At 71.9% G+C, this 89727-nt stretch carries 68 protein-coding genes (1 of these 68 cut by a window edge); 30 read left to right on the top strand and 38 right to left on the bottom strand.

Annotation, left to right across the window (positions count from 1 at the left end; all coding sequences use genetic code 11):
* The 3 genes from QLQ12_RS47130 to QLQ12_RS28760 form a co-directional block, all read right to left on the bottom strand.
* A partial coding sequence (locus QLQ12_RS47130; protein ID WP_407651607.1) for an AbfB domain-containing protein occupies positions 1-220 on the bottom strand: 220 nt, incomplete at its 3' end.
* Positions 221-404: 184 nt separating this feature from the next.
* On the bottom strand, positions 405-860 hold the full coding sequence (locus tag QLQ12_RS28765; protein WP_282763683.1) for an SUKH-3 domain-containing protein: 456 nt from the start codon (positions 858-860) through the stop codon (positions 405-407).
* Positions 861-890: 30 nt separating this feature from the next.
* Positions 891-1877 (bottom strand): intradiol ring-cleavage dioxygenase, encoded by a 987-nt coding sequence (locus QLQ12_RS28760; protein WP_282763682.1) that lies wholly within the window; start codon positions 1875-1877, stop codon positions 891-893.
* A 370-nt stretch (positions 1878-2247) separates the two neighbouring features.
* Here QLQ12_RS28760 and QLQ12_RS28755 point away from each other — a divergent pair, with 370 nt between their 5' ends.
* Positions 2248-2955, top strand: coding sequence for an SAM-dependent methyltransferase (locus QLQ12_RS28755; RefSeq protein WP_282763681.1), 708 nt, complete (start codon positions 2248-2250; stop codon positions 2953-2955).
* Here the strand turns inward: QLQ12_RS28755 and QLQ12_RS28750 are convergent.
* The 4 genes from QLQ12_RS28750 to QLQ12_RS28735 form a co-directional block, all read right to left on the bottom strand.
* Positions 2908-3462, bottom strand: a complete 555-nt coding sequence (locus QLQ12_RS28750) for a GNAT family N-acetyltransferase (RefSeq protein ID WP_282763680.1) — start codon at positions 3460-3462, stop codon at positions 2908-2910. The genes QLQ12_RS28755 and QLQ12_RS28750 overlap by 48 nt on opposite strands.
* 198 nt (positions 3463-3660) lie before the next feature.
* Positions 3661-4500 (bottom strand): hypothetical protein, encoded by an 840-nt coding sequence (locus QLQ12_RS28745; RefSeq protein ID WP_282763679.1) that lies wholly within the window; start codon positions 4498-4500, stop codon positions 3661-3663.
* 390 nt (positions 4501-4890) lie between these two features.
* Positions 4891-5862 carry a discoidin domain-containing protein gene (locus QLQ12_RS28740; RefSeq protein ID WP_282763678.1) on the bottom strand — a complete coding sequence of 324 codons (972 nt, stop codon included), beginning with the start codon at positions 5860-5862 and terminating at the stop codon, positions 4891-4893.
* A gap of 468 nt (positions 5863-6330) precedes the next feature.
* The gene (locus QLQ12_RS28735) at positions 6331-7089 is read right to left on the bottom strand and encodes a hypothetical protein (RefSeq protein ID WP_282763676.1); all 759 of its coding nucleotides are present in this window, start codon (positions 7087-7089) and stop codon (positions 6331-6333) included.
* Positions 7090-7467: 378 nt separating this feature from the next.
* Between QLQ12_RS28735 and QLQ12_RS28730 the strand changes: the two genes are divergently transcribed.
* On the top strand, positions 7468-11409 hold the full coding sequence (locus QLQ12_RS28730; RefSeq protein ID WP_282763675.1) for an SCO7613 C-terminal domain-containing membrane protein: 3942 nt from the start codon (positions 7468-7470) through the stop codon (positions 11407-11409).
* A gap of 577 nt (positions 11410-11986) precedes the next feature.
* Here QLQ12_RS28730 and QLQ12_RS28725 read toward each other — a convergent pair.
* On the bottom strand, positions 11987-12511 hold the full coding sequence (locus QLQ12_RS28725) for a recombinase family protein (protein WP_282763691.1): 525 nt from the start codon (positions 12509-12511) through the stop codon (positions 11987-11989).
* Positions 12512-12637: 126 nt separating this feature from the next.
* On the opposite strand from QLQ12_RS28725, the gene QLQ12_RS28720 reads away from it, so the two are divergent.
* Positions 12638-13066: a DNA-binding protein gene (locus tag QLQ12_RS28720; RefSeq protein ID WP_282763674.1), complete on the top strand. Its 429-nt coding sequence runs from the start codon at positions 12638-12640 to the stop codon at positions 13064-13066.
* 93 nt (positions 13067-13159) lie between these two features.
* On the opposite strand, the gene QLQ12_RS28715 is transcribed toward QLQ12_RS28720, so the two are convergent.
* On the bottom strand, positions 13160-14521 hold the full coding sequence (locus tag QLQ12_RS28715) for a serine hydrolase domain-containing protein (RefSeq protein ID WP_282763673.1): 1362 nt from the start codon (positions 14519-14521) through the stop codon (positions 13160-13162).
* A gap of 20 nt (positions 14522-14541) precedes the next feature.
* Here QLQ12_RS28715 and QLQ12_RS28710 point away from each other — a divergent pair, with 20 nt between their 5' ends.
* Positions 14542-15216, top strand: coding sequence for a Clp protease N-terminal domain-containing protein (locus QLQ12_RS28710; protein WP_282763672.1), 675 nt, complete (start codon positions 14542-14544; stop codon positions 15214-15216).
* A gap of 192 nt (positions 15217-15408) precedes the next feature.
* Here QLQ12_RS28710 and QLQ12_RS28705 read toward each other — a convergent pair whose 3' ends face one another.
* From QLQ12_RS28705 to QLQ12_RS28690, 4 genes are all read right to left on the bottom strand, one after another.
* Positions 15409-20016, bottom strand: a complete 4608-nt coding sequence (locus QLQ12_RS28705; protein ID WP_282763671.1) for a molybdopterin-dependent oxidoreductase — start codon at positions 20014-20016, stop codon at positions 15409-15411.
* A gap of 177 nt (positions 20017-20193) precedes the next feature.
* Positions 20194-21249, bottom strand: a complete 1056-nt coding sequence (locus QLQ12_RS28700; protein WP_282763670.1) for a DUF3068 domain-containing protein — start codon at positions 21247-21249, stop codon at positions 20194-20196.
* A gap of 66 nt (positions 21250-21315) precedes the next feature.
* Positions 21316-26274, bottom strand: a complete 4959-nt coding sequence (locus QLQ12_RS28695) for an alpha-(1->3)-arabinofuranosyltransferase domain-containing protein (protein ID WP_282763668.1) — start codon at positions 26272-26274, stop codon at positions 21316-21318.
* Entirely contained in the window at positions 26271-27842 is a 1572-nt protein-coding gene (locus QLQ12_RS28690) for a substrate-binding domain-containing protein (protein WP_282763667.1), read from the bottom strand. Before QLQ12_RS28690 ends, QLQ12_RS28695 begins: the two co-directional genes overlap by 4 nt.
* Positions 27843-28105: 263 nt before the next feature.
* Between QLQ12_RS28690 and QLQ12_RS28685 the strand changes: the two genes are divergently transcribed.
* Positions 28106-29287, top strand: coding sequence for a glycosyltransferase family 4 protein (locus QLQ12_RS28685; protein WP_282763666.1), 1182 nt, complete (start codon positions 28106-28108; stop codon positions 29285-29287).
* Between the two features lie 120 nt (positions 29288-29407).
* Here QLQ12_RS28685 and QLQ12_RS28680 read toward each other — a convergent pair whose 3' ends face one another.
* The 3 genes from QLQ12_RS28680 to QLQ12_RS28670 are packed head-to-tail and all read right to left on the bottom strand — an operon-like array spanning position 29408 to position 33104.
* Entirely contained in the window at positions 29408-29572 is a 165-nt protein-coding gene (locus QLQ12_RS28680) for a hypothetical protein (RefSeq protein WP_282763664.1), read from the bottom strand.
* Between the two features lie 17 nt (positions 29573-29589).
* Positions 29590-31236 (bottom strand): hypothetical protein, encoded by a 1647-nt coding sequence (locus QLQ12_RS28675; RefSeq protein ID WP_282763663.1) that lies wholly within the window; start codon positions 31234-31236, stop codon positions 29590-29592.
* Between the two features lie 38 nt (positions 31237-31274).
* Positions 31275-33104 (bottom strand): hypothetical protein, encoded by a 1830-nt coding sequence (locus QLQ12_RS28670; RefSeq protein ID WP_282763662.1) that lies wholly within the window; start codon positions 33102-33104, stop codon positions 31275-31277.
* A gap of 262 nt (positions 33105-33366) precedes the next feature.
* Here QLQ12_RS28670 and QLQ12_RS28665 point away from each other — a divergent pair, with 262 nt between their 5' ends.
* The 6 genes from QLQ12_RS28665 to QLQ12_RS28640 all read left to right on the top strand — a co-directional run bounded on the left by QLQ12_RS28665 (position 33367) and on the right by QLQ12_RS28640 (position 40427).
* On the top strand, positions 33367-34572 hold the full coding sequence (locus QLQ12_RS28665) for a nucleotide sugar dehydrogenase (RefSeq protein ID WP_282763661.1): 1206 nt from the start codon (positions 33367-33369) through the stop codon (positions 34570-34572).
* Positions 34573-34589: 17 nt separating this feature from the next.
* Positions 34590-35360, top strand: a complete 771-nt coding sequence (locus QLQ12_RS28660) for a glycosyltransferase family 2 protein (protein WP_407651606.1) — start codon at positions 34590-34592, stop codon at positions 35358-35360.
* Complete coding sequence (locus tag QLQ12_RS28655) at positions 35357-36379, top strand: NAD-dependent epimerase/dehydratase family protein (protein WP_282763659.1); 1023 nt, start codon at positions 35357-35359, stop codon at positions 36377-36379. Before QLQ12_RS28660 ends, QLQ12_RS28655 begins: the two co-directional genes overlap by 4 nt.
* Positions 36343-37602: a lipopolysaccharide biosynthesis protein gene (locus QLQ12_RS28650; RefSeq protein WP_282763658.1), complete on the top strand. Its 1260-nt coding sequence runs from the start codon at positions 36343-36345 to the stop codon at positions 37600-37602. Before QLQ12_RS28655 ends, QLQ12_RS28650 begins: the two co-directional genes overlap by 37 nt.
* Positions 37603-37678: 76 nt before the next feature.
* Positions 37679-39196, top strand: a complete 1518-nt coding sequence (locus tag QLQ12_RS28645) for a peroxidase family protein (protein ID WP_282763657.1) — start codon at positions 37679-37681, stop codon at positions 39194-39196.
* A gap of 61 nt (positions 39197-39257) precedes the next feature.
* The gene (locus tag QLQ12_RS28640; protein ID WP_282763656.1) at positions 39258-40427 is read left to right on the top strand and encodes an AI-2E family transporter; all 1170 of its coding nucleotides are present in this window, start codon (positions 39258-39260) and stop codon (positions 40425-40427) included.
* A 589-nt stretch (positions 40428-41016) separates the two neighbouring features.
* Here the strand turns inward: QLQ12_RS28640 and QLQ12_RS28635 are convergent.
* Both QLQ12_RS28635 and QLQ12_RS28630 read right to left on the bottom strand, forming a co-directional pair.
* The gene (locus tag QLQ12_RS28635; RefSeq protein ID WP_282763655.1) at positions 41017-41301 is read right to left on the bottom strand and encodes a DUF7336 domain-containing protein; all 285 of its coding nucleotides are present in this window, start codon (positions 41299-41301) and stop codon (positions 41017-41019) included.
* 100 nt (positions 41302-41401) lie between these two features.
* Positions 41402-42067, bottom strand: coding sequence for an RICIN domain-containing protein (locus tag QLQ12_RS28630; protein ID WP_282763654.1), 666 nt, complete (start codon positions 42065-42067; stop codon positions 41402-41404).
* A 630-nt stretch (positions 42068-42697) separates the two neighbouring features.
* Here QLQ12_RS28630 and QLQ12_RS28625 point away from each other — a divergent pair.
* The 3 genes from QLQ12_RS28625 (at position 42698) to QLQ12_RS28615 (ending at position 44990) form a co-directional block, all read left to right on the top strand.
* Positions 42698-43057, top strand: coding sequence for a hypothetical protein (locus QLQ12_RS28625; protein WP_282763653.1), 360 nt, complete (start codon positions 42698-42700; stop codon positions 43055-43057).
* On the top strand, positions 43054-44154 hold the full coding sequence (locus tag QLQ12_RS28620) for a WXG100 family type VII secretion target (protein WP_282763652.1): 1101 nt from the start codon (positions 43054-43056) through the stop codon (positions 44152-44154). Before QLQ12_RS28625 ends, QLQ12_RS28620 begins: the two co-directional genes overlap by 4 nt.
* Before the next feature lie 329 nt (positions 44155-44483).
* The gene (locus QLQ12_RS28615) at positions 44484-44990 is read left to right on the top strand and encodes a cell division protein FtsX (protein WP_282763651.1); all 507 of its coding nucleotides are present in this window, start codon (positions 44484-44486) and stop codon (positions 44988-44990) included.
* Positions 44991-45185: 195 nt separating this feature from the next.
* Here the strand turns inward: QLQ12_RS28615 and QLQ12_RS28610 are convergent, their stop codons facing one another.
* From QLQ12_RS28610 to QLQ12_RS28600, 3 genes are all read right to left on the bottom strand, one after another.
* Positions 45186-46082, bottom strand: coding sequence for a M15 family metallopeptidase (locus QLQ12_RS28610; RefSeq protein WP_282763650.1), 897 nt, complete (start codon positions 46080-46082; stop codon positions 45186-45188).
* Between the two features lie 172 nt (positions 46083-46254).
* Complete coding sequence (locus tag QLQ12_RS28605; protein ID WP_282763649.1) at positions 46255-51477, bottom strand: diguanylate cyclase; 5223 nt, start codon at positions 51475-51477, stop codon at positions 46255-46257.
* 128 nt (positions 51478-51605) lie between these two features.
* Positions 51606-52376, bottom strand: a complete 771-nt coding sequence (locus QLQ12_RS28600; RefSeq protein ID WP_282763648.1) for an MBL fold metallo-hydrolase — start codon at positions 52374-52376, stop codon at positions 51606-51608.
* Between the two features lie 60 nt (positions 52377-52436).
* Here QLQ12_RS28600 and QLQ12_RS28595 point away from each other — a divergent pair, with 60 nt between their 5' ends.
* Positions 52437-53291: an alpha/beta hydrolase gene (locus QLQ12_RS28595; RefSeq protein ID WP_282763647.1), complete on the top strand. Its 855-nt coding sequence runs from the start codon at positions 52437-52439 to the stop codon at positions 53289-53291.
* 29 nt (positions 53292-53320) lie between these two features.
* Here the strand turns inward: QLQ12_RS28595 and QLQ12_RS28590 are convergent, their stop codons facing one another.
* On the bottom strand, positions 53321-54520 hold the full coding sequence (locus QLQ12_RS28590) for an MFS transporter (protein ID WP_407651604.1): 1200 nt from the start codon (positions 54518-54520) through the stop codon (positions 53321-53323).
* A 100-nt stretch (positions 54521-54620) separates the two neighbouring features.
* Here QLQ12_RS28590 and QLQ12_RS28585 point away from each other — a divergent pair, with 100 nt between their 5' ends.
* Both QLQ12_RS28585 and QLQ12_RS28580 read left to right on the top strand, forming a co-directional pair.
* On the top strand, positions 54621-55229 hold the full coding sequence (locus QLQ12_RS28585) for an alpha/beta fold hydrolase (RefSeq protein ID WP_282763646.1): 609 nt from the start codon (positions 54621-54623) through the stop codon (positions 55227-55229).
* A 216-nt stretch (positions 55230-55445) separates the two neighbouring features.
* Positions 55446-56417: a TerC/Alx family metal homeostasis membrane protein gene (locus QLQ12_RS28580; RefSeq protein ID WP_407651603.1), complete on the top strand. Its 972-nt coding sequence runs from the start codon at positions 55446-55448 to the stop codon at positions 56415-56417.
* Between the two features lie 19 nt (positions 56418-56436).
* Here QLQ12_RS28580 and QLQ12_RS28575 read toward each other — a convergent pair whose 3' ends face one another.
* Positions 56437-59247 carry a PAS domain S-box protein gene (locus QLQ12_RS28575; protein WP_282763644.1) on the bottom strand — a complete coding sequence of 937 codons (2811 nt, stop codon included), beginning with the start codon at positions 59245-59247 and terminating at the stop codon, positions 56437-56439.
* A gap of 116 nt (positions 59248-59363) precedes the next feature.
* Between QLQ12_RS28575 and QLQ12_RS28570 the strand changes: the two genes are divergently transcribed.
* Both QLQ12_RS28570 and QLQ12_RS28565 read left to right on the top strand, forming a co-directional pair.
* On the top strand, positions 59364-61385 hold the full coding sequence (locus QLQ12_RS28570) for a hybrid sensor histidine kinase/response regulator (protein WP_282763643.1): 2022 nt from the start codon (positions 59364-59366) through the stop codon (positions 61383-61385).
* A 107-nt stretch (positions 61386-61492) separates the two neighbouring features.
* Complete coding sequence (locus QLQ12_RS28565) at positions 61493-63277, top strand: VanW family protein (RefSeq protein ID WP_282763642.1); 1785 nt, start codon at positions 61493-61495, stop codon at positions 63275-63277.
* 28 nt (positions 63278-63305) lie between these two features.
* On the opposite strand, the gene QLQ12_RS28560 is transcribed toward QLQ12_RS28565, so the two are convergent.
* Together QLQ12_RS28560 and QLQ12_RS28555 are read right to left on the bottom strand one after the other, a co-directional pair.
* Complete coding sequence (locus tag QLQ12_RS28560) at positions 63306-64388, bottom strand: class I SAM-dependent methyltransferase (RefSeq protein WP_282763641.1); 1083 nt, start codon at positions 64386-64388, stop codon at positions 63306-63308.
* On the bottom strand, positions 64381-67245 hold the full coding sequence (locus QLQ12_RS28555) for an AfsR/SARP family transcriptional regulator (protein ID WP_282763640.1): 2865 nt from the start codon (positions 67243-67245) through the stop codon (positions 64381-64383). Before QLQ12_RS28555 ends, QLQ12_RS28560 begins: the two co-directional genes overlap by 8 nt.
* 61 nt (positions 67246-67306) lie before the next feature.
* Here QLQ12_RS28555 and QLQ12_RS28550 point away from each other — a divergent pair, with 61 nt between their 5' ends.
* Positions 67307-68587, top strand: a complete 1281-nt coding sequence (locus QLQ12_RS28550; protein WP_282763639.1) for a cytochrome P450 — start codon at positions 67307-67309, stop codon at positions 68585-68587.
* Between the two features lie 23 nt (positions 68588-68610).
* The gene (locus QLQ12_RS28545) at positions 68611-69540 is read left to right on the top strand and encodes a diacylglycerol/lipid kinase family protein (protein ID WP_282763638.1); all 930 of its coding nucleotides are present in this window, start codon (positions 68611-68613) and stop codon (positions 69538-69540) included.
* A gap of 182 nt (positions 69541-69722) precedes the next feature.
* Here the strand turns inward: QLQ12_RS28545 and QLQ12_RS28540 are convergent, their stop codons facing one another.
* Complete coding sequence (locus tag QLQ12_RS28540) at positions 69723-70724, bottom strand: sulfite exporter TauE/SafE family protein (protein WP_282763637.1); 1002 nt, start codon at positions 70722-70724, stop codon at positions 69723-69725.
* 124 nt (positions 70725-70848) lie between these two features.
* Here QLQ12_RS28540 and QLQ12_RS28535 point away from each other — a divergent pair, with 124 nt between their 5' ends.
* On the top strand, positions 70849-71223 hold the full coding sequence (locus QLQ12_RS28535) for an MmcQ/YjbR family DNA-binding protein (protein ID WP_282763635.1): 375 nt from the start codon (positions 70849-70851) through the stop codon (positions 71221-71223).
* A 177-nt stretch (positions 71224-71400) separates the two neighbouring features.
* Here QLQ12_RS28535 and QLQ12_RS28530 read toward each other — a convergent pair whose 3' ends face one another.
* From QLQ12_RS28530 to QLQ12_RS28515, 4 genes are read right to left on the bottom strand one after another with little or no spacing between them, the layout of a single operon-like run.
* A complete protein-coding gene (locus QLQ12_RS28530) occupies positions 71401-72129 on the bottom strand; it encodes a YcnI family copper-binding membrane protein (RefSeq protein WP_282763633.1) in 729 nt (242 codons plus the stop codon).
* A gap of 11 nt (positions 72130-72140) precedes the next feature.
* Positions 72141-72725, bottom strand: coding sequence for a copper resistance CopC family protein (locus QLQ12_RS28525; RefSeq protein ID WP_282763632.1), 585 nt, complete (start codon positions 72723-72725; stop codon positions 72141-72143).
* Positions 72722-73903, bottom strand: a complete 1182-nt coding sequence (locus tag QLQ12_RS28520) for a Dyp-type peroxidase (RefSeq protein ID WP_282763630.1) — start codon at positions 73901-73903, stop codon at positions 72722-72724. Before QLQ12_RS28520 ends, QLQ12_RS28525 begins: the two co-directional genes overlap by 4 nt.
* Positions 73900-74448 (bottom strand): copper chaperone PCu(A)C, encoded by a 549-nt coding sequence (locus QLQ12_RS28515; RefSeq protein WP_282763629.1) that lies wholly within the window; start codon positions 74446-74448, stop codon positions 73900-73902. The genes QLQ12_RS28520 and QLQ12_RS28515 overlap by 4 nt, the downstream gene beginning before the upstream one ends.
* Positions 74449-74654: 206 nt before the next feature.
* Here QLQ12_RS28515 and QLQ12_RS28510 point away from each other — a divergent pair, with 206 nt between their 5' ends.
* Positions 74655-76046: a PepSY-associated TM helix domain-containing protein gene (locus QLQ12_RS28510; RefSeq protein WP_282763628.1), complete on the top strand. Its 1392-nt coding sequence runs from the start codon at positions 74655-74657 to the stop codon at positions 76044-76046.
* 800 nt (positions 76047-76846) lie between these two features.
* Here QLQ12_RS28510 and QLQ12_RS28505 read toward each other — a convergent pair.
* Genes QLQ12_RS28505 through QLQ12_RS28480 form a run of 6 tightly spaced genes read right to left on the bottom strand, consistent with a single transcriptional unit; the run spans position 76847 to position 81042 of the window.
* Positions 76847-77626, bottom strand: coding sequence for a class I SAM-dependent methyltransferase (locus QLQ12_RS28505; protein WP_282763627.1), 780 nt, complete (start codon positions 77624-77626; stop codon positions 76847-76849).
* A gap of 51 nt (positions 77627-77677) precedes the next feature.
* Positions 77678-77902, bottom strand: coding sequence for a hypothetical protein (locus QLQ12_RS28500; RefSeq protein ID WP_282763626.1), 225 nt, complete (start codon positions 77900-77902; stop codon positions 77678-77680).
* Between the two features lie 44 nt (positions 77903-77946).
* A complete protein-coding gene (locus tag QLQ12_RS28495) occupies positions 77947-78990 on the bottom strand; it encodes a hypothetical protein (protein ID WP_282763625.1) in 1044 nt (347 codons plus the stop codon).
* On the bottom strand, positions 78987-79691 hold the full coding sequence (locus tag QLQ12_RS28490; RefSeq protein ID WP_282763624.1) for a TIGR03943 family putative permease subunit: 705 nt from the start codon (positions 79689-79691) through the stop codon (positions 78987-78989). The genes QLQ12_RS28495 and QLQ12_RS28490 overlap by 4 nt, the downstream gene beginning before the upstream one ends.
* Complete coding sequence (locus QLQ12_RS28485; protein ID WP_282763623.1) at positions 79688-80665, bottom strand: permease; 978 nt, start codon at positions 80663-80665, stop codon at positions 79688-79690. Before QLQ12_RS28485 ends, QLQ12_RS28490 begins: the two co-directional genes overlap by 4 nt.
* A 50-nt stretch (positions 80666-80715) precedes the next feature.
* Positions 80716-81042, bottom strand: a complete 327-nt coding sequence (locus QLQ12_RS28480; protein ID WP_282763622.1) for a SelT/SelW/SelH family protein — start codon at positions 81040-81042, stop codon at positions 80716-80718.
* 71 nt (positions 81043-81113) lie between these two features.
* Here QLQ12_RS28480 and QLQ12_RS28475 point away from each other — a divergent pair, with 71 nt between their 5' ends.
* The 5 genes from QLQ12_RS28475 to QLQ12_RS28455 are packed head-to-tail and all read left to right on the top strand — an operon-like array spanning position 81114 to position 85760.
* Positions 81114-81941 (top strand): SGNH/GDSL hydrolase family protein, encoded by an 828-nt coding sequence (locus QLQ12_RS28475; RefSeq protein ID WP_282763621.1) that lies wholly within the window; start codon positions 81114-81116, stop codon positions 81939-81941.
* A gap of 47 nt (positions 81942-81988) precedes the next feature.
* The gene (locus QLQ12_RS28470; protein WP_282763620.1) at positions 81989-82813 is read left to right on the top strand and encodes a hypothetical protein; all 825 of its coding nucleotides are present in this window, start codon (positions 81989-81991) and stop codon (positions 82811-82813) included.
* Positions 82810-84267 carry a methyltransferase domain-containing protein gene (locus QLQ12_RS28465; protein WP_282763619.1) on the top strand — a complete coding sequence of 486 codons (1458 nt, stop codon included), beginning with the start codon at positions 82810-82812 and terminating at the stop codon, positions 84265-84267. Before QLQ12_RS28470 ends, QLQ12_RS28465 begins: the two co-directional genes overlap by 4 nt.
* Before the next feature lie 36 nt (positions 84268-84303).
* Entirely contained in the window at positions 84304-84693 is a 390-nt protein-coding gene (locus QLQ12_RS28460; RefSeq protein WP_282763618.1) for a RidA family protein, read from the top strand.
* A gap of 44 nt (positions 84694-84737) precedes the next feature.
* Positions 84738-85760 carry a CehA/McbA family metallohydrolase gene (locus QLQ12_RS28455; protein WP_282763617.1) on the top strand — a complete coding sequence of 341 codons (1023 nt, stop codon included), beginning with the start codon at positions 84738-84740 and terminating at the stop codon, positions 85758-85760.
* Positions 85761-85792: 32 nt separating this feature from the next.
* Here QLQ12_RS28455 and QLQ12_RS28450 read toward each other — a convergent pair whose 3' ends face one another.
* Together QLQ12_RS28450 and QLQ12_RS28445 are read right to left on the bottom strand one after the other, a co-directional pair.
* Positions 85793-86980 carry a glycosyltransferase gene (locus QLQ12_RS28450; protein ID WP_282763616.1) on the bottom strand — a complete coding sequence of 396 codons (1188 nt, stop codon included), beginning with the start codon at positions 86978-86980 and terminating at the stop codon, positions 85793-85795.
* On the bottom strand, positions 86970-87947 hold the full coding sequence (locus QLQ12_RS28445; RefSeq protein ID WP_282763615.1) for a glycosyltransferase family 2 protein: 978 nt from the start codon (positions 87945-87947) through the stop codon (positions 86970-86972). Before QLQ12_RS28445 ends, QLQ12_RS28450 begins: the two co-directional genes overlap by 11 nt.
* A 340-nt stretch (positions 87948-88287) precedes the next feature.
* On the opposite strand from QLQ12_RS28445, the gene QLQ12_RS28440 reads away from it, so the two are divergent.
* Together QLQ12_RS28440 and QLQ12_RS28435 are read left to right on the top strand one after the other, a co-directional pair.
* Positions 88288-88947 (top strand): TetR/AcrR family transcriptional regulator C-terminal domain-containing protein, encoded by a 660-nt coding sequence (locus QLQ12_RS28440; RefSeq protein WP_282763614.1) that lies wholly within the window; start codon positions 88288-88290, stop codon positions 88945-88947.
* Positions 88948-88971: 24 nt separating this feature from the next.
* Positions 88972-89727, top strand: the 5' portion of a protein-coding gene (locus tag QLQ12_RS28435; RefSeq protein WP_282763613.1) for an HAD-IC family P-type ATPase. The gene runs 1752 nt beyond the window's last position; the window shows 756 of its 2508 coding nt (coding positions 1-756); it begins with the start codon at positions 88972-88974; its stop codon lies off the right edge, out of view.

The raw sequence follows: 89727 nt of genomic DNA, 5'->3' as shown, positions 1-89727 counted from the left end.
CGCCCGCGCGGGGGGGCGGCCCCCCCGCCTTTCCGGGTGGGGCGCCCGCGAACGATCCACCGGTAACGGCGCGGAGCCGCACCACACTGCCCGCATGCCGCAGGAACCGGCCCGGTTGATTGACCGCTTCGAACGAATGACAGCGAGGATCGGACAGACCCGCGACGGTACGGAAGGAAGCGTCCCGCCGCGCCCCGTCTCCACTGATCGCCGCCGTCAACTCCGCTTCGCATGGTCGACAGCGAGCGCTTCCGCAGCCGCAAGCGTTGCGGATCGCTGCCCTGGCATCGGTCAACTCGACAACATCGCGACACGGCCGGCGTGGCGACTATGGCGTAGGTGGCGGGCCGCCGTCCGGCAAGGACCGATCAGCGTAGAGCTGCCGACATCCAGACCCGCCGCGATCACTCGGGAAGCCACTCCGGAGCAATCCCCCGGACCAGGCTTTCCAACCCTCGCTCCCGCACGCCCAGAGCGCCGACGCGATCCATCATGAGAAAGATTCCACCGTCCTCGTCCATGACGATGAAGAACTCGCGCCGGCTGGACTCACCCAGAGGATAGAAATGCTTCCCAAGATCGACTCCCCACTCTGCGATGCGATCCTCTTCCCCGCTGCAAGAGGTGGGGTAGAGCGAGAACGGCTCACGTGCGCAGGTGAGGCCGGAGCCGCTGACATCAACCGCCAGCCCACCGAATTCCGACAAGAACTCCTCCGCAGCAGCGTGAACTCGGAATCCTTCGGCGGCCAGCAATGAAGTCCACCTCCGGGGAGCAACACTCCTACCGGGATACCACTCTGCGTCACGGAGCACTCGCTCGGTCTCCCAGCTGAACCGCCCGGTTATCCCCTCAGCCATCAGAAAGACTCCCGGAGACCTCGTGTCAGGTCAGGCCGGCGGCGCACCCGAGGGCGGGGTGCCACCGGGGCCGCCACCAGGGCCGCCGCTCGGCGGGGCTCCGCCGGGCCGGCCCTGTCCGCCACCGCGGCGTGCCGCGCCACCGCCGGCGGCGGGTGACGTCATGGTATCCACACCCACGCTGAGCGCCACGGCGTACCCACTGCTGACATCGCCCGTGACGGTGGCGAGCTGCCTCGCCGCCGAGTCGTCACCGAACACGTTGTCGGTCGCCAGGGTGAGCCGGGCCAGGTTGGTGACCGAGGACTCGTACCCCGCCTGCTTGAAGACGGTGTCGCAGTATTCCTTGGGGATCGCCACCTGTGAGGTGGCGATCCCCTTGGTCGAGTCGGCGATGCTCGCCTCGTCCGGGAACACCTCGAAGTGGATGTGCGGCCACCGGCCGGGGTAGTAGGCCGGGAAGATGCTGGTGAACCTCACCTTGCCGGCGGCGTCGGCGATCTGCACGCCGCGCAGGTAGTTCTCCGCGGTGACGCCTTCGGAGTACATCGAGTACCGGCCGGCCCGGTCACAGTGCCAGACGTAGACGGCGGCCCCGGCGAACGCGGTCCCGCCCTCGGCGAGGTCCTTGATCGTCAGCTCCAGGGTCATCGGCACACCCTCGGCCGTGGCACTGCCCTCGCCGAAGCTGGTCCGGATGTCGCTGCGGACGATGCCGCTCTGCTCCAGCGCGTCCGGCCCGTTCGACCCGTCACCCGGATAGGGACCGGCCGTCTCGTCCGGGATCTCCGCCGAGTTCGTGGCGGCGGTGGACCCGGACGAGGCGGCTGAGGCGGCCGGCTCCGACGACGGCGAGGTGCAGGCGGCCAGTCCGAGCGTCGCCGCGCCGACGCCGAAGGCCCGCAGGATCTGCCGCCGCCCCATCAGGGTGCCCAGGTCGAACCCGAGGCCCTGGTCGAACACCTCCTCCTCGGGCTTGGCGAGTGGGCGTCCCTGATAGGTCGGACGGTGTTTCACGATTCCTCCGATATGCCGCTCGGTGGGGGTACCCGGCCATGCAAACACCGAAGGCTATGGACCGCCTGTCAGCCAGGCATGCGTCACGCAGCCGAGGCCGAGTAGCTGTGGTGACGAAGTTCAAGCCGCCGCTCGACGAGGTGATCTCGTAGCCGAACTGGATCGTGCTGAGCATGACGTCGCCGTACCACCCGCGGGCCCGGATCCAGTTGAGCACCGCGCGAGCATCGACGCACGTCTAACTTGGGGATTACCGGAACCCTGAGTCCGATACGGCCGAGGTGCGACGCGAAAGTTTCCGGCGGATTCCACCAATCCAAAGTGGATCTACGATAAGGTCGCGGGACATCGATGCGGATCGGGGGAACCCATGATGGAGGAGACCGCGCCGACCGGGCCGGGCACCCGACTCCCCGCCCGTGAGAACCGGGCGTTCCTCCAGCGTGCGGTGCGGTTCATGGCCGTGGAGGCGCGCATCGGCCAGTTCCTCGACATCGGCGCCGGCCGGTTCACCGCCGGCAACACCCACGACGTCGCCCAGCGCCGCGTCCCGCAGTGCCGGGTCGTCTACGCCGGCACCGAGCCGGCAGCCGACGCGCACGCCCGGGCCCTGCTCACCAGCAGCCCCGAGGGCGCCACCGGTTACATCGAGGGAGACCTGCGACAGCCCCGGGAGATCCTCGGCCACCCGCGATTCACCGAGATCATCGACCTCGACCGCCCGGTCGGGCTGATCCTCATCCCGGTGCCGCACGTCGTCCCCGGCCACGCGCAGGCCCGCGACAACGTCCGTGAGCTGCTCGCCGCCCTGCCGTCCGGCAGCTATCTCGCCGCCTCCAGCTTCACCCTCGACTACAACTCGCCCCAGCAGGTGGCGATCGCCCGCCAGACGATCGCCCGGGATCAACCGGAAGCCCACCCGCGCAGCCGCGCCGAGTTCGCCGAGTTCTTCACCGGCCTCGGGCTGATCGGCCCCGGCATCGTCCCGGTTTCCGAGTGGCTCCCGGAAGTTCCGGCCCACCAGCGGCCGTCACCCGAGCAGATCGCGCTCCTCGGCGCCGTCGGCCGCAAACTCTAGATCACGCCGGTAACGGACCTCGTCGAGCGGGAACCCCCATGAGTCGTCGGTCTTCGCCACGCCGTCCGGGCGCCACCCGGCAGCCTCGTAGAACCGCCGGGCCCGGGCGTTCGTCCCCAGCACCCACAACGTCGCCTGCCGGAAACCCGCTTCGGTCAGCCGCCGCAGCGCGGCGGCCATCAACTCCCGCCCCGCACCCCGGCCCCAGTAGGCGGGGAGCAGGTAGATCGCGGTGATCTCGCCGGTCTCCCCCGGTTCGGCGTCCGGGTCCCGGCTGGGCATGATCGCGACGAAACCCGCCACGCCGTCCGGCGATTCCCATGCCAGGATGGCGGTGGGCGGACGGAGATCGGCGAGCCAGCGCCGCCAGCCGGGCTCACGCTGCGCCGGGTCCAGTGAATCCAGGTAGTCCTGCGGAATCAGCCCGGCATAGGCGGCCTGCCAGGTGCGGACGTGAACCTCCGCCAGCGCGGCGGCATCACCGGGAACAGCGGCACGGACCGACATGCTCGGAGAGGATAGACCGCTGCCCTCTCCCGGTTCGCTTCATTTTTTCGCCTACAGCCACGCATGCGGCGCCGTGAGCCACCACTCGGCGTCGCCTCCCGTTCCCCTGCCGTGGAGGGCGGGGCGGCCCTGTCACGAGTGTGACGGTGGTGCGAGCGCCGCCTCGCGCCCGTACCACCGTCACGTCTTGCAGAGGGATCAGCGGCGCTTGGTGGTGGCGCTCTCCTGCGGGGCGGCCTCTTCCTCGGCGGCGCCCTTGTCGGCCGCGCCTTCCTCGGCCGCGCCCTTGTCGGCGGCGTCATCGGCGCCGGCCGCGGCGGCTACCGCCTTGGCGTCGGCGAGCGCCAGGCAGGTCTGGAGCAGCGCCTGCTGGGCGGCGGTGACATCGGCCGCGGCGTCGGCCTGCTCAGCGGCGCCCTTCTCGGCGCCCTTACCGGCGGCGCCCTTCTCCGCGCCCTTACCGCCGGCCGCGCCGTTCTCGGCGCCCTTACCGGGAGCGCCCTTCTCCGCGCCCTTACCGCCGGCCGCGCCGTTCTCGGCGCCCTTGCCCGCGGCGCCCTTGCCCGCGGCTTCGGCCTTCTCCGCGGCCTTGAGAGCCTTGGCGTACTTCTTGGCGGCGGCATGGTTCTCCGCCATGGCCGCCTCCGGGTTCTCGGCGGCCTCCTCGGCCTCCTCCGCGGCATCCGCGGCGCCGGCCTCACCCGCGGCGGCGGCCACGTCGGCGGCGAACGTGTCGCAGGCGGTCTCCAACGCGACGGCCGCGTCGGCAGCGGCCTCCCCGGGAGCCTGGGCCTGAACCGGGGCCAGTTCCTCGCCGTCGCAGACGACGGTGCCGCCGTTGATCGCGAGTTCGGCGCACTTGGAGACGTCGAACTGCTGACCGTCCACGTTGACCACGTCGGCGGCCTTCGCCTGGGTGCTGGCCGACGCCAGCTGGACGCCGGCCACGCCGCTGACAACCAGCACTCCCGCGACCACCGCCGCGCCGATCGTCTTCCGCCGATTGTCCGGGTTCCGTCGGTACGAGCGGGCCCTCATAATCACTCCTCGTCGTGGGACGTCGATGTCATCGGTCGGGGTGCCATACGGGCGCCGACGGCCGAGAGGTTCAACACCAATGTCCGAGGCCGCGCGTTTCAGTCGCTCCCCAGGCGACGAAACCGCAGCTCAGAGCGGGCGATAAGGGTGCCCGGAAAATTTTTCTGGGACACCGCGGAAGGGGGACTTATCGACGGCCACACTCGACGGCCGATCCCCGGACGCGATTGACCACTACGGAGAGTGAGCCTTGTCGGCCGATCGTTTTCCGCGCTACGGTGGGCGTGGTGGAGGTCTCCCGGCCCCGCCCACCACGGCTCCCGGGCCGCATCGCGCTGACCGCCGCCGACCCGGATCAGTGGGCCACGAGCCCGTTCACCGGCGCCCGATTCAACGGATCTCCCACTCGATCAGTGAGTAACCGTAGGAGCTGCTCCGCTTCGTGCCGTACATGCGGACATACCGGGCGACCGTGTCCTCGGTGACGGTAACCGTGCCGCCGGTGCCCGAGCTCGTCGACCAGATGGACGTCCAGGACTTTCCGTCGATCGAGGTCTCCACCCGGTAGGCGACCCCGTAAGCCCGCTCCCAGATCAGCTTCACCTCGGAGATCCGCCAGTTCCGGCCCAGGTCGGCGCGGATCCACTGGGGATCGGAGAAGCCGCTCGACCAGCGGGTGGACTGGTCGCCGTCGCAGGCGAACCGGGCCGCCCACGGATCGCCCTCCGACGCGGAGGCGGTCACCGACGCCTGCAACGCCAGGTTGGCCCGTGAGGGGTTCGCCTTCCCGGTCACGGTGGGGGTCGCCGTCGCACCCGCCGGTGGCGCGCCATCGGCGGACGGGCTCGAAGCGCCACCCGACGGTGGGGCGGCCGAACCCGGCGCGGCGGGCCTGCTTGTCCCCGAGGCGCCCCCGCTCGGTGAGGCGGCCGCGGCGGGCGGTTCCGGCACGTTCGGTGCGGCGGATCCGTCCGGCGGAGCCCCGGCCTCGGTGGACGGCACTCCCCCGGTGGCGCCGATCGCTGCCGCCGCATCGCGGCCCGGCATCCGGCCGGTGGCCGCCAGCCCGATCGGGACGGCGAGCACCGCCGCGACCCCGGCGGCGATCCAGGGCCACCGGCGCGGGGAGGTCCGGGTGTCCCGTACCCCATCGGGTGTGGCGACTAGCGGACCCGCGCCGTCTGTGCCCGCGGCGCCACCGCCTGGTTCGGGCTGCCGGGCGTCGGGGTTCGCCGGCGGCCGGGCGGTGCGCGGAAGTGGACGCTGCGGCATGCGGGTGAGCCGGAGGTTGTCCGCCCGTGAAGGCCTGCGCTGTTCCCCGGACACCGGATCCACCGGCAGCCCGCCGTCACGCCCCTCCACGCGGATTCCTCCCGCTCGGCTCCTCGTCGGCCGCGCGGCCGACGCGCAGTATCTTGGCTCAAGACCGGGCCCGGCGGTGACCGCGCGAGCGCCGTGACGGCGGCTCCGGGGCGGGGTGCAGGCATCGCCCGGCCGAAAGTGAGAGCGATCACATAGAGCGTGTCGCGGCGGGATCGTGCAGGTCAGCACCTTCTTCTGTGCGCTTTCTTTACGATTCTCCACACTCCGTCAGCGGGCCGCCGCCCAGCGCCACTGTTCGGCGAGGCCGCTCGGGCCGGGTTCCGCGACCGGATGGCGGCCGGCAGCGCCAGGCCGAGCGCGCAGAGCAGGATGAGCACCCGAGCCGGGCCAGGATCGCACGGCACACAGGTGCCCATCGCTGAGAACTCATCGCCTACCCGATCGTCTCTCACGTCGCCCTGGGCAAGCTATGCAAGATCAGGTACTGGAGGTCCCGCTTCTCCGGTTTCAGGGCTCCTGTGTGCTTTCCGTGGCAAAAAGGTCGGCTGACGCGACGAGCTTGCGGACGGCCGCACCAGCGATCTTCTTGAGGTGACGGTCCTGCGGCTCGGCCGCTCCGACCAAACCCACGACCATCGACACATCCCGGTACGCGACCTGCGCCAACTTTCCGTGCATCGTCATCTCGACGCCGTCGAGGTTCATCATCATGATCATGCCGACGGTCCGCGACTTGTCGCCGAGCAGCGGGTCCCAGTCCAGCGACCGCATCGTCACCTTGACACCCTCGGCCTCCACCACCGGGCACTTGTTCAGCACCAGGTCGAGGTCGTTGACCATGTCGACAGCCGTCTCCTCCCCGGTGATGGCCAGCGTCTCCACCGCGACCACGGCCTTCTCCTCATGGAAGAACAGGGCGGCGGCGGCCGGCGGGCCGGCGGGCTTCTTCGCGGCCGGGGCCTTCGGCTCGCCCGCCTTGACCGGCTCGGCCGGCGGCCGGCCCGGCGTCTGCTTCGCCTTGGCGGGAACGACGCACGGGTCGGCGCCCGGCCGGCGCTCGCCGAGCATCGCCCGGAACATCTCGACGAGGTAGGTGTCCTCCTGCTTCTTGAAACCCGCGGGCAGGTCCTTCGCTGTGACCAGCGCCTTCCCCAGTTTCTTCAGCCGATCCGCCGGCGCGGCGTTGTCGGGTGGCCCGGCGTTGTCCGGCTGTCCGGCCGCGACCGTCGTGGGCGGTGGGCCGGCGAACGCGGGCGCGGGCATCACCGCACTCAGGGTCAGCCCGGCGGAAAGGGCTAAAACCGCCGGAAACTTCAGTGTTTTCTGAGCTAATATCCCCATTCCTCCAGGCTAGTGAGCGGCTCTCCCGCCAGTCGGGATAGTGACGATCTCGACGACCACCGTGAGAGCCCGCTCGGGCGGAACCGGCGCGACGTCGGCGCGAGCGGCCAAGCGGCACGAACGCGCCGCGTGGATCGCGCGGGTCGAACAGCGTGCTTGACCACTCCGAGCCCAGCACCACCAGGAGGCCCCCGTCATCAGGTCACGGACAGCGATGGCATTTGCGGCGGGAACCTCCTTCCCCGATTCGCATCGATAGGCGAAGCTTGCTGTCCCACCTCAGCGACAACCTCGGGAACGGCCTTGACCACCTCTTATCCCTGCCCACAGTGCGGGGCGACCGCCTCCCTCCCGAACGGCTGTCCCGCCTGCGGAGCCGGACCCGACACCGACGCCGCGGAGGTGATCCGCCTCGACGGCGAGATCGCTGATCTCCGCCGGCAACTCGAGGAGGCCCGGGCCCGGGTCAGCGGCCTCGATCGGCGCATCCAAGACGCCCACAGCCGCCGCAGCCACCTCGCCGCCCGCGTCGTCGCCCGCCGCGCGCAGGCCCTGCATGCCCCCACCACCGCGCCCGCCGCCGCTTTGCCTGCCAGCACCGCTTCGACCGCCGGCACCGCTTTGCCCGGCAGCACCGCTTTGACCGCCGGCATTGCCGCGCCCGCTGCCGTCACCGTCGCGGAGCCGCGGCTCAGCACGCTCACCGTGCAGAACGTCCTCTTCATCCTCGGCGGGCTGCTGCTGGTCGTCGCGGCCGCCGTCTTCACCGCCGTCGCCTGGGCACAGGTCGGCGTCACCGGCCGGGCACTGCTGCTGGCCGGCGCGACCGCCGCGATCCTCGCGGTCCCCCCGTTCGCCGCGCGGCGCGGCCTGACAGCCGCCGCCGAAACCCTGACGGCCGTCGGCCTGCTCATGATCCTTCTCGACGGCTACGCGGCGTGGGCGGTCGACTTCCTGTTCGTTCAAGCCCTCCACCCCTCGGCGTACGCGGCCGCGGTCCTCACCTTCACCGCGGTGACCGCGCTCGCCTACTCGTGGCCGACAAAACTCCATGGCCCGCGCATCGCCGCGCTACTCATGGCCCAGCCCGTGTTCCCCCTCCTCGCCGACGCCGCCGACGCCGGACCGACCGGATGGTCCCTGGCGTTCAGCGCGATCGCCGTCCTCGACCTCGCCGCCCTACGGGTGCGCCCGGCACGGTTCACCCAGGACGGGACGGGCATCCTCGCGTACGTCTGCGCGACCCTCGCCTCGGCCGTCGCCGCAACGATCGCGTTCGCGGGCCTGGTCCCCGCCACCACCCCGCGCACTGCCGCCGAAGCCGGCGCCAGCCTCCTGCTTCCGCCACTGATCGTGCTCGTCTGGGCCCTCCTGGCCCGGCTGCCGCGCATCCAGGCGACCGGCGCGGCCCTGCTGGTGGTCGCCCTCGGGATCGCCGGCGCCCGCTGGGCGTGGACCCTCCCCATCGACATCCAGGGCTCCGAGTGGCCGGGCAGCCGGATCGCCCTGGTCGCCCTCGTCCTCGCCGCCGCGGGCGCCTTCCTCCGCCGTCTCCCGTCCTCGGCCGCAACCCCGGCCCGCACAGCCGGCCCGCGGGCCTCTGATCCCGCCGAAGGCTCGCCTGGCAACCCGCTAGCCCCGGACGACGACGCGGCCACCGCGGCGAACGGCGGCGCGGGGCGGGGACCTGCCGGCGCCCGGGGTGATCTCCTTCAACGGTGGCTGCCTTCCTCCGTGCGGAGCGGCGCGTGGGTGGGTGCGCTCATCGTCGCCGCGGTACCGGCGATCACCGTGGTGCTGGCCGCCGCTGCTGGAGCGATCCTCAGCGTCGGGGCAGCCGGACGAGTGTGGGCCACGCCGATGGGCGCGACCGTCACCGGACTCGAGCCGGACATGCTGGCCGCCACGGTGCTGACCGCGGTGGCGTACGCCCTCCTGCTGCCCCGCCGGACCCACGCGGACCTGGGCCTGACCGCCCTCGCCGTGCTGGGATTCCTGGTCCCGGCGGCCTTCGGCCTGCCGTGGTGGACCGCCGCGGTCGCCGGAATCGCCGTCGCCGCCGTGGCGCTGCTGCTCGCCGCACGGTCGCCGGTCCTGCCGGACGCCCTCTACCGGATCGCGGTGTGCCTGATCGTCGCGACGCACGCGGTGGTCACCGGCTGCGGGCAGGCCGCCGTCGCCGCCACCGTGTGCGGCACGATCGCCCTGCTCGGCCTCGGCACGGCCGGTGCCCTGCGCAACGCGCCCCGCGGCGCTGACGTCGGCGCCGGCTCGCTGATCGCGGGCCTCCTCGCGGTGCCGGCCGCGATGTGGCTGGCGCTGTTCGCCGCGGACGTCCCCGTAACCACGCGGGTGCGGGTCTCGCTGGGCTTCGTGGTCCTGCTCTGCGCGGTGGCGCACGCGGTGACCCGGCGGCTTCCGGGCTACGGGCCGTACGCGCTCGGAGTCGCCCTGGCCACCGCCGGCACCACCCCGCTCTGGGCCGCGGCCGGAGACGACCCGGTGGTCCTCTACGCGGCGGCCGGCCTGCTCCTCGTAGTGGCGTCGCTGCCGATCCCGGCCGCACGCACCGGAAGCGGCGCGGTCGCGGGGGTGCTGCCCGCGCTGGCGCTGTTCGCGCTGATCGCGGGCGACCTGGCGGTCGTCGTACTCGAACCGTGGTCCGCCGTCGACGACATCTGGTCCGGCGTTCCACCCCGGCAGTCGCCGGTGGCCTGGTCCAGCGTCGTCGCCCTCGCCGCGGCCGCCGTCGCCGCCGCGGCCGCCGGGTGGCTGCTCGCGCTTTCCACACGCGACTCCGCGAGCAGTCCGGCCACCGCCTCGCCGGCCCATCCCGGCGGCCCGGACGCCCCGTCAGCCACTTCCGCGCCGCCCATGCGGCCCGCCGCGAACGGGCCCTCGAGCGACACCACTAAGAACGGCCCCGTCTCCCCGGCGGCCCCCACCGCAGCGGCCACCCGACCCGCCGCAACCGAACCCCCAGACATCACCACACCGCCCGGCTCCGCCGCATCCGGCGCCCTGGACGGCACCACGCCGACCGGCTCCGCCGCATCCGATTCTCTGGACGGTGTCGCTCCGAGCGGCCCGGCCCTCGCGGCGGTGCCCCCGGCCCTGGTCGCGGTGTGGGCGGCGGCGCCCCTCGTGGCTCTCGCGGTTCCGATGGTGTTCGCCGCGGCGGGGGCCACCTGGCCGGCGGTCCCGATCGCCGCGCTGGCGACCGGCCTCGCCGGGCTGCTGGCGGTGACCTTCACTACGGCCCGCCACATGGCGAGCGGCCTGCTCGCGGTTCTCTTCGGAGTCCTCGCCGCCGCCGGTACGGCCGGATCCGCCGCCGGCCACGGTGCCACGATCGCCGCGTTCTCGCTCGTGCTGGCCGCGTCCGCGACCGCCGGGTTCGCCGGACGCCGGCAGTCCGACCGAACCGCCGGCTGGGCTGTGGCGGCGACCTCGACGGTCGTCCTGGCATACACCATCGCCGACCTCACCCACCTCGGGATCGGCGCTCCCCCGCTGTTCGTGCTGGGCGCGGCGGCCCTCGCGATAGCCCTGGAAGCGGCGCTGGAATCCGGTCGCCCCGCCGAGGCCCGGGCGCCGTTCGCCGTCGGCCACGCCTCAGCGGTGATCGCACTCCTGATCACGGACAGCCTGGGGTGGGCCGCGCTGGTCTGCAAGCTGTGGGCGCTGGTCCTGGCCGTCCGCGCGATGCGTCCCGGCGAGGCCAGGCGGACCCGGTTCCGGTACGCCCTCGCGTCCGGCTCGATCGCACTGGCCGGCTGGTGGTTCCTGCTGTCCTCACGGGACGTCGAGACCACCGAGATCTACACCCTGCCCGCCGCCGCCCTGGCCGTGGTCGCCGGATGGTTCGCCCGCCGCGCCCGGCCGGACCTTCCGTCCTGGACCGCCTACGGCGCCGCCCTCGCAGCCGCCTTCCTGCCGACGCTGGCCGTGATCGCCGACAGCACCGCCGGCGAACCGCACTACCCGCGGCGTCTGCTCCTCGGCGTGGGCGCCCTGCTGGTGCTGCTCGCCGGCGCACGGGCTCGGCTGCAGGCGCCGGTGGTCACCGGCGGCGGCACGTTGCTTCTGGTGGCCCTGCACGAGCTGATCCAGTTCTGGGACTTGGTGCCCCGCTGGATGCCACTCGCCGTCGGCGGTCTGCTGCTGGTCGGTATCGCCACCACCATGGAACAGCGCCGCCGTGACCTGGCCCGCCTCCGAGCCGCCGTAGGCCGCATGATCTGACCGCCAGCCGCGGCGTGTGACGGTGAGGCGCGATCCGCACCTCACCGTCACGCGCTCCACGACAACCGCGACGTGCCGAAGCCGGATGCAGGCGTCGAAGCACCCGGCAGCACAACCCACCACCGCACCCACCATCCCGACACGCCCCTGAGCCCAGCCACCAACCCGACCCGCCCAGACCCCCAGCCGTCGCCCAGCCACCCCACCAACCGCCCACTCCAGGCCTCCACTACGGCCGGGACACCGCAGAACTCGCCAGCCGTAGTCAAGCCACCTCACCGACCGCCGATTCGGGGGCTGCACCACGGCGGGCATGTGGCAACCACCGGCCGGCTCTGGGGCATTCGGGGCGGGGGGACGACGGCCGGGTGGGCTTGGGCGCGCCAGCCGTAGGCCCGTCCGCGGCTACGCGAGCCGGTCGAGAGGGCGGCCCTGGATCCGGGCGGCCAGCTCGGGGTCGATGGGGTCGAGGACGCGAGCGGGCCGGGGTCGCACGTTCGCCGGAAGGTCGGCGCCGGCGCGCTGGGCGTGCTCGGTTCGGGCCTGCTCGACGGCGTCCGGATATGCCTGGGCCTTCTCATGCGCGGCGAGCGCGCGGTAGATGCTGGCGACGCTGGGGTTGCGGCCGGTGCGTTTGCCGGTGGGGATGAACAGGTCCGGCCGGATTTGCTCGACGGTCTCTCCGGCGGCGCGCCGGCCGTAGCACGGTGTGCAGCATGTCCGGGGTGATGACGGCGGGTCGGCCGCCGTGTTTGCCTCTGCGGGCTGCGGCGTCGAGGCCTTCGAGGGTGGCTTCGCGGATGTTCTCTCGTTCGGTTTCGCCCATCGCGGCGAAGAACGCGAACAGCATGCGCCCGGAGCCGGCCGGGTCGTAGAGGCCGGGTAGCGGGCCGGCGAGCATCTCCAGGACTAGGCCGTGTGCGCTGAGGTGGTCGGCCAGGGCGGTGAGTTCGGCGGCGTCGCGGCCGAGGCGTTTCATCTCGTTGACGGTGAGGATGACTCGGCAGTGCGGGGCGTGGGCTTTGATCTGCCGGGCCAGCGCGAGGGCTGCCTCGAACTGCGGTCGCACCCGGACCCGGGTGGAGATCTTCTCGGAGAAGATCTTGTCGCGCGGGATGCCGTGCGCGGCGAGGGCGTCCAGTCGCGACTGCAGGAGAGGCGTAACCTCGCTTGAAGTGCTTTCAACTTTCTGTTGAAAACATGTCGTTTAATGAGGCATGCTGTCGGCATGCCTACTGTCTTCACCCAGCTCGATTCCCGTGCGCAACGCGCCGAACGCGCCTATCACGCTCTGACGCATCTCACCGAGCGGCATGCCGCCGATGCCGCGCGTCGAGCGCGGCAGATTCATCCCGACATGCCGGCCCCCCATGAGGTGGTTCGGCTCGTGGCGGGACTGGCCGGCGGCTCCATCCGCCCGGAGGCGGAGGAGCCAGCCATTGACCACGACGACCTCGTCGCTGCACTGACTCTCGTGCCGGGTATGCGAGCTGAGCTCGACTCGACCGAGCTGCTTCTGCTCACCATCGCCAGGAGCATGGGCATGACCTGGCAAGACATTGCCTTCAGTCTCGGCCTGAACACGGCGCAGGCTGCCCGGCAACGGTACGAACGCCTGGACGCTCGCTCTGAGAGCAAGCTGCCTGCCGACAGCTGATCTCCAGCTTCGCAGGGGCCTACCTCTTCCGCGCCGACGTAGCGGGCGGCGCTCGGCGCGCCGCCCGCTACGTCGGGCGATCGGCTGGCCGTATCAGCCGCCCATCTCTGCCACCGATGACGCATCAACACCCGACGCGAGTTGCCGAGTGGAATCTCCCGGCATGATCCGGCGCATGACCCGCATCCGCCATCGCAGAAGGGTCGGCACGCCCTGGTCGTCGAAGTCGAGGAAGGCGATAGGGCCGGCTGGCGAGTCGAAGGTCTGACGGTCGCGCGGTGCCAGGGCAATGTCGGGATGCCCGGGCGCTCGGACGAGCAGGCCGCCGCCTGCGGTGGTGATCTCGATGGTGAGGGCGTGGGAGGTATATCGGCCGGCATAGTGCGACAGGTCGACCGGTGCCGCTTCGGTCACGCCGCTCGGGATCGGCCCGGGCGCGTCGAGAAGTGCGTTGACTGCGTTGATCCCTTGGTCGGAGTTGGTGAGCACGACGACGGCGGTCCCGCTGATCGGGTCGGCGGCGAGGATGCCGGACTGGCCGGGATTGGCGCCACCGATCCGGACACTGGTCTGGGCGGCGTTCGCCCAGACCATCCATCCGAGGCCAGCGCCGAGCATGGTCGGCACACCGCCGGGGGCGGGCGCGTGCAAGGTGCGCATCACCTCGGTACCCGGTGAATCGAGATGCCACCGCAGGAATCGGCCGAGGTCGGCTGCGGTCGACACCAGGGTGCCGCCGGCCGGGTCGAGACCGCGGGTGCACATCGGATTGTCGATGCGGCGCGGCAGGGCTATCAGGTCGCCGTCGCGCACCGTGTGGCCGCGGGCGGTGCCGAGATCGTGCTCGGCGGCCGTGCCGGTCACGAAGTCCGTCTCCGCCAGGCCGGCCTCGTCGAACACCAGCGTGCGCATCGCGGCCCGCCACGGTTGGCCCAGCACCACCTCGGCCAGCCGTCCGGCAAGCGCGAAGCCTCCGTTGCAGTAGGAGAACGTTGCGCCTGGTGAGAAGAGCGACCCGGCGCTGCGCACCATCTCGGCGTAACGCGCGATCGCGTCGTCACCGTCGCCGGTATCCACGAACAGGTCACCGGCGTCCAGGCCGGAGGAGTGTGACAGCAGATGGCCCACGAGAACCCCTTCCCGGACGCCGGGCAGAAACCTGCCTACCGGGTCATCGAGCCGAAGTCGCCCCGCTTGCACACCGCACACCACCAGGTCGGCTGTGAGCAGCTTGGTGATCGACCCGATGCGGAACCGCGTCGCGCCGGTCACCGGCTCCCGTGAGGCCACATCGGCCACACCGGCCGTCCCCACCGTCAGCTTTCCGGCGTTGAGGCATGCCACCTGTACCCCGGCAACCGTCGGCAGTCCGGCCAGCCGCTCGGCCGTCCCCTGCGGGTCAGCCGCCAACGCCTGGATGGGGTTATGTGACGGGTTACTTGAAGGGTTATGCATGGGGTTATAGTATGGGGCGCATGGGCAAAGTCAACGTGTATCTCCCGGACGATCTGGAACGAGCCGTCCGAGCGGCCGGACTGTCGGTCTCCGCGGTCTGCCAATCAGCGCTGCAGTCGGCACTGGCCAAGCTGGGACAGCTGAGCAGCACAGGACAGGGACACTTCACCCCGCGCCTCACCGCCATCATCGACAGCCAGCGAACACTGCGCGCCGGTCAGGGACGTGACGTCTCCGCGCTCGACCTGCTGTGCGGCATCCTCAAAGACGGGGAGAACCTCGGCGCCCGAGCCGTCCAAGCCCTTGGCGTCGACCTGCCGGCCCCCAACATCCCGCAGGGCCCGGAAGGCACCGGTGCCCTCGCGCCCGACGCCCTCGAAGCGCTCGCCAACGCATTCAAGGTCGCCTTGGACATGCGGCACGACCACATCGGTACCGAGCACGTAGTGATCGCCATGGCAGCGGACGGAGCACCGGCGCACGACATCTTCGCCGTGCTGGGCATCACCGATCGGCTACTTCGCCAACAGGTCGAACGCATGATCGCCAACCCGTGGACCCACCAGCACGGGAAACCTGAAGTGCAACCCGACGCCTTCGCCCGGCTCGACGAGGAAGTCCGGCGTCTCGCCGCCGAGCTGGGAGAACTGCGCCGAAACGGACCCGGACAAGGGCCTGGTCTCGACACCGCTTGATCAGCCCGATCACGTTCTCGTGGTGGGTGGGCCAGATGCGCGCCAGGACCTCGTCGTCGACCTGGCGGACGGTCCGGCGCAGGGCGGCCACGCCGAGGCCGTGGTAGTCGGTGGAGCAGCAGACTGGCCAGGGTGAGGCACCACATCTGCTCGGTCTGCAGCTACGGCTGGGGGTAGGGGTGGCGGGTGTGGTCAGTAGACGTCTCGGACGTAGCGCTTCTCGGCGGCTAGCTGCTTGAGGTAGCTGGTGGCGGCTTCCGGGGTCAGGCGGCCGTGGTTGACGGCGATGTCGTGCAGGGCCTGGTCCACGTCGCGGGCCATACGGCTGGCGTCGCCGCAGACGTAGAAGTGGGCGCCGGCCTTCAACCAGGCCCAGAGCTGGGCGCCCTTCTCCCGCATCCGGTCCTGGACGTAGATCTTGGCGCGCTGATCGCGGGAGAACGCCACATCGAGGCGGCTGAGGATGCCGTCGGCACGCAACGCCTCCAACTCCTCGGCGTAGTAGAAATCGGTGGCGCTGCGCTGTTCGCCGAAGAACAACCAGTTGCCGCCGGGCGCGCCGGTGAACTGCCGTTCCTGGAGGAAGCCCAGGAACGGGGCCACCCCGGTGCCGGGACCCACCATGATCATCGGGGTGTTGGGGTCGGCCGGTGGGCGGAAGTGCGGTGCGCGCTGCACGAAGACCGGGACCGCGGCGCCGGCCGGGGCGTCGGCCAGGTGGGTGGAGCAGACGCCCTTGCGGGGACGGCCACGGTGGTTGTCGAAGCGGACCACCGAGACCGTCAGGCTCACCAGGGCCGGGTCGATGACCGGAGTCGAGCTGATCGAGTAGTGGCGGGGCTGGAGCTTCTTCAGGACGTCGGCCCAGTCCTGGGCGGCGGCGTCGACCGGGTGTTCGGCGAGGACGTCGACGGCCTGGCGGTCCCAGGTCCACTTGGCGAGTTCGCCCTTGTTGTCGGCGCGCAGCAGGGTCTTGAGGTGACTGGAGCCGCTGCGTTCGGCGACGAACCTCAGCAGGCCGGTCGTGATACGGGTGATGTCGAGGTGGTGGGTGAGCGCGTCGGCCAGCGGCACGGCGCCGACCCGGTGCAGGTCGACGGGGGTGTCCGCGGCCAGGCCGGTCGCCTCGAGCCATTCGGAGACGAGCGACGGGCAGTTGACCGGCCAGACGCCGAGCGCGTCCCCGGCCTGATAGGTGAGCAACCCGCCGGTGTCGAAGGTGAACTGCCGGACCTCCTTGGCTGATCCGGGCAGGTTGAGCAGCCGGTTCCCGACCAGCGAGGCAGCCAGCGGCGCGGCCTTGGTGGACCCGGCCGCCACAGCGGGCGCGATGACAGCGGCCGGCACAGCGGACGCGACGACGGCGGCATGCACAGCGGTTCGCCCGGTCAGGGCGCCCGGCACGGCGACCGCTATCGAACCGGCGACCATTCCGGCGGGCGGCCCCGGCACATCGGCCGGTCCGCCGGGAACGACGACGGACGGTTCGAGAGCCGCCGCCCCGGGAGCAGACAGGCCAGACGCGGCCACCCGGGGACCAGCCGACGTCGACCCGACGCCGGAGCCGACCGACGTGGCCGCAGCCATCCCCAGAGCAGCCAAGCCGGAAGCATCGATCCCACCGTCAGCCGGGCCGGTGACAGCCACTCCAGGACCAGCCGGGGCGGTCACAGCTATCCCCGAGCCGGCCGGTCCCGACTCTGCCGCTTCCAGCCCGGCCAGAGCATCCGGCGTGATGGAGGCGGGCGCCGCCGAGGTGCCCGAGCCGCCCGAGGACGCCGGGACTGACGTGGGAGGCGCGGCGGTGAGGGCTGCGAGGACCGAGGACAGCCAGCCGTCGGCGGTGTCCTCGAAGTCGGGCTCGCAGTCGGCCCGGGGCGCGAGCCGGACGGCGCCCAGTTCGGCCAGACGCTCGTCCAGGCGCCGCCCGTGCCCGCAGAAGTCGGCGTAGGTGGAGTCGCCGAACGCGAGCACCGCGAACCGCTGCCCGTCCAGGCGCGGCGCCGCTTCGCCGGCGAGGGAGTCCCAGAAGGTGCTGCCGTTGTCGGGCGCGTCTCCGTCGCCGAACGTGCTCGTCACCACGAGCAGGTCGGCGCCCGGATCGAGCAGGTCGGCGGCCGGCCCGTCCATGCCGATGACGGTGACCTGCCGTCCGGTCTCGGCCAGCCGCCCGGCCACGGTCTGCGCGAAGTCCTCGGCGTTGCCGGTCTGCGAGGCCCACAGCACCTGCAGGCGGTCTCCGGGCGGCGCGGCGGAAAAACCGGGGGAAACGGAGAAGGACCCCGGCGTGGGTACGGGTGAGAGCACCCCCGCGAGCAGCCCGTTCACCCACATGGCGGTAGCCGGGTCGAAGGGCGCGCTCGCCGGCAGGACCAGTGGTTCGGTCCTGTTCACCGCACCGGCCAGGAGCCCGGCCAGGTAGCGCCGCTGATCCTCGTCCAACGTGGGCGGTGTGGGGTCGAGCCCGAGCCGCTCATGCAGCGACCCCCGCCCGCCCGAGGAAGGCGCTGGAGGCAGGCCGTTCGTGGCCGACGCCGGAGCGAAGCCGTTCACGGCAGGCGCCGGAGACAGGCCGTTCACCGCACGCGCGGGAAGCGGGCCGCTCGCGGAAGGTGTCGGGGGGAGACCGTTCGCGGCGGACACGGGGCCGGCCGGCGGGGTGGGAGCGGCGGCGACCCTGGTGAGGGACACCGCGCACACCTTCAGCTCCGGCTGGAAGGACAGCGGGTCGACGGCGTCGCTGGTGACCGCGTTGACGCTGACGTACTCGCCGAAGAGGTCGTTCCAGTGCATCGGCGCGAAGCACGTGCCGGGCAGCACCCGGTCGGTGACGACGGCGGGCAGCACCGCCCGCCCGCGCCGGGAGGCGATCTCCACCAGGTCTCCGGCGGTGATCTCGGACCATTCCGCGTCCATCGAGTTGATCTCGATGAACGGCGCCGGGTTGAGCCGGTTCAGCTTGGCGATCTTGCCGGTCTTGGTCATGGTGTGCCACTGGTGCTGGAGGCGGCCGGTGTTGAGGACAAACGGGTAGTCGTCGTCGGGCATCTCGGCGGGATCGGCGTGCGGCCGGGGGTGGAAGACCGCCTTGCCGCTGGGGGTGGCGAAGCGGAGGGTCCCGTCGCCGGTGCGGTAACGGATCGGGTTGCGGCGGCCGCTTCCGGGCGCGGCCGGCCACTGCACGGGGCCGGAGGAGAGCTGTTCGTAGGTGACGCCGCGCAGGTCGTACCCCGTCTGCGGGTTGGTGAAGGTCTTGATCTCGGCGAAGATCTCCTCGGCGGACCCGTAGGTGAACGACGCGCTGTAACCCATCTCGGCCGCGACGCGGGCGATGATCCGCCAGTCGGGCAGCGCCTCGCCGGGCGCCGGGACGACCTCGTGGACCAGGGTGAGGTTCCGCTCCGAATTGATCATGATGCCGTCGCCCTCGGACCACATGGCTGCGGGCAGCGCGATGTCGGCGTAGGCGTTGGTCTCGGTCTCGGCAAACGCGTCCTGGGTGATGACCAGGTCGGCGGCCTCCAGACCGGCGATGACGGTTCGGCGGTTGCCGACCGAGGCGACCGGGTTGGTGCAGATGATCCAGCAGGCCCGGATCCGGCCGGCCGCCATCTGCTCGAACATGTCGACGGTGCCTTTGCCGACGTCGGTGCGCAGGGTGCCGGCCGGCACGCCCCAGGCGGTCTCGGTGAACTCCCGGTCGGCCGGCGCTAGCACGGACCGCTGGCCGGGCAGGCCCGGGCCCATGTAGCCCATCTCGCGGCCGCCCATGGCGTTGGGCTGGCCGGTGAGCGAGAACGGCCCGCTTCCGGTACGGCAGATCGCACCGGTCGCCAGGTGCAGGTTGATCAGGGCGTTGGTGTTCCACGTCCCGTGGGTGCTCTGGTTGAGGCCCATGGTCCAGAGGCTGACCCAGTTCCCGGCCTCGCCGATCCACTCGGCCGCGGTCCGGATGTCGGACGATGGGATGCCGGTGAGCGCGGCGACCCGGTCCGGCGGGTAGTCGGCGAGGAACGAGGGCATCGACTCCCAGCCCTCGGTGTTCGCCGCGATGAACTCCTCGTCGATGTGCCCGTCCGCGACCAGCAGGTGCAGCAGGCCGTTGAGCAGGGCCAGGTCGGCTCCGGGGCGGATCTGCAGGAACAGGTCGGCCTTCTCGGCGGTGGCGGTGCGCCGCGGGTCGACCACGATCAGCCGGGCGCCGGCTTTGACCCGTTCCATCATCCGCAGGAAGAGGATCGGGTGGCAGTCGGCCATGTTCGAGCCGATCACCAGGTACGCGTCCGCGTGGTCGAGGTCGTCGTAGGAGCCGGGCGGCCCGTCCGAGCCGAGCGACAGCTTGTAGCCGGTGCCCGCGCTGGCCATGCACAGCCGCGAGTTGGACTCGATGTTGTTCGTCCCGATGAAGCCTTTGACCAGCTTGTTCGCCAGGTACTGGGCTTCCAGGGTCATCTGCCCGGAGACGTACATGGCGAAGGAGTCCGGTCCGTGCTCGTCGATGATCGCGCGGAGCCGCCGGGCGGTCTCGCTGATCGCGGCGTCGACGCCGGCCTTCTCGAACGAGGCGCCCCGGTTCGCGCGGATCAGCGCGGTGTCCAGCCGGCCGGGCGCGGAGAGCAGGTCGACGCTGGTCGCTCCCTTGGTGCAGAGGCGGCCGGCGTTGGCCGGATGGTCGCGGTCGCCGCTCGCCTTGACGACCTTGAGGCGGCCGTCGTCCTGGCGTGCGACGTCGAGCACCAACCCACAGCCGACGCCGCAGTACCCGCACACGGTTCGCACTCCGGTGACATCGGCAGCCACGGACACCCCTTCACACTTAGTTCGCCCCAACTTAGGAACTCGGGGTTTCCGCCTGATCACTTGAAGGTGCGTCGCCGATTACCCGGAGGTCACGTCACCGGGGCCGGCGTTGTGAGGGACGAAAAAGCCCGCGCCACCGAGCGCGGAGGCTCGGTGGCGCGGGCGGAAAGCCGTGCGTTATGCCTTGTCGGCGGAGGCGCTGGCCTGGGTGGCCTCGGTGTTCGCGGCGTGCCGCGGGGAACCGGTCCACTGCGCCGGAACGCCGACCGTGGCGGGCTTGACCCGGCCGCGGACGACCAGGAGGCCACCGGCCGCGGCGAGGATCAGGCCGAGCAGGGCCAGGCCGAGCGGGCCCCAGAGGCTGACGATGTTGAGCAGGAAGATGTTGTCCTTCGCCGTCGCGGCCGCCTTGGTGACGGTCTCGTCGGTGTAGGCGAACGTCGCGTCGAGGACGTCGACGGAACGGTTGTCGGTGGACACGAGCTGCTTCTTCTGCTGCTCCTGGACCCGGATGAACTGGCCGGTGTTCGGCTCCACCCACACGGTACGGGTGTTGCTGTACTGGATCTTGCCGTCGGTCGCGCCGGGAAGCAGCGAGCTCAGGGCGACCGCGAGCCGGTCCTTCGGAACGTCCTGGGTCTCGTTCTGGATGGTCTGGGTGAACTGGTAGGTCTCCAGCCCCTGGATCTCCTCGGTCTTCACGAACTGAGCCGGGCGGCTCTCCAGGATGTCCCGGTCGAAGATCTTGTACGCGCCGTCCTTCGTGGTGCCGAACGGGAACTTGTAGATCTGGCCGTCGTACTTGACCGGCTGCCGGTCGCTGCCCGTGTCCAGCCACTGGCCCTTCCAGGCCTGGGCGGCGGCGGTCTTGCGGTCCACGGCGAGCGAGGTGCTGTAGGCGCTGATCAGGTCACCGGTGTCGGTGCGCTGCACCTGCTGGCCGGCCACCCACACCAGTGCGGAGCCGTCCAGGTCGCCTTCGAGTTTGGCGGTCGAGCCGGAGTCGGGCTGGACGGTGACCGTCGAGCGCAACGTGCCGGAGTTGACCACGACCTGGCCGTTGGTGATCTGCATGAAGCGGGCGTTCGGCGCCTCGGCAACCGACTGCGTCAGCTCCATGTCATAGGGGAGCTGCTTGGCCGTCGGTGCCACGACGAACGCGAGGCCGCCGGCGAACACCAGCGCCAAGACGCCGAAACCGAACAGTACGGTGCCGATGACGCGGGACTTCATATGTCCTCCACGAGGTGGAAACGAGATGGTGGCATGAGTGATGTATGCCGAGCTTGCAGGAGGTTACTACTGAGTCACATCCGGAAGCGAGACCCTGGCCACATCTTCCTGAACGACTGTCGAAACTGACTCGCCCTCACGCCGGAGAACGACGGTGAAATTCCACGTCAGGAATTCCCGGAGCACCGGCACGGACGCCACCCACTGCGCCCACCAGGGGTGATACCGCGGAATCACATCGACCGTCGTGACATCACCGGCGCGGCGGGCGGCCCGGGCCCAGCGCATCATACGCGCCGCGCTGATCGGGAAGAGTGTCTCCATGTATCGGTTCTTCGGCTCGCGACCGAATTTCTGCAGGTAACGGCGCCTGGCCCGATCGCCGCCGAGCAGGTGCCAAGGTCCCGTCTCGTGTCCGCCGTGCGGCGAGTACCACGGGGTGAACGACACGAAGACGGTGCCGCCCGGGCGGGTGACTCGAACCATCTCGTCGAGCATCGCCTCCGGTTCGGAGACGTGTTCCAGGACGTTCGACGAGTAGCAGACGTCCACCGAGCCGGTGCGGATCGGCAGGGCGGTGCCGCTGCCGCGGACCATCCCGTTCACTTCGGCGCCGGCGGCGGCGAAGTCACCGACCGCCGGGTCCAGGCCGATGTACGCCGCCCCGGCCTCCCGGAACTCGCTGGCGAAATACCCCGGCCCGCCACCGACGTCCAGCACCCGGGCGCCGGCCAGATCGGCGTAGGCCGCCAGTTGGCGCACCGAGTCGGCGGCGAGCATCGAGTAGAACCGGTCCGGATCGGTCTGTTCGACAAGGAACGTGCGGAACAACCGCACCGACCGGCCGAAGGTGGCGCGGTGCTCGACGATCGGCTGGTCGTCCACTGAGTTCTCCTTCTCCGGGTGGCCTGCGGACGGGGCCGCGGCTGCCGCGACCGCGCACACCGCGGCCAGCATCGCCGACTGCACCGCGACGCCGTACGCCCAATCCTGACCGTGGCCCAGCAGCCGGCCGCCGACCGCGACCCCGACGGCCGTCGCGGCGCTCGCGAAAGCGAGCCCGGGCAGCCAGCGCGGCCGCACCTGCCGCACGATGAGTGCCAGCAGCAGCAGCGCCGCACCCGCCGGCCCACCGAGAACGACCACCAGAACGACCAGCGGCACGAGCATCCACCAGTCCCCGGCGGGGATCACGGTGTTCGCCCGGGCCGGCGGAGGGCCGGCCGGAACGGCACGCCGCCGCACGGGCAGCAGTGCCAGGACCACGACCAGCAGGATGCATCCAGCACCGGCCGCAAGGCCGGTACGGTACGGGTCGTCCGGGGTGAAGCGCAAGATCACCGAACCGCCCTCGCCGGCCGGGAGCACGAAGGCCTGCTGCCAGCCGTCGACGCGGACCGGGCGCAGCTCCTGCCCGTTCAGGGTGGCGGCCCAGCCGGCGTTGTGGTTCTCCGGCACCACCATCAGCGACGCCTCGCCGGAGGCGACCGTGACGGCCCGGTCGGTGGGCTCCCACTTGTCCACGGTGACGGTCCGGTGGGTGACGGCCGGCGCCTGTGCCGCGGCGCCGTCCGGGACGAGCGTGGCCGAGTCGATCACGAACGCCGCCGACGGGATGGTCCGCAGATGCTGGTCACCGGCCGGCAGTTGCACCGAGTCGACGGCGAAGTCGTCGCACACGGTGACCGCCAGCGCCCGGCCCGCCCGGACGTCGCCGAGGGTGCCGGCGACCGAGGTCGGGTAGCGGACGCCGGCGATCTCGACGCCGGGCCCGGCGCCACAGGCGGCCGCCAGGGGCGTGCTGTCACCGGCCGGGGTGAGCAGCCCGGCCAGGCCGGGCACCTCTATCTCGGCGATCCCGTGCGGCGCCTGCCAGCCCCGGCCGCGGGGGTCGGCGATCACCCGCTCGGAGTTGAGGACGGTGATGTCGAGCCGCTCGACGGAGGCGGCCGGGAACGTCGCCAGGCCGTCGGCGCCGATGTCGACGACCGTGTCACGGTCACCGGCCCGGATCGACACCTTGGTGGGCCGGCCCGCCGACGCCGCCTCCGGCGCGACCACCCGGACCCGGTCGATCCTGCGCTTCCCCGTCCAGGTCAGGGTGAGGGTGGCGGTGTCGTCGTTCGGTTCGGCCAGCCAGGCGGTGGCCGGGTTGCCGTCGGCCGCCGCATGTGCGCCGACCGTCACGTCACCGGCCAGCACCGACGACGCCGAGAAGGCGACCGGCAGCTGGAGCGGGACGCTCGCGCCGGGCCGGGTGTGGGCGGTCAGCCGCAGGTCGTAGGCGGCGTCCACCGGGGTGGTGAAGTACCGGTCCAGTCCGAGCGGCTCCTCACCCTGACGGGCCAGGAACTGGTCGCACCGGATCCCGGCGGAGGTCCCCGGGGACACCGGGAAGCAGGCGCCACGCTGCTGCGCGTCGCGTTCGAACGCGTACGCCGGCGGGGTGGTGGTCTTGATGTCGTCGGGGGCGCGCAGGCCCCGTTCGGCGTCGAGACCGGGGATGCCCAGCTCACGCAGAGCGACCGCGCCCTTGTAGCCGCCCTGCAGGGCGAGCACCGTCACGCGGACGGCGGTGGTGAGCCCGGGCAGGGTGGAGAGGGTGTGCGGGCCGGGGGTCTCCGGCACCGCGCGGTCCACGATGCCCTGGTCGGTGGTGAGCCGGACCACCGAGACCGGGGCGGCGACGCGCAGGTCGGAGGAGAAGTCCACGGTCACCGCGGTGACCCGCTTCGCGCTGCCCAGCTCCACATTGATCCACTGACCGGCGCCGGCCTGGAACGGGTCGGAACGCCAGGCCGTCGCCGGGTCGCCGTCCAGGGCCGCGAACGGCATGTTGGACGGGTCGGTCGCGCCGATCGAGTCGGCGTAGCTCGCGCTGCTGGACGCCTGGACCGCGCGGATGCCCTGGTACTCGGCGACCGTCTGGTGGCCCTTGCCCTCGAACGGCAGCAGGTCACTGCGGACCCGGCCCTGTCTGGTCTTCTCGGACCTGGTCAGGGTCTGGCTGACGTTGTCGCGGACCCGCCCGATGTTGAGTTCCCGGCGGCGCAGGCCGTCGGTGACGATCGGCCGCGCCTGCGACTCGCCGGCGGCCAGGCCGAGGGTGCCGTTCGTCTCGCCGGCCAGCACGGTCGGCTGTTCACCGTGGAGAAGACCCTGTTCCAGGACGCCCAGCAGGGATTCCGGTCCGCCGCCGACCACCGGCACGCCGGCGATCGCGGTGGCGGAGATCTGCGGGACGGTACGGGTGACCGCGAAGATCTCGATCGCCGGCACCGACACGGACGCGTCGACCGGGCTCGGGTCTGAGCCACCGGTGCCGACCATCGGGCCGAACGAGGCGGCCGGTTCCAGGCCGGGTGAGCCTGCGATCGCCTGGCGCACCACCGCGATCGGCGGGGCTCCCGAGGCGGACCGGTCCAGGTCGTGCCGGACCAGCAGATACTTGTAGCCGGAACGGGCCAGGAACTCGGCCAGGGCGGGTGAGCCGCGGCCCTGTTCCAGCACCGCCTCGACGGTGTCCATCACCCGGATGTTGCCCTCGGAGCCGAGCGGGATCTGGTTACGGGTGGACCAGGGCGCCCCGGCCAGCGGCTGCATCGGCTCGTCGACCGTCCGGCCCCAGGTGTGCTGGGCGAACCCGGAACCCGGGACGACGAGGGTGCGGGCCTGCGCGTCCTGGTCGGCGAGCCAGCCGGTCGCGTCGCGCCAGTACGACGGCATCTCGGCCCAGCCCGGCCCCGGGCGCAGCAGCGTCATCCCGGCGGGCGCCGCCGCGACGATCAGGAGGGCCGCGACCAGCGGGCTCGCCGGGATCCGCAGGCCCAGCCGCCGCCAGGTCAGCACGTGGCTCGCCGCGTAGGCGACGCCCAGCGCGACCGGCAGCCGCAGCACCGGCTCGAACTTGTGCACGTTGCGCAGCGGGGCGAGCGGCCCGTCCAGCAGTTCGCGCGCCAGCGGGGCGAAGGGGCTGTCCATGGTGCCGACGTAGCCCACGGTCAGCAGGGTGAGACCGGTCAGCGCGCCGATGATCAGGAAGCGCCGTTCGGGCAGCCCACGCATCGCCAGGCCGGCCAGGCCGACGGCGGCGACCAGCGCGGTCGCGGCCATCAGCGCCGGGTTGTCGACCAGCGTCCAGCCGGCGGGCCACCACGGGTCGCCCTGGACGATGTAGCCGACCCACTGGTTGGTGCCGCGGGTCGCCTGGAACAGCGAGGTCACCGCGGTGGTCGTGCCGGACGACTCGATGAAGTCCAGGAAGGGCAGGCTGTACTCGCCGAACAGCAGCAGCGGGACGATCCACCACAGCGTCGTCCCGAGGATGCAGACGCCCCACCAGAAGATCAGCGTGGCCAGGCGCCGGTCCCAGCGGCGGGTGATCAGCCACAGACCCGGCAGCACCAGGGCCATCACCACGGCGGCCGCGTTGATGCCGCCCATGAAGAGCGCGGCCAGGGCGGAGAGCGCGGCGGCGCGGCGGGGCGAGCCGATCCGGCCGGCCCGCACCAGGGGCAGCATCACCCACGGCAGGAACACCACCGGCAGCATCTCGGAGGAGAGCGGCCCGATTTCGGTGAGCATCCGGGGTGCCAGCGCGTAGGCGAGCGCGCCCACGATCCGGCCGGTGTCGTTGCCGATCCGCAGCGCGCGGGCCAGCAGCAGGGTGCCGTAGTAGGCGGCGCAGAGCAGCAGCGCGCACCAGATCCGCTGGGTGATCCACGGCGGCATGCCGAGGAGGTCGCCGGCGGCGAAGAACGGGCCCATCGGGAACAGGTAGCCGTACGCCTGCTGCTGGAGCTCGCCCGAGGTGGACCAGGGGTTCCACAGGTGCAGGGCCCGGGACATGAAGCCGATCGGGTCCTCGGCCATGTCGAGCTTGGTGTCGAAGGTGATGCGGCCCGGGCGCTGCACGAAGGCGAGCACGACGAGCAGCAGCGCGCCGCCCAGGGCGAGCAGGTGGCGGCGGTGACTGGTCGGTTCGGTGGTCACGGTGGGCGTCCGCTCCCGGAGGGTGACGGTCATCGGCGGCACTCCGGGGGCAGGCAGCTGAACTCGGCCAGCGCGGTGTAGAAGATCTGCCGGATTCCGGACGGCTTCTCGGTGAGAGCGACCCGGCCGCCGGTGGCCTTGGCGATCTGGTTCAGTTCGGCGGCGTCGATATCCGGGCCGACACCGATGAACAGGATCGGCACCGGACGTTTCCGGTCGGCGAGTTCGCCCAGTTTCCCCAGCAGTTCGGCACGGCTGATGCCGCTGGAGTTGTCGTCGGTGCCGTCGGTCAGGATCAGCACCATGTTGATCCGGCCGGCCGTCCAGTTGCGGGTGGCGTCGCGGTACGCGGCCAGCGCGGTGTCGTAGAGGCCGGTCTGGCCGTTGGGGTCGACCTTCATCCGGCCGACCTCCCGGATGATCTCGTCACGGCGTGGGCCGATCGGCCCGACCGGCACCACCTCCCGATAGTCCCGGGAGCCGTCCAGGTCGGTGGAGTACTCCCAGACGCCCAGCTCGGTGGTGGGCAGCAGCAGTTTCACGCCGTCCTGTGCGGCCTTGATGGTGGCCTCCATGCGGGACTCGGTCGCGCCGGGCACCACCGCGGCCATCGAGCCGGAGATGTCGAAGACGGCCAGCATCCGGGCGCTGATATGCACCCCGCCCCAGGCGTTGAGCAGGGCCTCGACGTCGGTCTCCGGCGGCAGCGCGGCGGGCGGGTAGTCGGTGGTGCGGACCTTGGTGGCGTTCGTGATGCCGGCCGGGGGGCCGCCGGCCGGGGTGCGCAGGCCGTGGCCGGTGATCGCCGAGACGCCGGTGCCGTCGAGGATCGCTCGCAGCAGCCCGGCGGCGTACTCGCGGGGCTCGTCCTCGGTGGTGAGCACGGCGTACGGGTAGTCGGGCCCGGGTACCGCCGTCTGCGGGTAGACCGCGACCTGCTTCTTCCCGCCGTCGGCGGCGAACAGGACCTGCTGCTCGGTGCTGATCACCGCGGTCTCGCCGCCGCCCGGCCCGACCGGGTCCGGGACGGCCTCACCGGCGGTCGAGAGGGTGTGCGGCGAGAGCCGCCGCATGATCCCCGCCGTGCCGGGGGCGTCGCCCTTGGCGATGTTCCGGATCCCGACCAGGGACCCGAAGCCGAGCGGGCTGGTCGCCGGGTCCGGCAGCGCGACCGGGACCGGTGGTTTCGCGGCGCCGACCAGGCGGGGCCAGCTGAGATCGGCGCTGGGCAGCCTGGTGGCGGTGCCCTCGTCGAGGGCGAGCACGACCGGGCTGGTGGCCACCGAGATGCCCTCCGTGGGCACCTGGAAGGCGCCGGCCGCGCGGGCCCGGCGCAGCCAGAGCGTCGACTCGGGCAGCCAGACGTCAGGGGCCAGGGCGGCCGTCTCGCCGGCGGCGGTGCTCGCGCTGGCGGATTTCTCTCCGGAACTGCTCGCCGACGCCGATGCGGAGGCGGTGACAGCGGCATCCGGGGCGGTACGCGCGACGGCGCGCAGCACGTCCGCCGATTCCCGTGCCTCGACCAACCAGGCGAGGCAGGCGTCGCCGGAAGTGAGGCGGGCGGCGATCTCGCGCACCGGCGGGGCGATGCTCGGCGCCACGGCGACTCTCAGCGTGGTCTTCTCGGAGCACCGCGGATCATTACGGGTTCGATCGACATAAGTGAATCCAGACCATCCGGCGAGAACCGCGATTAGCGCGATGCTCAGCAGCGTGACCGGCCAGAACTCCGGTCGCGATCGGAGGCTCCCATCGCTCACGCGGTTCCTCCCGTTGTTACGCGCCCGTTGCGGTTGTTCCCAGAGCTGACCTAGTGTGACGCGACCGCGAATCGTACTCGCAAGTAGGGGTGGCAGGGGAGACCATGACTGATGCCCGCAGCGGTCACGTCCTGTTCCTTAACTGGCGCGACACCAAGCACCCCGAAGGCGGGGGCTCAGAGCTCTACCTCGACCGGGTGGCCACCGAGCTGGTGCGCCGCGGTTACCGCGTGACCCTGCTCTGCCAGGCTTACGGCACCGCCCTGGCGGAGGAGAGCACCCCGGAGGGGATGCGGATCGTCCGCCGCGGCGGACGGCACACCGTCTACCTTCTGGCCGCCTTCACCTACCTGATCGGCCTGCTCGGCATCGGACCATTGTCCCGGCGCCGCCTCGGCCGACCGGATCTGATCATAGACGTGGGCAACGGCATGCCGTTCCTCAGTCGTCTCTACGCTCGCCGCCCGGTGATCGTCCTGGTCCACCACGTGCACCGGGAGCAGTGGCCGGTGGTGTTCGGCCCACGGCTGGCCCGGATCGGCTGGTGGATCGAGTCGGTCCTGGCGGTCCGCGTCTACCGGCGCTGTCAGTACGTCACGGTCTCCGAATCGACCCGTGAGGAACTCGTCGGCCTCGGTGTCGACCGGCACCGGATCTCCGTCGTGCACAACGGGACGCCCGAGGTGACGATGCCGCCGGCGCCGCGTACCCCGAACCCGAGCCTGATGGTGCTGGGCCGGCTCGTGCCGCACAAGCGGGTGGAGTTCGCCCTCCGGGCGACCGCGCTGCTCGCCCTGGAACTGCCCGAGGTCGAACTGGTGGTGGCCGGTCAGGGCTGGTGGGACGAGCCGCTGCGGCAGCTCACCGCCGACCTGGGGATCGAGGACCGGGTGCGGTTCACCGGCTTCGTCTCCGAGGAGGCCAAGCACGAGTTGCTCTGCTCGTCGTGGCTGCTCCTGATGCCCTCGCTCAAGGAGGGTTGGGGTCTCACCATCGTCGAGGCCGGGGTGCGGGGCACGCCCTCGGTCGCGTTCCGCTCCGCGGGCGGTGTCGCCGACGCGATGGCCGACGGCGAGACCGGCGTGCTTGTGGAGAACGAGTACGACTTCTTCCTGCAGGTGCGGGCGCTGCTGCTGGACGCGCAGCGGCGCACCGCGATGGGCCTGGCCGCGGCGGTGCACGCCAGCCGGTTCACCTGGGAGAAGGCCGGCGACGGGTTCTCCGACGTGGTCGCCCGGCAGCTCGGCGGCGGGCAGCAGGTCCCGGCCGACCAGCCGGTCCGCTGACTCAGTGGTTCACCCGCCGGGAACCCGGCCCACACGCCGGTAGAGGCTCAACCGCGGGGCGACCCGGCCCACACGCCAGAAAAGCCGGCCCTCCGAAGAAGGCCGGCTTTTTGGTCAACGTCAGCGAGCGCCGTACGCCGCCGCACCCTGCTGCGGATCGGTCTTGCTCACGCTGGCGACGTGGTCGGCGGACGGGTTCACGGCGCTGGCCGCCGCGAACACGCCGACGACCCCGAGGATGCCCCCGGCGAACGTCGCGATGATGAACGTGGCCAGTTTGGCCATGATCTTTCCTCCCCGGATTAGTGGGTGCGCGGACGGTACCACGATCTACTGCCCAGTAGCAGTAGCGCAATAACCGCTCCGGTCACGATCAGACCAGCCGAAACGTGGGCGGCAAGGGCGACGGTCCGGCGACCGGTTCCGGCCACTCTGACTTCCCCGGGCGCCGACGGGTTCTCCCACAGCTGAAGGTATGTCCCGTCGTGCGTCAGCCGCAGCCCCGCCAGCACCCGCGCGGCCGGTTCACCGCTCCCCCGGCGCACCAGCACCCAGCGGGTGCCGGCCGCGGCGGCCGGTTGCCCGGCGGCCAGCAGGGCGCCCACCGACGCGGCGCGAGGGCTCTCCCCGTCGACCGTCACCGCACCGACCCGCAACGCGTCGTTGATCAGCACCGGCGCGTTCAGGAAGCGGGGCGCCGGGTCACGCACCACCACGTCATCGGTCCAGCCGTACCGCTGGTAGCCCTCGAACGGCAGCGACAGCACCTCGCCCGGCCTCTCGGCCACCCGCTCGGCCACCACAGCCCAGTCCGCCGGGTAACGCACCGGCCGCAGCTGACCCGATACGCCGAAGGCCAGGTCCGGCAGCAGCACGACGGGCAACAGGGCGGCACCGGCGAGCACGACCCGCCCGGCGGCCGGGTCGACGGCGCGGTCCAGCCGGGCGGCGAGCAGCTCGGCGCCGAGGGCGAACCCGAGAGCGAGCACCAGGGCGTACGGGATCAGGAACTTCTGGCCGTCGCGCAGCAGCCCGGCGCCGGGCACGTGCACGACGGCCCACTCCAGCAGGACCGCGGCCGGCGCGACCACCCCGGCCACCGCCAGCAGGAAGCCGCCCGCCGCCAGGACGAACAGCCGGTCCGCGGCGCCCGCCCAGCGACGGCGCAGCTCCAGCAGGCCCGGCACGGCCGCCGCCAGCAGCAGCACGGTCACCACCGGGACCAGCACCGACTCGCGGCTGGCCGGCACGGTCTGGGCGTTCCAGATGCCGCCGGTCCCGGCCAGCGCCGTCCAGGAACCGGCCCAGTTCTCCGCCCGGGCCGCGAACTGGGCGACCCCCTCCGGGTCCGAGGCGCCCCCGGCGGGGCCGGTCAGCGCCGCCGCCAGCCAGGGCGCGTTCAGGGCGGTGACGGCGGCCAGGGCGGCCGCGGTGGCCCTCCGGCGCAACGGCAGCAGGACGGCGACGGTCGCCAGCGCGATCAGGCCGCCGGTCGGCGTCAGCGCGGCCGGCGCGGCCGCGATCACCAGGCGGGGCAGGGCGCCCCGCCGGCCGTCGCGCAGGTCACGGGCGGCGATCACGAGCCAGGGCAGGCAGGCGTACGCGAGAAGCAGCGCCCACTGCCCCAGCAGCAGCCGTTCGGCGAGGTAGGGGGTCCAGGCGTAGGCCAGGGCCGCGACCACCCGGGGCAGCAGGCGTGCCGTCGGCAACAGCCGCGCGGCGCCGAGGGCGGCCAGATAGACGATCGCCACCAGCGCGATCCGTTGCAGCAGCCAGCCCGGCATCACCAGGTTGGCCGCCGCCACCACCGCGTCCACCGGCACCGCCCGTGGCAGCGAGTCGGCCGGCGCCAGCATCTCCCAGTTCAGCGGCTGCCGCGGCACGAAGACCATGTCGTAGCGCAGGACGTATCCCGGCAGGACGAGCGGAGCGAGCACGACCGCGGTCACCAGCGCCGCGATCGTGTGGAGGACGGGCCCCGGGCGCACTACCCTTTGGGCGCCGGAACGACGGAGCCGACCATGATCTCGTCGGTGCAGATGCCCGCCCCTTCGGCGAGGAGGTCCACCTCGAGGGTGGCGCCGCCGCCCTGCGCCAGCAGGAAGACCTCGTTTAGGCCGCGGTGCACGTCGAAGGGAATGATCTCGCCCGCGCCGAGGCGCATCGTCGCCGCCGTGTCACGGTCGCTGAGGTAGGCGATCCGCACCACGTGCCAGTAGTCGATGAGGCTCGACTCCAGCGGGATCCTCACCGGCGGACCGGTGAGGCGGTACCCGCAGCCCTGCACCGGCCCGGGACGGGCGACGACGCCGTTCACCCAGGCCTGCCGCACGTGACCGGTCTTGTCGAACACCGACAGGTGGCGGGCCTGGGTCACGAAGACCGGGCCGTCGTCGAGGGGCGCGAAGAACTCCGACTGCAGGTTGTAGGGCGCCGACAGCCGCCCCACCACGTCCTCGGGGACGGGCTGGTCCATGAACACGGTGCCGGCCGGAGCCGCGGCCAGGTCGGCGCGCGCGGTGGCCAGGTAGTCGCGGCCCCGCTTGACCGCCCACTCGTCGCCGAACCGGATGCCCGTGAACGTCGCGCTGACGATCAGCACCACGATGGCCCCGGCCAGCGCCGGCAGGGCTTTGCGGTGGTGGATCAGGGCCGCGCGCGGGCGCTCGGGCGCCGCTTCGGCAGCGGTCGTGAGGCCGTCACGCCGCAGCCCGCACAACGCGGCCCCGGCGGCGATCGCGGCGACCACGACCACGTCGGAGATGTACCGGGGCACCGCGCCGGCGACGCCGCTGTAGACCGATCCGAGCCGGGTCGCGCCGAGGAGGCCGGCGACCAGGGTGATGTACAGCAACACCAGCAGCCAGGCCCGGAACGCCTCGGAGCCGCGCAGCCACACGGTGAACGCCATGAAGGCGGCCACGACGGCCAGGGCGCCCCAGCGGGCCACGATGGCGGGTGCGGTGATGGGGGCGCCGTCACCCGCGGGCATCCAGGTCCACGGCCCGCCCACCAGGCCCGGGAAGAGCGTGTTGCCGAACATCTGGGCGACGAAGGTGATCACCTCGTCGACCGAGGCCGGGCGGCGCAGTGAGGAGGTGGACCGCAGCAGGTAGAAGGTCAGGAACCCGACCGAGATCGCGGTGAGCACCGTCCAGGACTGCCACCAGTCCCGCACCGTCCGGAACACCGACCGGAACGGCCCACCCCGGGTGTAGAGGCACAGCGTCAGCAGGAACACCAGGGCGACCGCGAGGAGCGCCTTCTCGAAGAAGATCAGCCCGAGCCCGATCGAGAGGCCCAGCGTGAGCAGGTGCTTGCGCCGGCGGGTACGCATGTACCTCACCTGCGCACCCACCGCCAGCACCATCGCGAGCTGCATCGGCAGCATGTTGACGCCGACCGCCCACCAGGAGGTCGCCTCCAGCGTCAGCGGGCTGAACAAGAAGATCGACAGCGGCACCAGGATCGCCCACCCGGGCAGCAGCATCAGGCGGAGCAACCGGTAGAACGCGATGCTCACGGCCGCCTGCGCCACCACGAGCAGCGTCAGGTACGGCCCGTAGCCGAACCCGCCGAGGTGGTTCGTCAGCCAGGTGACGAGCTGACCGGCCGGCATCAGGTGATTGTTGAACAGGGTGAACAGGTAGTCCGGCGTCAGACCGTTTTTCTCCGCCATCGAGACGAGCGGGAAGTCGTCGTAGGTGAGGTATCCCCGGCGCGCGATCATCGCCCGCGCGGCCACGCTGGCCACGATGAGCACCGCGGCCACAGCGGTCACGGACAGGCCGACGCTGAGGACCGGGTTCCCGCCCACCGGCAGGGAGGATGAGCTGCGCTCGGATTGCGGAGCCAAGGACACGTTCAGCAGGTTGCCACAGCCTCGATCCTTTGGACAGGTCGGGTCCCTTTTCGATCATCCTTAGCGGGACACCTCAAGCGCGCCTCCCGCGAACCGAATTGCCGGGTCCAAGGTTCCTCTAGACCCGAGGTTTCCTCACCAGTAACCTGCACGAGCCGACATCAAGCCGATACAGAGCCGACACAGATCGGCGACACCCAGGCGATTGCGAGGCGAAATGACCGATTCCCAGGACGCTCCCGGCGTGGACGTCTGCGTGGTCGGCGGCTGTGGCCGAGTGGGCCTCCCGCTGGGCATCGCGCTCGCCTCCCGGGGCCTGTCCGTGCTGCTCTACGACATCGACGAGAAAGCGGTGGCGCGGGTCAACGCGGGCGACATGCCGTTCGACGAGAACGGCGCGGCCGGGCCGCTCGCCGAGGCGCTGGCCGCCGGCCGGCTGCGGGCCAGCACCGCGCCGGAGAGTGTGGGACGCGCGGAGGCCCTGGTCGTGGTGGTCGGCACCCCGGTCGACGAGCACCTCAACCCCGACCTGGGCGCGGTGCCGCGGGCGATCGAGCGCTGCGTCGAGTTCCTGCACGACGGCCAGCTGATCGTGCTGCGCAGCACCGTCTACCCGGGCGTGACCGCGCTGACCGAGAAGTTGCTGATCAAGCACGGCCTCAACGTGGACGTGGCGTTCTGCCCGGAGCGGATCGCCGAGGGCAAGGCGATGACCGAGCTCTTCACGCTGCCGCAGATCGTCTCCGCGCGTACGCCGCAGGCTCTTGACCGGGCCGAGAAGCTCTTCCGGCATCTCACCGACTCGATCGTGCTGCTGGAGCCGGAAGAGGCCGAGCTGGCGAAGCTGTACACCAACACCTGGCGCTACCTGAAGTTCGCCGCGGCCAACCAGTTCTGGATGATGGCCAACGACTTCGGCCTCGACTTCGCCCGGATCCGGCACGCGGTCTCGTTCGACTACCCGCGCGCGGCCGACCTGCCGATGCCGGGCTTCGCCGCCGGCCCGTGCCTGCTCAAGGACACGATGCAGCTGGCCGCCTTCAACCGGAACAACTTCGTGCTCGGCCACTCGGCGATGCTGATCAACGAGGGGCTGCCGCTCTACCTGGTGTCCCGGCTGGAGGACCGCTTCGACCTCGGCGAACTGACCGTCGGCATCCTGGGCATGGCGTTCAAGGGCGGCAGCGACGACTCGCGCGACAGCCTGGCTTACAAACTGCGCAAGATCTTGACGTTGAAGGCCAAAGAGACGCTCTGTACCGACCCATACGTTCGGGACGACCGTTTCCTACCACTCGACGATGTCCTCAAGCGGGCCGATCTACTCGTGATCGCTTCGCCGCACCCGGACTACGCCGATCTGGAGACCGACAAGCCGCTGATCGACATGTGGGGCCTGACCGGACAGGGGGTACGGGTGTGACACCACCACGGGTTTCAGTGATCATCCCGGTCTACAACGAGGGTCCCGAGGTGGTGCGCCACCTGCAGCGGATCCTGCGCGAGGTGCTGCTGCCGGCCGAGATCCTCGTGGTGCACGACATGCCCGAGGACACGACGGTGCCGTACGTGCACGAGTTGGCCCGCACCGACCCGCGCGTCCGGGCCGTGCTGAACACGTACGGCCGCGGCCCCGCCAACGCGATCCGGTTCGGCATCGACGCGGCACGCGCGCCGGTGGCGGTGGTGACGATGGCCGACGGCTGCGACGACCCCCAGCAGATCGACGAACTGGCCCGCCTCGTCGACCGGGGCGTGGTGGTCGCCTCGGCGTCCCGGTACATGCCCGGGGGGCAGCAGGTCGGCGGTCCCCGGTTCAAGCGGATCGCCTCCCGGTGGGCCGGGAAGACGCTGAAACTGTTCGCCCGGGTCGGCACCCGCGACGCCACGAACAGCTTCAAGGCGTACGACACCGATTTCGTCCGTGAGGTCGGCATCGAGTCGAACACCGGCTTCGAGATCGGCATCGAGCTGACCGCGAAAGCGACCCGCCTGCGGCGCCCGGTGGCCGAGATCCCGACGATCTGGCTCGACCGGCAACTCGGGGAGTCACACTTCGACGTGGGCCGTTTCATGCCGAGTTATCTGCGCTGGTACTTTTTCGCGTTCGGCCGGCGCATGTCGGACGAGCAGATGGCCGCCCGCTGGGCGGCGAAGAGGCCCGACCCCGCTCCGGCGGAGGCCCGTGACAAGGAGGACACGCCCGCATGAAGGTGCTGGTCACCGGCTCGGCCGGATTCATCGGCGGCTATCTGGTCGAGGAGTTGCTGGGCCGCGGGCACGAGGTCGTCGGCCTGGACAACTTCTCGAAGTACGGCCCGGTGTCGCACAGCTACGACACCCACCCGAACTACCGGTTCGTCGAGGGCGACGCCCGCGACGTCGCCCTGGTGACCGATCTGCTGGCCGGGTGCGACCACTTCGTCGCCGGCGCCGCGATGATCGGCGGGATCTCCTACTTCCACGCGTACGCCTACGACCTTCTCGCCACCAACGAGCGGATCATGGCGGCGTCGTGTGACGCGGCGATCGCGGCGCACCGCGACGGGACCCTCAAGAAGGTCACCTACGTGTCGTCGTCGATGGTCTTCGAGTCGACCGACCGCTGGCCGAGCAAGGAGGGCGACCAGAACGAGGTTCCGCCGCCCAAGTCGTCCTACGGTTTCCAGAAGCTCGCCGTCGAGTACTACGCCCGCGCCGCCTGGGACCAGTACAAGCTGCCCTACACGATCGTCCGGCCGTTCAACTGTGTCGGCATCGGCGAGGGCCGGGCGCTGGGCTCGGCCGAGGTGATGAGTGGCAACGTCAAGCTGGCGATGTCGCACGTCGTCCCGGACCTGGTGCAGAAGGTGCTCAAGGGTCAGGACCCGCTGCACATCCTCGGCGCCGGCGACCAGGTGCGGCACTACACCTACGGCGGCGACCTGGCGCGGGGCATCGCGACCGCGATCGAGCACGAGGCCGCGCTCAACGACGACTTCAACCTCTCGACCGCCGAGTCGACGACCGTGCTTCAGCTCGCCGAGGTGATCTGGCGCAAGATCAAGGGCCCGGACGTTCCTTTCCGGTACGTCAGCGACGACCCGTTCGCCCACGATGTCGCCATGCGCGTGCCGGATGTCTCGAAGTCGCGCGAGGTCCTCGGCTTCACCGCCGAGACCAGCCTCGACACGATGCTGGACGAGGTGATCCCGTGGATCAAGCAGGCGGTCGACGAGGGCCGGCTGTAACCACACCGGCCCCGTCGGGGCAGCGGATCGGCATCGGCGTCGCGGCGGTGACCGTCGCCAGCGCGATCACCAGCGCGCTCGGCTATCTCGTGCCGGTGCTGGGAGCCCGTACCCTCGCCCCCGCCGATCTGGGCGCGCTCGCGACCGTGCTGGCCATCGCCGGCATCGTGGCGGTACCCGGCATGGGTCTCCAGATCGCGGTGGCGGTGCACCGGGCGAAGCACCCCGGCACCTCCGCCCGGCGAGCCGGCTGGCTCGCCGGCGGCGCGTGCGCCGGGGTGGTCGCGTTGCTGGCCCCGGCCGCCGGGCCGCTGCTGGACGTGCCGGCCACGGTGATCCTGCTGCTGGCCGTCTACACCGGGGCCATCGTCACCTCCGGCCGCTGGGTCGGCGAGCTGCAGGGTGACGAGCGTTTCCTGCAACTCGCGGTGGGCATGGCGATCCAGGCCGCCGGCCGGTACGGGGGCCTGAGCGCCGGCCTGGTCCTCGGCGCCGGCCTGACCGGCTCGATGCTGATCGGTACCGTGACCGCGCTGCTGATCCCGCCCGCTCTGGGCCTGCTGACCCGGTCGGTCCCCGGCGCCCGCAACGGCCTCGACATCACCGCGCGGCAGGTCTTCACGGCCTGCTCGGCGACGCTGGCCATGCTGGTGGTCTCCTACGCCGACCTGCTGCTGGCCCGGGCCCTGCTGCCGGCCGCCGAGACCGGGGCGTACGCGGTGGGCACCGTCCTGACCAAGGGCGCGATCTGGGCGCCGCAGGTGGTCACCGTGCTGGCCCTGCCCCGCCTCGCGCAAGGCAGCCGCCGCGCCCTGATCCTGGCGATCGGCCTGGTCACCGCCTCGGGCGCGGGCCTGGTGGCGGCGTCCGCGATCGCCGGCGGGCTGGCGTTCCGGGTGGCCGGCGGACCGGACTACGTGGGCCTGGGCCGTTACGCGCCGGTCTTCGCGGCTACCGGCGCCATCTACGCCGTGGTGTACGTGCTGGTCAACGCCCAGGTCGCGGCCGGGGCGAAGTGGCCGTCCGCGCCGCTGTGGGCGGGCACCGGCGTGCTCCTGGTGGTCGCCGGCTGGCTGGCGCCGCACACCTTCCCGGCGATCATGTGGTGCGCCACCGGCACCGCGCTCCTGATCCTGGTGGCCACAGCGGTGCCTAACGTCGTTCGGCATCGCCGGATTCGGGGCACTCCCCCGTCCGACGCCAAGGTTGCCTTGTCGGATTAGGCCGACCAGACGGTATTAGTCCTTCCGTGTCATCTCATGTCGCATTAGCACCTGATGCCTGGCTACCTTCCTGTCCATGGCTGACACGAACATCGACCGGCGCACCCTCATCGCCGGAACCGCTGCCGTCGCGGCGACGGTGACCACCACCGGTGCCGCCGGTCTGACCACCCCCGCACACGCCGCCGCCCCGGACGCTCCCCGCGCGCCGGCCGACTGGAAGCACGCGGCGGCCGGCAACCGGGGCAGCGAGATCGCCGTCAAGGCCGGCCGTGACAAAGAGGGCCGCTTCGGGGTCATGTTCAAGAACGCGGACGCGTACCAGCCGCCGGAAGATCTGCTCCGTTCACTGGCCGCGCAGATGGGCGAGCCCTCCACGGCCAACCCGACCGACCTCGACAACGGCCGTGTCGCCGCCGGGTTCACCTTCCTCGGCCAGTTCATCGACCACGACATGACGCTCGACCGGACACCCCTCGACCAGGCGCAGGCCGACCCGAACGCCCTCACGAACTTCGACACCCCGCTGTTCGACCTGGGCTCCCTCTACGGACGCGGCCCGGCCCAGGACCCTGAGCTGTACGAGGCCGACCGCACCCGGATGAAGGTCGTCCGCAACGCGAACGGCGTCGACGACCTTCCGCGCCGCCCCGACGGCAGCGCCTTCATCGGTGACGCCCGCAACGACGAGAACCTGATCGTCGCCCAGCTCCACCTGGCCTTCGCCAAGTTCCACAACCGCACCCTGACGACCGGGCTGGCGAAGAACCTGGCCGAGGCTCAGCGGCTCACCCGCTGGCACTTCCAGTGGATCATCATCCACGACTTCCTCGACAAGATCGTCGGTCCCGAGGTGGTGGGCCGGTTCCTCGACGGCAAAGGCCGGGTCAAGCGGGAGTACTACAAGCCGAAGAACCCGCACCGCCCGATGATGCCGATCGAGTACTCGGTCGCCGCCTACCGCTTCGGGCACAGCATGATCCGGGCCGGCTACCTGATGAACACCCGCACCACGCCGTCGTTCGCCGCCATCTTCGGCCAGGAAGGCGCCGACCTGCGCGGCAACCGGCCACTGCCGGCCCGCCTCGAGATCGACTGGTGGCACTTCTTCGACGTTCCCGGCAAGCCGGCGGCTCCACGGAACGCCTCACGCCGGATGGACGGCAAGCTGTCGTTGCCGCTGTTCAACCTGCCCGGAACCGTGGTCAACGACAACACCCCGTCGCTCGCCGAACGCAACCTGCTCCGCGGCAGCCGGCTCGGCCTGCCCGCCGGCCAGGACGTCGCGGCCCGGATGGGCATCACCCCGCTGACCAACACCCAGCTCGGCCTCCCCGACCCCGCCAACCCGGGCTGGCAGGGCAAGGCGCCGCTCTGGTTCTACATCCTCAAGGAGGCCGAGCTCAGCCACGCCGGCGAACGGCTCGGCCCGGTCGGCGGCCGCATCGTCGCCGAAGTGATCCTCGGCATCCTCGACGCCGACAAGTCCGGTTACCTGAGGGTCAACCCGGGCTTCCGGCCGACCACGCCGATCGCCCCGGCCACCGGCCAGTTCCGCATCGGGGACCTCCTGAAGTTCGCGCTAGAGCTGTAGTTGGCCCAGGGGCCGCGCGCCTCAGTGCGCGGCCCCTGCCCGAAGTCCCTAGGGTGATCACATGGGCACCGGGCTGAATCCGAGAAAGACGCGAGGCGCGCTGCGCACATCGGCGAGCATCTCGCTGCAACTGCTGCTGGTCCTGCTGGCCACCTGGGTGGCGCTGCGGATACTGGGCGGCGCCTGGTCGGTGATCTGGCCGGTCGTCATCGCGCTGTTGCTGACCACACTGACCTGGCCGCCGGCCCGGTTCCTGCGCCGCCACAGCTGGCCACCGGCCCTCGCCGCCAGCGTGGTGACACTCCTGTTCCTGCTGGTCGCCGTCGGCACCGTCGTCGGCATCGTGGCGCCCGTCGGCGCCAAATCCGGCGAACTCGTCCAACAGATCGGCACCGGCATCGAGGAGCTGCGCTCCTGGGCCTCCGGGCCGCCCCTGAACATCAGCGACGCCCAGGTCAACACCTACCTCGACACCGGGGTCGACAAACTCCAGGCCAGCGTCGGCAGCATCGCCACGGCCACCCTCAGTGGAGTGAGCTCGGTGTTCAGCGGGGTGGTCAACACCATCCTCGCGCTGTTCCTGATGTTCTTCTTCCTCAAGGACGGGCCGCGCTTCCTGCCCTGGCTCAGCCGCCAGCTCCCCGGCCGTCTCTCCGACGACGTGCCCACGGTCGCCGGCCGTTGCTGGGACGCGCTCGGCGCGTTCGTCCGTTCCCAGGCCCTCGTCGGCCTCCTCGACGCGGTCCTGATCGGAGTCGGCCTCGCCATCCTTGGCGTCGACCTCGCCCTGCCCCTCGCCGTGCTCACGTTCGTGACCGCGTTCGTACCGATCGTCGGCGCCTTGTTCGCCGGTTTCGTCGCCGTCATCATCACCTTCGTCACCGACGGCTGGACCGACGCCCTGATCGTCCTCGCCATCATCATCGTGGTGCAGCAACTCGAGGGAAACGTCTTCCAGCCGATGGTGCAGAGCCGCGGCCTCGGCCTGCACGCCGGCGTGGTGCTGCTGGCGGTGACGCTCGGCAGCAGCCTCTACGGCATCGTGGGGGCGCTGCTCGCGGTGCCGGTGGCGGCGATGATCGCCGTCCTCTGGAACTACCTCCGCGAACAGCTCACCGAGACCCCACCCGCGCCCGCCGCCGCCCCGGACCCGGTCCTGCCCCCAGCGCCCGACCCCGCCTCCGCGGCCCCGTCATCACCGACGGACACGGGCCGGCCCGCCCAGGCCTGATCAGGAAGGCCCGTCTCCGACCGCTCCAGCTCCCGGCGGAGACGGGCCCCAGCACACGCGCCAGCGGCGGCCGACCACCCCAACCGTCCCCCCGCCACGGCAAACCCGCGCCGCGACACGCACCCGCTACGGCCCAACACCCCAGCCGTCGCCTAAGCGGCCCCAACCCGCGCCGCGACGTTTCTCGGCTACGGCACGGGAGGGGTGGCGGCGGTCGCGGCTGCAGGACGCCGTCAGAGGTCTATGGTTCTGAAGTGCATGTTCTTCGTCTGCGGACTTGGATCATGCTGGTCAGGACCCTTCTGCATGGCATGCGACCTGCCTTTTAGTACCTCAGTTCTACGTGACCTCCGTCAATGCCGGTGGCGTTTGACGGCTTGATCGGGGCAGCATCAGCGTTGCTGGGCAACGCATCCACGTCGGCATTGGCCATGCCGGCCAGACGGTCACTGTCGAGGAAGCCGACAGCACCTTTCGGGTCTACGACGCAGACCAGTTGCTCGCTGACGTCGTGCGCACCACGATCAACCCGGTCGGCCGCTTCAAAGCCCGCAAACCCGAGCCACCTCGACGAACGTGGGGGGTGCTGCTACTCGCTGGCCGCGACGGTGACGAACCCGTCGGTCCACCTGTCCGCATCAACCGTGTACTGATCGATGAGGAAGCAGTCCGGTTCATCCCGGAAGCCGGGCAGCAGCCGCGCCCGCGCGATCCGCTCCTCGGCCTTCCGCTCGGTCGAGTACGCGCCAAGAATCTTGAGATCGTCGCCCTCCTCTTCGTCCCAGTCGAGTTCTCCGCTCTCGTCGCGGTGTCGCGTGGGACTGCCATCGACAAAGGGCGCGTGCCGAACATGCCAGAGCAAGAAGATCTTCACGACGTGACATTACGGGCGAACCCACTCGCTCGCGGCCATGCAGACGCTGCTCAGCCCTCACAGGGTGCACGCCGCCAACCCCGACACCGACTCGTCGTCATCACGAACCACGTGTCAAGTCGCGATTGACGCTTCCCCGCACCGGTCCCAGCCGGTAGACGATCTCCCAGCCCTGGTTGGGCGAGCCATCGCAGAAGAACTGGGCGGCTTGCGCCCCGTTGTTGAGGCTTCCGCCGGAGATACCGAGGCACAGGCCGCTCTTGCGGTTGACCAGAGCGACGACGCCCGCCGGGTAGCCGGTCGAGCGCTTGAGCCAGTCCTGGTTCACCGCGCCGGTCGGCCAGGCCTGGATGGCCGCGGCGCCGTTCGCGTTGCTGCCGCCGTCGATGCCGAGGTTTTTCTCGGCCTGCACGTTCTCGAAGCTCTCGTAGTCACCGTCGCTGATCCGGCACCAGTACTGGTAGCCCGACAACGACTCGGGGCGCTCGGGGTACTGGACAATCTTGGCGCCGTTGTGGGTGACACTGTCGCGGGGCTGCAGGACCTTCCTCGACTTGTAGTTCCTAAGTATGTACCAGTCGGCGTCCTCGAAGCAGTACTCGGACAACGGAGCGCTCGCGTCTGACGAACGCGCGTCGACGATCCCCTGGCCGGTCGCCAGCAGCAGCCCTGCAATGATCGTCGCGGCGGCTCGTCGGGTTCTGGTTCGCAATGTTCTGACCATTTCGTTTCCGTTCTCGAAGTAGTGACCGTTCTGCGCGTCCATCCGGACGGCGCATGCTCTGCACTCTCTATTCCGGACAGACTGGCCTGGGTACCGGATACCGGGTACCGGGCCGCCGTCCGATCGCGGTCGAAGATTCGCCCGAGGCGATCGAACCGATGGCGATAGCACCCGATAAGCAGGCCGAGGCCAATGTTGCGGCACGCCTGCCGCTGGCGGGGGGGTGTAGCCGCCACACTTAAATGGGGCGACGAAGGCTAGGTACGGCACGAACATGGCCAGCGCGTCGAAATCGCAAGACGACGCTGGTCGGACATCCAAAAGAGAGCGGCCAGGACGGCCCGCATAAAGCCGATCGCACGCCCAGCGACCTTGGAAGAGCGACGGGCCATAGACTGACGCTAATGGCCGCCCTCCGGAAGCGGAACCTGGGCATTGAGTAGACAATCCGACAGGTTCCCACAACCTCACATCAAAGCGGGTGTCCTACGAGGTCCGACGCCCCTGCTGGTTGCCTGAGAGCCCGCCTAACCACAGATGAGAACGGCTGTCGCTTATCGGCATAACGCTTTGTCCGGCTTGCCGGTTCACCGCGGTCTGAGAGTTTGCAGGGCATGACAACCAGCGCCCTCGGGACAGCGATCAATTTCGTCGATCGCTACGGTCTGTGTCATGGCACAGAAGAGCGGTCGGAATCGACGTGGCACGCCTGAGGAACGCGAAGCAGTCGCGGCGAGGTATCAGGAGTCGGTGGAGAGGCTCCAGCGGACGGCGTACTGGAACCTGCGCTCCACGATCGCAAGCGTGTGTGTCTTCATCGGCATCTTCGCCGTGCTGTCCGTTTCGTGGGGGGAGAGCGACGGCGCGCGGCTTGTGCCAGCGTTGGCGTGCGCGGTGGGCGGTGTCTGCGGGGCGGGGGTCTACTTCAGCCGGCCTTACCCGAAGTTGGTGCTCGGGCTTCTTCTTGCGGCGGTCTCCTTTACCGGCCTGGGTCTCGCGGGACTGGCGGTCGTCGTCGGAAGTGGTTCGTGAGCAGCTTGGATGTGGAGCCACAAGCGCTGGTGTCGTACGCGGATCAGATAGGTCGGGCGCGTGACGACTCCCTGGCCATCAGCGAGTACATCACCAAGAACGCCATGGACGGCACCGGTGGCGAGCTGATCGGCGTCGCCAATGAGGGAAACCAGCACGCCGTCGCGCTGATCCAGGGCGCCTTCAACCGCGTGACGTGCATGCTCGACTACTCGGTACCGGAGCTTCGCTCGGCGGCGGAGTACTACCGGAGCACAGACCTTGCGGCGGCGACCAACCTCGACCGCGCGCTGCCAGCGAGCGGGGAATGGTGCCCGACGGCGATCGAGCACGAGATCGCCGTGTGCCCACCACTGCCCTTCAGCGATTCGCGGGCACCCGAACAGCTCCTCAAGAAGCCCGACCCGGAGCCCGACACCCCCGTCAACAAACTGGGATGGATGGATTACATCAGCCCGACCGCCTGGACGATGAAGGGCTTCGACATCATCCTCGGCATCGACCCGGTCGAAGAGGTGCAGAAGAAGATCTTCGGCGACTGGGAGGTCTTCGCCCAGATGCAGCCGGTCTTGACCAATGCGGCGGCCGCTGTGCATGATCTCGCCTTCAACGTCCAGTCGGGGGCCACCTCGCTACAGCAAGTCTGGCAAGGTAATGCCGGAGACGCTGCCTATCGATACTTCACCGACTTCGCCACCTCGATCGACCAGCTTCGCGCGCCACTGGCGGAGATGGGCGCTGCGTACCGGACTATGGCCGACGCCGTTTGGGCGGCCGGCGACGCTATCGGCGGTCTCATCAAAGGTATGTGCGATGCAGCCCTCATCGCTGGCATCGCAGCGGCGGCCGGCACCGCCACTGCCGCATCAGGCATAGGCGGGGCGGTGGGGTACGGCGTCACAGCCGCGGAAGCGGCCAACATCCTCGCTATGTGGGCGCAGGTCACGAAGTACCTCGCCTATGCGGATTCAGCGGTGAAGGGCTTTCGTGCAGTGCTAGACCGCACACTCAGCGACCTCGACACGGTCAAACTGCCCACCTTCGGCGGAAAAGCGGGCTACGACCACCCGCTGACCGGGATGGGTGCTCATGCCTGACGAGATTCTCGACATCGCGCATGGCAACGTCCGCCTGGCCGCCGAAATCCAGAAGATGCTCAGGTCTCTCCTCGACCACGAGAATGAACAGACCGGCCGCGACTATAAGGTGGCCGGCGGCCGACCGCTGCGGGGACCTGGGCGACGCGGCCGAGCTGCCCGCGTTCGGGGTGCAACGCGCGTTGCGGCCGTCGGTGCCTGGGCGGCGGCGCGCAGTGTGTCCGGGCCGCACTCACGATCAAGGGCGCTAACGCGTCGCATGCGACGGCCGCACGCGGCCGCCCTTGAGTCGTGAGCCTCTGCGGCCCTAGCGGTCAGGGTTAACGGGCATGCCAACCACCATCCCTGGTATCCTCCGCCGCGTGCGTCGATTTGCGATAATCATCGTTGCCCTGCTGCAAACAGTAAGTTTGGCGGCCTGCGGCCTCTTTCAGAATGATGAAGAAGAGCGCCTCGAAAGCATTCTGAAGGAAAGGGCCTATTTCACCGTCTTTATGCTCGATAATGCCTCGGATGAGCATAGGACAAACGTGCAAGCGAGGCTGCAGGCTATACCAGGGGTGAGCAGCGTCGTCTACGAGGACGGCGCGGCATTTCGTGACCGCTTTAGGCGGGAGGTGTCCGAACCCACAGCTTTTTCGGACATCGATCCTAATTTACTGCCAGCGGGATTCGTGGTGACGATGCTGGATCAAGCGGCGATCCGTCAGGTCAGGGACTCCGCCCTGGAAGACGACATTAAAGCCCTTCCCGGTGTGCGGAACGTGCTGATTCGGTGTACCACCGTCGAGGAGTGCAATAAACTTCAGCCTTCTCCAATGAGCGCACCAAGCTGATGTATCGAATGGCGGGGTTTACAGTATCGAACACTTCTATGCCACAGGAAGTATCCGGGTGACTAACTGAGTGACAGTCGCCGGTGACCGCACCGGACGCCTGTGGACGGTGGCGGACGCCTGGGTCCAGCTCAGGCTATGGATGTGCCAGGTAGAGCAAGATTGCATTGTGCCTGAGAGCATATGGCCAGGTCATCAGAGGTCTGTGGTGCTGAAGTGCATGTAGTCCTTCAAGGTCTTCCAGCGGCCGCCCCACGCGAAGCCCTCGTCGGTGAAGGCGAGCACCGCGCCGTCCTCGTGCATCATGCCCGGCCAGTAGCGGTCCCGGGCCAGCCATGTCGCGGCGTTCGGCGGGTCCAGGTAATCGCCGCGGATCATCGGGTTCTGGCGCGGGTTGATGTCGATCGCCCGGCCGTAGGAGTGCTGCGACCACTTCGTCGTCCCGGCGACGTACCGGCATTCGTAGCCCATCGTCAGCACCGTCTTGTCCGGGACGACCTCCGGCGACATCGCCATGATCGGGAACCGCCGGCGGTAGAGGGCCTCGAACCCGCGCTGTGTCTGCCCCACCAGCGTGTGATGCATGATCACGTTGCCGTCGTGGGCTCGGCCGTCGAAGCCCAGGTAGCGGACCCAGATCCGGCGCAGGTCGGTCGCCGGCACCGGGCACTGTTTGGCCGGGTCGCCGTTGGCCTCGGCGGCGGTGACCATCATGACCCTGGTCGCCCAGGCGGGCAGCGGTGCGTCGGGCGCGGTGAGCCGGAGCATCCCGTCGATCAGCAGTGGCTCCGTCGCCGCGAGCCCGTTCCACTTCCGCAGATCGGCGACGCGGACGTCATGCCGGCCGGCGATCCGGATCAACGTGTCCCCGGGCCGGATCACGTGCGCGGCCCGCTTGGCCACGGCGGCTCGTGTCCGTGCAGCACCCGGCATCACGCCAGCGCCCGGCACGGCCACGACGCGCTGGTCACCGGCGACGGCTCGACCGGCGACGGCGGGCTGGTCACCGGCGGCGGCTCGCCCCGCGACGGCGGGCTGGGCGGGGACCAGGCCGGACACGGCGCAGAGCAGCACCGGAAGGATTCTCTTCACGACTCCCCAGGGTGCTGGAGTGGCGCCTGATTCATCCGGTATTCAGGAAAAAGCCCGACTCACGAGGACCCTCGGCGGACCTACGCGGCACAGCGGTGCCACCCACCCGACGGCGAAGCCGTCCCCGGCCAGGCGTTGACGGTGGGACGGGAACGACGGTGGGACGGGCGCGTCAGTCGATCATCACGCGGTTGCGGCCGGACTCCTTGGCGCGGTAGAGAGCGTGGTCGGCTCGGGCCAGAAGCTCGTCGAGGCTGGTGTCGCCGGGGGTGAGGCTGGTCAGGCCGACGCTGATGGTGATCGGGAGCGGGCCCGCCTGGGTGGGGATCGGCTCGGCGGAGACGGCCAGGCGGACGCGTTCGGCGAGGTCGGCGGCGTGACCGTCGTGGTCGGGCAGGACCGCGGCGAACTCCTCACCACCGTAACGGCCCAGGACGTCGGAATGGCGCAGGCAGCCGCGGATCCGGGCGGCCACGGTCCGGATGACCTCGTCGCCCACCCCATGGCCGTACGTGTCGTTGACCGACTTGAACTTGTCGATGTCGAGCATGACGGCGGCCAGCTGACGCCCGTTGCGAGCCGCCGCCTGGACCAGCGCGCCGGCGATCGCGTAGAAGTGACGCCGGTTGTGCTGACCGGTCAGTTCGTCGGTGGTCGCCAGTTCCTGGACACGGCTGAAGAGGCGGGCGTTCTCGTACGCCGCCATGCCCTGGGTGGCCAGCGCCGCCGCCACCTGACGGCTGGTGTCGTCGAGCCCGCCGCCGCCGAGCAGGACCAGGCCGACCGGGCCGTCGCGCCCGGTCAGGGGGACGGCGAGCGCGGTCGGCGCTCCGGCGAGCAGCCTTTCGCGTACCCCCGCGGTCTCGGCCGGGTCGAGCAGGTCGGGCGCGCCCAGCTCACCGGAACCGGACGACTGCGCCGCGCCGCCGGCAGCGGAGGCCACGGAAGAACCGGAGGCCGGGGAAGCCGAAGGAGCGGGCAACTGGACCTGGGTGCCGATGATCTCCTGCGGCGTGGCACCGACGACGGCGAGGACCTCCCCCTCCCGGCTGACCAGGCAGCCGGCCGTGGCGCCGAGCTGCACCTGCAGGGTGGCGCAGAGCTGGCGCAGCAGGCGGTCCGGTTCCAGGATGGCGCTGAGTTCGGCGAGGCTGGCCCGCAGCATCTCGGCGAGCGCCTGCTGCTGCCGGGCCGCCTGCACCGCCGAGTGCAGCTGGGCGGCCCGGGCGGTCTCCAGCGACACCGCGACGTGGCTGCTCACGGCGGTGAGGACGGCGACGTCGTCGTCGGTGAAGATGCCGCGGGCGAGCCGGCTGTCGAGGTAGACCACCGCGACGAGGCGGCCCTTGAACTGGACGGGCGCGATCAGGATGCTGCGCAGCCCGTGCACGACGGCGCTGCGGGAGCCGAGGGCGGCGCCCTGTTCGGTGCCGGTGACGACGAGCGGCTCACCGGTCTCGGCGACGCGGCGGACGAGGCTGGCGCCGTACTCGCTGGTCTCCTCGAGTTCGCCGGAGACGTCGCGGCCGGCGTAGCGGACCGGGTCGCCGCTCTCGTCGACGAGGAAGAAGATGGCCCGTTCGGCGCCGAGGATGCGCAGCATCTCGTCGAGGGCCACGCTGGCCAGCTGCTGCGGGTCGAGGATGGTCGCGGCGGCCGTGCCGACCTGCTGCAACGCGTCGAGGTGGCGGTTGCGGCCGGAGGCGGGGCGGCGTTCGGCGACGGTCCGGCGGTGCGTGCCGGCGCCCTCGTCGACGCCGAATTCGGTACGGGTCTGCCGCCGCCGCTGCTCCCAGCCGTGGAAGTTGGCCATCCCGAGAGCGAACCGGGCCTGCCGGTCGGCTTCGTTGGCCATGCCCATGGCACGCATGGCCCGGGCCCGGATGCGGAACGCCTCGTACTGGATGAACGGCGCGTCGACCTTGCGCAGCCGCCGTTCGGCCTCGTCGGCGAGCTTGATGCAGCGCTCCGGCTCGCCGGCCGCCAGGTGCAGGGAGGCCTTGGTGGTCAGATAGACGCCCCGCAGCAGCGGGGTGCCGCCGACCCGGCCCAGTGCGCGGATCGCCTTGCGGGCCACGGCGAGCCGGGCCGGGCGGTCGGCGTCGGCGGCGTACCGGAACTGGATGAGCCGCGCCTGCGCCTGGTAGACGAAGATCCAGCGGTGCTGCGGCATCAGTTCACTCCGGCGCAGCTTGAGCGCGTGGAACTCGTCGAACACGTCGTCCAGCGGCTGGCCCACCTCACCCTGCTCGATCAGCACGCAGGCGGCGGCGGTGAGCATGTTGGCCCGCTGCACCCGGGTGCCGGTGCCGGGCGGGAAGGCCTCGCGGAGCCGTTTGAGGGCGGCGGCGGCGTCACCGAAGCGGCTCTGCCCGGCCGGGATCATCACGCTGAGCATGCCGATGGAGGTGCCGAGCGCCTGCTGCTGGTCGGCGAGGCGCTGGATGCCGCGCTCGTACTCGCGGGCCGCCTCGTCGACGTATCCGCGCAGCAGGAAGCGCAGGCCGAGGGCGGCGTAGCCGGGGATCACCTGGGCGGGCCCGTACCAGCGGGCGTTCCGGGTGATCGTCTTCTCCCAGATGCTGCCGTCGTCGGCGCCGCTGAACAGCAGGGCGACGCCGTGCATCCACTCCACATAGGCGCCCAGGCCCGGGTCGCCCAGTTTCGCGGCCACGTCGCCAGCGCGCCGCAGGCAGCGGTCGCTGGTGCCGCGCAGTTTGATCACCGCGGCGACATAGCCGATCAGGGCGTAGACGCGGACGTACTCCGGGCAGGGGCCGAGCCGGTTCACCGCGTAGAGGGCGCGCAGGGCCAGGGTGCCGGCCTCCCGCAGCCGCAGGCCGACCGCCGCGGCATAGCCGCCGGCGTCGAGGACGGCGGCGAGCGCGGCCTGCTTCTCCCGGTCGCGGCTCCGCGCGGTTCCATAACCCACTTTGGTACGCCGTACGAGCCCGCCCGCCATCGCGATGAACAGGGTCTGGATCAGGGCGAGCAGCCCCGCCCCGGGCAGCGGCCGGCGCAGTTCGGCCAGCGCCGACCGGGTCGTCTCCAGGGCCCGGTCGTCGTCCCAGATGGTGTGGAACAGCTCGATGCGGGTGGTGAGCAGCCGGGCCCGCCACAGGCGATCCGGTTCGCCGGCGAGGGCCCGGTCCAGCACGGCGTCCACCTCGCCGAACCGGCCGGCCCGCAGATAGGCCTGGGCCAGCGCGTGCAGCAGGTCGGTGCCGGGCGCCGGGTCGCCGTCGACGGCGTCGGTCAGGTATTCGATCGCCTCGGCCGGGGACTGGTCGGCCAGTGCCCGGCGGCCGGCGATCGCGGCGCTGCGGCGGCGGTCCTCGGGTGCGGCGGCGTCGCCGGCGCGGCGGTGGTGACGGGCGACGGCGTACGCGTGCCCCTCGTCGCGTAGTTCCTCCGGCTGCCGCTCCAGCGCCCCGGCCAGGTCGGCGTGCAGTCGCCGGAGCCCGGCCGCGTCGACCCGGTCCAGGAGCATGTCTCGCAACTGGGGGTGGACGAAGGCGTACCAGCCGCCGGGGCGGGGTTCCAGCACGTGCCGCTCGGCCGCGGCGCCGAGCGCGCCGAGCACCTTGTCGGGCTCGTCGAGCTCGAACAGGGTCTCCGGCCGGAACCGGATGCCGGCCGCGGCGGCCACGGTCAGGCAGTTCAGGATGTCCTCGGGCAGCCCGGTGAGCCGGGCCGCGATCAGGTCGCGGACGTCGGCGGCCGGGGGCAGCGCGTCGGCGCCGTGGATGTCCAGTCGCCAGGTGCCCCAGATCGGGCTGAGCAGGCCGGCGTCGAGGAGCCGCAACAGGTAGCTGACGACCGCGAGCGGGGTTCCGTCGGTTCGCGCGATGACGTGCCGGACCAGTTCCACGGTGACCTCGGCGCCGGGCAGGCGGGAGGCGATCACGTCGGCGACGGCGGACGCCGGAAGCGGGGCGCAGGTCACCGTGAGCGCGCCGACGCCCTCCATGCCGGCGGCCGGGTCGGCGGCGTCGTCCGGGGCGGTGAGCACGATCAGGACAGGCAGCCCGGCGATCTCGGCGGCGAGTTTCTCCAGCAACTGGCGGGTGCCGGAGTCGAGGTGCTGGGCGTCGTCGACGACGAGCAACAGCCCACCGGTCCGGGTGGCGACTTCGCCGAGGAACACCACTCCGGCGCCGAGCACGTGCTCGTCGCCGCCGAGGGCGGGCTCGCCGGCCGTCGCCGGGATCAGGTCGCCGAAGAGCCGGGCGATCAGGCCGGCGCCGGCGGTCGCGGAGGCCTCGGCGATCTGCTCGTCGACGGCCGCCCGCCGTTCCGGCGACAGCCGGCGGACCGAGGCCCGCCAGGAGGCGACCGCTTCCCGGGCCGCGGCCAGCGGTGACTCCTCGTCGGGGCGGCAGGTCGCCCAGAACACCGGCAGCCCGGCGGCCGACGCCTCGGCGGCGACCTCCTCGGCGAGCCGGGTCCGGCCGGAGCCGGCCGCACCGCGGATCACCGCGACGCCGCCCTGCCCGGCCCGGGCCCGCTCCCATCGGCGGCTCAGCCGTTCCGCCTCGGTGGCGCGGCCCCGCAGCGGCCAGCCGGTGACGGCGGGCTGCGCGGCCGCCTCGCCTCCGGGGCAGTCGCGCAGGTCGGCCAGGAGCGCACGGGCGTCCGGGTAGCGGTCGTCGGGGTCCTTGGCGAGGAGCCGGTACACGAGGGCGAGCAGGTTCGCGTCGATGTCCGGGCGCAGTTCGGTGAGGTCGGGCACCGGGGCGGCCAGGTGCATCCGCAGCAGCTCGCCGACGTCGTCGGCCTCGAACGGCAGCCGGCCGGCCAGGCACTCGTAGAGCACCACGCCGAGGGAGTAGAGGTCGGAGCGGCCGTCGACCGGGCGCTTGAGCATGCCGGACTGTTCCGGCGACGAGTAGAGGAAGGTGCCGACGGCCTCGTCGGTGTCGCCGGTCTCGGCCCCGACCTGGGCCAGGCCGAAGTCGATGAGGGTGGCCGGCTGGTCCGGGCCGACCATGATGTTGCTCGGTTTGATGTCGCGGTGCACCAGGCCGAGCCGGTGCGCGGCGGCCAGGCCGCGGGCCAGCCGGGCGGCCATCGCGACGACCCACTTCTCGGCCAGCACCCCGGCGCCGAGCTGGTCGGCGAGCGATCCGCTGGTCAGGTGGTCCAGCACCAGCGTGGGTACGCCGTCGAGGTCCCCGACCGCGTGCACCCGGACCACGCCCGGGTCGTCGATGCAGGCCAGCAGCGCGGCCTCGCGGCTCAGCTCGGTCCGGATCGCCGGATATTCGCTCGCGTCGGCGAGGGGCCGTTTGACCGCGTACCAGCGGTCACCGCGCCGGGCGCGGTGGACCATGGTGAACGCGCCCCGGCCGAGCTCGTCGACCAATTCGAGGCCGGTCAGCCCTGTATCAGTCACTAAACACTCACTCCGCGTCCGGCGTCACTCTGCTCATCGGCCGGAGCCGGGCCGACCTGAACGGTTGTGGCCCCGGCGAGCGGTTCGGCCGGGCCGGCCATCGGGACACGGTCACGGGCGGAGGGCGTTCAGAGCGTCGCGGCCAGTTTCTGCAGCGCCTCCCGGGCGCCGCTGGTGATCGGTTTGCCGTGGCCGGGCAGGATCGCCCGCACGTCGAGGGCGGCGAGTTTCTTCACCGAGGCGGCCGCCTGGGCGGCGTCGGCGGTGTACAGCCGGTCGGAACCCTCCAGCGCGTTCAGGTTGCGCAGCGCGTCGCCGGCCACCAGCACTCCGGTCCCCGGCTCGAAGACCGACACGTGGCCGAGGGTGTGCCCCGGTGTGCCGATCATCTGGAGGCCGAACACATCGTCGCCGTCCTTGACCGAGGTCAGCGGTTTGCCGCCCGCGCCGATCGCGGACACGTCCGCCGCGCCGGCGTAGAGGGTGGCTCCGACCAGCGGCGCGATCTCGGCCAGACCACCGGCGTGGTCCTGGTGCTGGTGGGTGAGGATGATGTGCTTGACCGCTCCCCAGCCCAGGCCGGCGGCTTTGAGGCCGTCCTCGACGGAGGTGGCCGAACCGGGGTTGCCGGTGTCCACGACGGCCACCTCACCGTTGCGGATGAGAAGGTAGACCGAGACGAAGTCGAGGTCGACGCGACGCCAGTCGCCGGTGATGTTGCCGTCCGCGGCCGGCGCGGCGGCGCTCGGTGCCACCGGAGGGGCGGCGGACGTGGTGGAGGCGGCGCCCGGGCCCTCCTGAGCCTTGGTGCAGCCGGACAGGGTGTTGAGGACGGTCACGCCGAGCACACCGGAACCCGCGGTGAGCAGCAGTCTGCGGTTGAGCCTCAGTTCACTCATCCCCCATCCTTAGCGCATCGGAGAAGGTTTCGCTGACCCGGAGACGGGCACCGCACACACGTGTCGTCCTCACAACCGCCGGACCCGGTGATCGACGCGATCGTCGCCGAGCCCCCGGGCCACCGGCCGCTCACTCTCGATCTGTTCCGCCCGCCCGCCGGCGCCGCACCGCATCCGCTGGTGATCTGGGTGCACGGCGGCGGCTGGCGGACCGGCAGCAACAAGCACGACGGGCCGCAGCTCGCACCGGCCCGGATCGGCGACCGGATCCTCGCCGCCGGATACGCGCTGGCCCGGGTGAGTTACCGGCTCAGCGGTGAGGCCACGTTCCCGGCACAGCTGCACGACGTCAAGGCCGCCGTGCGGTGGCTGCGTCAGCACTCCGCAGGCCTGCGACTGGACCAGGCCCGGTTCGCGGTCTGGGGCGAGTCGGCGGGCGGCCATCTGGCCGCGCTGGTCGCGCTCACCGGCGACGATCCGTCCATGGCGGGAGGTGGCGCGGTCCCGGGCGTCTCGGACGCGGTCCGGGCCGGTGTCCTCTGGTACGCCCCGAGCGACCTGCTGACCATGGCGGCCCAGAACCATCCCGAGGGCCTGCAGGACCACGACGCCCCCGAGTCTCCGGAGAGCCGGCTGGTCGGCGGCCCGGTGCAGGAGCTGCCGAAGGAGTCGGCGGCGGCGAGCCCGGTCAACTACGTCTCCCCCGACGCGCCGCCGCTGCTGATCGCGCACGGCGAGCAGGACCGGATCGTGCCCGTCGGGCAGAGCCGGGAGCTGCACGAGCGCCTCATCGCGGTGGGTGCGCCGGCTGAGCTGCGGATCGTGCCGGGAGCCGACCACTGCTTCGTCGGCGCCGACCTGGTCCCGCTGGTCGACGAGGGCCTGACCTTTCTGGACCGCGCCCTGGACCGGTAGGCCGGCGAAACGATCGACGACAGGAGCCGTCAACGCATCCGGAGGGTCGCCGCCAAACAGATCACGGAGAACAGCTGGGCGCCCGCGAGGACCACGACGAGGGTCGTGATCGACCGATCGTAGAGCGCGCCGGCGAGCACACCGCCACCGAGCAGTGCCACGCCCTGCACCGCCGCGAAGACTCCGTAGGCGGTGGCCCGCCGTGGCGCCGGCACCAGATCGGCGACCAGGGCTTTGACCGTGGAGTCCTGCACCCCTGTCGCGGCGCCCCAGAGGAGGGTGCCGGTGACGATCGCCGCGGTGCCGCCGGACAGGGCGAGGGCGGGCGCGGCGGCGCCGAGGGCGGGCAGGGCGTACAGGACGCGGGCGCCCCAGCGGTCGTAGAGGTGGCCACTGGCCAGCGCGGCGACCGCGGCGGCGGCCATCGCCCCGGCGTAGAGGACCGGCACGGCCGCGATCGGCAGCCGTCCGGTCTGGCTGGCGTGGTAGGAGATCAGCCCGAAGGTGAGGAGCCCGCCGGTGGCCGCCCCGGCGGAGACGGCGAACCAGTGGAACCGCCGGGGAAGGCGCTGCCCAGCGGTGGCGCCGGTCTCCTTGGCCGCCGGGGCCGGGAAACGACGGCGCATCCAGATCAGCAGGATCATCGCGGCGGCGCCGGGGATCGCGAGCGCGGCCAGCGCCGGCCAGACGGCACCGGCGGCGAGGGTGATCAGGCCGGCGACGAGCAGCGGCCCGGCGAACGCGCCGACCTGGTCGAGGGCTTTGTGGACGGCGAACCCCCGGCCCCGCCCGACCGCCCCGGCGGCCTCGGCCAGCAGCGCCGATTTGGCCGGCGAGCGGATCGCCTTGCCGATCCGCTCGGCCACGATCAGGACGGCGGCGACGGCCAGCCCGGCGCCGCCGAGGACCGGGGCGAGAGCCAGCAGCGGCACACACACCGCGGTCAGGCCGTAGCCGGTGATGGTGAGCGCCCAGTAGCGGGCGGTGCGGTCGGCGAACGGCCCGGACCACAGGCGCAGCAGCAGCGCGGCCGCCTCGCCCGCGCCGGTGACCAGGCCGACCACCAGCGCGGAGGCGCCCAGCCCGGCGAGCATCGGGCCGGTGATCGAGCGGGCCCCCTCGTAGACCATGTCGGCGGCGAGACTCACCAGCCCGAATACTCCGATGGCCCGCCACGGAGTGAGCACCCGGGCGTTGGTCTGAGCAGAGCCGGTCACGGCAGTAACCATACGTACCCGAGATCCCAAGAGATCAATTTCGGGCAATGTTTGGATTCGTGGGGAATTCAGTGGATGTTTGGTTTCCCCCCGAACCAGGAAGAGCGTCGCCGTGCATCCTCAACCCCCGCGCCGCACCACTCACGCTTTCGGCACTCCGAAGAACCGGCTCGTCTACGACCGCTGGGGCCGGTACGGCCGCCCGGTGGTCCTGTTGCACGGCCTCTTCTACGACCGGACCATGTGGTGGCCGGTCGCGGCCGAACTCGGTGACACGTGCAGTGTGATCGCCGTCGACCTGCCCGGCCACGGGCAGTCGGCGGCCCGCGGTGAGAACGATGTCGACGGCCTGGCCCGTGACCTGGCGACGCTGGTCAACGGCCTGGACCTGCACCGGGCTCCGGTGCTGGTCGGCCACGGCGAGGGCGCGCTGCTCGCCGGCGCGTTCGCCGACGCCTACGCGACCCGGGCGCTGTTGACGTTCGACGAGCCGGCGGCGGAGCCTCCGGAGAGCCCGGAACAGCACCGGGCGGCGGCCGATCTCGCGGGGGTCCCGGCGCCGTACCGGCAGTTCGCGGTGGCGCGCTGGGACGGGGCCGTGCTCCGGTCGTACAGCCGCTGGTTCTCCGGGTGCCAGGAACCCCGCGCCGGGAAGCGGCCCTGTTTCCCGCATCTGCGTTCCCCGGCGCGGTTCGCCGCGACGGTGCGGGACCTGGTCTGAGCCGTCGGCGACGCCGGCCATGGCCCCCGGGGAGCGCGGGTGGCTCTGGGAGCGCGGGCTGCATATCCTGTCGGGCGAGGGGAGTACCTCCGCGAGGACGTGGCGGTCACCACGGGCACCCGATGTGCCCTCGTGCGTTCGCCCTCCGGCGGGGGTTCGTCAGCCTGCGGCGGGTGAGGGAGACCTCGGACGATGACTCGTGTCCGAGGGGGCTCCGTGCTCGATCTGCCATCCATCGCGTCCGCGCAGCTATGGGCGATTTCGGTCGCTGTGCTGCTGGTCCTGCTCGCCACCGACTTCGCTATCACGCGCCGCCCGCACGACGTGGCGATGCGCGAGGCGGTCGGCTGGTCACTGTTCTATCTGGCGCTTCCGGCCGCGTTCGGGGCCCTGATCTGGCATCGGTACGGCCACCGGCCCGCCATGGACTTCTACACCGGGTACGTGGTGGAGAAGGCGCTGTCGGTCGACAACCTGTTCGTCTTCATGCTGTTGCTGGCCGCGTTCGCGGTGCCGCCGCGACTGGCACAACGGGTGCTGCTCTACGGCATCGCCGGCGCCCTGGTCCTGCGGGCGATCTTCATCGCCGCCGGGGCGGCGGTCCTGCACAGCGGCACGTGGGCGTTCCTGTTGTTCGGGGCGGTGTTGCTGCTGACCGCGGGGAAGGTGCTGCGGGAGGCGATGCGGGCCGAGGAGTACCGCGTCGACGTCGACCGGATGCGCAGTGTCCGGCTGATGCGGCGGCTGATGCCGGTGACCGGGGAGTATCACGGCGGGAGGCTGTCGGTGGTGCGGGACGGCCGTCGCGCGCTGACCCCGCTCGCGCTGGTCGTGGTCGCGGTGTTCATGACCGACGTGGTGTTCGCGGTCGACTCGGTGCCGGCCGTCTACGGGGTGACCGAGGACCCGTACCTGGTGTTCGCGACGAACGCGTTCGCCCTGCTGGGTCTGCGGGCCCTGTACTTCGTGCTGCACAACGTGCTCGACCGGTTGCGTCATCTCAACCACGGCCTCGCCGTGATCCTGGCGTTCATCGGCGTGAAGCTGGTGCTGCACTGGGCGCACAGCGTGTGGGAGAGCGTGCCGGACATCCCCACCGACGCGTCGCTGGCGGTCATCGCGGCCACTCTGGTCACCGTTACCGCGACCAGCCTCCGTGCCGACCGCAAGGACCGCGTCACCACGTGAACAGCGCCGGCGGCCGGCGCTACGACGAGACCACGTCCGCTCCCACCGGGGTGCGGCGGATCTGATCCGCCGCGTCCCGGGCCATCATGATCAGTGGGCGGGCGGTGGTGTAGGCCGCCACGGCGGCGTCCAGGTCGCCGGCGCGTGCGTCGGCCTCGATCCGCCCGCAGGCAGCCGTCGCCGCGCCCGCCCCCAGGTTCGCCAGCACACCCATGAGCTGGTGCGACTCGGAGCGCAGCAGGTCGGCGTCGGAGAAGGCGAGGGCCTGCTGCATCCGGTCGAGGTGCTCCGGGATCTTCCCCGACAGGGTGCCGAGCAGCCCCGCCAGGGCGCTCGCGGTGGCCGCCGGGTCGGGGCCGCGCAACTGGTCCAGGCGCCGCTCCATCTCCTTCACCACCACGGCGAGCTCGGGCGGCGGGACCGCGATCCAGCGCTCCAGCACCCGGGCCACGTCGGCCGGGATGAGCGGCTTGGCGATGTGCTCGTCCATGCCTGCGGCCAGGCAACGGGCCCGGTCCTCGGCGAGGGCGCTGGCGGTCAGCGCGATGATCGGCACGTGCCGCCCGGCCGGCTCGCGGCGGCGGATCTCGGCGGTGGCCGCGTAACCGTCCATCTCCGGCATCAGACAGTCCATGAAGATCGCCTGGTAGTCCCGGCGGGCGGCGGACTCGACCGCCTCCCGGCCGTTGACCGCCACGTCGGCGCTGTAGCCGAGGTTCGCCAGGATGCCGAGCGCGACCATGCGGTTGATGTCGTTGTCCTCCACCACCAGCAGGTGTCCACGGCCCAGCGGCTTCTCCGAGGTGGCGGCGGCCGCCCGGTCGCCGCCCGGATCGCCGAGCACCCCGATCAGGGCGTCGTAGAGCTGGGACTGCCGCAGCGGCTTGGCGAAGGCGGCCGACACCCGCTCGGGGTCGGGTTCGCCGGGCAGGTGGCGGGAGTCCTCGGCGAGGAGGATGGTCTTCGGCGCCGGACAGCCGGGCGGAATGATCGCCTGGGTGTCCGGCGACGCGGTGCGCAGGTCGACGATGAGCAGGTCGATCGGCCGGCCGGCGGCGGCCGCGTCCCGCATCACGGCGACCGCGCCGACCGTGTCGGCCACCCCGACCGCGTCCATCGACCAGGCGCTGAGCTGTTCGGCGAGGACGGTGCGGTCGGTCTCGTCCCGGTCCACGACGAGCACCCGCAGACCGTCGAGCAGATGCCGGTCGAAGAGGTCCCGGTCCTCCCGGGCGGTGCGCAGCGTGACCGTGAACCAGAACGTGCTGCCCTGTCCCGGCACGCTGCGCACCCCGATCCGCCCGCCCATCAACTCGACGAGGTCACGGCTGATGGCCAGGCCCAGCCCGGTGCCGCCGAACCGCCGGGTGGTGCCCGCGTCGGCCTGGGTGAACGCCTCGAAGAGATCCTCCTGCTGGCGCCGGTCGATGCCGATGCCGGTGTCCTGCACCTCGAACCGGATCGGCACCGCGTCCGATCCACAGGTGTGCCCGGGGTCCGGGACGGCGGTCACGGTGACCCGCCCGTCCGGGGTGAACTTGACCGCGTTGCCGGCCAGGTTGAGCAGCACCTGGCGCAGCTTGGCCGGGTCGCCGCAGACGGTGGCGGGCAGCCCGGGGTCACATCTGCCGGTGACCTCCAGCGCCTCGTTGGTGCCCGGCGGGGCGACCAGCGCCACCACATCGTCGATCAGCCGGCAGACCTGGAAGTTCACCTCCTCCAGGAGCACCTTGCCGGCCTCCAGTTTGGAGAAGTCGAGGATGTCGTTGATCACCGAGAGCAGCGCGGACCCGGCCGCGCCGATGCCCTCGGCGTAGCGGCGCTGGCGGTCGTCCAGGTCCGTGCCGAGCAGCAGGCCGGTCAGGCCGATCACGCCGTTCATCGGGGTCCGGATCTCGTGGCTCATCGAGGCGAGGAACTGCGACTTCAGCCGGGTCGTCTCGATCGCCTGGTCGCGGGCCTCGGCCAGGGCCTGCTCGGTCTCCAGACGGGCGGTGATGTCCCGGACGAAGCCGTGGAAGTGCGCGCCGCCGCCGTGCCGGATGCACCACATGGTGAGCTCGACCGGGATCCGGCGGCCGTCCCGGTGGATCGCGATCATCTCGGTGGGCCGGTCCAGCAGCCATCCCAGCCGGCCGTGGAGCAGCCGCCGCAGCGCTTCGTCATACACCGCCGGAAGGAGGGTACCGGTCACGGTACGGCCGAGGATCTCCGCACGTGGCCAGCCGAAGACGTGCTCAGCCTGCCGGTTCCACTCGGTGATCACGCCGGAGTCGTCCATGGTGAAGAACGGGTCGCTGGCCGCCTGCATGATCATTTGGAGCTGTTCGCGCTCCGCCCGGCGGCGCTGATCGGCCCGGACCCGGTCGGTGATGTCGTGCGCGACGGTGGACAGGCCGATCACGGTATCGTCGGCGCCACGCATCGGCGCCATGCTCAGCGACACCTCGATGATGGTGCCGTCCTTGCGTTTGCGGCGGGTCTCGTACCGGGTGAGGGCCTGGCCGCTGCGCACCCGGGCGAGCAGCTCACGCTCCTCGCCGAGCCGGTCGGGCGGCAACAGCCGGGTGACGTCGCTGCCGATCATCTCCTCGGCGGTGTATCCGTAGAGACGCTCGGCACCCGGATTCCAGGTCCGGACCGTGCCGTCGGCGGCCTTGCTGATGATCGCGTCCTGGGAGGCCTCCACGATGGCGGCGAGGCGGGCGTTCTCCAGAGCCGACGAACGCCGGCCGGCCTCGGCCGTCGCCCGCTGCGCCCGGCGGGACACCAGCACCACGGCGACGCCGGCGATCACCCCGAACAGCAGCGACACCGCCCTGACCAGCACGGTCCGTCCTTTCGCAGATCCGAATCCGATTCAGCATCAACGTACATGTGACCTTTATCTGCTTTAGCTTTATTACGGACATAGCACCACCAACCTCGCCGCGAAGGGAGCCACCCGTGGCGACAGTGATGGTCGTTGACGACGTGGCCGCCAACCGGGAGATCGTGCGCATGCTGCTCGGCTTCCGGGGTCACGAGGTCATCGAGGCGCACGACGGGGCCGACGCGCTCCGGCTCGCTCACACCCACCACCCCGACGTGGTGGTCTCGGACGTCCTGATGCCCGGCATCGACGGCCTGGAACTGGTCCACCGGCTGCGCGCCGATCCGGACCGCGAGGCCGCCCAGGCTCCGGTGATCTTCTACACCGCCAACTACCTGGAACCGGAGACCCGGCCGATCGCCGAGGCGTGCGGTGTGAGCCAGGTGGTGCTGCGCTCACAGGACCCGGACGCCCTGCTCGACGCGATCGACACCGCGCTGGCGAGCGGCCCGATCGACGTCGGCATCACCCCGGACGACGACTTCGCCCAGGCGCACCTGCACGCGGTCAACGCCAAGCTGATCGAGAAGGTCCGCGCCCTGCACGACACCGAGCGCCGGTTCGAGGCGATGGCCGTCGCCTCGCCGGTCGGGATCGGGATCATCGACCGGCACGGCGTCGCCGACTACGTCAACGAGCGTCTCGCCGAGATCACCCGGCTGCCCATGGACCAGCTCGTCGGGCACGGCTGGCTCGCCTGTCTGGAGCGGTCCGCCCAGGAACCCGCGCTCGCGCTGCTGCACGGCGCCGGCGACGACACCGAACTGCGCTTCACCCACCGGGTCACCCGGTCCGACGGCTCCGTCCGGTCGCTGCGGGTGCACCTGCGGCAGACCCACGACGAGGACGACGGGCTGACCGGCGGCGTGCTCATGGTCGACGACGTGACCGACGTGACCCTGGCCGAGGAACGACTACGCGAGGAGACCGAGCTCCGGCAGGACGAGGCCCGGCGCAGCGACGCCGAGCGCATGGACAGCCTGCGCCGGATGGCCGGCGGGACCGCGCACGACTTCAACAACATCCTCGGCGCGATCCTCGGATACACGAATCTCGCCATGGAATCGATCACCGACGGCCGCGATGACGGCACCATCCCGGCGGAGGTCGCGGAGGCGCTGCTCGGCGACCTCGCCCAGGTGATCAAGGGCGGCCAGCGCGCGCAGACACTGACCCAGCAGCTGCTCGCCTTCGGTCGCCGCGAGGTCAACCAGCCCGCCGAGGTCGACATGAACGCGCTGCTGCGCGACTGCGCCGGCTCGCTGGCCTCCGCCGTCGGCCGGGGCAGCGAGCTGGTCCTGGACCTCGCCCCCGGCCTGCCGAAGGTGAAGGCCGACCCGTCCCAGCTCGCCCGGGCGCTGCACAACCTCGTCCGCAACAGCGGGGAGGCGATGCCGGAGGGCGGCACCGTCACGATCCGCACGTCGGTGGAGGACGGCCGGGTCGTGGTCGGCGTCCACGACGTCGGCGCCGGCATGCCGCAGGACGTGCTGGACCGGGCCTTCGACCCGTTCTTCAGCACCAAGTCCACCACCGGCACGGTCGGGCTCGGGCTCTCCACCGCGCACGGCATCGTCAGCCAGGCCGGCGGCCAGCTCACCCTCACCTCCCGTGAGGGACAGGGCACCACCGCGAACTTCACCCTGCCGGCCATCGCCGACAGCGCGCCCCCGGCCCCGGCCCCGCCGAAGGCCCCGGAGCGGCACTCGGCCGGCGGGGAGACCCTGCTGCTGGTCGACGACGAGGAGGCGGTGCTCCAGGTGACCGCCCGGATCCTCAGCGGCGCCGGATACCGGGTGCTCACCGCGCCCGACGCGGCCGAGGCGCTGCGGCTGCTGGAACGGCACGGCGGCGAGGTGGCCGCCCTGGTCACCGATGTGGTGATGCCCGGCATGGACGGACGCCAGCTGGCCCGGATCGCGTCCGGGCGCCGGCCCGACCTGTGTGTGGTGTTCGTCTCCGGGTTCGCCGAGTCGCTCTTCGACGAGCACGGCAACAACCTGGAGCCGGGCTCCACCATCCTGGCCAAGCCGTTCGATCGGGACAGGCTGGTGGACACCGTACGAACCGCCCTCGGCACCGGCCAGCGGGTCTGAGGGGCCGGGTCATCGGGCGTCGTCGTCGACTAACATTCGACGCCCGCGGCGTGATCAGTAGTCCATCCCCCAGGACGTACCGCGCGCCGATTCCGGAAGGATGACCGGTGACCACTGCCAGTGACCGCCAACCGACCGTGCGGTTGCCGCAGCAGGCCTCGCCCACGCACGACGACGTCGAGGTTCCGCTCGTGGAGTCCCCGCCCCCGCCTCCCGTCCGGCGCAGCCGCCGCCGGCTGGTGATCGCCGGCCTCACCGTGCTGGTGCTGGCCGCCGGCGCCGGCACCGCGGTCACCTGGGCCCTGAAAGGTGATGTCCCCCGCGGAGTCACCGTGCTCGGCGTGGACCTCGGCGGGCTGACCCGGTCCGAGGCCTCCGCCGCGCTGCGCGCCCACCTCGCCGCCTCCCCCTCCGTGACCGCCGACGTCGAGGTACAGGTCGAGGGCAAGGGCACGAAACTCCGCCCGGCCGACGTCGGCCTGGTCGTCGACGTGGACGCCACCGTCGACGCCGCGGCGGAGGGCCGGCCCGCCCTGTTCGGCTCCCGGGCGGTCGCCCCGGTCGTCGCCGTCGACGCCGACCTGCTCGACGCCGCCCTGCGCAAGGGCGTCGGCGAGGTCGGCACCGCGATGAAACCCCCCGCGGTCGTCTTCACCGGCCTCACCCCGAAGGCGGTCCATCCGGAGCCGGGCCGCGGCCTCGACCCGCGAAGCTCCGCCGAGGCGGTGAAGGCCGGCTGGCTGTCCGGGAAACCGGTGACCGTCCCGCTCGTCGAGTCGCGCGCGACGACCACCGCGGAACAGGTCGACCGCCTGGTCGAGACGGTCGCCCGCCCGGCGGTGGCCGCCCCGCTGACGATCACCTCGGAGAAGGGCACGCTGACCGTCCCGCCGGCCGCGATCGCGAAGAGCCTGGTGCTGACCGCGGACAAGGCCGGGCTGATCGAGCCGCGGATCGACCCGAAGAAGCTGCGCGCCGCGGTCGCCCCACGACTCGCCGAGATCGAGGCGCCCGCGAAGGACGCGTCGTTCACCTTCGCCGGCGGCAAACCGAAGATCATCGAGGGCGCCGCCGGGACGGGACTCGACCTGGCCGGGCTCGCGCCGCAACTGCTGACCGCCGCGCAGAGCGGCGACAGCCGGACGGTCGCGGCCACCCTGACCACCACCGCGCCCGCCATCGGCGCCGCCGAGCTGGAGAAGCTCGGGGTCAAGGAGAAGGTGTCGACCTTCACCACCAAGTTCACCGGCGGGCTGTCGTCGCCGCGCAGCCAGAACATCGTGACGGCGGCCAAGCAGGTGCGCGGCGCGCTGGTGCTGCCCGGCAAGACGTTCTCGCTGAACAAGCACACCGGCGAGCGCGGCTACGCCCAGGGCTACAAGGACGCCCCGGTGATCGTCGGTGGAAACCTCCAGCCGGGCGTCGGCGGAGGCGTCTCGCAGTTCACCACGACCCTGTTCAACGCCAGCTACTACGCCGGCCTGCAGGACGTCGAGCACAAACCGCACTCGTACTACTTCGACCGCTATCCGGCGGTGATCGAGTCCACGATCTTCTGGCCCGACCTGGACTTCAAGTTCAAGAACGACAGCCCGCACGGTGTCCTCATCGACACGGCGTACACCAGCAACTCGATCACCGTGTCGATGTGGAGCACCAAGGTGTGGGACAAGGTGACCACCGAGTGGAGCGCGCGGCGCAACATCACCTCACCGCCGACGATCACCAAGCCGGCCGGGCCGAAATGCATCGCCACCGGCGGCCTGATCGGCTTCACCCAGGACGCGTTCCGGCTGTTCCACTCCGGCGGCAAGGTCGTCAAGCGGGAGAAGTTCACCTGGAAGTACGACCCGGAGCCGCGCTTCATCTGCGGCGAGGCCCCGGCCGCATAGAGTCCCGGCCGCCCGCGCGCGGGGCGGATCAGGCTTTCGTCGCGGCGACCACCAGGTTGAACCCGGTGTCGGCGGCCAGGACCGGGTTCGCGAATCCGGCCTCCGCGAGCAGCCGCAGGCGCGCGGCCGGGCCGCCCAGCGTGCCCAGCCCGTACGCGCCGGGCTGGGCCAGCGAACCCGGCGTGCAGAGAGCGGTCGACGACGCGTACCCGATGCGGGTGATCGGCATGCCGATCGTGGCGGTCCAGTCGTCGGCCGACCACGGCTCCACCGCGACCACCACACCACCCGGGGTGAGCGCGTCATAGGCCGCCTTCAGCGCCGCCGCCGGGTCGCCGAGGTCGTGCAGCGCGTCGAAGTAGACCACCACGTCGAACGGGCCGTGCCCGCCGACCGAGGCCGAGTCGGCGACATGGAAGGAGACGTTCGCCGGGCTGCCCGCCTCGATGGCACGGGCCCGGGCGGTGGCGATCGACGGCTCGTGCAGGTCGAACCCGGCGACCGACGACGCCGGCCAGGTGCGCCCGATCAGCAGGTCGGCGAAGCCGTGCCCGCAGCCCACGTCGGCGACCCGGGCGCCGGCGGCGAGCTTCGCGACCAGCCCGGGGACGGCCGGGAACCAGACCTGGGCGAGCTGGTTGACGTACGCGGTCCGGAAGTACCGTTCGATGCCGTGGTAGGTGCACCCCGGCACCTCGTCCCCGGAGAGCCCGCCGTCGCCGCGGAACGCCGTCTCCAAGTGGTCCAGCGACAGGAAGTACCCGGTGATGATCTCGCTCGCCGCGACCAGGTAGGCCGGCGAATCCACCACCGAGAGGGCGAGCGCGTGTTCCAGCGGCAGCTCGAAGCGGCCGGAGTCGGCGGTGACGTAACCCGAGACGGCGACCTGGCGCAGCCACTCGGTGACCAACCGGGGATTGAGGCCGGTGGTGGCGGCCAGCTCGGCCGCGGTCACCGGGCCGGCGCCGGTCATCGCCCGGAACAGGCCGAGCCGGTCGCCGAGAACGGTCATCGCGGTGCTGGCCGCCCCGGCGAAGTCGGTGATCAGTTGTCCGACGAAGGCCTCGGCGCGGGCTTCGTCGACGGCGGGGTTCGCAGTGGTGTCAGTCATGCCCTTCACCCTGTGCGCCGGCCCTTGCCAGAGCCTTGCCGACCGCTGTCACCGCGGCCGGCATGCCACCGGCGAGCGGCGGCGCGGCGGCGACGGCCGCACGGATCGCGTCCAGCCGGATCCGGTCCGGCCCCATCACCGCCGGCGCGAACGGGTCCGCGTCGGCGGCCGCCACCAGGGCCGCCGCGATCTCCGCGTCCCCCAGATCGGCGAGCAGTTCCGCGCTGAGCCGGACCATGGTCCACACCTGGGCGGTCATGTTCGCGTCGCGGACCGCCACGATCACCTCCCGGCAGGCGGTGATCGCCTCGGCGCGCCGGCCCAGCCGGATCAGCACCGCGGCCCGGCCCACCCGGGCGATGTGGCCGGTGTAGGTCAGATTGCTCCGATCATTGGCCGCGATCGACCGGTCGTACCAGGCCAGAGCCTGTTCCGGGTCGGCGCCGGCCAGCAGCTCGCCCCGGGTGAACGGGACGAACCCGTCCAGATGCTCGGTGTCCAGCAGCCCGGCGTACTTCTCCAGCCAGCGGCCGCCCGCCTCCGGGTCGCCGCCGTAGGCGTCCATCAGCGCCGAACAGCAGATCCCGGTGGCCCGAGCCCAGGCGGGCGCCATCGGGTCGCTCGCCATCCGTTCGGCGTCGGCCCGCACCGCATCGGGCCGCCCGGCGAACATCTCGTTCGAGATGCGGATCAGCAGAGCGCCCCAGCGCAGGTCGTGCTCCGCGGGCATCCGGTCCAGGGCCGCGGTGAGCAGCCGGTCCGCCTCGGCCAGGCGGCCGTGCAGCCACTCGCCGGTGCCGGCCGCGAACGCCCGCAGCACCTCGCCCGGGGTCTCCACCCGCTCCGGCGCCCACCTCGCCAGCTGCTCGGTCAGGCCCGGGTCCGGGTAGTCCGCGCCGACCACCGCGAGCCGGGCGGCCAGCCGGGCGCCGTCGTCCCGGTCGCCGTCACCCCCGCTCAGCCAGGTCAGCGCCTCCTGCAGGTTGGCCAGTTCCCGGCGCATGGCCGGATAGGTCCACGGGTCCCGCTCCCGGGCGCCCCGGACCAGGTCGTCGGCGAACGCCAGCATCCAGCGGGCGTGGGCGTCGCGGGCCTGCCGCTCGCCGTCCGGCCCGAGATGGCCGAGACCGACGTGCCGCACCGTCTCCAGCAGCCGGTAGCGCGGTGGGTCAGCGACGATGAGGGAGGCGTCGACCAGCTCCGCCAGCAACGGTTCGGCGTCGGGCGCGAAATGTGGCAGCGCGTCCAGGGTGAACCCGCCGCGGCACACCGCGAGCCGGTCCAGCAGGCGCTGCGCGGCCGGGTCCAGCAGCCGGTACGACCACTCGACGGTCGCCGACACCGCCGTGGCCCGGTCGCCGCCGCGGGCCGGTTCCAGCACGTTGAGCCCGGCGCCCAGCCGGTCGCGCAGATGCGCCAGCCCGAACACCGCCTCGCGCCGGGCGGCCAGCTCCACCGCCAGCGGCAGGCCGTCGACCAGCCGGCAGATCGCGGCGGCGAGCTCGCGCGTACGCGCGTCGTCCGTGAAGCCGGCGCGCAGCAGCGCGGCGCGGTCGCAGAAGAGGGCCACCTGATCGTCCGCCGGTAGCGGGCCGATGCGCAGCACCCGCTCCCCCGCCACGTCCAGGCGGTGTCGCGAGGTGGCCAGCACCCGCAGCCCCGGGCAGCGGGCGACCAGTTCACCGACCAGCACCCGCACCGGTTCCAGCAGGTGCTCGCAGTTGTCCAGCACCAGGGTCGCCGGCGTCGCGCCGATCCGTTCGGCGAGCGCGGCGACGCCGCCGCGCGGAGCGGTCCGCAGGCCCAGCGCGCCGGCGACCGCCGCGGCCACATCGGCGGGCACGGACCGTTCGGCCAGTTCGACCACCAGCTCACCGCCGGTCAGCGCCTCGCTCGTGAGCCGGGTCTTCCCGACGCCGCCGGGGCCGACCAGGGTGGTGACGCGCCCGGCGGCCAGCGCCGCCCGAAGCGCGGCGAGCTCCTCCCGCCGGCCGAAGAACCGGTCGACCCGCCCCAGCCGTAGGCCGGTTCCGCTCTCCGTCGCGGGCCCGGCGGGGCTGCTCGCGGCGTCCTCATCGGACGCCCCGGGCCCGTCGGCGGCATCCGAAGCGGACCGCGCGGGCACCCGCAGAGCCGGGTCGTCGGTCAGGATCCGCCGCTGCAACTCGCCCATCAGCGGCGACGGGTCGACGCCGTGCCCGTCGGCGAGCCGGTCCCGGAAGGCCCGCGCCACCACGAGAGCCTCCGGGGTACGCCCGGTCACGTGCAGCGCCCGCATCAGCAGCAGATGCGCCCGCTCCCGCAACGGTTCGGCGGTGGCCAGCGCCTCGATCTCGGGCAGCGCCTCGGCCGCCGCCCCCGCCTCGACCCGGCGGTCGAGCCACTCCTCGCGCAGGTGCCGCCGCCACTCGGCGAGCCGTGCCACCTCCGGCGCGAACGCCAGCCGGTCCGCCACGTCCGCCAGCGGGTCCCCGCGCCAGGCGCCGAGCGCCTCGGCGAGCATGCCGGCCGCGGTCGCCGGCTCCCGCCCGCGCGCGGTCTCGACCAGCCGCTCCACCCGTTCGGTGTCCACCGCGCCGTCCGGCAGGTCGAGGCGGTAGCCGCCGGGTTCGCGGCGGATCACGTCCGCACCGGTGCAGCGCCGCAGCCGCGAGACGTAGCTGTGCAGATTTCCCAGCGCGTTGTCCGGCTGCTCGCCCTCCCACAGCGCCTCGATCAGGTCGGTCACCGGCACCGGGCGGCCGCCCGCCAGCGCCAGTCTGGCGAGCAGGACCCGCTGCGGGACGCCCGAGAGCGGGATCACCGCGCCGTCCCGGCTGAGCTCCACCGGCCCCAACAGGCCGATCCCGATTCCCACGCCCGTCATTCTCACCGCCGCGACGCCGCCGGACCACGCGGTTATCGGCGCGCTGTCCGGCATGCGACTCATCTTCCGGTACGCCCACCGTGATCAGGGCGCCTGCCGGACACGGGTGCGGGGCGACCGGGGCGATCCCGCCGGCTCGCCGGGAGACTCCCCTACCGTGACCGGGGTGCTCGACTTCTCGGACCCGGAGTTCCTGCTGGACCCGTACCCCGTGCTCGCTGATCTGCGCGACCGCGCGCCGCTCGGCTTCCATGCGCCGAGCGGGCGCTGGCTGGCGGCGAGTCACGCCGCGGTCCGGGCGGTGCTCCGCGACCGCCGCCTCGGCCGGTTCTGGACCGACCTGGAGCCGGCGGCCGTCTACGAGCCGTTCAACCTGCTGCACCGCCACCAGATGATGGAGAACGAGCCGCCGGTGCACACCCGCCTGCGGTCGCTGGTCGCCGGCGCGTTCGCCCGCGGGCACGTGGAGCGGCTCCGCCCGGCCGTCGCGGCCGAGGCGGCGAGACTGCTGGCCGCCGCCGGCGCCGACTTCGACCTGCTCGCCGACTTCGCCGAGCCGCTGGCCGTCACCGTCATCGCCGAACTGCTCGGCGTGCCGGCCGCCGACCGGCGCCTGCTGCGGCCCTGGTCGGCCGCGATCGTCCGGATGTACGAGATGACCCGCACCCCGCAAGCCGAGGCCGAGGCCCTGGACGCCGCCGCCGAGTTCGCCGCCTACCTGCGAGACCTGGCCGCCCGGCGCGCCGCCGCGCCGGCCGGCGACCTGATCAGCCATCTGATCGCGGCCCGCGACGGCTCTGACCGGCTCACCGGCGACGAGTTGGTGGCGTCGGCGATCCTGCTGCTGAACGCCGGTCACGAGGCGTCGGTGAACGGGCTGGGCAACGGCGTGGTCGCGCTGCTGCGGCACCCGGGCGAGCTGGCCCGGGTCCGCGCCGACCGGGCCCTCGTGCCGGCCACGGTGGAGGAGATGCTGCGCTACGACTCGCCGTCGCAGTTGTTCGTGCGTACCGCTGCCGTGGACGTCGAGATCCTCGGCGTGACCGTCCCGGCGGGCGCCGAGGTGGCGGCACTGCTCGGCGCCGCCAACCGGGATCCGGCGGTGTTCGCCGCACCGGACCGGTTCGACGCCGGACGCGACCCCAACCCGCACGTGAGCTTCGGCGCCGGCCCGCACTTCTGTCTCGGCGCGCCGCTCGCCCGGGTCGAGCTGCAGGCCGCCCTCACCGCCCTGCTCGACCACGCGCCCCGCCTCGCGACGGCCGGCGAGCCGGCCCGGAATCCCGGGTTCGTGCTGCGCGGTTACCGGGCCGTGCGACTGACCGCGCTGTGATCGCCAACCGATAGGGTCTGCCGGTGCGGACGAAGCAGGAGCTGACCGATGACATCCGGCGCGAGCGGCGGGCGGCGCTGGTCGTCAACGCCCGGTCCCGGCGCGGCCGCCAGCTGTATGACGACGCGCGCGCCCGCCTGCTCGCCGCCGGGTTCGAGCTGCTCGGCTCCTATGCCGTGGACCGGCCGGGCGAGCTGGAGAACTCACTGACCGCGGCCCTGGCGCACAAGCCGGACCTGCTGGTCGCCGGGGGCGGCGACGGCACGATCAGCACCGCCGGGCGGGTGCTGGCCCACCGGGACGTCGCGCTCGGCCTGCTGCCGCTGGGCACGACCAACAACTTCGCGCGTACGGTCGGCATCCTGCCCAGCCTGGACGAGGCGATCGCCACCCTCGTCGACGGCCGGGTCATCGACGTCGACCTGGGCATCGCCGGGGACATGTCGTTCACCAACCACGTCGGGATCGGCCTCTCCGCCGAAATCATGATCAACGTGCCGAGCCGGTTGAAGCGGGTGATCGGGCGGATCGCGTACCCGATCACCGCGTTGGGGCTGCTGGCCCGGCACCGGCCGCTGCGGGCCACGGTCCGCGCCGACGGCCGCGAGATCGTCTTCGCCACCCACCAGGTCTACGTGGCGAACGGCGGTTTCCACGCCGGCCGCCCGATCACCGCCGACGCGCACGCCGACGACCGGCTGCTGGTCGCCTATCCGGTGGGCGGCGCGACCCGGCTGACGCTGCTCCGCGAGACCGCCCGCAACGTCCTGACCGGCCACCGGCGGACGCTGCGTGAGCAGCCGTTCCTCGCGGTCGGCGAACTGTGGCTGGAGACCGACCGGCCGGCACACGTCGAGGTCGACGGCGAGCCGTGCGGCGAGACCCCGATGCGGGTCGCGGTCGACCCGAACGCGCTGCGCCTCATGGCCCCGCCCGGCACCCCCGACCACTGACACCCCACCTCACCGCCCCCACCTCACCGCCCCGCCCCGCCCCGCCGCGATCTTGCGGAGTTCGGGCGCGCCGTCATCGCGCAACTTCACAAGATCGCGGGAGTGCTGTGCCGCGCCGCCGGCCGGGAAGCGCGACGGGTCCCGCCTCCCGGCGGGACCCGTCATTCACGGATGTGTTTCGGTCAGGCGTTGGCGGGGGCCTTGTCCTTGTCGTCGGGGGTGCTGCCGAGGGCGACGGCTTCGGCTTCGGCTTCGGCTTCGGCTTCGGCTTCGGCTTCGGCTTCGGCTTCGGCTTCGGCGAGGATCCGCTGGTCCTCGATGGCGTTCTTGCGGTACTGCGCCACCGAGTAGGCGATCGCGGCGGCCCAGGCGAGGTAGATGACGCCGTAGAGGACGTAGCGGACGGCGTCCGGGGCGTCGATCCAGTCGCTGCGCAGCAGGGACCGGGTGTTGGTGAGGATGATGACGCCGCCGACCGCGGCGCCGAGCACCCGCGGCGGGATGTGGCGGACCAGCCAGGCCGCGAGCGGCGCGGCGATCATGCCGCCGATCAGCAGGGCGAGGACCCAGCCGTAGTCGATGTTCTCGCTGCCGATGCCCCAGAGGAAGCCGAGGCTGGCGGCGATGGCGACGAGGAACTCGCTGGTGTCGATCGAGCCGATCGTCTTGCGCGGCTCCAGGCGGCCGCTGGCCAGGATCGCGGGCGTGCCGACCGGGCCCCAGCCACCGCCGCCGGTGGCGTCGACGAAACCGCCGACCAGGCCGAGCGGGGTGAGGAACCGCTTGCGCAGCGGCTTGCCGAGCTGGCCCTTGGGCAGGCCCTGGAAGGTGAACCGGAGGAAGACGTAGAGGCCGAGCGTCAGCAGGATGATCGCCATCAGCGGCGCCGCGGTCGCGGTGGAGATGCTGGAGAGGAACGTGGCGCCGGCGAAGGCCCCGATCGCGCCCGGAACGCCGATCCTGAGGACGACCTTCCAGTCAACGTTGCCGAACCGCCAGTGGGAGAGACCGGAGACCAGGGTGGTGCCGATCTCGGCGAGGTGCACGGTGGCCGAGGCGGCCGCCGGGTTGGTCCCCACCGCCAGGAGCAGGGTGGTCGAGGTCACACCGTAGGCCATGCCCAGGCTGCCGTCGACCAACTGCGCGCCGAGCCCGACCAGGGCCAGGAGGATGAGCTTCTGCATGTGTCGACCGCCCGGGGGAAGGGTTCAATTCCTAGTTCTTGGATCGGAGAATAGAAGCCTAGCTAGCCAGTAGGCAAGGCATCAATTCCACGGCCGTCGACGGACATGCTGCAGAATGACGACCGTGTGTGACGCGGACGACGTACGACGGCTGGCTCTGGCCCTGCCGCATGTCGAGGAGATCGACAGTGACGGGTTCGACTTCCGGGTCGGAGGCAAGGGGTTCGTGTGGTCATATCCGGAACGTCTACCCGGAAAACCGCGCGTGATCCGTATGGACGTGGCCGTTCTCTTCGTCGGCGACGAGGCGGAGAAGCAGGCGCTGCTGCTCGGCGAGCCGGACTTGTTCTTCACCACACCCGGCTATGACGGGCTACCGCTGGTGATGCTGCGCCTGGAGCGGGTGTCACTCGAACGACTGGCGGAGCTGATCACCGACGCCTGGCGGATGCGGGCACCCGACGAGGTCGAGGCCGCCTACCGGCCCGCGCAGGGGTGACCGGGCCGGGTGGCCGGCGGATGATCTATGACTTCCGGTTCGCGCGGCTCGGACCGCTGCGCGCCGCACCTCTCCCGGGTGGGAGAGGTGCGGCGCGCGGTCCGCATCCGTTATAGCTGCACAGCCGGCTCGACGCGGGGTGGCAGCCTGGCATCCGGCTCGCCGCCGGATGCCGCGTCAGGCGGTGGGTGTCGCGCCAGGTGCGGGCGTCGCGGCCTTGCGGTAGGCGAGCAGACCGAGGACCAGGCCGGCCAGACCAGCGACCAGGCCCGCGATGCCCCAGGCTGCGCCGCTGCCGCCACTGTCGCTCTCCTCGCCGGTGGCCACGGCGGCCGGCGCGGAGGCGGCGGCGGACGGGGCGGCCGATGCGGCGGCCAGCTTCAGGACCGGCGCCGGGCTCTCCGGCTCGGTGCCGTCGGTGGTGGGCTCGTCGATCCAGCGGACGATCGTGCCGTCGGAGTACGTCTGGAGCGCCTTGAACACCATCTTGTCGACCTGCGGCAGCGGGCCGAGCGAGACGTCGAACTCCTGGAACGTGCCCGGTTTGATCTCGGAGCCGGCCGCCGCGGTCCAGGTGATCTTCGTGACCGCCTCGGTGATCTCGCTGTCGTGCACCTTGACCGGAGTGGTCAGCTTCGACTTCTCGGGAGCCGCGGTCCAGCCCGGCACCGGCTTGACCGACACCGACCCGATCGGGCTCTCCACCGGCAGGTTGATCTCCAGCTTGGTGGTGGACGCGGTGTCGCTCTCGTTCGGCACCCGGAACGACACCTTCGTGTAGCCGCCCTGGGTGGCGCTGCCCGGGTTGACCGTCACGTGGGCTGCCGCCGGACCGGCCAGGCCGAGCAGGAAGACGGCCGCGACGGCGGAGACGGTCGCGGCACGCCGCAGTGCAGTCTGCTTCATGAGGGAACCTTTCAGGCCTTGCGGCGACGGAGGAACAGGAAAACGGCGGCCACGGCGAGAAGCACCACGACGCCGGCGATGATGATGGGGATGATGTCGATGGTCGTCGTGGTCGACGACGCCGCGGCTGCGCGTGACGGGCCGGTCTCAGCCGTGACGCTGGCGGACGGCGCAGCGGCCGACGCGTCCGGCTTCTCGACCGCCGGGCCCGGCTCCAGGGCGGGCGCCGGGTCATCCACGGTGAACTGGTACGAGCCCTTGACGGTGTGCCCGTCGGTGGAGACCACCTGATAGGCGACCGTGTAGACGCCGTTCGTCAACGGCGCGGCGAGGGTCACCACGCCGGTGGCCTCGTCCACCGCCGGGGCGGAGGTGGCGATCTGCTCCTTCGCGGCGTTACTGACCGTGATGGTGGTGTAGGTGGGGTCCAGCTTCTGCAGGAACCGCAGTCTCACCTCCGACGGCGCCTTCTTCAGGGTGGCGTTCTTGGCCGGGCTCGCCTCGGCGAGCGCGTTGTGCGCCCACGCCGGCACGCCCGGCACCAGCACGAACAGCAGCGCGGCGAGCGCGAGCAGCGACCGCGGGACTCCGGTCACGCGAGCAGCCGCTCGCCGATCCAGCCGCCGGCGGAACAGCCGGGCGGTACGGCGAAGACCGCGGATCCGATCGGTGTGGTCCATTCGTTCAACAGGTCCTTCTCGGCGAGCCGCCGTTGGATGGGGAGGAATTGCCGGTCGATGTCAGCTTGGTACGACGCGAAAACGAGCCCGCTGTCGGGTCGGCCCTGCGCGTCCGGAGCCTCGTCGTAGTTGTACGGCCGCCGCAGGATCTTGAGCCGGGGATCGCTCATCCGGGCCCGCGTGACGTGCGAGAAGTCCGGCATCACCGGCAGACCCGTGTCGTCGAGCTGGGCGAAGTCCGGTTCGTCGAACTCGTCCCGGCCGGAGAGCGGCGCCCCCGACGTCATCCGCCGGCCGACCGCGTTCTCCTTGTCGGTGACGCTGAGCAGGTCCCAGGTCTCGATCTCGGCGCGGATCCGGCGGACCACCAGGGTGGTGCTGCCGTCGGGGTTCCACACCGCGGTGTCCATCGCGGCGTCCCGCGGGTTCGCGGTGCCGTCGAGCTGACCGAGCACGTTGCGCTGGGTGAACCCGGCCGCGTGCACGCCGGCACTGCGCCGGAAGCCGCGCTGCACCCAGCGGACCGCGCCGAACGGCCGCGCGTCCTTGATCAGCATCCGCTGGGCGTGGGTGACCGTGAGCGCGTCGTCGGCGCAGATCTGCAGCAGCAGGTCGCCGCCGCTCCAGCGGTCCTCCAGCCGATCGATGGCGAACGGCGGCAGGTCGGTGACCGGGGACGCGAGGCCCGCGGCCCGGTAGAGGCCCGGCCCGAAGCCGAACGTGACGGTCAACCGGGCCGGGTGCAGGGCCAGTTCGGCCTCGGTGTCGCCCAGCGCCGGTTCCCCCTGGGTGAGCCGGGCCGCGTCGTCGGTGAGCAGCCGCATCAGCCGGCCCAGCGCCTGCCGGTCGGTGCCCTTGGCCAGGGTGAACGACAGGAACGCGGCGTGTGCGGGCGGTTCGGTGGTGACTCCGGCCTGACGGGGGCCGTGGAACGCGACTCTGCCCGTACCGATGTCGGTGAAGGAGACCGGGACCGGAGCGGGCGCCGAACCCTCCGATCGACCGGAACCCGCGGCGGCGAGGCCGGCCGCGGCGGCGGCGCCGACGCCGGCCACCGCGCCTCCGGCCAGCAGCGCCCGGCGGGTGACCGTCACGAGTGGGCGCTCGCCGAGGCCGACGGCATCGATCCGTGCATGCCGGGGTCGTAGCTCTCCTGTGCGCCGGCGAACGGCTTCGCGACGGCCGTGAACGCCACCGTGCCGCCGCCGCTCAGCTTCAGCGTGAACGACAGCTCGTCGCCCGGCTTGATCGCCGCGGACGGCTTCATCAGCATCAGGTGATCGCCGCCCGGCGACAACTCGTGGGTCGCGCCGGCCTTGATCACGAAGCCGCCCTCCTTCGGCCGCATCACCATCTTGCCGTCCTGCATGGCCATGGTGTGCAGCTCCAGCGGCGAGGCCGGCGAGGTGGCCGACTCGATCGTCACGTCGGCGCCGGTGTTGTTGACCAGCGTGCCGAACGCCGCGGTCATGCCGGTGTCGGCCGCCTTCACCCAGGGGTCACGCACGGTGAGCGCGGCGGCCGGAGCGGCGGACGACGCCGCGGGCGCCGAGGCCTTCGAGGGCTCCGACGACGAGCCGCAGCCGGCGAGAAATGCGCACGCCAGCACGGCGGAGGCGAGAACGGTACGAGTCAGCATCTTCTTCCTCAGCTTCAGGGAACGCCCGTTAGTCGCCACCGGACGGGCCCTGGTTCCCGGATTCTTTTCACCTGAAGAATCGCTGGGAACTATGCGGCATCCGGCGGCGACCAATGGGCGACGCCGCCAGGGGCCCGGCCGCGTCGACTGCAACCCCTTGGATGCCGGCGCACTCCGCGCCGCCGACACCCTGACGAGGACAGCCGATGGCCGTGACACCCGAACTGACCACCGAACCGGTCGCTCCGGCGGCGACAGCCGCCCGCGAGATCCGCCGCTCCTCCGCGTTCGGCGCGCTGCTGCTGCGGCTGCACTTCTATGCCGGGGTGCTGGTCGCGCCGTTCCTGGTGGTGGCGGCCGTGACCGGCCTGCTCTACACGGTCACGCCGCAGCTCGACGGCATGCTCTACGGCGACAAGTTGACCGCCGCGACCACGAGCGGCGCCGCCGTCCCGCTCGCCGACCAGATCGCCGCGGCGCGCGCCGCACATCCCGGCGGCACGGTCTCGGCGGTCCAGCCCGGCGAGGGCGACCGGACGACCCGGGTGGTGTTCTCCCAGCCGGACCTCGGCGAGAACCAGCACACCGTCTACATCGACCCGCCCACCGGGAAGGTCCAGGGTCAACTCACCACCTGGTACGGGTCGACGCCGGTCACCACCTGGCTCGACGACCTGCACCGCAACCTGCACCTCGGCGATGCGGGCCGGCACTACTCCGAACTCGCCGCGAGCTGGCTGGCGGTGCTCACCCTCGGCGGCATCATCCTGTGGTGGCGGCGCCGGCGCTCCGTACGCAAGATGTTCGTCGCCGACCTCGCCGCCAAGAAGGGCGTGCGCCGCACCCGGGGCTGGCACGCCGCCACCGGCGTGTGGATCAGCGTGGGCCTGCTCATCCTCGCCGCCACCGGGCTGACCTGGTCCCGGTACGCCGGCGACAACTTCACCGTCGCCCTCGACACCCTCGACGCCCACCGCCCCGCGCTCGAGGTCCCCGGCGCCGCCCCGTCGGCCGGCGGCCACCACGGCGCCGGCGGCGACTCCCCCACCACCGTCGACCTGGCCCAGGCCGACACGGCCCTCAAGGTCGCCCGGGACAACGGCCTCACCGGCCCGGTCGAACTGACCGTCCCGGAGAGCGGCGGCGCCGCCTGGACCGTCGCCGGCATCGACAACGTCTGGCCGGTCCAGCTCGACCGCATCGCCGTCGACCCGGCCACCGCCACCGTCGTGGCACGCAGCGACTTCGCCGAGTGGCCGCTGCTGGCGAAGCTGTCCAAGCTGGGCGTACAGGCCCACATGGGCGTCCTCTTCGGCGTCGTCAACCAGATCCTGCTGGCCGCGCTCGCCATCGGCCTGCTGTGCGTGATCCTCTGGGGATACCGCATGTGGTGGCAGCGCCGCCCCACCCGCACCGGCCGCCGTGCCCTCGTCGGGGCGCCGCCCGCCCGTGGCGCCTGGCTCGGCCTTCCCGCCTGGGCGATCGTCGTGGGCGTGCCGGTGGTCTTCGCGATCGGCTGGGCGATGCCCCTCTTCGGCATCCCGCTGGCGGTGTTCCTGGTCGTCGACGCCCTGCTCGGTCTCCGCCGCCGCGCCTGACACGCCGCCGCTCCGTTCCTGGCCGAGCCGTTCTACCGCGACGTGCTCCGGCCGTCCGAGGACAGGGCGGGCCTGCGGGACTGGCTTCCGCCGGCCACGGTCGAGTTGCTGGCGGCGGTCCCGACCGACGAGGCTTTCCGGGTGGTGCTCCGCGAGACCGTGGACGCGCGGCGCATCCGGGTGGGCCTGCTGCTCAGATCGAAGATGCTGACCCGCTTCCCGGTGCGGGCGCTGCGGCTGGTCCCGCACCTTCCCGAACCCCTCCGGAGCGAAGCGGCGAAGATCATCGCCACCGGCGGCGCCGGCATCGGAGCCGGCTGGGCGGCCCTGCTCGACGGGGCCGGCCGGCAGCGCCCCATCGACACTCCCGACGACCGGAAACGGGCGGTGGCCGCGCTGGCGGCGATTCCCACCGAGGCGGCGCTGGGCCTGGTGGTGGAGCGGGTCGACCAGAGCTACTTCCGCCCAGCGCTGGGGGCGGCGGCCAAACGCGACCCACGCCTGGCGATGCGGGCGCTGGTCGCGAACGTCGCCGAGGGCACCGTGGCCGAGCTGATCCGCAAGCACGCGCACACCTACCCGCCGGCGCTGTCCGCCCTCAACGAGGCGGGGCGATCACGGGGGTGCCGGCGACGGCGCCGTGAGCGGCGCGGGCGGCGTGAACGGCCCTCGCCGGCCTCTCGCCGCCCGCGATCGGGGCGGTGCGGGCGCTCCGCCCCGATCCCGGGCGCGGTCCGGACACGTCACCGGGGTCACCGGGTCTGTTCAGCGGACCCGCAGCCCGCCCGTCAGCGGTGCTCTCAGGTGGAGGCGACCCCCAGGTGCATGGTCGTGCTCAGGGTGATCGGCTCGGGCAGGACGGCGGCCAGGTCGGCCAGGGCCGCCTCGCGCCGCTGCTGCGGGATCCGGCGGGTCACGGCTCGGCCGCCGTGTGAGTTGATCCAGGAGAAGAAGTGCCGGCGGTCGCGGAAGGTGCTGGCCACGGTGTGGTCGCGCACGTCCGTACCGGAGAAACCGGCCTCGCCCACCGCGGCGCGCAACGTGTCCGCGTTGTCGAACATCTCCGCCTGGCCCGCCGGCGGAGGCGGAGGGCCGTCGGCGTGGCCGGCGAGCGCCTTCATGGCTTCCACGAAGTAGTCGTCGTAGGAGGCGGCCGCGCTGAACGCGAGACGCCCGCCGGGCCGCAGCAGCCGTCGGTAGGCGGCCAGCGCCGCACCGGGGTCGGGCAGGAAGAACAGCACCAGCCCGGCGGTGATCACGTCGAAGGAGGCGTCCGGAAAGTCGGGGGCCTGCGCGTCGCCGGGTTCGACGGTGACGTTCGGCAGGCCGGCGGCGGCCGCGCGGGTCAGTTCGACCATGCGGGTCGCCAGGTCGATGCCGGTGACGTGCCCGGCGGGGCCCGCGGCCGCGGCCGCCGGGAACAGCACGGCCCCGCGCCCGCAGCCGACGTCGAGGACCCGGTCGCCGGGCTTGATGCCGGCGGCCTCGGTCAGGGCGGCGCCGAACGGGGTGAAGAAGTCGACGCCGAGGCGGTCGTAGTCGTCGGCCGCCTCGTTGAATATCTCGATCTGTCCACTCATGGGCCGAGCATGCCCGCGCGGGCCCCGTCACCGGGGGCCGGAACAGCCTGATCAGCGCTGGGCGGAATCCGCCGCCGGCAGAATCAGGCGGCGGGCGTTGCCTCTTCGCGGGCTTGGATGATCGCCGCCCGCGAGCCGGACCGTGGTCAGGTAGGTGATGACGGCGTCCAGGACGGCCTGTGGCTTCGGTGAGGTGGCGGCCGAGTCGAGGTAGGCGACGTCGGGATCGGCCGCGATCATCGGGAATGAGGCGCGCGGGCCACGCTGCCACCCCACGAACCGACCGGAAACACTCTCCGCCGAACAGCGATGCCCTTGCGTCAGATGGTTCGCAGGTCGAGGGTGTGCCAGACGGCGGCGTCCTTGGTGCCGGTCGACCACCAGAGCATGCCGTTCCTGGCGGCGGCCAGGTCCGCGGCGGCGGCGAGCGTCACCGTCCGGCCGGTCCGCAGGTCGTGGACGGCGAGCCCCGCCGTGCCGGTGAGGTCGAAGTTCGGACCGGGCTCGGAGAGGATCTCGAACCGGTCCAGCAGCGCCACGTCGCTGACCGCGGCCTGGGCGTTCGACCCGGCGACCCGGCGCCGGTCCGAGCCGTCCGGACGCATCAGGTCGATCCGGGCCAGGCCCTCCCCGGCCATCACCATCACCCGGCACCAGACCGGGCCGCACATGCCGAACTCGGCGCCGGAGAACGGGACGCGCACCTCACGGCCGGTCGTCAGCTCCCGCATCGTGACCGTGCCGGACTGACCGCCGGCCTCGTCGGTGAGCCAGGGCCAGGCGGACAGCGCCCACCGGCCCTTCTCCTCGCGCACCTCGACCGGGCCGCCGGCCAGCGCGACCGACCGGATCTGGGTGCTCTCGTCGCCGTCGCCGGCCGCCCAGTACACCCGGCCGTCCGCCACCACCAGGTCGTGCTGGTTGCCGTAGAACAGGGTGTTGCCGGTGTCCGCGGTGAGCAGCCGGGACTCGCCGCCGCGGCTGGCGCCCCAGATCTCGACCGGCCGGGAGCCGGACGACTCGGCCCAGAGCAGTTCGTCGCCGGCGGCGGTCATGCCTTCGAAGCGCGGTTCGCCGGCGGCCGGCAGGCGGCGCAACTCGCGGGCGATCCCCGCTTTCTCGATGACGAGCCGCACGAAGTCGCCGTCGGTGACGGTGCCGACAGCCGTGGTCGCGTCCAGGAACAGCAGCGGCTCGACGGTCAGGTCGCGCAGGTCGGCGCGCGCCGCGCCGGGCCACTCCTGCTCGGCGGTGGCGCGGGCGGCCGGCACCGGGGCGGGTGGCTGCTCGGGGAGGCCGCCGGCGAGCAGGACGACGGCCGCGAGCAGGGCCGCGGCCAGGGCGATCCGGGTTCGGTCGATCATTCGTACTGCTGCTTCGGTGGGCTGACCGGCTGCCACTGCTCAACCTCCACATAGGCGAGGTCGGCCTGGTTGACCGGGTCCTTGCCGCGCATGCCGGAGTACCGGCCGGTGACCTGCAGCCACGTTCCGGCCGGGACGTCGACCAGCGGCCCGCCGGTCAGGCCGACCTTGATCGGGCGGCCGTCGGCGGCGCAGCAGCTCACCACGATCCGCGCCAGCATCGGGGCGCCGCCCTCACCGGCGGTGACGAACCCGGTCATCTGGAGGCGGCGGCCGGTGAGGCTGCGGCCGTCGTCGTAGATCACCCGGGAGGCGTAGTCGAGCAGGCCGATCACGGCCGGGTCGCCCTCGGGCAGCGGCGGGTAGTCGGACTCGGCGCTGAGCTGCACCGTCCCGGACTGGTCGGCGGTGTACGAGCCGAGCGCGGGCGGGGCGACCAGCAGCAGGCCGAGCACCGGCAGGATCAGCAGCCAGCCGACCCGGGGCTCGTGGGAGTGCCCGTGATCGTCGTCCTGGGTTCCGCGGCCGCGTAGGTCGTACCAGATGGTCATGAACGCTGCCAGCACCAGCATCGCGCCCGCGGCGATGAGGAAGGGCCGCAGGCCCTCCTTGACGTATCGCAGGTAGAGGTCGGTGAACGACGCCTTGAGGATCGCGCCGCCGAAGAGGAACAGCACGACGGCCTGAGCCTGCCGGTTCACAGGAACACCGCCCCGGCCCCGACCGCGGTGAGCACCGCGATCACGAACGTCGCCGGCGCGAACCGGACCGCGAACCGGCGGCCGAACACGCCGGCCTGCATCGAGATCAGTTTGAGGTCGACCATCGGCCCCACCACCAGGAAGACCAGACGCGAGGTCAGCGAGAACTGCGACAGCGACGCGGCGACGAACGCGTCGGCCTCGCTGCAGATCGACAACAGCACGGCGAGCACCGCCAGCGCCAGCACCGACAGCACCGGATCGGCCGCCAGGGTCTGCAGCCACGCCTCCGGCACCACCACGTTGATCGTCGCGGCGGCGGCGGCGCCCACCACCAGGAACCCGCCGGCGTGCACCACGTCGTGCCGGCAGGCCGACCAGAACGCCTCCCCCTTGGAGACGCCGTCGGAGGACCGGTGCGGCAGCCGGATCCACTCACTCTTGCCGAGCCGCAGCCAGAGCCAGCCCATCACCATCGCGACCACCAGGCTGGCCAGGCCGCGAGCGAGCACCATCTCCGGGTCGCCGGGGAACGCGACCGCGGTCGCGGTCAGCACGATCGGGTTGATCGCGGGCGCGGCCAGCAGGAACGCGAGCGCGGCGGCCGGGGTCACACCCCTGCGGATCAAGGACCCCGCGATGGGTACGGCTCCGCACTCGCAGCCGGGCAGGACCACCCCGGCGACGCTGGCGGCGGGAACGGCCAGCGCCGGGTGTTTCGGCAGCGCCCGGGCCCAGAACGAGCGGGGCACGAAGACCGCGATGACGGCCGACAGCAGCACGCCGAAGACCAGGAACGGGACGGCCTGGACCAGCACCGAGACGAAGACCGTGGTCCAGGTCTGGAAGGCGGCGCCGGAGACGAGCCCGGAGACCCGCTCGCGGAAGATCACGAGCAGCACCAGGAGCACGGCGAGGATCTCGACCTCGACCGACCTCGTCCGGCCGGCGCGGCGTTCCAGGGTGTCGGTCACCGGTGAAATCTACCGTTCGGGGTTGATCACGGGTGCACGGCCCGGAGCCATCACGCGCCCACCGCGGGCGAAGCCGGTGTGGACTCGCCGGGCCGGTGTCCCTCGCTGTGTCCCAGCGCGCGCCCGGGTGCGACGCGGTCCCGGACCAGCCGTTTGAGCTGCGCCAGCTCGGGGAAACCGCCCTCGCCCTTGCGCGACCACAGGGTCTCGTCGTCGAGCCGGACCTCGAAGACCCCGCCGACGCCGGGCACCAGCGCGACCTCGCCCAGCTCGGTGGTGAACGTGGTGAGCAGCTCCTGCGCCGTCCACGCCGCGCGCATCAGCCAGCGGCACTGGGTGCAGTACTCGATCTCCAGGCGGGGCTCTCTCGGCGTCACGGTCTAGAAGTATGCCGGACCGCGGCCATCAGGCATTATCACGGGGATCAACCGCTCTTGAAGGAGTTGCATTGAAGCGACGTTGGACCGTGGCCGTCACCGGAGTCCTCGCGGTGACGGTGGCCCTCACCGCCACGGCCTGCGGCGGCGGGGACGAGAACGCGACGGCCAAGGAGGCCACCGGCTTCGTGGCGCTGGGTGACTCGTACGCGGCCGGTCTCGGCGCCGGGAACTACGGCGACCGGAAGGACTGCAAGCAGAGCAAGGACGGCGGGTACCCGCAGCTCTGGCTGAAACTGCGTACCGCGGCGAAGTTCGGTGTCGTCACCGACGCCACCTGCGCCGGCGCGAAGATCAACGATGTGCGGTTCAAGCAGCTCGGCAAGCTCGACGACAGCACCGGCTGGGTGACGCTGACCGTCGGCGGCAACGACGCCGGCTGGTCCGGAACCCTGCAGCAGTGCCTGCTCGGCAGCGACGAGACCTGCAAGGCGTCGGTGGACAAGGCCGTCGCCGCGGCCGAGAGCACCTTGCCCGGCGCGCTCGACGAGCTCTACCAGATGATCCGCGAGCAGGCCCCGAACGCCAAGGTGTTCGTGCTCGGCTACCCGCACCTGGTCGCCGAGCCGGGCGCCGGGGTGACCTGCGAGGCGCTGAACGACACCCGCCGCAAGTCGCTCAACGAGGGCGCCGACTCCCTGGTCGAGTTGATCCAGGGCCGGGTGGCCGCACAGCCGGGCTTCACCTTCGTCGATGTGCGGAAGTCCTTCGCCGGCCACGAGGCGTGCACCAAGGAGCCGTGGATCCACTCGCTGCGCGACGACCTGTCCGAGTCGTTCCACCCGACCGCCGAGGGGCACAAGGCGTACGCCGACGCCCTGTTCGCCGTAACCGGCTGATCGCCTCTCGTTAGCGTGGTGTACGCCTTCCCACGATGGGATGGGGCGTGCACCACGCCAACCACTACTACGGGCACTCGTACGTGCTGGCCCGCTACTGCGGGTTCGACGCCGATCCGCCCAGGATCCACGGTTACCTCCAGCACGGCTGGAACATCGGTGACGGCCTCGCGCCCGATCACGAGTTCGTGCCGGGGATCCCGGCGTTCGTCTGGAGTGAACGGACCCGCCGCCGGGCCTGGTCGATGGGCCGGCGGCAGGTGTACGTGGTGGGCTCCCCCTGGGCGTACCTGACCGCGCTGGAACCCGACGAGCCCTCGCGGGAACGAGAAGGCACGATCTGGTACCCGTTCCACGGCTGGGAGGGCCAGCACGTGGAAGGCGACCACGACCGCCTGATCGCCGAGATCCGCGACACCGAGCCCGGCCCGGTGACGGTCTGCCTCTACTGGCAGGAGTTCCGCACCCCGCGGGTGCGCCGCCGCTACGAGCGGGCCGGCTTCCGGGTGATCTGCCACGGCTACCGGGGCGGCTGGTGGAAGGACCTCGATCCGGACTTCCTGTCCCGGCAGCTCGCCGAACAGCGCAGACACCAGCGGGTGGCCTCGAACCGGCTGTGCAGCGCCGTGTTCTACGGCGTGCTGGCCGGCTGCGAACCGGCCGTCTACGGCGACCCGATGCAGTTGCGCGGCGAACGCGACCTGTTCGGCGGCCGGTCCCGGATCCGCCGGCAGTGGGCCGCCATGCACGGCACGCAGATCGACCTCGACACGGCCCGCGCCGTCACCGTCGAGGAACTCGGCGCCGACCGCACCCTCTCACCGGCTGAACTACGTCACCTGTTCCACTGGCCCTCGGAGACCGCGGCATGACCCCGCTCCTGCTGGGCGGCGAGATGCCGCACTGGTCCGACCACCGGCCCACCCGCGGCGCGGCGCTGCGGGAACTCGTCCGGTCCGCGCACGGGCACGTGCTGGTCGCCGGGCCGCACGATCCGGAGCTGATCGACGCGATCCCGGCCCGGCAGGTCACCGTCCTGGTGCGCGGGATGCGCGACGCGGAACAGCTGGCCGCCCGCTGGGCGGACCGGCCCGGAGTGCGGGTCTGCTGCGGGAGCCTGGAGAAACTGGCGGCCGTTCCGGCGTACGACACGGTGGTCGCGCTGGACGGGCTGGACCGTACCGGCTCGACCGAGACCGCGGACCTGTCATGGGCGGCCGGGGTGGCGCGGCTGCTCGCGGTGCTGCGCCCCGGCGGCCGGCTGGTGCTGTCCTGCGCGAACCCGGTCGGCCTGCACCGGCTCTACGCCGGCGCGGCCCCGCCGGACGACGCGGCCTGGGGCCCGGCCGCCGGCGACGACCCGACCCGTCCGGCCGGTCTCGCCGCGTTGCGCGCCCACCTGCGTGACACCGGCCTCGACGTGCTGCGGGACTACGCGGCGTACCCGTGTCCGCAGGCGCCGGCCGCACTGCTGAGCGAGGCCGCGCTCACCGACCCGGGCCTGCACGGCTTCGCGACCTCGGCGTTGCGGCGGGCCGGCGTACCGGACGGGCCGCTACTGGCCGACCCCCGCCCGCTCGCCGCCGGTCTGCTGCGCCACACTCTGGCCGCGCCGCTCGCTCCGGCGTGGATCGTCGTCGCCGCCCGCCCCGGCCACCACCCGCTCCCCCCACCGGACGGCCTGCTCACCGGCGGCCCGCTCCGGCGGACGTCGTCGGGCTGGACCATGGGCGAGTCCCGGGCCACGGTTCCGACGGGCCCCTGTCTGCACGACGCGCTGCTGGCCGCGGCCCGCGGCGGCGACCAGCCCGAGTTCCGTGCGCTGCTCACCGGCTGGCAGTCCGGCGAGAACGCCGCCGTCGACGCCGACGCGATCATCGTGACCGCCGGCGGCCTGGTCGCGCTGGCGCCGCCGTCCGCCGACGGGGACGCCGCGCTGCGCCGGTTCGCCGCCGCACTCCACGACGAGGGGCCGGCTGAGCTGTGGCCCGCCGAGGGCACCGCCGCACTGCTGGCCGCCATGACCGGCCGGGCGATCGGCCCGCCTCCGGCGACCCGGGCGGCGCCGGAGACGCTGCGTGAACTCACCGCCGCCCACGACCGCCTGGCCCGTGAGCTCAGCGAGGCGAGAGCCCAATCGACGTGGTACGAGCAGAGGACCGCGACCCTGCAATCCGACCTGTCCCGCGCCTACCGGATCATCGCCGTCCTCAAGGGCACGACGCCGGGCCGGGCCGCGGTGGCCGTGCTCGGTGGCGTCCGCTCCGGAAGACGCCTGGCCCGGGCCGCTCTGCGCCGTCTCCGCCCGGAGCCGCCCACCGGGTGATCCCGTCCCACCCCCGCTGCCGGTAGCGTGCGGCGGGTGACAGAACGACGCGCGATCCTCAGCGGCTCGGTCTTCGAGGAACAGATCGGCTACGCCCGTGCCGTCGTGGACGGCGACCAGGTGTACGTCTCCGGGACGACCGGTTTCGACTACGCCACCATGACGATCTCCGGCGACGTGGTCGAGCAGGCCGAGCAGTGCCTGCGCAACATCGGGACGGCTCTGACCGCGGCCGGCTGCACGTTCGCCGATGTGGTGCGGGTGCGTTACCTGCTGCCCGACCGCGCGGACTTCGAGCCGTGCTGGCCGGTGCTGCGCCGCTGCTTCGGCGAGGTCCGCCCGGCCGCCACGATGATGGTGGCCGGTCTCGCCGACCCCCGCATGAGGATCGAGATCGAGGTGGACGCCCGCCGCCGCACCGCCTAGCGTCCGTGGATCAGTGCCGGCGGTCCGCTGACTACCATGCCGTGATGATCACGAGTGCGGACACGTCCGAGCCGGCCGCCGAGCCGGAGTTCCCGCCCCGGCGGGTGGCCGGCCGGGCACGCGGCTGGTACCGCGGTGACCTCCACGTCCACACGCGGCGCTCACACGGCGGCGAGCTCACTCCGGAGCAGGTCGCGGCGGCCGCCCGGGCGGCGGGCCTGGACTTCATCGCGATCACCGAGCACAACACCGCGGACACCCATGGCGCGTGGGGATCGCTGGCCGGTGACGATCTGCTGGTCGTCCTGGGCCAGGAGGTCGTCACCACCACCGGGCACTGGCTGGCGGTCGGCATCGACCCGGGACAGGTCGTCGACTGGCGCTACGGGGTGCGGGACGACCTGATCGACCGGGCGGTCGACGGGGTGCATGAGACCGGTGGCCTCTGCGTCGCCGCTCACCCGCACGCTCCGTACCCGTCCGGCGTTCTCATGTATCCGTTCCGGCGGTTCGACGCGGTCGAGGTGTGGAACGGGTTGTGGCGCTCGGACCTGCCGTGGAACGCCGACAACGAGGCGGCCCTGGCGGAATGGGGCCGTGGGCTGGCCGCGGGCATCCACCGGGGACGGTGGCGCCCGGCCGTCGGCAACAGCGACGCCCACCAGGCAGGTCAGCTCGGCACTCCGCAGACCGTGGTGCTGGCGGACGGGCTGGGCACGGACGCCCTGCTCGCCGGCATCCGTGCCGGGCGCTGCTGGATCGCCGAGTCAGCCGAGGTCCAGGTGTCGTTCACGGTCCGCGCCGGTGACCGCCGCGCCGGGGTCGGGGAACGGCTGACGGCCGGTGAGGCGCCATGCGTGGCGCGGGTGGAGGTCACGGGCGTGCCTGAGGGCGTGGTCGGCTTCCACACCGATCGGGGCCGGGTGCACCGCGAACCGCTGCCCGGGGACGGCACGGGCATCGTCCGGTGGCGCACCAGCCGGGAGGAGTCGGCGTTCGTCCGTGTCGAGGTGCGGCACCCTTCGGGGCGGATGGCCGCGCTCACCAACCCGGTCATCCTGAGCTGACCGAGGGCCCGAGGCGTGTCGCGTGGGCCGGGTCAGCGGCGGCGGGCCGGGCTGCGGGCCGGGCTGCGGGCGGCGACCTCGTCGTAGAGGTCTTCCAGGCGCAGCGTCTGGGTGTGCAGGTCGAAGTGGGCGGCCACGTGTTCGCGGCCGTGAGCGCCGAGCCTGCGCCGCAGGTCCGCGTCGTGCAGCAGCCGGCTGAGTGAGCCGGCCAGCGCTTCGGGGTCGGCCTCCAGGGTGAGCAGCCCGGTGCGCCCGTCGAGCACCGCCTCCGGGATGCCGCTGTGCCGGGTGGCCACCACCGGCAGGCCCAGGGCCGCGGCCTCCAGGATGGTGGTGGGCAGGCCCTCGGTGTCGCCGTCCGGTGCGGTCTTCGACGGGGCGGCGAGCATCCGTGACTCGGCGAGGTGACGCTGCACCGACTCGGGCGGCTGCTCGCCGACGAAGGTGGCGTCCACGCCGAGGCTCTCGGCGTGGGCCCGCATCCGCGGCAGCAGCGGCCCGTCGCCGATGATCAGGGCACGCGGGCGCGGCGAGTCCATCCGGGCCAGGGCGGTGAGCAGGTCGTCGACGCCCTTCTTGGCGACGAGACGGCCGACGAAGGTGACGTCCCAGCGTTTCGGGACCATCGGCGGGGCCGCCGGGACCGGCACGCCGGTGTGGTGCACCCTGATCTTCGCGGGGTCGGCGCCGCACGCCTCGGCACGTTCGCGGATGACCCGGGAGACGGCGATGACCAGGGCCGCACGGTCGAATACGGCCCGCAGGTTGCGGCGGTAGCGCAGGCCGTGCAGGCCGGGACTGCGCGGCTGGCGGGTGACGTCGTGGCCGTGGACGGTGACGATCAGGGGCACGCCGAGCTGCCGGGCGGTGCGGCTGACGAGCCAGCCGTCGCCACCGAAGTGGGCGTGCACCAGGGCGGGCCGCACCTGACCGAGCACGGCGCGCAGTCGCGGGGAGGTGCCACCCAGCCGCAGCCGGAGGAACTCGCGGCGTCCGGCCGGGCCGTCCGGGAAGACGATGACGTCGTCGGAGCGCGACAGTGCCGAGTCGACGCGGGTGGCGCCGACATAGGCCGGGGCCCAGCGGGTCAGCGCGTCACCCTGTGCCCGGATGAACGTCTCCGAGCCGAGCAACAGCGCGCTGCGCCAGACCGCGACCCGGGGGACCCGCCGATCAGGCGGCGAGCCGGCCGGCGACGGCGGGCGGGGGTCAGGCGACATCGACCGGCTCGGGCAGGGCGGCGGTGTCGCGGGCCAGGCGGCGTCCCACCACCAGGTCGCGGAGGCGGGCGCGCAGGGCCGGTGGGAGCGCCCAGATCTGCAGGTGGGTGAGGTAGTCGAGGGTGGCGGGCCGGCCGTGCCGGCGGGCTTCGGCGAGCAGTTCCCGGAAATGGCGGCCCTGCCGGCCGGGCGCCGCCATCGAGCTGATCACGCTGAGGGTGAAGGCGGCGTACGCCCGGGGCGTGAACAGATGCCGGTTGTCGCGCAGCCATGCGAGTTGTTCCTCGTACGGGTTCTGGTGGCTGATCCGCTCGCGGTCCTCGTCCTGGTGCCAGAGCACGAGGGCCTCCTCGGCGTAGAGCAACTCCACACCGTCCTCACGGATCGCGCGCAGCGCCCAGTCCAGCTCCTGCTGGCGGCGCAGGCCCACGGTGAACGGCACCCGGCGCAGCAGTTCGGCCGGCGCCATGATGGTGGAGGTCTGAATGAACCCGTCGCCGTAGAACAGGCCACGCCGGACGGTGAAGTACTCGCTGAGCGGCTCGCCGGGGCCGGGCAGCCGGCGCGGCATGATCGAGTCGGCGCGGGGTGTGCGGTTGATCAGCCGGGTGGCGACGACCGGGAAGGCGGCGCTCGATCCGGCGGCCAAGGCCAACTGCGCCTCGATCTTGTGGGGCAGCCACTCGTCGTCGTCGTCCAGCAGGGCCACGAACCGGCCGCGGGCCTGCCGGGCGCCGACGTTGCGGGCGTGCGGGGCCCGGCCGCGCTCGGGCAGGACGATCACCCGTAGCCGTTCGTCGCCGATCGCGCCGAGAGCATCGGCGGTGGCCTCGTCGGGGCCGTCCACCACGACGATCACCTCGAGGGTCGGGTGCGTCTGGGCGAGGGCGCTGCCGGCCGCGCGGACGGCCAGGTGCGCACGGCCGCAGGTCGGGATGACGACGCTGACGTCCGGTTGAACAGACATGTCGACTCGCTTACGCAGGGGGAACGCCGCTGTGCCGGGGGCGGCGCGGGCGGGCGTGATCGACTCGACGCTATGAGTGGCCGGCGGCGGTGGCGTTAATGCCGGACGCCGCTCAGACGAGCAGCACGGTGACGGCCGGCGCACAACAACCGAACTCACGGTGGCGCGTACGGAACCGGCGGGTGCCCCGGCCGTCTCCGCGGCGGTGAGTCAGCCGGCGGGGCGAGCATCGCGGCGAACGGGCCGGCGGTGGGCCGAGATCCTGCGATCGCGTCCCAGAACGCGAACCCGGCGGAGAAATAGGCTGGATGCCGACCACCACTACCAGGGGGATGTCCGGTTGGAGAACACGACACCGCGCCGCAGGGGACGCCCGCCGCGGATCAGCCGGGACCGGATCGTCGCCGTGGCCCGCGCCATGGACCCGGCGGCCATCACCATGCAGGCGGTCGCCGAGGAGTTGGGGGTCGACCGCAAAGCCCTCAACTACCACGTCAGCGACCGTGACGGCCTGCTCGAACTGGTCGCTCTGGACGTGCTGAACACCGAAGTCAGCGAGGTCCCGCTGCCGGCCGGCATCGACTGGCGGCAGGCCACCCGGGTAATGGCGCGCCACATGCGCGACGGGATGGTCCGCACCGGGGCGCTGTTCGAGTACGTGCGGGTCCCGGCGACCGGCGGCCTGACGATCTTCGCCGCGACCGAGCGGTACGCGGAGATCCTGCTCGCCGCCGGGTTCACCGAGGAACAGACCGGCCGGGCCCTCGCCTTCCTCGCCGAGTTCGTGTTCTCCTCGGCCCGCGACGCGATCATGATGGCCCGCCGGGACGGCGTCCACCCCCAGACCGCCGAGATCCGGCGGGCGCTCGACGCCGCCCCCGCCGACCGGTTCCGGACGATGCGGCGGCTGATGACCGACGGCTACGGCCCCGGCGAGGCCCAGCTCGACTTCGACCTCAAGATCTTCATCACCGGTCTGGAGCAGCTTCTGGGCCACTAACCTGATCGCGGGGGCTGCGATCGAATGGAACAGGTGATGCTCGCGCCGGCCGCGGGGCTGACCGGGGCCGAAGCGGAGGCCCGGCGCCGGCGCGGTGAGGCGAACACGGCCGTGCAGGGCGGTTCACGCGGCTATGCCGAGATCCTGCGGACGAACGTCTTCTCGTTCTTCAACCTGATCCTGTTCGTGATCGGCGGCGCGCTGCTGAGCCTGGGCCGGTACAGCGACGCGCTGATCAGCGTCGGCCTCGGCCTGATCAACGCCGTGATCAGCGCGGCCCAGGAGATCCGGGCCAAACACAAACTGGACCGGCTGCAACTGCTGGACCGGGCCGGGGTGCTGGTGGTCCGCGACGGCCGGGAGGTGGAGATCCTCCCCGACCAGGTGGTCCGCGGCGACGTGATCCGGGTCCGGCCGGGAGACCAGATCGTGGTGGACGGCCCGCTGCTCGACGGCGGCCGGCTGGAGGCCGACGAGTCGCTGCTCACCGGGGAGTCCGAGCCGGTGGTCAAGCATCCCGGTGACGGCCTGCGCTCGGGCAGCCTGTGCGTGGCCGGGGACGGTCATCAGCAGGCCCGGGACGTGGGCGCGCACAGCTACGCCGGGCGGCTCACCGCCGCGGCCCGGCGGTCCACCACCGACCGGACGCCGCTGCAACGCCGGATCGACTTCATCGTGCGGCTGGTGATGGCGCTGACCGCACTGATGAGCGGCACCATCCTGGCGCAGGCAGCGCTGGAGGGATTCAGCGTGCTGCGGGTCGTGCAGATCACCGCGGTG

The sequence above is a fragment of the Actinoplanes sandaracinus genome, assembly GCF_030009775.1.
Taxonomy (GTDB): domain Bacteria; phylum Actinomycetota; class Actinomycetes; order Mycobacteriales; family Micromonosporaceae; genus Actinoplanes; species Actinoplanes sandaracinus.
This window is presented reverse-complemented; position numbering and strand designations above follow the sequence as displayed.

What these genes read in the sequence shown, in the direction of transcription:
- QLQ12_RS28765 (WP_282763683.1), bottom strand. Translation starts at nt 860, where the DNA reads ATGGCTGAGGGGATAACCGGGCGGTTCAGCTGGGAGACCGAGCGAGTG.
- QLQ12_RS28755 (WP_282763681.1), top strand. Translation starts at nt 2,248, where the DNA reads ATGATGGAGGAGACCGCGCCGACCGGGCCGGGCACCCGACTCCCCGCC.
- QLQ12_RS28750 (WP_282763680.1), bottom strand. Translation starts at nt 3,462, where the DNA reads ATGTCGGTCCGTGCCGCTGTTCCCGGTGATGCCGCCGCGCTGGCGGAG.
- QLQ12_RS28745 (WP_282763679.1), bottom strand. Translation starts at nt 4,500, where the DNA reads ATGAGGGCCCGCTCGTACCGACGGAACCCGGACAATCGGCGGAAGACG.
- QLQ12_RS28720 (WP_282763674.1), top strand. Translation starts at nt 12,638, where the DNA reads ATGCCTACTGTCTTCACCCAGCTCGATTCCCGTGCGCAACGCGCCGAA.
- QLQ12_RS28715 (WP_282763673.1), bottom strand. Translation starts at nt 14,521, where the DNA reads ATGCATAACCCTTCAAGTAACCCGTCACATAACCCCATCCAGGCGTTG.
- QLQ12_RS28710 (WP_282763672.1), top strand. Translation starts at nt 14,542, where the DNA reads ATGGGCAAAGTCAACGTGTATCTCCCGGACGATCTGGAACGAGCCGTC.
- QLQ12_RS28700 (WP_282763670.1), bottom strand. Translation starts at nt 21,249, where the DNA reads ATGAAGTCCCGCGTCATCGGCACCGTACTGTTCGGTTTCGGCGTCTTG.
- QLQ12_RS28695 (WP_282763668.1), bottom strand. Translation starts at nt 26,274, where the DNA reads ATGACCGTCACCCTCCGGGAGCGGACGCCCACCGTGACCACCGAACCG.
- QLQ12_RS28685 (WP_282763666.1), top strand. Translation starts at nt 28,106, where the DNA reads ATGACTGATGCCCGCAGCGGTCACGTCCTGTTCCTTAACTGGCGCGAC.
- QLQ12_RS28680 (WP_282763664.1), bottom strand. Translation starts at nt 29,572, where the DNA reads ATGGCCAAACTGGCCACGTTCATCATCGCGACGTTCGCCGGGGGCATC.
- QLQ12_RS28665 (WP_282763661.1), top strand. Translation starts at nt 33,367, where the DNA reads ATGACCGATTCCCAGGACGCTCCCGGCGTGGACGTCTGCGTGGTCGGC.
- QLQ12_RS28655 (WP_282763659.1), top strand. Translation starts at nt 35,357, where the DNA reads ATGAAGGTGCTGGTCACCGGCTCGGCCGGATTCATCGGCGGCTATCTG.
- QLQ12_RS28645 (WP_282763657.1), top strand. Translation starts at nt 37,679, where the DNA reads ATGGCTGACACGAACATCGACCGGCGCACCCTCATCGCCGGAACCGCT.
- QLQ12_RS28640 (WP_282763656.1), top strand. Translation starts at nt 39,258, where the DNA reads ATGGGCACCGGGCTGAATCCGAGAAAGACGCGAGGCGCGCTGCGCACA.
- QLQ12_RS28630 (WP_282763654.1), bottom strand. Translation starts at nt 42,067, where the DNA reads ATGGACGCGCAGAACGGTCACTACTTCGAGAACGGAAACGAAATGGTC.
- QLQ12_RS28625 (WP_282763653.1), top strand. Translation starts at nt 42,698, where the DNA reads ATGGCACAGAAGAGCGGTCGGAATCGACGTGGCACGCCTGAGGAACGC.
- QLQ12_RS28615 (WP_282763651.1), top strand. Translation starts at nt 44,484, where the DNA reads ATGCCAACCACCATCCCTGGTATCCTCCGCCGCGTGCGTCGATTTGCG.
- QLQ12_RS28600 (WP_282763648.1), bottom strand. Translation starts at nt 52,376, where the DNA reads ATGAGTGAACTGAGGCTCAACCGCAGACTGCTGCTCACCGCGGGTTCC.
- QLQ12_RS28590 (WP_407651604.1), bottom strand. Translation starts at nt 54,520, where the DNA reads ATGGTTACTGCCGTGACCGGCTCTGCTCAGACCAACGCCCGGGTGCTC.
- QLQ12_RS28560 (WP_282763641.1), bottom strand. Translation starts at nt 64,388, where the DNA reads ATGACTGACACCACTGCGAACCCCGCCGTCGACGAAGCCCGCGCCGAG.
- QLQ12_RS28550 (WP_282763639.1), top strand. Translation starts at nt 67,307, where the DNA reads ATGCGACTCATCTTCCGGTACGCCCACCGTGATCAGGGCGCCTGCCGG.
- QLQ12_RS28540 (WP_282763637.1), bottom strand. Translation starts at nt 70,724, where the DNA reads ATGCAGAAGCTCATCCTCCTGGCCCTGGTCGGGCTCGGCGCGCAGTTG.
- QLQ12_RS28530 (WP_282763633.1), bottom strand. Translation starts at nt 72,129, where the DNA reads ATGAAGCAGACTGCACTGCGGCGTGCCGCGACCGTCTCCGCCGTCGCG.
- QLQ12_RS28515 (WP_282763629.1), bottom strand. Translation starts at nt 74,448, where the DNA reads ATGCTGACTCGTACCGTTCTCGCCTCCGCCGTGCTGGCGTGCGCATTT.
- QLQ12_RS28510 (WP_282763628.1), top strand. Translation starts at nt 74,655, where the DNA reads ATGGCCGTGACACCCGAACTGACCACCGAACCGGTCGCTCCGGCGGCG.
- QLQ12_RS28505 (WP_282763627.1), bottom strand. Translation starts at nt 77,626, where the DNA reads ATGAGTGGACAGATCGAGATATTCAACGAGGCGGCCGACGACTACGAC.
- QLQ12_RS28495 (WP_282763625.1), bottom strand. Translation starts at nt 78,990, where the DNA reads ATGATCGACCGAACCCGGATCGCCCTGGCCGCGGCCCTGCTCGCGGCC.
- QLQ12_RS28465 (WP_282763619.1), top strand. Translation starts at nt 82,810, where the DNA reads ATGACCCCGCTCCTGCTGGGCGGCGAGATGCCGCACTGGTCCGACCAC.
- QLQ12_RS28455 (WP_282763617.1), top strand. Translation starts at nt 84,738, where the DNA reads ATGATCACGAGTGCGGACACGTCCGAGCCGGCCGCCGAGCCGGAGTTC.
- QLQ12_RS28450 (WP_282763616.1), bottom strand. Translation starts at nt 86,980, where the DNA reads ATGTCGCCTGACCCCCGCCCGCCGTCGCCGGCCGGCTCGCCGCCTGAT.
- QLQ12_RS28445 (WP_282763615.1), bottom strand. Translation starts at nt 87,947, where the DNA reads ATGTCTGTTCAACCGGACGTCAGCGTCGTCATCCCGACCTGCGGCCGT.